General features: G+C 72.9%; 102 protein-coding genes, 1 tRNA gene, 1 pseudogene and 1 riboswitch (2 of these 105 only partly in view). Of the genes and pseudogenes, 51 read left to right on the top strand and 53 right to left on the bottom strand.

Annotated elements, in window-relative coordinates; translation table 11 throughout:
• Positions 1–839, top strand: the 3' portion of a protein-coding gene (gene serC, locus OG776_RS23525) for a phosphoserine transaminase (protein WP_148008983.1). 280 nt of this gene lie to the left of the window's left edge; only the last 839 of its 1,119 coding nucleotides appear in the window; the start codon falls outside the window, past its left edge; it ends in the stop codon at positions 837–839.
• Between the two features lie 145 nt (positions 840–984).
• On the opposite strand, the gene OG776_RS23520 is transcribed toward serC, so the two are convergent.
• On the bottom strand, positions 985–1,983 hold the full coding sequence (locus OG776_RS23520; protein WP_148008984.1) for a WD40 repeat domain-containing protein: 999 nt from the start codon (positions 1,981–1,983) through the stop codon (positions 985–987).
• Between the two features lie 143 nt (positions 1,984–2,126).
• Here OG776_RS23520 and OG776_RS23515 point away from each other — a divergent pair, with 143 nt between their 5' ends.
• Both OG776_RS23515 and OG776_RS23510 read left to right on the top strand, forming a co-directional pair.
• Complete coding sequence (locus OG776_RS23515) at positions 2,127–2,810, top strand: SGNH/GDSL hydrolase family protein (protein ID WP_148008985.1); 684 nt, start codon at positions 2,127–2,129, stop codon at positions 2,808–2,810.
• Between the two features lie 45 nt (positions 2,811–2,855).
• Positions 2,856–3,848 (top strand): aldo/keto reductase, encoded by a 993-nt coding sequence (locus tag OG776_RS23510; RefSeq protein ID WP_148008986.1) that lies wholly within the window; start codon positions 2,856–2,858, stop codon positions 3,846–3,848.
• A gap of 471 nt (positions 3,849–4,319) precedes the next feature.
• On the opposite strand, the gene thpR is transcribed toward OG776_RS23510, so the two are convergent.
• The 3 genes from thpR to OG776_RS23495 all read right to left on the bottom strand — a co-directional run bounded on the left by thpR (position 4,320) and on the right by OG776_RS23495 (position 6,975).
• The gene (gene thpR / locus OG776_RS23505; protein WP_148008987.1) at positions 4,320–4,892 is read right to left on the bottom strand and encodes an RNA 2',3'-cyclic phosphodiesterase; all 573 of its coding nucleotides are present in this window, start codon (positions 4,890–4,892) and stop codon (positions 4,320–4,322) included.
• Between the two features lie 37 nt (positions 4,893–4,929).
• Positions 4,930–6,195 carry an MFS transporter gene (locus OG776_RS23500; protein ID WP_148008988.1) on the bottom strand — a complete coding sequence of 422 codons (1,266 nt, stop codon included), beginning with the start codon at positions 6,193–6,195 and terminating at the stop codon, positions 4,930–4,932.
• Positions 6,196–6,537: 342 nt separating this feature from the next.
• Positions 6,538–6,975 (bottom strand): MarR family winged helix-turn-helix transcriptional regulator, encoded by a 438-nt coding sequence (locus OG776_RS23495; RefSeq protein ID WP_148008989.1) that lies wholly within the window; start codon positions 6,973–6,975, stop codon positions 6,538–6,540.
• Positions 6,976–7,118: 143 nt separating this feature from the next.
• Here OG776_RS23495 and OG776_RS23490 point away from each other — a divergent pair, with 143 nt between their 5' ends.
• On the top strand, positions 7,119–7,301 hold the full coding sequence (locus tag OG776_RS23490) for a ribbon-helix-helix protein, CopG family (protein ID WP_148008990.1): 183 nt from the start codon (positions 7,119–7,121) through the stop codon (positions 7,299–7,301).
• Between the two features lie 52 nt (positions 7,302–7,353).
• On the opposite strand, the gene OG776_RS23485 is transcribed toward OG776_RS23490, so the two are convergent.
• A complete protein-coding gene (locus tag OG776_RS23485) occupies positions 7,354–8,805 on the bottom strand; it encodes an NCS2 family permease (RefSeq protein ID WP_148008991.1) in 1,452 nt (483 codons plus the stop codon).
• 239 nt (positions 8,806–9,044) lie between these two features.
• Between OG776_RS23485 and OG776_RS23480 the strand changes: the two genes are divergently transcribed.
• Positions 9,045–9,323, top strand: a complete 279-nt coding sequence (locus OG776_RS23480) for a DUF2530 domain-containing protein (protein ID WP_148008992.1) — start codon at positions 9,045–9,047, stop codon at positions 9,321–9,323.
• 155 nt (positions 9,324–9,478) lie between these two features.
• Entirely contained in the window at positions 9,479–11,878 is a 2,400-nt protein-coding gene (locus OG776_RS23475) for an HAD-IC family P-type ATPase (protein ID WP_148008993.1), read from the top strand.
• Positions 11,879–11,938: 60 nt separating this feature from the next.
• Here OG776_RS23475 and OG776_RS23470 read toward each other — a convergent pair whose 3' ends face one another.
• From OG776_RS23470 to OG776_RS23455, 4 genes are all read right to left on the bottom strand, one after another.
• Positions 11,939–12,871 (bottom strand): hypothetical protein, encoded by a 933-nt coding sequence (locus OG776_RS23470; protein WP_148008994.1) that lies wholly within the window; start codon positions 12,869–12,871, stop codon positions 11,939–11,941.
• Positions 12,872–13,129: 258 nt separating this feature from the next.
• The gene (locus OG776_RS23465; protein WP_148008995.1) at positions 13,130–13,909 is read right to left on the bottom strand and encodes a DUF5707 domain-containing protein; all 780 of its coding nucleotides are present in this window, start codon (positions 13,907–13,909) and stop codon (positions 13,130–13,132) included.
• Positions 13,910–14,145: 236 nt separating this feature from the next.
• Positions 14,146–17,319, bottom strand: a complete 3,174-nt coding sequence (locus OG776_RS23460) for a sacsin N-terminal ATP-binding-like domain-containing protein (RefSeq protein ID WP_329322494.1) — start codon at positions 17,317–17,319, stop codon at positions 14,146–14,148.
• Positions 17,320–17,802: 483 nt separating this feature from the next.
• Positions 17,803–18,729, bottom strand: a complete 927-nt coding sequence (locus OG776_RS23455; RefSeq protein ID WP_148008996.1) for a DUF3027 domain-containing protein — start codon at positions 18,727–18,729, stop codon at positions 17,803–17,805.
• Positions 18,730–19,208: 479 nt separating this feature from the next.
• On the opposite strand from OG776_RS23455, the gene OG776_RS23450 reads away from it, so the two are divergent.
• Genes OG776_RS23450 through OG776_RS23435 form a run of 4 tightly spaced genes read left to right on the top strand, consistent with a single transcriptional unit; the run spans position 19,209 to position 22,801 of the window.
• Positions 19,209–20,633, top strand: coding sequence for an MFS transporter (locus tag OG776_RS23450; protein WP_187285594.1), 1,425 nt, complete (start codon positions 19,209–19,211; stop codon positions 20,631–20,633).
• 59 nt (positions 20,634–20,692) lie between these two features.
• Positions 20,693–21,178 carry a DUF2771 domain-containing protein gene (locus tag OG776_RS23445; RefSeq protein ID WP_148008998.1) on the top strand — a complete coding sequence of 162 codons (486 nt, stop codon included), beginning with the start codon at positions 20,693–20,695 and terminating at the stop codon, positions 21,176–21,178.
• 26 nt (positions 21,179–21,204) lie between these two features.
• Entirely contained in the window at positions 21,205–21,912 is a 708-nt protein-coding gene (locus OG776_RS23440) for a futalosine hydrolase (RefSeq protein ID WP_148008999.1), read from the top strand.
• Complete coding sequence (locus OG776_RS23435; protein ID WP_148009000.1) at positions 21,902–22,801, top strand: 1,4-dihydroxy-6-naphthoate synthase; 900 nt, start codon at positions 21,902–21,904, stop codon at positions 22,799–22,801. The genes OG776_RS23440 and OG776_RS23435 overlap by 11 nt, the downstream gene beginning before the upstream one ends.
• Before the next feature lie 85 nt (positions 22,802–22,886).
• On the opposite strand, the gene OG776_RS23430 is transcribed toward OG776_RS23435, so the two are convergent.
• A complete protein-coding gene (locus tag OG776_RS23430) occupies positions 22,887–23,270 on the bottom strand; it encodes a cold-shock protein (protein WP_148009001.1) in 384 nt (127 codons plus the stop codon).
• 228 nt (positions 23,271–23,498) lie between these two features.
• On the opposite strand from OG776_RS23430, the gene OG776_RS23425 reads away from it, so the two are divergent.
• Entirely contained in the window at positions 23,499–23,765 is a 267-nt protein-coding gene (locus tag OG776_RS23425) for a hypothetical protein (RefSeq protein ID WP_148009002.1), read from the top strand.
• Here OG776_RS23425 and OG776_RS23420 read toward each other — a convergent pair.
• Both OG776_RS23420 and OG776_RS23415 read right to left on the bottom strand, forming a co-directional pair.
• Positions 23,741–24,367: an HAD family hydrolase gene (locus OG776_RS23420; protein ID WP_384957468.1), complete on the bottom strand. Its 627-nt coding sequence runs from the start codon at positions 24,365–24,367 to the stop codon at positions 23,741–23,743. The two genes, OG776_RS23425 and OG776_RS23420, sit on opposite strands and share 25 nt — an antisense overlap.
• A gap of 139 nt (positions 24,368–24,506) precedes the next feature.
• The gene (locus OG776_RS23415; protein ID WP_148009004.1) at positions 24,507–25,607 is read right to left on the bottom strand and encodes a hypothetical protein; all 1,101 of its coding nucleotides are present in this window, start codon (positions 25,605–25,607) and stop codon (positions 24,507–24,509) included.
• Positions 25,608–26,155: 548 nt separating this feature from the next.
• Here OG776_RS23415 and OG776_RS23410 point away from each other — a divergent pair.
• A complete protein-coding gene (locus tag OG776_RS23410; protein ID WP_148009006.1) occupies positions 26,156–28,795 on the top strand; it encodes a helicase-associated domain-containing protein in 2,640 nt (879 codons plus the stop codon).
• A gap of 57 nt (positions 28,796–28,852) precedes the next feature.
• Positions 28,853–30,496, top strand: coding sequence for a DNA repair helicase XPB (locus OG776_RS23405; RefSeq protein ID WP_148009007.1), 1,644 nt, complete (start codon positions 28,853–28,855; stop codon positions 30,494–30,496).
• 264 nt (positions 30,497–30,760) lie between these two features.
• Here the strand turns inward: OG776_RS23405 and OG776_RS23400 are convergent, their stop codons facing one another.
• The gene (locus OG776_RS23400) at positions 30,761–30,955 is read right to left on the bottom strand and encodes a hypothetical protein (protein ID WP_148014733.1); all 195 of its coding nucleotides are present in this window, start codon (positions 30,953–30,955) and stop codon (positions 30,761–30,763) included.
• Between the two features lie 343 nt (positions 30,956–31,298).
• Here OG776_RS23400 and OG776_RS23395 point away from each other — a divergent pair, with 343 nt between their 5' ends.
• Positions 31,299–33,392, top strand: a complete 2,094-nt coding sequence (locus OG776_RS23395) for a HelD family protein (protein ID WP_443077282.1) — start codon at positions 31,299–31,301, stop codon at positions 33,390–33,392.
• A 23-nt stretch (positions 33,393–33,415) separates the two neighbouring features.
• Here OG776_RS23395 and OG776_RS23390 read toward each other — a convergent pair whose 3' ends face one another.
• Positions 33,416–34,111 (bottom strand): copper homeostasis protein CutC, encoded by a 696-nt coding sequence (locus tag OG776_RS23390; RefSeq protein WP_148009008.1) that lies wholly within the window; start codon positions 34,109–34,111, stop codon positions 33,416–33,418.
• A 145-nt stretch (positions 34,112–34,256) separates the two neighbouring features.
• Here OG776_RS23390 and OG776_RS23385 point away from each other — a divergent pair, with 145 nt between their 5' ends.
• The 3 genes from OG776_RS23385 to OG776_RS23375 are packed head-to-tail and all read left to right on the top strand — an operon-like array spanning position 34,257 to position 37,266.
• Positions 34,257–34,919 (top strand): HD domain-containing protein, encoded by a 663-nt coding sequence (locus OG776_RS23385; protein ID WP_148009009.1) that lies wholly within the window; start codon positions 34,257–34,259, stop codon positions 34,917–34,919.
• A 17-nt stretch (positions 34,920–34,936) separates the two neighbouring features.
• Positions 34,937–36,142, top strand: a complete 1,206-nt coding sequence (locus OG776_RS23380; RefSeq protein WP_187285628.1) for a Cmx/CmrA family chloramphenicol efflux MFS transporter — start codon at positions 34,937–34,939, stop codon at positions 36,140–36,142.
• Between the two features lie 20 nt (positions 36,143–36,162).
• Complete coding sequence (locus tag OG776_RS23375) at positions 36,163–37,266, top strand: GNAT family N-acetyltransferase (protein ID WP_148009011.1); 1,104 nt, start codon at positions 36,163–36,165, stop codon at positions 37,264–37,266.
• Between the two features lie 87 nt (positions 37,267–37,353).
• Here the strand turns inward: OG776_RS23375 and OG776_RS23370 are convergent, their stop codons facing one another.
• Positions 37,354–37,638 (bottom strand): DUF4031 domain-containing protein, encoded by a 285-nt coding sequence (locus OG776_RS23370; protein WP_329322493.1) that lies wholly within the window; start codon positions 37,636–37,638, stop codon positions 37,354–37,356.
• Complete coding sequence (locus OG776_RS23365) at positions 37,635–38,030, bottom strand: hypothetical protein (protein WP_148009013.1); 396 nt, start codon at positions 38,028–38,030, stop codon at positions 37,635–37,637. Before OG776_RS23365 ends, OG776_RS23370 begins: the two co-directional genes overlap by 4 nt.
• Before the next feature lie 55 nt (positions 38,031–38,085).
• Between OG776_RS23365 and OG776_RS23360 the strand changes: the two genes are divergently transcribed.
• From OG776_RS23360 to OG776_RS23350, 3 genes are all read left to right on the top strand, one after another.
• A complete protein-coding gene (locus OG776_RS23360; protein ID WP_148009014.1) occupies positions 38,086–39,009 on the top strand; it encodes a MurR/RpiR family transcriptional regulator in 924 nt (307 codons plus the stop codon).
• 155 nt (positions 39,010–39,164) lie between these two features.
• Positions 39,165–40,112: an N-acetylmuramic acid 6-phosphate etherase gene (murQ, locus tag OG776_RS23355; protein WP_148009015.1), complete on the top strand. Its 948-nt coding sequence runs from the start codon at positions 39,165–39,167 to the stop codon at positions 40,110–40,112.
• Positions 40,113–40,170: 58 nt separating this feature from the next.
• Complete coding sequence (locus OG776_RS23350; protein ID WP_148009016.1) at positions 40,171–40,758, top strand: hypothetical protein; 588 nt, start codon at positions 40,171–40,173, stop codon at positions 40,756–40,758.
• A 106-nt stretch (positions 40,759–40,864) separates the two neighbouring features.
• On the opposite strand, the gene OG776_RS23345 is transcribed toward OG776_RS23350, so the two are convergent.
• From OG776_RS23345 to thrC, 6 genes are all read right to left on the bottom strand, one after another.
• Positions 40,865–42,415 carry a carboxylesterase/lipase family protein gene (locus OG776_RS23345; RefSeq protein WP_329322492.1) on the bottom strand — a complete coding sequence of 517 codons (1,551 nt, stop codon included), beginning with the start codon at positions 42,413–42,415 and terminating at the stop codon, positions 40,865–40,867.
• 371 nt (positions 42,416–42,786) lie between these two features.
• Complete coding sequence (locus OG776_RS23340) at positions 42,787–43,962, bottom strand: NADH:flavin oxidoreductase (RefSeq protein WP_148009018.1); 1,176 nt, start codon at positions 43,960–43,962, stop codon at positions 42,787–42,789.
• Between the two features lie 176 nt (positions 43,963–44,138).
• Positions 44,139–45,761 carry a chaperonin GroEL gene (groL, locus tag OG776_RS23335; RefSeq protein ID WP_148009019.1) on the bottom strand — a complete coding sequence of 541 codons (1,623 nt, stop codon included), beginning with the start codon at positions 45,759–45,761 and terminating at the stop codon, positions 44,139–44,141.
• A 412-nt stretch (positions 45,762–46,173) separates the two neighbouring features.
• A complete protein-coding gene (locus tag OG776_RS23330; RefSeq protein ID WP_007493268.1) occupies positions 46,174–46,380 on the bottom strand; it encodes a cold-shock protein in 207 nt (68 codons plus the stop codon).
• Between the two features lie 452 nt (positions 46,381–46,832).
• Positions 46,833–47,108, bottom strand: coding sequence for a MoaD/ThiS family protein (locus OG776_RS23325; protein ID WP_148009020.1), 276 nt, complete (start codon positions 47,106–47,108; stop codon positions 46,833–46,835).
• A 122-nt stretch (positions 47,109–47,230) separates the two neighbouring features.
• A complete protein-coding gene (gene thrC, locus OG776_RS23320) occupies positions 47,231–48,559 on the bottom strand; it encodes a threonine synthase (RefSeq protein WP_148009021.1) in 1,329 nt (442 codons plus the stop codon).
• A 17-nt stretch (positions 48,560–48,576) separates the two neighbouring features.
• Positions 48,577–48,733: riboswitch (SAM riboswitch) on the bottom strand.
• Positions 48,734–48,900: 167 nt separating this feature from the next.
• Here thrC and OG776_RS23315 point away from each other — a divergent pair.
• On the top strand, positions 48,901–49,845 hold the full coding sequence (locus tag OG776_RS23315; RefSeq protein WP_148009022.1) for a glucosyl-3-phosphoglycerate synthase: 945 nt from the start codon (positions 48,901–48,903) through the stop codon (positions 49,843–49,845).
• 126 nt (positions 49,846–49,971) lie between these two features.
• Entirely contained in the window at positions 49,972–51,384 is a 1,413-nt protein-coding gene (locus OG776_RS23310; protein ID WP_329322491.1) for an alpha,alpha-trehalose-phosphate synthase (UDP-forming), read from the top strand.
• Positions 51,385–51,459: 75 nt separating this feature from the next.
• On the opposite strand, the gene otsB is transcribed toward OG776_RS23310, so the two are convergent.
• From otsB to OG776_RS23295, 3 genes are all read right to left on the bottom strand, one after another.
• Entirely contained in the window at positions 51,460–52,335 is an 876-nt protein-coding gene (gene otsB, locus OG776_RS23305) for a trehalose-phosphatase (protein ID WP_329322490.1), read from the bottom strand.
• A gap of 54 nt (positions 52,336–52,389) precedes the next feature.
• Positions 52,390–52,626, bottom strand: a complete 237-nt coding sequence (locus OG776_RS23300) for a DUF3263 domain-containing protein (protein WP_384962362.1) — start codon at positions 52,624–52,626, stop codon at positions 52,390–52,392.
• Between the two features lie 94 nt (positions 52,627–52,720).
• A complete protein-coding gene (locus OG776_RS23295) occupies positions 52,721–53,986 on the bottom strand; it encodes an ABC transporter substrate-binding protein (protein ID WP_443077281.1) in 1,266 nt (421 codons plus the stop codon).
• Between the two features lie 137 nt (positions 53,987–54,123).
• Between OG776_RS23295 and OG776_RS23290 the strand changes: the two genes are divergently transcribed.
• The 3 genes from OG776_RS23290 to OG776_RS23280 all read left to right on the top strand — a co-directional run bounded on the left by OG776_RS23290 (position 54,124) and on the right by OG776_RS23280 (position 57,266).
• Positions 54,124–55,074, top strand: a complete 951-nt coding sequence (locus OG776_RS23290) for an ROK family protein (protein ID WP_148009025.1) — start codon at positions 54,124–54,126, stop codon at positions 55,072–55,074.
• A complete protein-coding gene (gene nagA / locus OG776_RS23285; RefSeq protein WP_148009026.1) occupies positions 55,074–56,219 on the top strand; it encodes an N-acetylglucosamine-6-phosphate deacetylase in 1,146 nt (381 codons plus the stop codon). The genes OG776_RS23290 and nagA overlap by 1 nt, the downstream gene beginning before the upstream one ends.
• A gap of 117 nt (positions 56,220–56,336) precedes the next feature.
• Positions 56,337–57,266: a 1-phosphofructokinase family hexose kinase gene (locus OG776_RS23280; protein ID WP_329322487.1), complete on the top strand. Its 930-nt coding sequence runs from the start codon at positions 56,337–56,339 to the stop codon at positions 57,264–57,266.
• Positions 57,267–57,351: 85 nt separating this feature from the next.
• Here the strand turns inward: OG776_RS23280 and OG776_RS23275 are convergent, their stop codons facing one another.
• Both OG776_RS23275 and cdgB read right to left on the bottom strand, forming a co-directional pair.
• Positions 57,352–58,362 (bottom strand): carbohydrate-binding protein, encoded by a 1,011-nt coding sequence (locus OG776_RS23275; RefSeq protein ID WP_148009028.1) that lies wholly within the window; start codon positions 58,360–58,362, stop codon positions 57,352–57,354.
• A gap of 128 nt (positions 58,363–58,490) precedes the next feature.
• A complete protein-coding gene (gene cdgB / locus OG776_RS23270) occupies positions 58,491–60,182 on the bottom strand; it encodes a diguanylate cyclase CdgB (RefSeq protein WP_148009029.1) in 1,692 nt (563 codons plus the stop codon).
• 372 nt (positions 60,183–60,554) lie between these two features.
• Here cdgB and OG776_RS23265 point away from each other — a divergent pair, with 372 nt between their 5' ends.
• Complete coding sequence (locus OG776_RS23265; protein ID WP_148009030.1) at positions 60,555–61,118, top strand: flavin reductase family protein; 564 nt, start codon at positions 60,555–60,557, stop codon at positions 61,116–61,118.
• A gap of 624 nt (positions 61,119–61,742) precedes the next feature.
• Here OG776_RS23265 and OG776_RS23260 read toward each other — a convergent pair.
• Both OG776_RS23260 and arfB read right to left on the bottom strand, forming a co-directional pair.
• On the bottom strand, positions 61,743–62,024 hold the full coding sequence (locus tag OG776_RS23260) for a hypothetical protein (RefSeq protein WP_148009031.1): 282 nt from the start codon (positions 62,022–62,024) through the stop codon (positions 61,743–61,745).
• Positions 62,025–62,132: 108 nt separating this feature from the next.
• A complete protein-coding gene (gene arfB / locus OG776_RS23255; protein WP_148009032.1) occupies positions 62,133–62,558 on the bottom strand; it encodes an alternative ribosome rescue aminoacyl-tRNA hydrolase ArfB in 426 nt (141 codons plus the stop codon).
• A 205-nt stretch (positions 62,559–62,763) separates the two neighbouring features.
• Here arfB and OG776_RS23250 point away from each other — a divergent pair, with 205 nt between their 5' ends.
• Together OG776_RS23250 and OG776_RS23245 are read left to right on the top strand one after the other, a co-directional pair.
• On the top strand, positions 62,764–63,339 hold the full coding sequence (locus OG776_RS23250) for a TerD family protein (RefSeq protein ID WP_148009033.1): 576 nt from the start codon (positions 62,764–62,766) through the stop codon (positions 63,337–63,339).
• A gap of 228 nt (positions 63,340–63,567) precedes the next feature.
• Positions 63,568–64,113, top strand: a complete 546-nt coding sequence (locus OG776_RS23245; protein WP_148009034.1) for a GNAT family N-acetyltransferase — start codon at positions 63,568–63,570, stop codon at positions 64,111–64,113.
• Positions 64,114–64,117: 4 nt separating this feature from the next.
• Here the strand turns inward: OG776_RS23245 and OG776_RS23240 are convergent, their stop codons facing one another.
• Positions 64,118–64,492 (bottom strand): VOC family protein, encoded by a 375-nt coding sequence (locus OG776_RS23240; RefSeq protein ID WP_148009035.1) that lies wholly within the window; start codon positions 64,490–64,492, stop codon positions 64,118–64,120.
• A 116-nt stretch (positions 64,493–64,608) separates the two neighbouring features.
• Positions 64,609–66,063, bottom strand: coding sequence for a M1 family metallopeptidase (locus tag OG776_RS23235; RefSeq protein WP_443077280.1), 1,455 nt, complete (start codon positions 66,061–66,063; stop codon positions 64,609–64,611).
• Between the two features lie 7 nt (positions 66,064–66,070).
• Between OG776_RS23235 and OG776_RS23230 the strand changes: the two genes are divergently transcribed.
• Complete coding sequence (locus OG776_RS23230) at positions 66,071–66,571, top strand: hypothetical protein (RefSeq protein ID WP_148009037.1); 501 nt, start codon at positions 66,071–66,073, stop codon at positions 66,569–66,571.
• 39 nt (positions 66,572–66,610) lie between these two features.
• Here the strand turns inward: OG776_RS23230 and OG776_RS23225 are convergent, their stop codons facing one another.
• The gene (locus OG776_RS23225) at positions 66,611–67,318 is read right to left on the bottom strand and encodes a pentapeptide repeat-containing protein (RefSeq protein ID WP_329322485.1); all 708 of its coding nucleotides are present in this window, start codon (positions 67,316–67,318) and stop codon (positions 66,611–66,613) included.
• Between the two features lie 126 nt (positions 67,319–67,444).
• On the opposite strand from OG776_RS23225, the gene OG776_RS23220 reads away from it, so the two are divergent.
• The 3 genes from OG776_RS23220 to OG776_RS23210 all read left to right on the top strand — a co-directional run bounded on the left by OG776_RS23220 (position 67,445) and on the right by OG776_RS23210 (position 71,316).
• Positions 67,445–68,611, top strand: a complete 1,167-nt coding sequence (locus OG776_RS23220; protein WP_148012913.1) for an NAD(P)/FAD-dependent oxidoreductase — start codon at positions 67,445–67,447, stop codon at positions 68,609–68,611.
• Positions 68,612–68,777: 166 nt separating this feature from the next.
• Positions 68,778–69,758, top strand: a complete 981-nt coding sequence (locus OG776_RS23215) for a zinc-binding dehydrogenase (RefSeq protein ID WP_329322484.1) — start codon at positions 68,778–68,780, stop codon at positions 69,756–69,758.
• A 67-nt stretch (positions 69,759–69,825) separates the two neighbouring features.
• Positions 69,826–71,316: an MFS transporter gene (locus tag OG776_RS23210; RefSeq protein ID WP_261994918.1), complete on the top strand. Its 1,491-nt coding sequence runs from the start codon at positions 69,826–69,828 to the stop codon at positions 71,314–71,316.
• On the opposite strand, the gene OG776_RS23205 is transcribed toward OG776_RS23210, so the two are convergent.
• From OG776_RS23205 to OG776_RS23195, 3 genes and pseudogenes are all read right to left on the bottom strand, one after another.
• Positions 71,305–71,778, bottom strand: a complete 474-nt coding sequence (locus tag OG776_RS23205; RefSeq protein ID WP_148012912.1) for a GNAT family N-acetyltransferase — start codon at positions 71,776–71,778, stop codon at positions 71,305–71,307. The genes OG776_RS23210 and OG776_RS23205 overlap by 12 nt on opposite strands.
• 150 nt (positions 71,779–71,928) lie before the next feature.
• Positions 71,929–73,341: pseudogene (locus tag OG776_RS23200) on the bottom strand (NAD(P)/FAD-dependent oxidoreductase).
• A gap of 10 nt (positions 73,342–73,351) precedes the next feature.
• On the bottom strand, positions 73,352–74,005 hold the full coding sequence (locus OG776_RS23195) for a rhomboid-like protein (protein ID WP_187285941.1): 654 nt from the start codon (positions 74,003–74,005) through the stop codon (positions 73,352–73,354).
• Between OG776_RS23195 and OG776_RS23190 the strand changes: the two genes are divergently transcribed.
• Positions 74,004–75,023: an aminoglycoside phosphotransferase family protein gene (locus OG776_RS23190; RefSeq protein ID WP_443077279.1), complete on the top strand. Its 1,020-nt coding sequence runs from the start codon at positions 74,004–74,006 to the stop codon at positions 75,021–75,023. The genes OG776_RS23195 and OG776_RS23190 overlap by 2 nt on opposite strands.
• Before the next feature lie 90 nt (positions 75,024–75,113).
• Here the strand turns inward: OG776_RS23190 and OG776_RS23185 are convergent, their stop codons facing one another.
• Both OG776_RS23185 and OG776_RS23180 read right to left on the bottom strand, forming a co-directional pair.
• A complete protein-coding gene (locus OG776_RS23185; RefSeq protein ID WP_329322482.1) occupies positions 75,114–76,850 on the bottom strand; it encodes an HEXXH motif domain-containing protein in 1,737 nt (578 codons plus the stop codon).
• Positions 76,851–77,145: 295 nt separating this feature from the next.
• On the bottom strand, positions 77,146–77,316 hold the full coding sequence (locus OG776_RS23180; protein WP_329322481.1) for a hypothetical protein: 171 nt from the start codon (positions 77,314–77,316) through the stop codon (positions 77,146–77,148).
• Positions 77,317–77,520: 204 nt separating this feature from the next.
• Between OG776_RS23180 and OG776_RS23175 the strand changes: the two genes are divergently transcribed.
• From OG776_RS23175 to OG776_RS23160, 4 genes are all read left to right on the top strand, one after another.
• A complete protein-coding gene (locus OG776_RS23175) occupies positions 77,521–77,823 on the top strand; it encodes a trypco2 family protein (RefSeq protein ID WP_148009040.1) in 303 nt (100 codons plus the stop codon).
• Between the two features lie 3 nt (positions 77,824–77,826).
• Entirely contained in the window at positions 77,827–78,942 is a 1,116-nt protein-coding gene (locus tag OG776_RS23170) for an effector-associated domain 2-containing protein (protein WP_148009041.1), read from the top strand.
• Between the two features lie 131 nt (positions 78,943–79,073).
• Complete coding sequence (locus tag OG776_RS23165) at positions 79,074–79,241, top strand: hypothetical protein (protein ID WP_159055260.1); 168 nt, start codon at positions 79,074–79,076, stop codon at positions 79,239–79,241.
• A gap of 17 nt (positions 79,242–79,258) precedes the next feature.
• The gene (locus OG776_RS23160) at positions 79,259–81,079 is read left to right on the top strand and encodes an HEXXH motif domain-containing protein (RefSeq protein ID WP_148009042.1); all 1,821 of its coding nucleotides are present in this window, start codon (positions 79,259–79,261) and stop codon (positions 81,077–81,079) included.
• A 33-nt stretch (positions 81,080–81,112) separates the two neighbouring features.
• Here the strand turns inward: OG776_RS23160 and fxsT are convergent, their stop codons facing one another.
• Positions 81,113–85,012 (bottom strand): FxSxx-COOH system tetratricopeptide repeat protein, encoded by a 3,900-nt coding sequence (gene fxsT, locus OG776_RS23155; RefSeq protein WP_148009043.1) that lies wholly within the window; start codon positions 85,010–85,012, stop codon positions 81,113–81,115.
• 397 nt (positions 85,013–85,409) lie between these two features.
• A complete protein-coding gene (locus OG776_RS23150; protein WP_329322480.1) occupies positions 85,410–86,831 on the bottom strand; it encodes a VMAP-C domain-containing protein in 1,422 nt (473 codons plus the stop codon).
• Between the two features lie 211 nt (positions 86,832–87,042).
• On the opposite strand from OG776_RS23150, the gene OG776_RS23145 reads away from it, so the two are divergent.
• Positions 87,043–87,879: a DUF4253 domain-containing protein gene (locus tag OG776_RS23145; protein WP_148009045.1), complete on the top strand. Its 837-nt coding sequence runs from the start codon at positions 87,043–87,045 to the stop codon at positions 87,877–87,879.
• A 68-nt stretch (positions 87,880–87,947) separates the two neighbouring features.
• On the opposite strand, the gene OG776_RS23140 is transcribed toward OG776_RS23145, so the two are convergent.
• Positions 87,948–88,021, bottom strand: a tRNA-Thr gene (locus OG776_RS23140).
• Positions 88,022–88,272: 251 nt separating this feature from the next.
• On the opposite strand from OG776_RS23140, the gene OG776_RS23135 reads away from it, so the two are divergent.
• The 3 genes from OG776_RS23135 to OG776_RS23125 all read left to right on the top strand — a co-directional run bounded on the left by OG776_RS23135 (position 88,273) and on the right by OG776_RS23125 (position 90,947).
• Positions 88,273–89,409 (top strand): ABC transporter ATP-binding protein, encoded by a 1,137-nt coding sequence (locus OG776_RS23135; protein WP_148009046.1) that lies wholly within the window; start codon positions 88,273–88,275, stop codon positions 89,407–89,409.
• A gap of 237 nt (positions 89,410–89,646) precedes the next feature.
• On the top strand, positions 89,647–90,096 hold the full coding sequence (locus OG776_RS23130; RefSeq protein WP_148009047.1) for a hypothetical protein: 450 nt from the start codon (positions 89,647–89,649) through the stop codon (positions 90,094–90,096).
• A gap of 119 nt (positions 90,097–90,215) precedes the next feature.
• Complete coding sequence (locus OG776_RS23125) at positions 90,216–90,947, top strand: nucleotidyltransferase family protein (protein WP_148009048.1); 732 nt, start codon at positions 90,216–90,218, stop codon at positions 90,945–90,947.
• A gap of 85 nt (positions 90,948–91,032) precedes the next feature.
• Here OG776_RS23125 and OG776_RS23120 read toward each other — a convergent pair whose 3' ends face one another.
• The 6 genes from OG776_RS23120 to OG776_RS23095 form a co-directional block, all read right to left on the bottom strand.
• Positions 91,033–92,805 carry a DoxX family membrane protein gene (locus tag OG776_RS23120; protein ID WP_148009465.1) on the bottom strand — a complete coding sequence of 591 codons (1,773 nt, stop codon included), beginning with the start codon at positions 92,803–92,805 and terminating at the stop codon, positions 91,033–91,035.
• 123 nt (positions 92,806–92,928) lie between these two features.
• Positions 92,929–93,870: a 23S rRNA (guanosine(2251)-2'-O)-methyltransferase RlmB gene (gene rlmB / locus OG776_RS23115; protein WP_148009049.1), complete on the bottom strand. Its 942-nt coding sequence runs from the start codon at positions 93,868–93,870 to the stop codon at positions 92,929–92,931.
• A gap of 115 nt (positions 93,871–93,985) precedes the next feature.
• Entirely contained in the window at positions 93,986–95,386 is a 1,401-nt protein-coding gene (gene cysS, locus OG776_RS23110) for a cysteine--tRNA ligase (protein WP_148009050.1), read from the bottom strand.
• A 218-nt stretch (positions 95,387–95,604) separates the two neighbouring features.
• Positions 95,605–96,123: a 2-C-methyl-D-erythritol 2,4-cyclodiphosphate synthase gene (gene ispF / locus OG776_RS23105; RefSeq protein WP_148009051.1), complete on the bottom strand. Its 519-nt coding sequence runs from the start codon at positions 96,121–96,123 to the stop codon at positions 95,605–95,607.
• A complete protein-coding gene (gene ispD / locus OG776_RS23100; RefSeq protein WP_148009052.1) occupies positions 96,113–96,865 on the bottom strand; it encodes a 2-C-methyl-D-erythritol 4-phosphate cytidylyltransferase in 753 nt (250 codons plus the stop codon). The genes ispF and ispD overlap by 11 nt, the downstream gene beginning before the upstream one ends.
• A gap of 425 nt (positions 96,866–97,290) precedes the next feature.
• Positions 97,291–97,773 (bottom strand): CarD family transcriptional regulator, encoded by a 483-nt coding sequence (locus tag OG776_RS23095; protein ID WP_003953493.1) that lies wholly within the window; start codon positions 97,771–97,773, stop codon positions 97,291–97,293.
• A 668-nt stretch (positions 97,774–98,441) separates the two neighbouring features.
• Between OG776_RS23095 and OG776_RS23090 the strand changes: the two genes are divergently transcribed.
• The gene (locus OG776_RS23090) at positions 98,442–99,122 is read left to right on the top strand and encodes a copper chaperone PCu(A)C (RefSeq protein WP_148009053.1); all 681 of its coding nucleotides are present in this window, start codon (positions 98,442–98,444) and stop codon (positions 99,120–99,122) included.
• Between the two features lie 133 nt (positions 99,123–99,255).
• On the opposite strand, the gene OG776_RS23085 is transcribed toward OG776_RS23090, so the two are convergent.
• Positions 99,256–99,936, bottom strand: coding sequence for a response regulator transcription factor (locus OG776_RS23085; protein WP_009340348.1), 681 nt, complete (start codon positions 99,934–99,936; stop codon positions 99,256–99,258).
• A complete protein-coding gene (locus OG776_RS23080; RefSeq protein WP_148009054.1) occupies positions 99,933–101,210 on the bottom strand; it encodes a sensor histidine kinase in 1,278 nt (425 codons plus the stop codon). The genes OG776_RS23085 and OG776_RS23080 overlap by 4 nt, the downstream gene beginning before the upstream one ends.
• A gap of 237 nt (positions 101,211–101,447) precedes the next feature.
• Here OG776_RS23080 and phoU point away from each other — a divergent pair, with 237 nt between their 5' ends.
• The 4 genes from phoU to OG776_RS23060 all read left to right on the top strand — a co-directional run bounded on the left by phoU (position 101,448) and on the right by OG776_RS23060 (position 104,051).
• Complete coding sequence (phoU, locus tag OG776_RS23075; RefSeq protein WP_148009055.1) at positions 101,448–102,137, top strand: phosphate signaling complex protein PhoU; 690 nt, start codon at positions 101,448–101,450, stop codon at positions 102,135–102,137.
• A gap of 265 nt (positions 102,138–102,402) precedes the next feature.
• Positions 102,403–102,555 (top strand): hypothetical protein, encoded by a 153-nt coding sequence (locus OG776_RS23070; RefSeq protein ID WP_187285597.1) that lies wholly within the window; start codon positions 102,403–102,405, stop codon positions 102,553–102,555.
• A gap of 183 nt (positions 102,556–102,738) precedes the next feature.
• Entirely contained in the window at positions 102,739–103,284 is a 546-nt protein-coding gene (locus tag OG776_RS23065) for an allene oxide cyclase barrel-like domain-containing protein (protein WP_148009056.1), read from the top strand.
• Positions 103,285–103,289: 5 nt separating this feature from the next.
• Positions 103,290–104,051, top strand: a complete 762-nt coding sequence (locus tag OG776_RS23060; RefSeq protein WP_148009057.1) for an SDR family oxidoreductase — start codon at positions 103,290–103,292, stop codon at positions 104,049–104,051.
• 110 nt (positions 104,052–104,161) lie between these two features.
• On the opposite strand, the gene OG776_RS23055 is transcribed toward OG776_RS23060, so the two are convergent.
• Both OG776_RS23055 and OG776_RS23050 read right to left on the bottom strand, forming a co-directional pair.
• The gene (locus tag OG776_RS23055) at positions 104,162–104,881 is read right to left on the bottom strand and encodes an SDR family oxidoreductase (RefSeq protein WP_329326479.1); all 720 of its coding nucleotides are present in this window, start codon (positions 104,879–104,881) and stop codon (positions 104,162–104,164) included.
• A gap of 325 nt (positions 104,882–105,206) precedes the next feature.
• A complete protein-coding gene (locus OG776_RS23050) occupies positions 105,207–105,761 on the bottom strand; it encodes a hypothetical protein (protein WP_148014716.1) in 555 nt (184 codons plus the stop codon).
• Between the two features lie 661 nt (positions 105,762–106,422).
• Between OG776_RS23050 and OG776_RS23045 the strand changes: the two genes are divergently transcribed.
• The 4 genes from OG776_RS23045 to OG776_RS23030 all read left to right on the top strand — a co-directional run bounded on the left by OG776_RS23045 (position 106,423) and on the right by OG776_RS23030 (position 110,538).
• Positions 106,423–107,349, top strand: coding sequence for a hypothetical protein (locus OG776_RS23045; protein ID WP_148014715.1), 927 nt, complete (start codon positions 106,423–106,425; stop codon positions 107,347–107,349).
• A 310-nt stretch (positions 107,350–107,659) separates the two neighbouring features.
• A complete protein-coding gene (locus OG776_RS23040) occupies positions 107,660–108,883 on the top strand; it encodes a hypothetical protein (RefSeq protein WP_148014714.1) in 1,224 nt (407 codons plus the stop codon).
• Between the two features lie 108 nt (positions 108,884–108,991).
• Positions 108,992–109,405, top strand: a complete 414-nt coding sequence (locus OG776_RS23035) for an effector-associated constant component EACC1 (protein ID WP_148014713.1) — start codon at positions 108,992–108,994, stop codon at positions 109,403–109,405.
• Positions 109,402–110,538: a caspase, EACC1-associated type gene (locus OG776_RS23030; protein ID WP_329322479.1), complete on the top strand. Its 1,137-nt coding sequence runs from the start codon at positions 109,402–109,404 to the stop codon at positions 110,536–110,538. Before OG776_RS23035 ends, OG776_RS23030 begins: the two co-directional genes overlap by 4 nt.
• A 126-nt stretch (positions 110,539–110,664) precedes the next feature.
• On the opposite strand, the gene OG776_RS23025 is transcribed toward OG776_RS23030, so the two are convergent.
• The gene (locus OG776_RS23025; RefSeq protein WP_148009060.1) at positions 110,665–111,432 is read right to left on the bottom strand and encodes an SDR family oxidoreductase; all 768 of its coding nucleotides are present in this window, start codon (positions 111,430–111,432) and stop codon (positions 110,665–110,667) included.
• A gap of 91 nt (positions 111,433–111,523) precedes the next feature.
• Positions 111,524–111,829, bottom strand: a complete 306-nt coding sequence (locus OG776_RS23020; protein WP_148009061.1) for a putative quinol monooxygenase — start codon at positions 111,827–111,829, stop codon at positions 111,524–111,526.
• A gap of 110 nt (positions 111,830–111,939) precedes the next feature.
• Between OG776_RS23020 and OG776_RS23015 the strand changes: the two genes are divergently transcribed.
• On the top strand, positions 111,940–112,476 hold the full coding sequence (locus OG776_RS23015) for a winged helix-turn-helix transcriptional regulator (RefSeq protein WP_148009062.1): 537 nt from the start codon (positions 111,940–111,942) through the stop codon (positions 112,474–112,476).
• A 465-nt stretch (positions 112,477–112,941) separates the two neighbouring features.
• Here the strand turns inward: OG776_RS23015 and OG776_RS23010 are convergent, their stop codons facing one another.
• Positions 112,942–113,574, bottom strand: partial view of a phosphoglyceromutase gene (locus OG776_RS23010; RefSeq protein WP_148009063.1) — the 3' portion only. Its footprint extends 129 nt past the window's final position; the window shows 633 of its 762 coding nt (coding positions 130–762); its start codon lies beyond the right edge, outside the window; the stop codon is at positions 112,942–112,944.

Raw genomic sequence — 113,574 nt, 5'->3', positions numbered from 1 at the left:
AGTCGCAGCACCTCACCTTCGGTGAGTTCAGCTCCAAGTTCGCCAAGGCCGCGAAGCTCGCCCCGTGGCTCGCCGAACCCACCGTGATCGCGTCCGACCCGGGCACCCACCCCGACCCCTCGGCCGAGGCCGGCGTGGACGTCTACGCCTTCACCCACAACGAGACCTCCACCGGTGTCGCCGCCCCGATCCGCCGGGTCGCGGGCGCCGACGAGGGCTCCCTCGTGCTCGTGGACGCCACCTCCGGCGCCGGCGGCCTGCCGGTCGACATCACCGAGACGGACGTCTACTACTTCGCCCCGCAGAAGTCCTTCGCCTCCGACGGCGGTCTGTGGATCGGCGTCTTCTCCCCGGCCGCCGTCGAGCGCGCCGAGCGCGTCCACGCGTCGGGCCGGCACGTGCCGGAGTTCTTCTCGCTGCCCACCGCGATCGACAACTCCCGCAAGAACCAGACCTACAACACCCCGGCCCTCGCCACCCTGTTCCTGCTCAACGAACAGCTGGAGTGGATCAACGGCCAGGGCGGCCTCGCCTGGTCCACGGCCCGCACCAAGGACTCCTCGACCCGCCTGTACACCTGGGCCGAGGACTCCAAGTACGCCACCCCGTTCGTCACCGACGCGGCCAAGCGCTCGCAGGTCATCGGCACGATCGACTTCGACGACGAGATCGACGCGGCCGCCGTCGCCAAGGTCCTGCGCGCCAACGGCATCGTGGACACCGAGCCCTACCGCAAGCTCGGCCGCAACCAGCTGCGCATCGCGATGTTCCCGGCGATCGACCCGGCCGACGTCGAGGCGCTGACGCGGTGCGTCGACCACGTCATCGAGAAGCTCTGACCCCCGGCGGTCCACGGAAGGGGCGCCCGGCACCCGCCGGGCGCCCCTTCCCGCTTCCCGCCGTCACCGCGCGGGGAAGGACGGCCCCGGCGGCCGTCGCCCGGCCCGACGGCCGAACGGGCCCCGGGCTCCCGGCCCGGCCGTCCTAGGACCTGCGCAGCAGCCGCCGTACCCCGAGGACCACCACCAGCACCGCGCCGACCGCCAGCGCTCCCTTGGCCCCGGTGCCCAGGCCCGCCCCGCCGTCACCGCTTGCGGACGCCGAACCGCCGCTCTCCGAGGGCGACTTGGAGCCCGAGCCGCCCCCGGGAACCGAACCGGGCTGCACGGGGCTGTCCTTGCCCTCGCTCCCGTACATCAGCTGGGACCCGCCGGGCGTGTACGTGACGGACTCGCCCTGGCCCTGCAGCGGGACGTTCAGCCGCCCCTGCCGCCTGGGCTTCCCGTCGTTCCAGGAGTACGCGATCCCGCCGAAGTACCCGCGCAGCGCGAGCTGCCGGCCGTCGGGCGAGAAGGCGCCGTCGGTGACCCAGAGGTCGATCGTGGCGACCGGGCGGAAGACGTTCGTACCGGAGGAGGAGAGGTGGGCGGGGCCCTCGTACAGGTGGCCGCCGTCCTCGTTCTTGTCGGCGATGTAGACCCGTCCGGTCTTCGGATGCACCATCAGCGCCTCGGCGTTGCGCGGCCCGTCGGAGTACTTCACGACGTACTGGGTGGCCCGGATCGTCTGGTCCTCGAGCACCTTCGGCTCGGGCAGCTTGTAGATCCACACGTGGTTCCAGGTGCCGCCGAGGTTGTCTCCGATGTCGCCGACGTAGAGGTCGCCGTCCGGTCCCAGGGAGATGGCCTCGACGTCGCGGGGGGCGCCGACCCCGCTCATCGTGACGGTGGCGACGGTCTCGCCGGTCCTGCTGTCGACGGCGTAGAGGTACGGGCCGTCGTCGCTGTCGTTGTGCGTCCAGTAGATGCCGGGGTGCAGACGCGAGGCGACGAGCCCGCTGGACTCGGTGATCCGGGGGTCCTTGATGGTGAATCCGTCGTCCCCGCTGTCGGCGACGGCCGGCGCCGACAGCGCGACGACGAGGGCGGCTCCGGCGGCCAGTCGGGCGGCGGCTCCGGCGAGGTACGAGGACGATCGGCGCATGGCCCAAGCCTGCCATCTCGAACGGACTTTCAGATCGATCTTCCGCGCCGACCTTCCGGTGCCCGCCGCCCGCCCCGCGGGGCGTGTCCAGGCTCACACCCCCGGCGCTGATGCCCCCGACACCGATCGTCCATGATGAGCGGATGCTCAGGTTCATGTCCGTCGGTGACTCCCAGACGATCGGGAGCGCGGGGGAACACACGTGGCGATACCGGATGTGGCAGCACCTGCGCACCACGTACGGGGGCCCGTTCGGGATCGTCGGCCCGCGCGAGACGCTGTACGACAAGGCCACGGACTCCCCCGACTCGTACGCGTACGCGGAGCCCGACTTCCCGCGGGCCCATCTGGCCGGCTGGGGCGAGGGCTGGATCCACATGGTCCCGCTGATCCAGGAGGCGGTCCGCTCGCACCGCGCCGACGTGCTCCTGGTCTCCCTCGGTCTGATCGACCTGGGCTTCTACACGAACGCGGAGCAGACGGCCGGGAACGTCCGTGCCTTCGTCGCCGAGGCCCGGGCGGCGAACCCACGGATCCGGATGGCCGTCCTGCCGGTGACCCCGAACGTCCGCGCGCGGTCCGACCCGCCCTTCGCCGCCGCGGTGGACTCCTTCAACGACCTTCTCGCGAAGGCGGTCGCCGACCTCGGCGAACCCCGCTCCCCCCTGCTGCTCGTCTCCCCGCCTCCCGGATACGACATCCACACCGACACCTACGACGGCACCCACCCGAACGAGAGGGGCGAGCACCGGATCGCGGAGGCCTTCGCGGAGGCCATGCACCAGGCGTGGGGACTCGGGGGGCCGTACGCCGCCGCGCGCGCCTGACCCGCTCTTGCCTAGAGCGCACTCCACGCCGTTGGGTGGGGAGTCATGAAGTACACGCAGCTCGGACGCACGGGACTCAAGGTCAGCCGGCTCGTCCTCGGCACCATGAACTTCGGTCCGCAGACCGACGAGGCCGACAGTCACGCGATCATGGACGCGGCACTGGCCTCAGGGATCAACTACTTCGACACCGCGAACGTGTACGGCTGGGGCGAGAACAAGGGCCGTACCGAAGAGATCATCGGAAACTGGTTCGCGCAGGGCGGCGACCGGCGCGACAAGGTCGTGCTCGCCACCAAGGTCTACGGCAACATGGCCGCCGACGGCGACGCCTGGCCCAACCACGACAAGCTCTCCGCGGTCAACATCCGGCGGGCGGTCGACGCCAGCCTGAAGCGGCTCCGGACCGACTACATCGACGTCTACCAGTTCCACCACGTGGACCGCAGCACGCCCTTCGAGGAGATCTGGCAGGCGATCGACGTCCTGGTCCAGCAGGGCAAGATCCTCTACGCCGGGTCCAGCAACTTCCCCGGTTACAAGATCGCCCAGGCCAACGAGATCGCCGCCCGCCGCGGCGGCACCATCGGCCTGGTCAGCGAGCAGTGCCTCTACAACCTGGCCGAACGGCGCGCGGAGATGGAGGTCATCCCGGCCGCGCAGGAGTACGGCCTCGGGGTCATCCCCTGGTCGCCGCTGCACGGCGGACTGCTCGGCGGGGTCATCAGGAAGGAGGCGCAGGGCGGACGCAGGGCGGGCGGACGCGCCGCCGACTCCCTGGCCGACACCGCCATCCGTGCGCAGATCCAGGCCTACGAGGACCTGCTCGACAAGCACGGGATCGAACCCGGCGAGGCGGCACTGGCCTGGCTGCTGACCCGGCCCGGCGTCACCGGTCCGATCGTCGGCCCGCGCACCGCCGAGCAGCTCGACTCCGCCCTGCGCGCCGTCGAGCTGGAACTGTCGCAGGAGCTGCTGTCCGCGCTGGACGAGATCTTCCCGGGCCCGGGACCCTCGCCCGAGGCCTTCGCCTGGTAGCACAGCCGAAGGGCGTCGTCGGGGGTGCGGGAACCGCGCGGCCGTCCCACGGGACCGGCATCGGCGGTTCCCGCGCCGCCCGCGTCCCCGCGGCTCCTCCGAAGGCCGCGACGGGGCTTCCGGCGGGCTCCGGCGCCCTCCCGGCGAGGCCCCCGACGCTCCCGGCCGCGCGCGGTCTCCGCGCGCAGTCTCCGCGGGGGGGGTCTCCGCGGGGGGTCTCCGCAGCGGGGGCGCGCCGACAGCTCACCGTGGGCGCGCCCGGCGTCCCCGGTCACCGGCTGTCCCCGGTCACCGGCTGTCTCCGCGTGCCGGCTGTCCCGGCGTGCGGGCCGTCCCCGGGTACGGGCCGTCTACTTGACCGCCGCCGCCAGCGCCACCACGACGAACATCAGCACGAGCACACCGGCCATGATTTGGTTTCGGGTCTTGGGATTCACGCCCCCGAGGTTATCCGGCCGTCCCCGGCGCGCTTCAGCCGCCCGCCCCGGCCAGCGGCCACCGCTCCACCGTCTCGTAGCGCGGCTGCTCCCCGGGCACCCCCGACCTCGGCAGATTGCTGCGTACGAGACACAGCTCGCCCGCCGTCCAGGGTCGCCCGGCGAAGGTGTCCAGGGCGGTGACGTACGGCCCGAAGTCCATGGAGTGCCGGCTGCGGGCCACCGTCAGATGCGGGCGGTAGCGGCGGTGCTCCTCCATCGGGACGCCCGCCCGGCGCGCCGCCGCCTCCGCCCGGTCGGCGAGCAGCCGCAGGGTGGTGACGTCTCCCGACACACCGGCCCACAGCGCCCGCCCGCCGAAGTGGCCGCCGCCCCCCAGGGCGAGCGGCACCGGGGGCGTACGGCCGGCGGCCCGGGCCAGCCGCTCGGCGAGCGGGCCGGTGAGCCCCTCCTCGACCTCGCCGTAGAAGGCGAGCGTGAAGTGCCACCCCGGCCGGCCCGTCCACCGCAGGCCGTCGGCGCCCGGCAGCCGGTGCAACAGGTCCACCGCCGCGCCGAGTTCCCGTACCGCTTCCCCGGGTGGCAGCACCGCCGCGAAGAGTCTCATGGCACCACTCTCCCAGGGCCGGGGGCCGCGGTGCCGGTCAGACGGCGGTCGCCAGCCGTTCCTTGGGCACGAAACGCACCCGGGGATGACCGCCGTACCAGCCCACCGACAGCCGGAGCCCGCCGACCCGCGCCAGGACCAGGCCGACGCCCGTCGCCGCGGCGGCCGAGACCAGGCCGCCGAGGGCGAAGCCGACGCGCGGACCGTAGGCGTCGGTCACCCAGCCGACCAGCGGCGCCCCGAGCGGCGTACCGCCGACGAAGACCATCATGAACAGCGCCATGACCCGGCCGCGCATGACGGGGTCCGTGGACATCTGCACCGCGGTGTTCGCCGTGACGTTGACCGTCAGGCCGAACACCCCGATCGGGACCATGAGCAGCGAGAAGAGCCACAGCGACGGCACCACCGCCGCCACCGTCTCCAGCAGGCCGAAGGCCAGCGCCGCCGCGATCAGCACACGCAGCCGGGCCGTGCCGCGGCGGGCGGCGAGCAGCGCTCCGGCCACCGAGCCCACCGCCATCAGCGTGTTGAAGAGGCTGTAGGCGCCGGCGCCCGCGTCGAAGACGTCGTCCGCGTAGGCGGAGAGCCAGACCGGGAAGTTGAAGCCGAAGGTCCCGATGAAACCGACCAGGACGATCGGCCAGACCAGGTCGGGACGGCCGGCGACATAGCGCAGGCCCTCGCGGAGCTGCCCCTTGCCACGGGGTGCCCGCTCGACCATGTGCAGCTCGCGGCCGCGCATCATCAGCAGACCGGCGAGCGGCGCCACGAAGGACAGTCCGTTGAACAGGAACGCCCAGCCGGTGCCCACGCCGGTGATCATCACACCCGCGACCGCGGGGCCGACGAGCCGGGCGGACTGGAAGTTGGCCGAGTTGAGGCTGACCGCGTTCTGCAGCTGGCCGGGGCCGACCATCTCGGAGACGAAGGACTGGCGGGCCGGGTTGTCGACGACCGTCGCGAGTCCGACCGCGAAGGCCGCCAGGTAGACGTGCCAGACCTGGACGTGGCCGGAGAGGGTCAGGAAGGCGAGCGCGAGACCGGTGAGACCCATGGCCGTCTGGGTCGCCAGCAGGGTGGGGCGCTTGGGGAGCCGGTCCACCAGGACGCCGCCGTACAGCCCGAAGAGCAGCATCGGCAGGAACTGCAGCGCGGTGGTGATGCCCACCGCGGCGGAGGAGCCGGTGAGGCTCAGCACCAGCCAGTCCTGGGCGATGCGCTGCATCCAGGTGCCGGTGTTGGAGACGACCTGTCCCAGGAAGAACAGCCGGTAGTTCCGGATCTTCAGGGAACTGAACATCGAGGACGACGGGTTCGCCGGGGCCGCCGGACGCGCGGTGGGCGGTACGGCCCGCGGGGAGGCCACCGCGGCCGAGGGGGGCGAGGGGGGCGATGCCGGAGGGGTCGCCGCCGAGGAGGGCGGGACCGCGGGGTCCGGCGCCGAGGGGGTGCGGGAAGGGGAGGTGCGGGACGGGCGGGCGGCACCGTCGGGGGCGGGCGGGGAGTCGTGGGTGGCAGGTGCGGGGGCGGAGTCTGCTCCGGGTCCCGTACTCAAAAGGGCTCGCCTCCTTGGGGGCACGGACGGCGGTGTCCGGGGTGAGGGCGCGCCGAGCGGACGTCGGTCGGCACGCCGGGCGGGGCATCAGATCTGCGCGAGCTTCTCCAGGACGGGAGCGGCTTCGCGGAGCTTCGCCCACTCCTCCTCGTCCAGGCCCTCGACCAGGCCGGCCAGCCACGCGTTCCGCCTGCGGCGGCTCTCCTCGAGCATCGCCTCGGCCTTGTCGGTCTGCGTGACCACCTTCTGTCGGCGGTCCTCGGGGTGAGGCTCCAGCCTGACCAGGCCCTTGGCCTCCAGCAGCGCGACGATGCGGGTCATCGAGGGCGGCTGCACATGCTCCTTGCGGGCGAGTTCACCCGGTGTGGCGGAGCCACAGCGGGCCAGGGTGCCGAGCACCGACATCTCGGTGGGGCTCAGCGACTCGTCGACCCGCTGGTGCTTGAGTCGACGCGACAGCCGCATCACTGCGGAGCGCAGGGCGTTCACGGCGGCGGCGTCGTCGCCATGGGTGAGGTCAGGCATGTATTTAGCTTAACTCATTACTCTCGCTAAAGAGCATCGGGGTGCCCGTGACACGGGCCACTGAACCCTCACGTCACTCGTACGAGTGAGTTCGCTGCGGAAAGTGACCCATCGCGCGCCGCGGTCCGGCGACCCTCGACTCCATGGGGACCAGTGTGCTCAGCCTGCGGATAGACGGGGAGCTGCTCGACCGGCTCCGAGACCATGCCGCCAAACGCGGAATGAGCGTCCAGGACTATGTCGTCCGGACGCTCATTCGCGATGACTTCGACGAGCGGTTCCAGACCGCCGTCGACGAGACGGAGAAGTTCTACGGGGTCACGTGAGCCCGGGAGACTCCCGGCGCCCCCGCGGGACGGGGGCGCGTGACCCCGCCCGTCAGGTGAGACCGAGGGCCGGCATCAGGTAGTAGAAGGCGAAGACCGCCGACACCACGTACATCGCGACCGGGACGTCCCGGCCCCGGCCGGCCGCGAGGCGCAGCACCACGAAGGTGATGAAGCCCATGCCGATGCCGTTCGTGATCGAGTAGGTGAACGGCATCATCACCATCGTCACGAAGGCCGGGATCGCGATCGTGTGGTCGGCCCAGTCGATCTCGCGGACCGAGCCGGACAGGATCAGGAAGCCGACCGCGAGCAGCGCGGGGGTCGCGGCCTGGGACGGGACCATCGTGGCGACGGGGGTCAGGAAGAGCGCCACGGCGAAGAGCGCGCCGGTGACGACGTTCGCGAAGCCGGTGCGCGCGCCCTCGCCGACGCCCGCCGTGGACTCCACGAAGCAGGTGGTGGCCGAGGACGAGCTGGCGCCGCCCGCCGCGACCGCGATGCCGTCGACGAAGAGGACCTTGTTGATGCCGGGCATGTTGCCCTGCGCGTCGGTCAGCTTGGCCTCGTCGCTGACGCCCATGATCGTGCCCATCGCGTCGAAGAAGCACGACAGCAGCACGGTGAAGACGAAGAGGATGCCGGTCAGCACGCCGACCTTGCCGAACCCGCCGAAGAGGCTGACCTTGCCGACAAGGCCGAAGTCCGGGGTGGCGACCGGGTTGCCCGGCCACTTCGGGGTGGTCAGACCCCAGGACGGGATCTTGGCGACGGCGTTGACGATCACCGCGAGGACCGTCATGGTGACGATCGAGATGAGGATCGCGCCCGGCACCTTGCGCACGATCAGCGCGAGGGTCAGCAGCGCGCCGAGGACGAAGACCAGCACCGGCCAGCCGTTGAGGTGACCGTCGGCGCCGAGCTGCAGGGGCACCGTGGTCTGGGCGACGTCCGGGATGCGGGAGACGAAGCCCGAGTCGACCAGACCGATCAGCATGATGAACAGGCCGATACCGATCGAGATGCCCTTGCGCAGCCCCAGCGGGACGGCGTTCATGACGCGCTCGCGCAGCCCGGTGGCGACCAGCAGCATCACGATGAGGCCGGCCAGCACGACCATACCCATGGCGTCCGGCCAGGACATCCGCGGGGCGAGCTGGAGCGCGACGACCGTGTTCACCCCGAGGCCGGCCGCGAGCGCGATCGGCACGTTGCCGATGACACCCATGAGGAGCGTCGTGAAGGCGGCGGTCAGAGCGGTCGCGGTGACCAGCTGACCGTTGTCCAGGTGGTGCCCGTACATGTCCTTCGCGCTGCCCAGGATGATCGGGTTCAGCACGATGATGTAGGCCATCGCGAAGAAGGTGGCGAAACCGCCGCGGATCTCGCGCGGAAGGCTGGAGCCGCGTTCGGAGATCTTGAAGTAGCGGTCGAGGGCGCTCCGCGCGGGCCGGGACTCCGGCTCCTGCGGGGCGGGGGCCTTGGTGGCGGCCGAGGTGGACATGCGGGTCCTCATGCGTGCGGGGGGACGGGGAACGTGATCGAGTCCGGCCGGCGGTGGCTCTCCCCCCAGGATTCCCCGGGTCCTGTTGGAGCTTCCTACGAATACAACTGGCCAGACTCGAACCGTTTCAGTATGAACATATGAACAAGAAATCGCTATCTCCGCGCGTAGACCCCGGGGACGTCACGGGAACACGGGTGCGAGCGCACACCGGCCGGCGGCCCTCGTAAGCTGTGCCCATGGCGAAGTGGACCCCCAAGCACGAGGCGCCGGAGCCCCTGGAGGGCCCCGTCGTCGCCACCATCACGGGCGGCACGATCCTCTGGTTCGTCCTCTTCCTGGTGCAGCTGCCGTTCTACGGCTGGTACGACGACCACGGGCACACCTGGTGGCTGTGGACCTGTCTGGCCGGCGCGGGCCTCGGACTCATCGGCATCTGGTACGTCCGCGGGCGGGCCGCGGCCATCAAGCGGGCCGCGGCGGCAAGCACCGCGCCCTCGTCGACCACCGTGGAATAACCCGGTCCACCGGCGCCCCCCGGCCCCCGGTCTCCGCCTCACGGCCGCCCGCCTCCCACCAGGGCACCACAACCCGCCGCCCTCCCGTCCTCCTCTGGTCGGATCTTCGGCCGCTCGGCAGGTGAAGCCCCCTTTCCGCACGTACCGTCGAATGCATGACGCACATCGACGCGGGCGCGGAACTGGATCCTGTGCACCCCGTGCCGCTCCCCGCCGCCGGACGGGCCAGGGGGCTCTCCGCCGCCGAGGTGGCCGAAAGGGTCGCGCGCGGCGAGGTGAACGACGTCCCGGTGCGCAGCAGCCGCTCGCTCGGCGAGATCGTCCGCGCGAACGTCTTCACCCGGTTCAACGCGATCATCGGTGTGCTCTGGCTGATCATGCTGTCCGTGGCCCCGTTCCAGGACAGCCTGTTCGGATACGTGATCCTCGCCAACACCGGGATCGGCATCATCCAGGAGTGGCGGGCCAAGAAGACCCTGGACTCGCTGGCGGTGATCGGCGAGGCGAAGCCCACGGTGCGCAGGGACGGGGTCGCGGCCGAGGTCAGCACGTCGGCGATCGTGCTCGGTGACGTGATCGAGATCGGCCCCGGGGACAAGATCGTCGTCGACGGCGCCTGTGTGGAGGCCGACGGTCTGGAGATCGACGAGTCGCTGCTCACCGGTGAGGCCGACCCGGTGGTCAAACGTCCCGGCGACGAGGTGATGTCGGGCAGCTTCGTGGTCGCGGGCGGCGGCGCCTTCACGGCGACCAAGGTGGGCCGGGAGGCGTACGCGGCGCAGCTCGCCGAGGAGGCGTCGCGGTTCACGCTCGTCCACTCCGAACTGCGCAGCGGTATCTCCACGATCCTCAAGTACGTGACCTGGATGATGATCCCGACCGCTATCGGTCTGGTCGTCAGCCAGCTCGTGGTCAAGGAGCACGGTTTCAAGGACTCCGTCGCGCGGACGGTCGGCGGGATCGTGCCGATGGTCCCCGAGGGGCTGGTGCTGCTCACCTCCGTCGCGTTCGCGATCGGTGTCATCCGGCTCGGCCGGAAACAGTGCCTCGTACAGGAACTTCCGGCCATCGAGGGCCTCGCCCGCATCGACACCGTCTGCCTCGACAAGACCGGCACCCTCACCGAGGGCGGCATGGACGTCACCGAGCTGCGGCCGCTGTCGGGCGCCGACGAGTCGTACGTACGCACGGTCCTGGGCGCGCTCGGCGAGTCCGACCCGCGGCCGAACCCGTCCCTCCAGGCGATCATCGCCGCCTACCCGGACAGCGAGGACTGGCGCTGCGTCGAGTCGCTGCCGTTCTCCTCGGCCCGCAAGTACAGCGGGGCGACCTTCAGCGAGGGCGACGGCGAGTCCAGTACATGGCTGCTCGGCGCCCCCGACGTGCTGCTGCCCGCCGGGCACCCGGCGCTCGCCGAGACCGAGCGGCTGAACGAGGAGGGGCTGCGGGTCCTGCTCCTCGTCCGCGCCACCCGGGACCTCGACGATCCCGAGGTGCGGAAGGGCGCCCGGCCGGCCGCGCTGGTCGTGCTGGAGCAGCGGCTGCGCCCGGACGCGGCGGACACCCTGCGCTACTTCGCCGAGCAGGACGTCAAGGCGAAGGTCATCTCCGGCGACAACGCGGTCTCGGTGGGCGCGGTGGCCGGGAAACTCGGGCTGAGCGGCGAGGTCGTGGACGCGCGCCGGCTTCCCGACGAGCGGGAGGAGATGGCGAAGTCGCTGGACAAGGGCACGGTGTTCGGGCGGGTCACCCCGCAGCAGAAGCGCGACATGGTGGGCGCGCTGCAGTCGCGCGGCCACACGGTGGCGATGACGGGCGACGGGGTGAACGACGTCCTGGCCCTCAAGGACGCGGACATCGGGGTCTCCATGGGGTCGGGCTCGGAGGCGACCCGGGCGGTCGCCCAGATCGTGCTGCTCAACAACAGTTTCTCGACGCTGCCCTCGGTGGTGGCGGAGGGCCGCCGGGTCATCGGCAACATCACCCGGGTCGCGACCCTGTTCCTGGTGAAGACCGTCTACTCGGTGCTGCTGGCGGTGCTGGTGGTGTGCTGGCGGGTCGAGTACCCCTTCCTGCCGCGGCACCTGACCCTGCTGTCCACCCTGACGATCGGCATCCCGGCGTTCTTCCTCGCGCTCGCCCCCAACACGGAGCGGGCGCGGCCGCACTTCGTACGGCGGGTCATGCGCTACTCGATCCCCGGCGGTGTCGTCGCCGGGGTCGCCACCTTCGTGACGTATCTGGTCGCCCGTCACCACTACACCGGACCGGGCGAGTTGGACGCGGAGACCAGTGCCGCGACGCTGACCCTGTTCCTGATCTCGATGTGGGTGCTGGCGGTCATCGCCCGGCCGTACACCTGGTGGCGGGTCGCCCTGGTGGCGTCGATGGGGCTGGCGTTCCTCGTCGTGCTGATCGTGCCGTGGCTCCAGCACTTCTTCGCCCTGAAGCTGGTCGGCGCGCAGATGCCGTGGATCGCGGTGGGGGTCGCCGCGGTGGCGGGGGTCTGTCTGGAACTGCTGTGGAAGTGGGTGGACCGCCGCGTTCCGGCGTGAACGGCGCGGTCCCCGCACCCCTGGCGGGGATGCGGGGACCGGAGAGGTGCCGCGGGTCGGCTACTTCACGTCCACGAAGTCACCGGTGGCCTTGACGGCCGGGGTGGTCGAGGTGCCGGCGAAGCTGTACCGGTAGTAGCCGTCGACCGACGCCGTGGTGGTGGTCTTCAGGTTGCCGGTGCCGTCCGTCTTCACCGTCTTGACGGTGGTGTACGTGCTGCTGTTCTTCTTGCGGAACTGCAGCTGCACCGACTGGCCGGTGTAGCCCGCGTACTTGTTCGTCTCCCAGTTGGCGCGGGACAGCTTGCCCGTGACCGTGACGGTCTTGCCCTTCTTCACCGGCTCCGGGGCGGCGTTGACCGTCAGCTTGGAGTAGCGCTGCACGTTCGGGGAGGTGAACCCGCCCTGGTCGGCGATGCCGACCTTGCTGATGTCGAAGGTGGGGCTGTCCGGGTTCTGGCCGTTGTACGCGATGGCGAGGCCGGCGGCCTTCCAGGCGCCCGCGTCCGAGTTGATGAGGTCGCCCTCGGCCGGATAGACGTCGATGTTGCCCTTGCAGGAGGCGGTGGTCGACGACGTGGCGGTGCACTTGGCCGGGTCGACGCCGAAGAGCATGTTGTCCGGGTCGGTGAAGGAGCCCTTGTAGAGGTACGGGCCCGTCAGGAAGTCGGCCGCGGTGATCTTGACCTCGGTGCCGTGGGTCAGGGTGTAGGTGACCGGGACGGCGACGTGGTTGGTGATGCCGACCGCGAAGGCCTTGCCGCCGTTCACCTTGACGTTGGAGAAGCTGACGTTGAGGGCGTACGGCTCGTCGTCGGCGGCGGTGGCGGCCCTGAACGCGCCCTTCCCGGACGCCGAGTGCGCGGCCTTCAGGACCTTGGCGACGTCGGCGCGGTAGGACGAGCTGGAGTCGGCGGCGTGCGCGGCCGGCACGACGAACGCGGAGAGGGCCAGGGCGCCGGTAGCGGCGGCCACAGTGGCTCGAATGCGCATGCGATCCCCAAGTGGAGAAAGGGGCCCCGGTGGTGAGTGCTCGTTCCTCACGGCTCGTCGTCACTCGGGGCCCAAGTGAGGTGGAGTCTTGTGACTCGGAAGATCAGATGAGTGACGGAGGTGAATGGTTGTACGAGTGGTGAACTTTTTGTGTACGCGTGACCAAGACCGCGGCCCGTGGCGGGCCGGGAGAACCCGGACCGCCGCGGGCCGCCGGAGCGTTCCGCTCCCCGCCGCGGACCGCGGCGGACCGCTCGGCTACTGCACGTCGACCGAGTCACCCGTGGCGTTGACGGCCGGGGTGGTCGTGGTGCCCGCGAAGGAGTAGCGGTAGGCGCCGTCGACGGACGCCGTGACCGTCGTCTTCAGCGCGCCGCCGGTCGTCGTCGTGACCGTCTTGACCGTGGTGTAGGCGGTGGCGCCCTTCTTCTTGAACTGCAGCTTCACCGGCTGGCCGGTGTAGCCCGGGTACTTGCCGGTCTGCCAGCTCGCGCGGGTCAGGGCACCGGTGACCGTGATGGTCTTGCCCTTCTTCACCGGCTCCGGGGCGGCGTTGACCGTCAGCTTGGAGGAACGCTGGATGGAGAAGCTCTTGACGTTCTCCCGCTGGACGTAGTCGTTGTCCTTGCCCTGGGCGATCGCCCAGACCTTCCAGGTGCCCGCGTGCGCGTCCAGCAGGTCGGTGTTCGCCTGGACGGTGAAGGTCTCCTTGCAGTTCGACGTCGTGCTGCTGACCGCGGTGCAGGAGGCCTTCTGGCCCTCGTTCGGCACGGCGCCGTTGTCGGAGTCGTCGATGTTCGCCCCGTGGTACAGCACGGCGAGCGCCATCTTGATGCCGGAGTTGTCGGTGGCCGTGAAGGTGACCGTGAAGGTCTTCTTCGTGGTCGTGCCGAGGACGATCGCCTTGCCGCCGTTGACGACGACGTTGGAGATCTTGGTGTCACCGTGGGTGACGTCGGCCGCCTGGGCGGCCGGGACGGCGAGAGCGGAGAGTGCCAGGGCGCCGGAGACGGCGGCCACGATGGCGCGAGTGCGCATGCGATCCCCAAGTGGAGATGGGGGCCCCGGTGGTGAGTGCTCGTTGCGCACGGCTCGTCTTCCCCGAGGCCCGAATGATCGTGGAGTCTGTTGACTCGGATGATCAGATCCGCGCGGGGAACGAATGGTTGTACGCGTGGTGAATCCTTTGCGTGCACATGACGGAGATCGCCCCGCGACTCCGCCGGAGGGGACACGGACGACCCGCGCACCCTCCGGCGGACACCGCTGCCGCCTCAGTCGAACCAGCGGTCCCGGGCCAGTTCCTCCGTGCGGGACGGGTCCTCCAGCAGGGCCCCGACCTCGAAGCGGCGCGGCCACTGCCCGGCCGCCCAGGCGAGTCCCGCCGCCACGCCCTCCAGGGTGGCGGCGTGCAGCACCCCGTCCCGCGTGCGGCGCCAGTCCAGTTCGGTGCCGTCGACGACGAGTTCCTCGTGCTCGACGTACGAGGCGGGGGTCGAGGGGCCCAGCAGGACGCGTACCGACTCCGGTACGTCGTGCTCGACGCCCTCGGAGGTCACCTCGCCGGTCACCGACTCGCTGAGACGCCGCACCTGGAACAGGTCGGCGAGGTCGGCGGCACGGGACGGGCGGACCGGGAGCAGGGGCATACCGCCGGTGAACGGCAGCAGATCGGGCGAGTCGACGACCACGGCGTCGGCCGCGTCCACGACGGCGACCCGTCCGTCCAGCACGGCCCGCAGCTCGTCCGGCAGCGTCACGCGATCGGGCTCCAGGTCGGCCAGCGCGCCGTACAGGGCGTGCAGTTGGGCGCCGGAGACCTCGCGGCCGGGGTCGGCGAGCCGTTCGAGGAGCTCGGCGGCGCCGCCGGGCTCGTCCAGCAGGGCCGCGACGGAGGTGCGGACGCCGAGCGCCCGCAGCACCTGCTCGTCGTCGAAGCCGGTCGCGTCGGCCTCGTCGTAGAGCCCGCGCAGGAGCGGGTCACCGCCCGCGGCGAGCAGCCCGGCCGGCCGGCGCCCGTCCAGCACCGGGTGGCCGCGCAGCCACCAGGCGGAGTACGGGCGGACGATCTCGTGCGTGCCGTCCGGGAGCAGGACGCGCACCGGCTGGATCAGCGCGTCGCGCAGCGGCGGCCGGGACAGCAGCGCGAGCGCCTGCGGCCACCGCTCGTCGTCCACCAGGTCGAGGTCCCGTACGGCGACGATCTCGGTGGCCACGGGCGGCACCGGGGTCTCGGGCAGCCGGTCGAGGACGTCCTCGCACCACACGTCCACCGCGTCCAGCAGCCCCGCGTCGTCGGGTTCGGCGAAGTCGGAGTCCCGGGGCTCCAGTTCGTCCGGATCGAGGACCACGTCGGTGGCGCGCACCAGGGTGAAACCGGCCAGCACACCACAGGCGGCCAGCGGCTGCTCACCCCAGCGTTCGGCCAGCTCCTGCTCCACGAAAGCGAGTTCACCTTCCCGCATGACCTGGGCGAACGGGCTGCCGGGCAGCACCAGTTCACCGGCGGGAGCGAGTTCGCCCTCCTCGTCGGGCAGGGCGAGGGCGCCGAGCCAGGGCTCGTCGCCCGGTTCGAGCGCGGCGTCGCGGACCAGCGCGAGGACCAGCTCCGCCACCTCCTCGGCGTCCGGTGCCTCCTCGTCCCAGCCGGACCCCTCGTCGTCGAGCGAGGCGGCGACGGCCGCGCGCACCTGCGGCGTGGTGAGGACCGCGCGGGGGGTGGCCGGGAGCGCGCCCAGCTTCTCCAGGAGCGGGTGCGCGGCGTCCGGGTGCGCGACCTTCAGGCCCAGCCGGGCGAGGGTCTCGGGGGCGGCGGCCCGCAGGTCGTCGGAGCCGGGCAGCAGGATCTGCCGGGGTCCGACCGTCGTCCGGCCGTCGGCGAGCGGCACGGGCAGCCCGGAGAGCCGGTCCGGGTCGACCCCGGCGAGGCTGTCGTACAACCGCCACCACCAGCCCGGGTCCTTCTCCAGTCCGGCCAGCCGGTCCACGGCCTCCGCGAGCGGGACGCGGGCGACACCCAGCGTCCGCAGCTCCACCCGGCGCTCCAGGCCGGCGGGCAGCAGGCTGGGCAGCACCTCGGCGAGCACCCGGACGGTGTCGGCACCCGCGCCCTCGACGACCTCGGCGTCACGGGGCCGCAGGGCCGCCGGGTGCTCCGCCACGCTGCTCTCGGGCCAGTCGGTGACGGTGTCCGCGCCGGCGTTCTCCGGCGGGATCGCGGGCGGCAGGAACGCGGTGCGTGGCAGCCGGTCGAGGATCGCGCGGCGCAGCACACCGTCCAGCTCGCCCTTGCCGAGCGGGCCCGGCACCAGGTCGATGATGCCGGGGTCCACCGGCGCCCAGGCGGCCAGCAGTTCCGCGTACGCGTCCGCCGCGCGCTCCACCAGGAAGTCGGTGAGGGGGCCCGGGGCGGCGTGCCGGCGGCTGGTGTCGAGCGGCAGGGACGCGATGAGCAGGGCGGGGACGCCGAGGGGCTCGTCGCTGGGGGTGGGCGCGTGCACGACCGGGCTGGTGCGGGGGCGGGCCGGGGTGCCGTCGGTGTCGACCGGGACGGCCCAGGTCACCGACCAGTGCGGACGCAGGCGCTCCTCGACCGGGCGGTCGGCGAGGAGGGCGGGGTCCAGGGGGCCGTGGTGGGAGACGGTGCGCCAGCGGGTGGTGCCGTCCCGGGAGTCCTCCAGGGTGACGCCGTACTCCTCGTCCTTGCGGCGCAGGGTCCGTACGTCGCCGCCCGCGCCGCCGTCACCGATCTCGACGACCACTTCCTCCAGGCCGGGCAGGGCGAGCAGGAGCGCGTCGTCGAGTCCGCGCAGCAGACGCTCGGCGAGATCCTCGGCGGCGGTGTCCCGCAGCGGGAGGATGACGGCAGTGTCGTACGGGTCCGGGGCGGTGCCCTCGGCCGCGAACGGCAGGCGCAGCAGTGGCACATGGCCGTCGCGGCGGCGGATCTCGTCGCCCAGGCCCGGGCTGTGGCGGGCGGTGTCGGCGGCCAGTTCGCGGGCCTCGGCAAGGGACCAGCGGATACCGCCGTGCCGGCCGACCACGGCGGGCTCGTCGGTGACCGCGACGACCGCGGCGAAGCCGACGCCGAAGCGGCCGACGGCGGTGTCGTGCGCGTCGCGCTTCGCGGAGGCACGGAGGGTGGACAGCGACTCGACGCCGGCCGCGTCGAGGGGGGCACCGGTGTTGGCGGCGACCAGGACCCCGTCGCGGAGGGTCAGCCGGAGGCGGCCGGGGACATGCGCGCGGGCGGCCGCGTCGGCGGCGTTCTGGGCGAGCTCGACGAGGAGGCGGTCGCGGTAGCCGCCGAGGACGAGGTCCTCCTCGGCGTTGGCGTCCTCGCGGAACCGGGCCGGGCTGGTGGCCCAGGCGTCCAGCACGCCGCGGCGCAGACGGGCCGTTCCGAACGGGTCCGCGCCCTCGGGTGCCGGTTGCACGAACTTGCTCACGGTTCACTCTCCCTCTCGCTTCGCGCGACCGCGAGCGCTGGGCTCGGTCGCGGGCACGAAGGTACCGTGCGGGGCCCTGCGGGGCGTCGGCAGGAACCGGGGGGTGGGGGGCGGGCGGGTTGCGTTCGGTGCGGGGCCCTGCGGGACGTCGGCAGGAACGGGGGGTGCGGGCGGGCGGGTGCGTTCGGTGCGGCGCGGTGGGGGCTGGGCGCGCAGTTCCCCGCGCCCCCCTGCGGGGCGCCCAGCGGAACGTGCGACGTGAGCAGGTACCGAGACCTTGGCGGGACCGGGGCCCGTGCATGCGGTGCCGGGCCGTGGGGGCCGGGCGCGCAGTTCCCCGCGCCCCCTGCGGGGCGCCCAGCGGGACGGCGTGAGTGTGTGGTCGGGGCGGTGGTCTTCAGCCCGTCCGGCGTTTGAGGACGAGGCCGTTCGGGCCGAAGCGGGGGTCCGGGGGCGGCAGCCCCCGGCGACGGGGCGCCGGGGTTACGAGTGGCCCAGTTCCGACGAGGGTTCGTCGGGGGTGACCGGGACCGAGCCGGAATCCGGGGCGGGGCGGAGCGGGAAGGGGTCGACCCGGGTCTCGTCGACGACCGGCGCCGCCGGCCGCGGTGGCGTCGGCATGACCGCCGCCTCGGAGTGCCCCCCGCACCCGTACGAGAGCGCCACGACCCGCCCGTCCGCCGGCGAGAACTCATTCGCACAGACCCCGAACGCCTGTCCGAGCGAGCCCCCGATCGGACTCAGGAAGCCACAGCTGACGCACGACGCGGGCGCCGCCTGCGCCATCGCCGTCTTGGGCCCGTAGGACTCCTCCCACCGGTCGGCCGCGACATGCAGCCCGTACCGGGAGAGCACCCGCGCCCGGCGCAGCCCGAGCTCCTCCGCCACCGCGGCGATCGAACCGCGGCGCGGCGCGAGCGGCAGGTTCGCGGGACTGCCCGCCGTCACCTCCGCGTCCTCCGCCTCGACCAGCTCGGCCATGTCCTGCGAGACCGCGGAGTTCGGCGCGGGCTCGTCCTCGCCGGAGAAACCGGGTTCGAGCCGCAGGTCCTCGGCGTCCGTCGGCAGCAGGTCGCCAGGACCCATGTCACCGGGCCGCAGCCGCTCGCTCCACGGCACCCACTCGGGCGCGAGCAGGGCGTCCGCGCCGGGCAGCAGCACCGTCTCGTCCAGGGTCACGATCTTCGCCCGGGAGGCACGGGCGACCGTCACCGCCCAGCGCCAGCCCCGGTAGCCGAACTCCTTGCACTCGAAGAAGTGCGTGACGACACGGTCCCCCTCGGAGACCAGCCCGACATGTTCACCGACGACGCCGGGGGCGGCCGCCTCCTCGGCGGCGGCGCGCGCGAGGTCGACGGCCTCGGCGCACAGACGGTCGGGGGTGCGGCTTCGCGTGGTCGCTGCGCTCACAGGTATCGCTTCTCTCCTACGCCGTCTCACGGGTGCGCCCTTCCTCGGCGGCGGTGCGGACGGAGCGGACCGGTGGGCCGCGTCGACGTCCGCGCCCGATCGCACTCGGGCGCACCTACGCCATCCATTCTGCGGGATGGCCGAGAGGCGCGCGGCCGAGAACAACCGCCGCAGGCGCGTTACGCACGCTACCTTCTCCTGAGCCCTGCGCCCACACCGGCGGGGCGCTTCCGCACTCCGCGCCGGTCCTCGCGGTCGTTCGGAGACGGCGTTTTCCCACCGTCCGCCCCTTTCCCGGCCGCCGCACCGGCCGACTTCCCGGCCACCCGGAACAGGCCCCACCGCACCGCTCCCGGCCGGCCGGGAGCACACGGGCCCCCCTTCCCCACGGCCCACCCCGCCCACCCGCACCGCCCCACTCGGCCCCTATACGCGCGGTAACCGCACTACCCACGCCGTTCTCGGGGCACTATTGCGGAGTGGCAGCCGCGAGGTCGTCCCACGGAGCCGCCGGAATCGGCGGGACCAAGGGGAACATCCGAAGTGGCGGACCGGGCCGGATGAGCGGGTCCGTCCGCGCGGTCGGCCGTGCCCTGCACTTCCCGTTCACCGGCACGGCCCGTGGAATCCGCAAGGCGACCCACGCGCACGGGGCGGGCGAGTCCGGCCTCGGCAAACTGATCGAGCTGCACGCGGTCAACGGCGCCGGCGACGTCATGATCACCATCGCGCTCGCCTCCACCGTCTTCTTCTCCGTGCCCACCGACGAGGCCCGTGGCCGCGTCGCCCTCTACCTCGCCATCACCATGGCGCCCTTCACCCTCCTCGCCCCGGTGATCGGCCCGCTCCTGGACCGCCTGCCGCACGGGCGCCGCGCCGCCATGGCCGGCGCGATGCTCGCCCGGGCCCTGCTCGCGCTGCTGCTGTCGGGCGCGGTCGTCAGCGGCAGCCTGGAGCTGTACCCCGCCGCCCTCGGCGTGCTGGTCGCCTCCAAGGCGTACGGGGTGGTGCGCAGCGCCGTCGTGCCCCGGCTGCTGCCGCCCGGATTCTCCCTGGTCAAGGCCAATTCGCGGGTCACCCTCGGCGGGCTCCTCGCCACCGGCGTCGCCGCGCCCGTCGGAGCGGGGCTGCAGGCCCTCGGGCCGCGCTGGCCGCTCTACGGCGCCTTCGCGATCTTCGTCGCGGGGACGTTCCTGTCGTTCACCCTGCCGCCGAAGGTCGACTCCGCCAAGGGCGAGGACCGGGCGCTGCTCGCCGCGGACGAGGAGCACGTGCGCCGCCCCCGGGGGGAGAAGACACCCCGTCCCGGACTGCGCACCGTCGGGACGGCGGTCACCCACGCCCTCGCCGCCAACGCGGCCCTGCGCTGCCTCTCCGGCTTCCTGATCTTCTTCCTCGCCTTCCTGCTGCGCGAGCACCCGCTCACCGGCGAGAGCGCGGCCGTCTCGCTCGGGATCGTGGGGGTGTCGGCCGGCGCCGGCAACGCGCTCGGCACCGCGGTCGGGGCCTGGCTGAAATCCCGCGCCCCCGAGATCATCGTCGTGACCGTCGTGGCGTGCGTGCTGGGCGTCGCGATCACCGCCGCCGTCTTCTTCGGGGCCGTCCTGGTCGCCTGCCTCACGGCGGTCGCCGGGTTCTCGCAGGCGCTCGCCAAACTGTCCCTGGACGCCATGATCCAGCGCGACGTGCCGGAACTCGTGCGGACCTCCGCCTTCGCCCGCTCCGAGACACTGCTGCAGGTGGCCTGGGTGTTCGGCGGCGCGATCGGCATCGTGCTGCCCCTCAACGGCACGCTGGGCCTGTCGGTGGCGGCCGCGATCGTCGCCGTCGGATGGCTCACCACCGTCCGGGGGCTGATCGGCGCGGCCCGGCACGGAGGCACGGCGCGGCCACGCGTGGCATGACTACGGCACGCCGTACCCCACGTGGGGGGAGCGGTGGGCGTGCCCGATAGCCTTCGGCCATGACCTCCCTGCCCCGCGGCAGAGCCGCCAATGGACATCACCGTCGCGCCGTTGCCGCTCTCGGCGCCGTTTCCGCCGGACTTCTCGTCCTGTCCGCCTGTGACAAGCCGACGCCGCTGGCCACGATCACGGTCGGCAAGAGCTCGGTGAGCTCCGAGACCGACTGCTACAACGACGGCAATGCGGTGAGCAGCGCGAAGCTCGCCCAGTGCCTCAAGTCCAAGGACATCAAGTCCATCAAGGTCGACCCCGACGACACCGTGCGGTTCGGCGTGGACCCGAAGATCGCGGACAACGGCTGGACGATCCTGATGAACGGTCAGCCGCTGACCGACGCCAGCAAGAAGACGTACCGGACGATCCCGGGAAGCGTGTTCTTCAACGCCCAGTACGGAGCCAGCGGCAACTCGACGCTCGTCTCCATCAAGGAGGGCGACAAGACGGTGACCGGACTGTGGTCGTTCAAGCTCAAGAAGGACGCCTGATCGCTGCCGCTGGGCCGAAGGTGCTGGTGGCCACCGCCGTCCCGGCCGAACGGGACGCGGTGGCCGGGGCGTTCGCGGGCCCGCACCAGGAGGTGCGGCTCCCGGGCGTGACCCTCCACCGCCGCTCCCCCGCCGCCGGGCCGGTCCTCGATCTGCTGGCCGCCGGTGTCGGCCCCGCGCTCGCCGCCGCCTCCGTCGCCGCCGCGCTCACCGCCGGCGCCCTCGCGGGAGCCCCCTACGACCTGGTCGTCTCCACCGGGATCGGCGGCGGTTTCGCGCCGGACGCGCCCGTCGGCTCCCTCGTCGTCGCCGACGAGATCACCGCCGCGGATCTGGGCGCCGAGACCCCGGACGGGTTCCTCCCGGTGACGGACCTCGGCTTCGGGACCGTCACCCACCGTCCGCCGGCCGCACTCGTCAGGGAGTTCGCGGCGGCCACCGGCGCGCGCACCGGGACCGTACTGACCGTGTCCACCGTGACCGGCACCGCCGGACGCGCCGCCGCGCTGCGCGCCCGCCACCCCGGCGCCCTCGCCGAGGCCATGGAGGGCTTCGGCGTGGCCGAGGCCGCCGCCGCCCACGGCGTGCCCGTCCTGGAACTGCGCGCGGTGTCGAACGCCGTCGGCCCGCGCGACCGCGCCGCCTGGCGCATCGGCGAGGCTCTCGCGGCCCTCACCGAGGGTTTCGGGAAGCTCGCGCCCGTCCTGGAGAGTTGGAACCCACATGAGCCCTGAGAAGCTGCCCGAGTCCCTGCGGATCGCGTACTCGCCCTGCCCGAACGACACCTTCGTCTTCGACGCCTGGGCGCACGGCCGTGTCCCCGGCGCGCCCACCCTCGACGTGACCTTCGCGGACATCGACATCACCAACGGCATGGCCGAGCGCGGCGAGTTCGACGTACTGAAGGTGTCGTACGCGGTGCTGCCGTACGTCCTCGACGAGTACGCGCTGCTGCCCTGCGGCGGCGCGCTGGGCCGGGGCTGCGGCCCGCTGGTGCTCACCCGGGAGCCTGCGGACGGGGAGGCCGCGCGGTCCGGGCGGGACGCGGGGCCGGGAAGCCTCACGGGCCGCACGGTCGCGGTGCCGAGCGAGCGCTCGACGGCGTACCTGCTCTTCCGGCTGTGGGCGGCGGACCTGGTTCCGGGCGGTGTGGGCGAGATCGTCGTGATGCCGTTCCACGAAATCATGCCCGCCGTACGGGACGGGAAGGTGGACGCCGGACTCGTCATCCACGAAGCCCGTTTCACGTACCAGAACTACGGGCTGCACAAGCTCGCCGACCTGGGCGAGTACTGGGAGCTGACGACCGGGCTGCCCATCCCGCTCGGCGCCATCATCGCCAGACGGTCGCTGGGACACGAGCGCCTCGAGGGCCTCGCCGCCGCGGCCCGCACCTCGGTCCGTGCCGCCTGGGACGACCCCGAGGCCTCCCGCCCCTACGTCCTCGCCCACGCCCAGGAGATGGACCCCGCCGTCGCCGACCAGCACATCGGCCTGTACGTCAACGAGTTCACCGCCGACCTCGGCGAGGACGGCTACGCGGCGGTCCGCGGCCTGCTCACGCGTGCCGCGGCCGAGGGACTGGTACCGCCCCTCGGCCCGGACGCGCTGAACTTCCCCTGACCGGGGCCCCTGGTCCCGCGCGCCCGTGACGTCCCGGGGCACGGGGACGCCCCTACCGGGGTGTTCGCCGTGTCCCCGGCCGCGGTCAGACGTCGAGCTGGTCGGCGACCGCCCGCAGCAGGCCCGCGATCTTCTTCCCGGAGGCCTTCTCCGGGTAACGGCCCTTCTCCAGCATCGGGGTGATGTTCTCCAGGAGGGTCGTCAGGTCCTGCACGATGGAGGCCAGTTCGTCCGGCTTGCGGCGCTGGGCGGCCGCGACGGAGGGGGTCGGGTCCAGGATGGTCACCGAGAGCGCCTGGTCACCGCGCTGACCGGCGACGACGCCGAACTCCACTCGCTGGCCGGGCTTGAGAGCATCGACTCCGGCGGGCAGGACCGAGGAATGGACGAAGACGTCGCCGCCGTCGTCGCGGGAGAGAAAGCCGAAGCCCTTCTCACTGTTGAACCACTTGACCTGGCCGGTAGGCACTCTGTCCTCGTCCTCTTACTCGTCGGGAATTGCTCGGGGAACCGCTCTGGAAACTGCTCGGGCGCCTGCTCCCGAAGTTGCTCCGGCAACTCCGGGCAACGCCGGGAAACCGCTCCGGACAGCACCGCAGCGGGCCGTCCGACCCGCCGGTACCAAGGCTAATGGTCCGGGGGCCGGTGACAAGACGTCGCCTGACTGTTCCTTCGCGCTGGGAACTACCCTGGTCCGGTGCGTGACAAAACCCAAACGAATTCCGCCGAACCCGGCGACCGGCTGATCCGCGCCGGTGCCCTCGTGTTCTTCGCCGGTGCCGTGGCCACACTCGTCACCGTGACCCCACTGCTTCTCGACACCAAACCCTTTCCGAGCTACATGTTCGGCTTGAGCATGCTCATGGGTGTCGGTTTTCTGATCGCCGGAGCCGGGGTGTTCCGGTCGGTCGCGGCCGGCCGCCGGCGGGCCCGCGCGGTTCAGGCGGGCGCGGCCTCGCGGTAGCCGCCCAGCCACGCCGGGAACTGCGTCAGGTCGGTGAGGACGACGTCCGCGCCGGCCGCGCGCAGTTCCGCCGCGTCGCACGGCCCGGTGGCCACGGCGACCGCGTAGGCGTCCGCGGTGCGCGCGCCGCGGACGTCGCCGGTGTGGTCGCCGACGTACACGCTCGCGCCGTGCGCGCGCAGGGCCTCCGCCTTCCGCTCGGCCCACAGGTTGCCGACGACCGCGTCCGCGGCGATCCCCAGGTGCCTGAGGTGCAGCGCGGCGTTGGGCTCCCACTTCGCGGTGACGACGATGCTGCGCCCGCCCGCCGCCCGCACCGCCTCGACGGCCTCGTGGGCCCCCGGCATGGCGAGCGTGCCGGTGACGGCGTACTCGGGATACAGCTCGCGGTAGAGGTCGGCCACGGCCGGGACCCGGTCCGCCGGGAACCAGTTGACGAGTTCGTCCTCCAGCGGTGGTCCGAGCCGGGTGACGACGAGGTCGCAGTCGATGTACGTGTCCGTGCGGGCCGAGAGCGCCCGGTAGCAGGCGTGGATGCCGGGGCGGGAGTCGATCAGGGTCATGTCGAGGTCGAAGCCGACGGTCAGCCCGCGCGAGGGCATCGGTGCGCTATGCATGTGCCCCATTGTGCCCAGACCGCACGCGGGCGATCCGGGGTGGTCCGGATCGGTCGGCGAAGGGCGGCCCGAGTGCGGTCCCGGTGCCGGCCCGGGATTCGGTGCCGGTCCGGGCCGGGGGCCGTCAGCGGCGGCGCTGGGAGCGCCACACCAGGTACAGCGCCGAGGCGACCGCCGCGCCCCGCACCACCCATGGCCAGGTCTGCGCGAGCGCCTCGTCCATGTGCCCCTCGGCGATCGGGTCACCCCAGCGGCCGTCCGTACGGCCCCACAGCCAGACGATGCCGGCCGCGGCCACCAGTCCGGGCATGCCGAGGACCGCCCACTTCGACTCGTGGGGGCTCAGCCGGCGGGACCCGTAGGCGATGAGCCAGCCGAGCCCGAGCGCGAACCAGTTGCCGAGGGCGGCACCCGCGACGAGCAGCACGGCCGCGAGCAGGAGCAGGGGGTTGGTCCACGTACGGAGCCGGGGGAGCCGCCGCACCCGTGGGGCACCGCCCTCGTCCTCGGTGACGGGGACCGGTTTCGCGGTCTTGGGCGTGCTCGTCGCCTTCACGGGCGCGGTCCGTGCCCGCCGCCACCACGATGTGGCCGGTTTCGGTGCGGTCTCCGCGGCGGCACCGTCGCCGTCGGGGGTGCCGGGACCGGGACCGGAGCCGGTGCCGGAGTCGGGCTTGCGGGGCCTGGGCGGCGGTTTGATCAGCCCGGGGATCTCCACGCCGCCGACGAACCCCGGTACGCCCTCACCGAGTTCGACCGGATCGCCGTCCACCCGCCACCAGTCCGACGGGCCTGAGTCGTCGTCCGGTCCGTGGTCACCGGCGTGGCGGGGCGGTACGGGACGGTCGCCGGCGGCCGTCTCCGCGCCGTCCGCCTCGGGCGTGCGCCGTGGCCTCGGGACGGCCCTGCGCAGCCCCTTCGGGCGGGGCACCGGGTCGGGGTCGCGCTGGACGGGCACGGCGGCGGCCCGGGTGTCCGCGCCCGCCGGGGACGCGCCGCCCTGACCGGCCGACGTGACGATCTCGTCCGGGGTGCCCAGCCGGGACAGGATGCGGCGGACGGCGGCCGGGTTGTCGACGGGGGCCTTCGACCGGCGGCGGTCGATCTCGTTGCGCAGCTCCGAGACGAGCCGCATACGGGTGGCCGAGGGCAGCTGGTGCTGCTGGGCCAGGTCGCCGACGCGGCTCAGATAGTCGAATACGAGCTGGTCGCTCTCAATCCCCACGAAGTCCCCTCCGGGGCGCGTGCGTTGAATACCCCGTGGCCACGACGGTACCGCGTCGGGCCCCGCCCCTGGGGGCTGCCGCCCCCAGACCCCCGCATCGGCCTGAACGGCCTTGTCCTCAAACGCCGGACGGGCTGGGGGGTGTGGGCGTGCGCTGTTCGGCGGGTGTGGGTTCCGTGTCCCTGAGGGCTCTGCCCCCAGACCCCCGTATCGCCCGAAGGGCTCGTCCTCAAGCGCCGGACGGGCTGGGGAGTTGGCGTGTGCTTGCGGGGTGGGCGTCGGTCCGCGCGGTGTCTGGGGGCTGCCGCCCCCATGCCCCCGCTTCGGCCTGGACGGCCTCGTCCTCGAGCGCCGGACGGGCTGAGGGTGCCGGCCGGCGCTGAAAGGCTCATGCGCGGAGGTGATCTTTCCGGCGTGGGCGCGCATCTCCAGCCCGTCCGGCGTTCGAGGACGAGCCCTTCGGGCGAAGGCGGGGGTCCAGGGGGCGCAGCGCCCAGGTACGGGACGGGTAGGGGCGGCGGGGGCGAGGAACCACTACCGTTGAGCGGATGAGGACAGAGGAGCAGCGCGCCCAGGACCCCGCCCCGGCGGGCACCTCCCCGCGCTCACTGGCGGAAGCCCTCCGCACGAGGGACGACACCTCCCTGTCGGCCCTCCTCCGCACCCGCCCGGATCTCATCACCCCCGTCCCCACCGACCTGACCCAACTCGCCACCCGCGCCGCCACCCGCGCCTCGGTCGTCCGCGCCCTGGAACGCCTGGACCGGTTCGCCCTGCAGACGGCGGAGGCCCTGGCGGTGGCCTCGGACCCGGCGACGTACGACGAGCTGTCGGGTCTGCTGGCGGGCGACGACCGCGACCCGGCGGTCACCGCGGCGTTCCCGCACGCGCTCGCCACCCTGCGCGAGCAGGCCCTCGTATGGGGTGCCGACGACCGGCTCCGCCTCGTGCGCACGGCGCGCGAACTGCTCGCGCCGGGCCCCCAGCACCCCTCCCCCACCGGCCTCGGCCCGACGGTCGCCGAGGCCACGGCGGGCATGTCCCCGGGACGGGTCCAGGAGATGGTCGCCGCCTGCGGTCTGCCGACCACCCACGACTCGGTCTCCGCGGTGGCCTCGCTGACCGCCCTGTTCACCGACCGCGAGCGGATGTCGGCGCTGCTCGGCACCGCGCCCGCCGAGTCGTCGGAGGTGCTGTCCCGGCTGGTGTGGGGACCCCCGTACGGTCAGGTGACGCCCGATCCGGCGCGCCATCTCCGCTGGTTGATCGACCGCGCGCTGCTGCTGCCGACGGCGCCCGGAACGGTCGTCCTGCCCCGTGAGGCCGCCCTGCACCTGCGGGCGGGCCGGGCGCACCGCGAGACGGACCCGGTGGCTCCGCCCGTGGAACCGGCCCGGACGCACCGTCCGCGGATGGTGGACACGACCGCGGCCGGCCAGGCCTACACCGCGCTCGCCACCGTCGAGGAACTGCTCAAGGACTGGCACGAGGGCGGGCCGTCCGTGCTGCGCGCCGGCGGTCTGAGCGTGCGGGACCTGAAGAGGACGGCGGTGGCCCTGGACGTCGGGGAGCCGGTGGCCGCGTTCTGGGTGGAGCTGGCCTACGCGGCGGGACTGCTGGCCTCGGACGGTGAGGCCGACGAGCGGTACGCGGCGACGCCCGGCTACGACGAGTGGCTGGAGCTGCCCGCGGGCGAGCGCTGGGCCCGGCTCGCCTCCGCGTGGCTGGCCGCGACCCGCACGCCGGGACTCGTCGGCGGGCGGGACGCGAAGGACCGCACCCTGTCGGCGCTGGGGCCCGGACTGGACCGCTCGGCGGCCCCCGAGGTCCGGCACCGTGTCCTCGCCCTCCTCGGCGGTCTGCCGGAGGGCTCCTCCGCCGTCCCGGAGTCCGTCATCGCCCGGCTCCACTGGGAGCGGCCCCCGCGCGGAGGCCGCTCCGCCGCCGGTGAGGACCTGCGCAGCCGGCTGGCCCGCTGGACCCTGTCCGAGGCGGAGCTGCTGGGGGTGACCGGCCGGGGGGCGCTGTCCGCACAGGGACGCGCCCTGCTGGGGCTGCCGCCCGCGCCGGCCCAGGACACCGCGCACGGAGCCGAAGCCGACACAGAATCGCAGGCCGGTGCCGGTGTCGGACGGGCGGCGGCGGCCGGGGCGGGGGCCAAGCTGCCCGTCCACCGGCACCACCGCGCCGCCGACGGCGGACCGGCCGTCCTTCTCCCGCGCAGTCCGGCCGAGCGGGCCGCCGCCGCCGTACAGGCCGCCCGGATCGTCGGACCGCTGCTCCCCGAGCCCCTGGACCACGTCCTCCTCCAGGCCGACCTGACCGCCGTCGCCCCCGGCCCCCTGGAACGCCCTCTGGCCGACACCCTCGGTGTGCTGGCGGACGTCGAGTCGAAGGGCGGGGCGACGGTCTACCGCTTCACCCCGGGGTCCGTGCGGCGGGCCCTGGACGCCGGCCGTTCGGCCTCCGACCTGCACGCCTTCCTCACGGCGCACTCCCGCACCCCCGTCCCGCAGCCGCTGACGTACCTGATCGACGACGTGGCCCGCAGGCACGGCCATCTGCGGATCGGCGCGGCGTCGGCGTACGTCCGCTGCGACGACGACTCCCTGCTGAACGAGATCCTCGCCGACAAGCGTTCGCAGGGACTGCGGCTCAGACGGCTCGCGCCCACCGTGCTGGCCGCGCAGGCCGACCCGGCCGCCCTCCTGGAGGGGCTGCGCTCGATGGGGTTCGCGCCGGCCGCCGAGTCCGCCGAGGGCGATGTGCTGATCACCCGCGCGCACGCCCACCGCACCCCGCCGCGCTCCGCGCCCGAGCCCGTACCGGACGGGCCACCGGTCCCCGACACCACCCTCCTGAGCGCGGCGATCCGTGCCATCCGCGCCGGTGACCTGGCCTCCACGAGCCCGCGCAAGGGAGCCGGGGCCGAGCTCCCGGGCACCGGCGAACTGCCCCGCACCGGCTCCGCCGAGACCCTCGCCACCATGCAGGCCGCCGTCCTGACCGGCGGGACCGTGTGGATCGGATACGTCAACGCCGAGGGCGCCGCCAGCCAGCGCGTGATCGCCCCGATCCGCGTCGAGGGCGGCTTCGTGACGGCGTACGACCACACGGCCGACGAGGTCCGCACCTATCCGCTGCACCGCGTCACCGGGGTCGCGGAACTGGCGGACGACCAGCAGTGATCACCCGTCCGTAAGGCACACTTGAGGTTTGGCCGTGCGGAAGGGATAGGTACGTACGTGAACGGTCCCCTCATCGTCCAGTCCGACAAGACCCTGCTCCTGGAGGTCGACCACGAGCAGGCCGACGCCTGCCGCCGGTCCATCGCGCCCTTCGCGGAACTGGAGCGGGCGCCCGAGCACATCCACACCTACCGGGTGACGCCGCTCGGGCTGTGGAACGCGCGGGCCGCGGGCCACGACGCCGAACAGGTCGTCGACGCGCTCGTCGAGTTCAGCCGCTACCCGGTGCCGCACGCGCTGCTCGTCGACATCGCCGAGACGATGGACCGCTACGGCCGGCTCACGCTCAGCAAGCACCCCGCGCACGGACTGGTCCTGACCAGCACCGACCGGCCCGTGCTGGAGGAGGTGCTGCGGTCGAAGCGGATCGCGCCCCTCGTCGGCGCCCGGATCGACGCCGACACCGTGGCCGTGCACCCGTCCGAGCGCGGGCAGATCAAGCAGACGCTGCTGAAGCTGGGCTGGCCGGCGGAGGACCTGGCCGGGTACGTGGACGGCGAGGCGCACCCGATCGGGCTGGCCGAGGACGGGTGGGCGCTGCGCCCGTACCAGAAGCAGGCCGTGGAGAACTTCTGGCACGGCGGGTCCGGGGTCGTGGTGCTGCCCTGCGGCGCCGGCAAGACCCTGGTCGGTGCGGGGGCCATGGCGCAGGCCAAGGCCACCACCTTGATCCTGGTCACCAACACCGTCTCCGCCCGGCAGTGGAAGCACGAGCTGGTGAAGCGGACCTCGCTGACCGAGGACGAGATCGGCGAGTACAGCGGGACGCGCAAGGAGATCCGGCCGGTCACCATCGCGACCTACCAGGTGCTGACGACGAAGCGGAAGGGTGTCTACCCGCACCTCGAACTCTTCGACTCCCGCGACTGGGGCCTGATCGTCTACGACGAGGTCCACCTGCTGCCCGCGCCCGTCTTCAAGTTCACCGCCGATCTGCAGGCGCGGCGCCGGCTGGGTCTCACGGCCACCCTGGTCCGTGAGGACGGGCGCGAGTCGGACGTCTTCTCGCTCATCGGGCCCAAGCGGTTCGACGCGCCCTGGAAGGAGATCGAGGCGCAGGGGTACATCGCGCCGGCGGACTGTGTGGAGGTCCGGGTCAATCTGACCGACTCCGAGCGGCTCGCGTACGCGACCGCCGAGGCGGAGGAGAAGTACCGCTTCTGCGCGACGACCGCGACCAAGCGGAAGGTGACGGAGGCGCTGGTACGGAAGTTCGCCGGGCAGCAGATCCTGGTGATCGGCCAGTACATCGACCAGCTCGACGAGCTGGGCGAGCATCTGAACGCGCCCGTCATCAAGGGCGAGACGAGCAACGCGCAGCGCGAGAAGCTGTTCGACGCGTTCCGCGAGGGCGAGATCAGCGTGCTCGTGGTGTCCAAGGTCGCCAACTTCTCCATCGACCTGCCGGAGGCGACCGTCGCCATCCAGGTGTCGGGCACCTTCGGGTCGCGCCAGGAGGAGGCCCAGCGGCTGGGACGGGTGCTGCGTCCGAAGGCCGACGGCCACCAGGCCCACTTCTACTCGGTCGTCGCGCGCGACACCATCGACCAGGACTTCGCCGCCCACCGGCAGCGGTTCCTGGCGGAGCAGGGGTACGCCTACCGGATCCTGGACGCGGACGAGCTGCTGGCCGACAGCTGAGCGACGCGGTCCGCCGTGACCGGGGGATCGGCCCGGACGGCCTCGTCCTCAAACGCCGGACGGGCTGAAACACCTGACGCCGGCCGGCATCTCCAGCCCGTCCGGCGTTTGAGGACGAGCCCTTCGGGCGACGGCGGGGGTCCAGGGGGCGCAGCGCCCCTGGCGGGGACCGGGGCGGCACGGGGCGCTGCTCACCGGACGCATGCGGTGAGCGTACCCGCACGATCCCGGTGCAGGCCGGAGGCTACCGGTGCAGGCCGGAGGCTACCGGTGGCGCACGCCCGCCTCCTCGCCGTACTCGCCGAGGATGACCACGTCGAGGGCCGCGCCCGCGAAGACCTTGACGGCGCGCAGGGCGTCGCCGAGGAGGTGGCGGTGGTGGCTCACCGAGAAGGCGGTCGCGCCACGGGCGGCGGGACCGTGCTGGGCCGGACCTGGGGTGAAAGTGGCTGCGCTCATGTATCCATCATGGGAGCCTCCGCCCCGTATGGCGTCGGTCCATGGACCGAACCTCGGTGTCCCCGCGTACGCCCGCGGGCCCGCCGTCGTACGCCTCACGACGGACGGCACCCCCTAGGGATCCGGGGGTCCCGCCCCTGACACCGGCGGCCTCGCGCGCCCGTCGCCGGGGAGCCCGCGCGCCGGGACCGGGAAAACCGGTTGGCCCGCCCCCGCCCCCCTCACCTAGAATCTCCGCTCTTGCCCGCCTCCCTCGACGGAGTGCCGCCGCCCGGACGGAAACCGGCCGGCCCCCAGGAACACCCAGGATCCACTCACGCCGCAGGTCCCCGGAGGCAGCCCCGTGTCCACCCCGCCCGCCGACCCCCACGCCGACCCCACCGACCGCGCCGACCCCGGTCCGGACGCCCCGGACGACCCCCTGCTGCGCGAGCGGACCCACCTCGGGGAGTCCCGGGCGGCGCTGCGCGCGATGCGCGAGGACGTGGAGAACCTCGACATCCGCGACGTCACCGCGAACTGGGTCAACGCCGCGGTGCTCCAGCGCCAGATGGACGAGCGGATCAAGGCGCTGGCCGATCTGAGTCACACCCCGCTGTTCTTCGGCCGTCTCGACTATCTGCACGCGCCCGGCGCGGACAAGGCGGAGGGCGCGGAGGGCGAGCGTTTCTACATCGGGCGGCGGCATGTGCACGACGCCGAGGGCGACCCGATGGTCATCGACTGGCGTGCCCCGGTGTCGCAGCCGTTCTACCGGGCCTCGAAGAAGGACCCGATGGACGTCGGGCTGCGCCGCCGCTTCGGGTACACCGGCGGCGACCTCACGGCGTACGAGGACGAGCACCTCTCCGACCCCGCCGAGACCGCGGCCACCAGCAAGCTGCTCCAGCAGGAGATCGAGCGGCCGCGTGTCGGCCCCATGCGCGACATCGTGGCGACCATCCAGCCCGAGCAGGACGAGATCGTCCGCAGCGGGCTGAGCGGAAGCGTCTGCGTCCAGGGGGGTCCCGGTACCGGGAAGACCGCCGTCGGCCTGCACCGCGTCGCCTACCTCCTCTACGCCCACCGGGACCGGCTGGCCCGCACCGGCACCCTCGTCATCGGTCCGAACAAGTCCTTCCTGCACTACATCGAGCAGGTGCTGCCCGCCCTGGGCGAGCTGGAGGTCAGGCAGGCCACGGTGGACGACCTCGTCGCCCATGTGGAGGTGCGCGGCGCCGACACGGCCACCGCGGCCGTCATCAAGGGCGACGCCCGGATGGCCGAGGTGCTGCGGCGCGCGGTCCGCGCCCATGTGACCCCGCCGGACGAGCCGGTCGTCGTGGTGCGCGGCTCCCGGCGCTGGCGGGTACCGGTGTACGAGCTGGAGGAGATCGTCCGGGAGCTGCTGGACCGCGACATCCGCTACGGCGCCGCCCGCGAGGCCCTTCCGCAGCGGATCGCGCACGCCGTGCTGGTGCAGATGGAGCGCTCCGGTGAGGCACCGGACGACCGCGTGCAGGACGCCGTCGCCCGCAACGGCGCGGTGAAGGCGGCGGTCAAGGCGATCTGGCCGCCCGTCGACCCGGCCCGGCTGGTCCTGCGGCTGCTCAACGACGCGGACTTCCTCGCCCTGCACGCCGAGGGTGTCCTCGGCGAGGACGAGCAGAAGGAGATCCTCTGGGCGAAGCCGGCCCGGTCGGTGAAGGCCGCCCGGTGGTCCCCGGCGGACACCGTGCTGATCGACGAGGCGACCGACCTCGTACAGCGCACGCACTCCCTCGGACACGTGGTGCTCGACGAGGCGCAGGACCTCTCCCCCATGCAGTACCGCGCCGTGGGCCGCCGCTGCACGACGGGGTCGGCGACCGTACTGGGCGATCTGGCGCAGGGCACCACGCCCTGGGCGACGCGGAGCTGGGCCGAGGCCCTCGCGCATCTGGGCAAGGAGGAGGCCGTCGTCGAGGAGCTGACGGCCGGTTTCCGTGTCCCCACCGACGTGATCACCTACGCCTCGCGGCTGCTGCCGCACATCGCGCCGGGGCTGACCCCGGTGGCGTCGGTCCGTGAGAACCCGGGCTTCTTCGAACTGCGGGCCACCGCCGCGGACACCGAAGTCGTGGACGCGTGCCGGGAGTTGCTGCGCCAGGAGGGTTCGGTCGGGCTCATCGCCGCCGACGCCCGTGTGCCGCTGCTCGCCGAGGCGCTGGCCGCCGCCGGTCTGACGTACCTCGGTCCGGGCGAGGAGACGACGCCGGACACCCGGCTGACGCTCGTCCCCGCCTCGCTGGCCAAGGGTCTGGAGTACGACTACGTGGTCCTGGACGAGCCGCGGGCCGTGGTCGACGGCGAACCGGACGAGCGGACCGGACTGCGCCGTCTGTACGTGGCGCTGACCCGCGCGGTCTCGGGGCTGATCGTGACCCACGCGGCGCCGCTGCCGCCCCAGCTCGGCTGAGGGCCGTCCCGGAAAGCGGGCCGCTATCCGTCCAGCGCCGCCCGCCACCGCCGGACCGCGTCCACCGACACCGGCCCGGCCCAGCCGCCGGGCCGCGCCGCGCCGCCGATGTGGAAGGCGTCGACGCCCGCGGCGCGCAGCCGGGGCACGTGGTCGAGGCGCAGCCCGCCGCCGACCATGACGCGCGCCTCGTAGCCGGGCTCGCCGGCCCGGGCGGTCTCGGCGAGGAGGACGGGGAACCCGTCGTCCACGCCGTCCGGCGAGCCCGCCGTCAGGTAGGCGTCCAGGCCCGGCAGGTCGGCGAGCTGCTTGCGCAGCGCGTCGCGGTCGGCGGCCCGGTCGATGGCGCGGTGGAACGTCCAGGGGCAGCCGTCCAGTTCGGCGACGATCCGTTCCACGGCGGACAGGTCGGGTCCGCCGTGCTCGTCGAGGAACCCGAGGACGAACTCGTCGGCTCCCGCGGTCCGCATCTCGCCCGCCGCCCGGACGAGCGCGTCGACGTCCCCGGCCGCGAAGCCGTCGGCCAGCCTGAGCATCACGCGCAGCGAGATGTCGACGGCGGCACGGATCCCGGCGAAGGTCTCCACCGCCGGGGTCAGCCCGTCGGCGGCCATGTCGGTGACCAGTTCCAGCCGGTCCGCGCCTCCGTCCTGGGCGGCGACCGCGTCCTCCACACCGAGGGCGATCACCTCCAGGACCGCACGCCTGCGCTCACTCATGGGACCTCTTTCCTCGGGCGACTACTACAGGTCTAGTCCAATCCCAAGCCTACGCCGTGGACGGCCGCCGCCGCGAGACGATCCCCCCCGAGGCCGTAACGCCCGCGCCCTGTGGTCCGGCGCCCCGGCGCGGGAGAATGCGCACATGCCCGACCTCGACGCGCTGCGCGCCCGCTGGACCCATGCCCTGGAGGGGATCCGTCCGCCCGGCGGACCCGACCCGGCCCCCTACGCGGACAACCTCCTCGCCCGCTGGCAGGAGCCGCAGCGCCGGTACCACTCCGTGGCGCACCTCACGGCGGTCCTCGACCACGTCGATCTGCTGGAGGAGTACGCGGACGACCCGGACCAGGTGCGCCTGGCCGCCTGGTTCCACGACGCCGTCTACCGGCCCGACCGCTCCGAGAACGAGGAACGCTCAGCCCGTCTCGCCGAACGCGCCCTCGCCGAGCTGGGCGGCGACCCGGCGGCCACCCAGGAGGTGGTCCGTCTCGTCCGGCTCACCGTCGCCCACGACCCCGCCGACGACGACCGCAACGGCGCCGTCCTCTGCGACGCCGACCTCGCCGTCCTGGCCTCGCCACCGGACGCCTACGCCGCCTACACGGCGGCCGTCCGCGAGGAGTACGCCTTCGTCCCGGACGAGGCCTTCCGCGCGGGCCGGGCGGCGGTGCTGCGCGGACTCCTCGGCCTGCCGCGGCTGTTCCGGACGCGGTACGGGCGGCGGGAGTGGGAGGACCGGGCCCGGCACAACGTCGGACGGGAGCTGGACCGGCTGGCGGCGGCACCCGGCGGGGCCGGCGCATGAGCGGCGCGCGCACCCGGATGCCTCTCGCCGTCCACATCCTCGCGCTCTCCGTCTTCGCCCTCGGGACCAGCGAGTTCATGCTCTCGGGGCTGCTGCCGCCGATAGCCGACGACCTGGGCGTCAGCATCCCGCGGGCGGGCCTGCTGATATCGGCGTTCGCCGTCGGGATGGTCGTCGGCGCCCCGCTGCTCGCCGTGGCCACCCTGCGGCTGCCCCGCCGCACCACCCTCGTCGCGCTCATCGCCGTCTTCGGACTCGGGCAGGTCGCGGGGGCGCTCGCGCCGACGTACCCCGTGCTCTTCGCCTCCCGGGTGGTGAGCGCGCTGGCCTGTGCCGGCTTCTGGGCGGTGGGCGCGGCGGTGGCCATAGCGACGGTCCCGCAGACCTCCCGGGCCCGCGCGCTCTCGGTGATGATCGGCGGGCTCTCCCTGGCGAACGTCCTGGGCGTCCCGGCCGGCGCGTTCCTCGGGGAACACCTGGGCTGGCGCTCGGCGTTCTGGGCCGTCGGCGTCGCCTCGGCGATCGCCCTGGCCGGCGTCCTCACCCTGATCCCGGGCATCCCGGCGCCGGCCGAGAGGCCGCGGCTGCGGCGGGAGCTGGTCATCTACCGCGATCCGCAGGTGTGGCTCGCGATCGCCGTCGTGATGCTCTCCGCGGGCGGCGTCTTCTGCGCGTTCAGCTATCTGTCGCCGCTGCTCACCGAGGTCGCCGGGCTCGACGACGGCTGGGTGCCGGGCGTGCTGGCGCTGTTCGGGGCCGGCGCGTTCATCGGGACGACGATCGGCGGCCGGGTCGCCGACGCGCACCTGTTCGGGGTGCTCCTCACCGGTGTCGCCGCCTCGGCCGCCGTCCTCGTCGCGATCGCCCTGCTCGGCCGGTACGCGACCGCGGCCGTGGTCCTCTCCTTCCTGCTCGGCGTCTCCTGTTTCGGCACCGCCCCGGCGCTCAACGCCCGCCTCTTCAACCTCGCCGGCGCCGCGCCGACCCTGGCCGGCGCCACCGTCACAGCCGCCTTCAACCTCGGCAACGCGGGCGGCCCCTGGGTCGGCGGCGCGGTCGTCGACAGCGGGTTCGGGTACGCCGGGACGGCCTGGGCGGGCGCCGCGCTGACGCTGGCCGGGATGGCGGTGGCGGCGGTGTCGCTGCGGATGCACCGGCGCGGCGGTCCGTCCCGCGTGGTGGCCGCCAAGAACGCGAACAAACCGGTACGCACACAGACCTGAGCGCGCCTATCCTCACCCGCATGCGAGACATGGGCGGGGACCGGGTGCAGGAAGCCGTCACCGGGGCCGTGGCAGTGCTGCGGACGGTGACCGGACAGGACTGGGACGGGGTGCGGGCGGGCCGTCTGGAGTGGAGCTGCCGCAGGACGGCCGAGCACATCGCGTCCGACCTCATCGCGTACGCGGGCCAGTTGGCGGGCCGCGCGGCCGACGCCTACCTGCCCTTCGAGATCGTCATGGACGAAGGCACCGGCCCGTCCGACGTCGTGGACGTGATCGAGGCGACGGGCGCCCTGCTCGCCGCCGCCGTCCGTACGGCGCCGCGCGAGCTGCGCGCCTTCCACCCGTTCCCGTTCCGCGGCGCCGACCGTGCGGGCTTCGCCGCGATGGGCGTCACCGAGGTGCTCGTGCACACGCACGACATCGCCCAGGGCCTCGGCGTCGCCTACGAGCCCCCGGCCGAACTGTGCGAGGACGTCCTCGCCCGGATCTTCCCGCAGGTGCGGCCCGGCCACGCCCCCTGGCCGACGCTGCTGTGGGCGACCGGCCGCGGCGACCTGCCCGACCGCGCCCCGCTGACCGAGTGGCGCTGGACCAACGACCTGGTGATCGAGACCGAACGGCTCACCCTGCGGGGCGTCTCGCCCGCGGCCGCCGCTGACCTGACCGCGGGGGGCACGGGCGGCTTCGAATGGATCGAGGGCGGCCCCTTCGAGGGCACCCGGGACGCCTCCGGGATGATCGTGAAGGCGTACGAGGCGGGCGTGCACCGCCCGGAATGGGGCATGTTCGTGCTCGTCCGGAGCGCGGACGGCCTGGCCGTGGGCGCCCTGGGCTTCCACGGCGCACCCGACGAGGGGGGCCGCGCCGAGGTCGGCTACGACCTCGCGGAGAGCGCCCGGGGCCACGGCTACGCGACCGAGGCGCTCGGCGCCCTCGCCGCCCGTTACCTCGCCCGCGACGACGTCAAGGTCCTCTTCGCGGTCATAGACCGGGACAACGCCGCCTCCCAACGGGTCGTCGCACGCGCCGGTTTCACCCGGGTGAGCGAGGACGCCGACCAGTTCGCCTACGAGCTGACGGGACCGGACCCCGCCCTGCGGGTGTACGCCCGCGAGGACTGACCCGCGGCCGCGGGGACCCACGCCGCCCGCCGCGCCCGGGAGCGCCGTCCCGCCCGCGACCGCCCGCTCACGCGGGTGACCGCGGGCTCACGCCGGCCCGGGTGCTCGCCGGCCCGCGTGCTTGCGCCGGCGCAACCCCGCCCCGTGCAGCAGCCGCACCACCTCGCGGCTGTCGACCTCCATCGCCCCGGCGCGCACGGCGTCCGCGTAACGATGGGCCGGGAGGTCGTAGTGGTCGCGTTCGAAGGCACGCGCCGGGACACCGAGGGCGTCCGCGAACCGGTGCAGTTCCTCGTACGAGAGATCGCTGATCAGGTGCGACCAGAGGCGGCCGTGCCCCGGCCAGGTGGGCGGATCGATGTAGACGGTCACGAGGAAGGGCCGTCGCCCGCGGCCGATGCCAGGGTGCCCACCGACGCGACCTTCACCCCGGCCTTGTGGCACACCCAGTGCGGGTCGGGCCCCAACTCGGGCTCGACGTCGAGCGCGTGCGGGTCCCCGGAACCGCAGACCGGGCACAGCGGCCACCGCCCGTACCGCTCCAGGAGCGCGTCCTGGACGTCCTGCGCGACCAGCCCGGCGACATAGCCGACGCCCTCCGGCCACTGCTCGACCCACCAGCGGCGCTGCACCACCGAGTCCTCGACGAGCGAGACGACGTCCGCCTCGGCGACCTCTCCGGCGACCAGGTCGGCCAGGACGAGAGCGCGGGCCGCGTGCAACGCCTGCTCCAACGGGCTGATGGGATCACTGTGGGGGGGCATGCACCCATTGTGCGCACTCTTGACCGGATACCCCAGCAGAAAATATCTTTCAGAGGTGACTCAAGAAGTGAAGGAAATTTTCGCCGGTGAGGCCCCGCCCGCTCCCGCCGCCCTCGCGGCCAAGGTGCGGACCCTGGCGCCGTCGATGACCCGCTCCATGCAGCGGGTCGCCGAGGCCGTCGCCGCGGACCCGGCCGGCTGCGCGTCCCTCACGGTCACCGGCCTCGCCGAGCTCACCGGCACCAGCGAGGCGACGGTCGTACGCACCGCCCGCCTCCTGGGCTACCCCGGCTACCGCGACCTGCGCCTCGCGCTCGCGGGCCTCGCCGCCCAGCAGCAGTCGGGCCGCGCCCCCGCGGTCACCGCCGACATAGCGGTCGACGACCCGATCGCCGACGTCGTCGCCAAGCTCGCCTACGACGAGCAGCAGACCCTCGCCGACACCGCGGCCGGGCTCGACACCGTCCAGCTCGGCGCGGCCGTCGCCGCCCTCGCCACCGCCCGCCGCATCGACATCTACGGGGTCGGCGCGTCCGGTCTCGTCGCCCAGGACCTCGCCCAGAAGCTCCTGCGCATCGGGCTGATAGCCCACCCGCACAGCGACCCGCACCTCGCCGTCACCAACGCGGTGCAGCTGCGCGCCAAGGACGTGGCCGTCGCGATCACCCACTCCGGCTCCACCGGCGACGTCATCGAACCGCTCCGGGTCGCCTTCGAGCGAGGGGCGACCACGATCGCGATCACCGGCCGCCCCGACGGACCCGTGACGCAGTACGCGGACCACATCCTCACCACCTCCACGGCCCGCGAGAGCGAACTGCGCCCGGCGGCGATGTCCTCGCGCACCAGCCAGCTGCTGGTGGTCGACTGCCTGTTCGTGGGGGTCGCGCAGCGGACCTACGAGACGGCGGCGCCCGCGCTGGCCGCGTCGTACGAGGCACTGGCCCACCGGCACACCCCCCGCAGGCGCGCGCGGTAGCGCGCCACCGGAGACCGGAACCGGCCGGGACCCGTACGGGAGCCCCGCGCCGCCCGCGCCCGGCCCGCCCCCGCGGACGGGCCGCGCACACCACCGCCCCAGCACCCCCGAAACGGCACCCCCTTGTCACCCCGCACCGGAAAGAGCCGCTCCACATGACCTCCACCGCCGACGCCTCCTCCAGCCACCACGATCTCCGTGCCGAGCTGGAGACGCTGACCACCGAGGCGTTCCGCCCCGAACTCTCCGAGATCGACCGGCTGCCGACGCTGGAGATCGCGAAGCTCATGAACACCGAGGACGCGACCGTGCCGGCGGCCGTCGCGGAGCGGCTCCCCCTCATCGCCGCGGCGATCGACGGCATCGCGGAGCGGATGTCCCGCGGCGGCCGGCTGATCTACGCGGGCGCGGGCACCGCCGGCCGCCTGGGCATCCTCGACGCCTCCGAGTGCCCGCCCACCTTCAACACCGACCCGTCCGAGGTCGTGGGCCTGATCGCGGGCGGCCCCGGCGCCATGGTCACCTCGGTAGAGGGCGCCGAGGACTCCAGGGAGCTGGCGGCGGCCGACCTGGACGCGCTCTCCCTGACCCCCGACGACACGGTGGTCGGCATCTCCGCCTCCGGCCGCACCCCGTACGCCGTCGGCGCCGTCGAACACGCCCGCACACGCGGCGCGTTGACCGTCGGCCTGTCCTGCAACGCGGGCAGCGCGCTCGCGGCCGCCGCCGAGCACGGCATCGAGATCGTCGTCGGCCCGGAACTGCTGACCGGCTCCACCCGGCTGAAGGCGGGCACGGCCCAGAAACTCGTCCTCAACATGTTCTCGACGATCACCATGATCCGGCTCGGCAAGACGTACGGGAACCTGATGGTCGACGTCCGGGCCTCCAACGAGAAGCTCCGCGCCCGCTCCCGGCGCATCGTCGCGCTGGCGACCGGTGCCCCCGACGAGGAGATCGAACGGGCCCTCACGGCCACCGGCGGAGAGGTCAAGAACGCCGTCCTCGTCCTCCTCGGCGGCGTCGACGGGCCGACGGCCGCCCGTCTCCTGACGGAGAGCGACGGCCACCTGCGCGCCGCCCTCGCGGCGGCACCGCACTGACCAGTGCCCGTCGCCCCGGCCCCACGGGATTGTCGGTGCGGCGTGGCAGGGTGGACGCATGAACCACGCACAGCTGACCGCCCTCGGCCGGGCCCTGCGCGTCCTCGGCGAGCACGGCGACGCGCTGAACGCCGACACCCCCGACGCGAAGCTGCACGAGGTCAAGGCCGACCTCAAGCGGGCCCTGGACCTGCTGGAGGAGACGGTCACCACGGCGGTGCCCACGACCCGCTGCGCCGAGCACCCGAACGGCCCGGTGGACGAGGGCGCCCCCGACCTCTGTCTGCTCTGCGAGACACGCCGCCGCACCGCCCGCCGCACCGAGGTCAACGACGCGTACGGGACCGCCCGGCCGGCCGGCCCGGGCGAGACCCCCGAGCGCACGATGTCCCGGTACGGCGTGCGCGCCGACCGCCCCCAGCCCCAGCAGCGCTGGCTCCCGGAGGTGTGGACGGGACAGGCCTGGACGCTGTGCGGCACCCCGCGCCGCGACCGTCAGGAGGCCGAGCGCTATCTCGCCGCGGAGCGCCGTACCCCCCGGCCGGGCATGGCCTACCGCCTGGTCCACGAGTTCACGGACTACGAGGTCCTGCGCATCTGGGGCACACCCGTCAAGGTCGACATCGAACCGATGGGGAACCTGTAGCCGGCCGGGTGCGCGGCCTGGCCGGGCCGACCGTCCGCTTCCCGGGTCGGGGCCCGGCCGACGGCCCCGCCCCCGCCCGGCCCCGCGGCCGTGGTACGCCGGGCGCTCACCCCAGCAGGGGCAGCGCCGGGAAGCCGTACCCCTCCCACAGTCCGCGCGCCGTCTCCCCGGGATAGCCGGTGACCACCGGATCGGCGTCGAGGACCTGCGTCAGACGCCGCTCGGGCCCGTACGCCGGCCAGCCCGGGTCACCCGTTCTCGCGAACGCCGTCCAGGACGTGCGCAGCAGCGACGAGAGGGCCAGCGCCTCCGGTGTGGGCCCGGCACCGGCGAACACCAGCGCGCCGAGGTCCGCGCCGAACGTGCCGAACAGCAGCGGGACGTCCAGGCCGTGGCAGGCGCCCAGCACACCGTCACCGCCCGGGGCCGGCCAGGCCAGTTCGTAGAGGTGCGCCCGGCCGCCGCCGGTGAGCTGCGCCTCCGCCAGGTGCAGGGAGGGCATGGCGAACAGCCAGTCGGTGTGGACGCGTTCGTACAGCTCACCGGGCGAGGCGCCGGGGTAGGCCGCACGGTAGGCCCGTGCGCCGTCCGGGCCCGGTGCGAACCTGCGCAGGGCGGCCGTGGCGTCCTCGTCGGTGACCCTCCCGAGGGAGCCGCCGAGCACCATGAACAGCCGGAACTCGTCCCGGTTGTGCCCGGTGACCAGTTCCACGTCCCGCGCGGCCCCGGCCGCCAGCGCCTGCCAGGGCGTGACCGGCAGCACCTCGCCGTCGACCACCGGTGAGAAGGGCGTCAGCGTGTGGGCGACCGGTCCCCAGCGTTCCTCACGGGCCCGCATACCGGCGCCCACCGCCGCCCCCGCCTGGGGCAGCCGGCGCGGATCCACGGCGGCCAGGTCGGCGGCGGTCGGGCGCAGCCCCGCCTCGGCGGCGATGGCCGACGCGATGTCCCGGGCCAGCTCGTCCGAGAAGAACGGGCCCGGCACGGACTGCGCGATCGCCCGCCGGAACAGCCCGGCGGCACGGGGCATGGCCAGCAGCGACGCCACCGAACCGGCACCGGCGGACTCGCCGAAGACGGTGACCTGTCCGGGATCGCCGCCGAACGCCGGGATGTTCTCGCGCACCCACTCCAGGGCGGCGACCTGGTCGAGCAGGCCCCGGTTGGCGGGCGCCCCCTCGATCCGGGCGAAACCCTCGACCCCGACGCGGTAGTTGAGGGTGACGACGACGAGATCACCGTCGCGGGCGATGAGCCGGGCGTCGTAGCCGGGGCTGCCGGCGTGGCCCATCTTGTAGGCGCCCCCGTAGATCCACACCATCACCGGGCGGCGCGCGGCCGGGTCGGGGTCGGGGGTCCAGACGTTCACGGTCAGCCAGTCGTCGCCCGCCGGGCCGGCCGGCACACCGGTGCGGTCCGGGCCCGGTGTCTCCTGCGGGGGCGGCGGGCCGAAGGAGTACGCCTCCCGGGTGCCGTCCCAGGCCCGTGGCGGACGCGGTGCGGCGAACCGCGCCGCACCGACGGGGGGCCGCGCGAACGGGATGCCGCGGAAGACGGTCAGGCCGTCCTCGCGGCGGCCGCGCACGGCGCCGCTCGCGGTACGCACCACGGGCCCGGCCAACCCGGCGGCCCGCTCGGAGGACTCGGCTGTCGTCATGGGTGACCCCTCACTGACGGCTCGGCGCATCGACCCCGCCCACGGTACGAAACCGCGCGCGAACCGTCGCCGGCCACGCCGCTCCACCCACCCGCCTGCCCCGGCCCGGCCCCTGAAAGGCGGCCGGTTCCGGCCCGCGAAAGGCGCGGGCCCGGCACGCGTCGGCCCCGGCCCGGCCGTCCGGCGGATCCGCGGCCTGCTCCCCGCCGCCGGCCGGCCCTCACCCGAAGGCGGGACCGGACCGGGCGGTACGGGGACCGGGAGAGCCCGCGGGCGGGCGCCCCGTGGGCGAATCCTGTGGGCGGACCCGGAGCCGCGGACCAAGAGCCGGGCCCCGGGTCGGGCGGGCGGCCGGGCGTCGGGCCCGGAGGTCAGCTGAGCGTGCGCAGGGCCGCCGCGTCGTACGGCTTCAGCTCGTCGAAGCGGCCCGCGAGGACCTTCGCCGCCCACTCGGGGTCCTGGAGCAGCGCGCGGCCGACGGCGACGAGGTCGAACTCGTCGCGCTCCAGGCGGTCGAGGAGGTCGTCGATGCCCCGGACGGAGGAACCCTCGCCCTGGAAGGCCTTCAGGAACTCGCCGTCCAGGCCGACCGATCCGACGCTGATGGCCGGCTTGCCCGTCAGCTTCTTCGTCCAGCCCGCGAGGTTCAGGTCGGAGCCGTCGAACTCCGGGAGCCAGTAGCGGCGGGTGGAGGCGTGGAAGACGTCCACACCGGCCTCGGCCAGCGGGGCCAGGATCGCCTCCAGCTCCTCCGGGGTCTCCGCGAGCCGGGCGTCGTACGCCTGCTGCTTCCACTGCGAGTAGCGGAAGAGGACCGGGAAGTCCGGCGAGACCGCGGCGCGGACCGCGGCCGTGATCTCCGCCGAGAACCTGGCCCGGGCCACCGGGTCGCCGCCGTACGCGTCGGTACGGCGGTTGGTGCCGGACCACAGGAACTGGTCGAGCAGATAGCCGTGGGCGCCGTGCAGCTCGACACCGTCGAAGCCGATGCGCTCCGCGTCGGCCGCGGCCTTCGCGAAGGCCTCGATGACGTCGTCCAGGTCCTGCTGGGTCATGGCCCTGCCGGTGACCTCGGCGCCCTCGGTGGTCAGACCGGACGGGCCGACCGCCGGGGCGTCGGCGTACGGGGGCTGGCCGGCCTCGCGCACCATGCCGATGTGCCACAGCTGCGGCACGATCGTGCCGCCCGCCGCGTGCACCGCGTCCGCGACCTTCGTCCAGCCCGCGAGCTGCTCCTCGCCGTGGAAGCGCGGCACCCGGTCGCTCTGCCCGGCGGAATCGTGGCCGACGTACGTGCCCTCGGTGACGATGAGGCCGACACCCGCGGCGGCGCGGCGGGCGTAGTACCCGACGACGTCCTCGCCCGGAACACCGCCCGGCGAGAACTGCCGGGTCATCGGTGCCATCACGATCCGGTTCGGGACGGTCAGACCGTTCAGGGAGACGGGGCGGGACAGGATCTCTGCGGCGCGGGAGGCGGCGTTGGCAGTCACGTAGGGGGCTCCTCGGAGAGGTCGTTCGGTCGTCGGTGGCCTGTTGACGGGCATTCCGCACGGTATGTGCATGCGCATCGACCACCCGTCCCCTCAACCGCCCGGTCCGGCGCGACATTCCGGCGCCCTCCGGGGTGTTCTGTGACCCCGGACACGCCCGAGGGCGGCACCCCCTGGAAGAAGGGGGTACCGCCCTCGGAACGTCAGGACAGTGATCAGCCGGAGGCGGATCAGAAGTCCATGTCACCGCCCGGCATGCCGCCCGGAGCGGCCGCGGCGGCCTTCTCCGGCTTGTCGGCGATGACGGCCTCGGTGGTGAGGAACAGCGCGGCGATGGAGGCGGCGTTCTGCAGCGCGGAACGCGTGACCTTCGCCGGGTCGATGATGCCTTCGGCGATCATGTCGACGTACTCACCGGTCGCGGCGTTCAGGCCGTGGCCGACGGGAAGGTTGCGCACCTTCTCGACGATGACGCCACCCTCGAGACCACCGTTGACGGCGATCTGCTTGAGCGGGGCCTCCAGGGCGAGCTTCACGGCGTTGGCGCCGGTCGCCTCGTCACCCGTGAGCTCGAGCTTCTCGAAGACCGAGGAGGCCTGGAGCAGGGCCACGCCACCACCGGCGACGATGCCCTCCTCGACGGCCGCCTTCGCGTTGCGGACGGCGTCCTCGATGCGGTGCTTGCGCTCCTTGAGCTCGACCTCGGTGGCGGCACCGGCCTTGATGACGGCCACGCCGCCGGCCAGCTTCGCCAGACGCTCCTGGAGCTTCTCGCGGTCGTAGTCCGAGTCCGAGTTCTCGATCTCGGCACGGATCTGGTTCACACGGCCGGCGACCTGGTCGGCGGAGCCGGAGCCGTCGACGATCGTGGTCTCGTCCTTGGTGATGACGACCTTGCGGGCGCGGCCCAGCAGGTCCAGACCCGCGTTCTCCAGCTTGAGGCCGACCTCCTCGGAGATGACCTCGCCGCCCGTGAGGATGGCGATGTCGCCGAGCATGGCCTTGCGGCGGTCACCGAAGCCCGGGGCCTTGACGGCGACGGACTTGAAGGTGCCACGGATCTTGTTGACGACCAGGGTCGACAGGGCCTCGCCCTCGACGTCCTCGGCGATGATCAGCAGCGGCTTGCCCGACTGCATGACCTTCTCCAGGAGCGGGAGCAGGTCCTTGACGTTGCCGATCTTGGAGTTGGCGATGAGGATGTACGGGTCGTCGAGCGACGCCTCCATCCGCTCCATGTCGGTGGCGAAGTACGCCGAGATGTAGCCCTTGTCGAAGCGCATACCCTCGGTGAGCTCCAGCTCCAGACCGAAGGTCTGGGACTCCTCGACGGTGATGACGCCTTCCTTGCCGACCTTGTCCATCGCCTCGGCGATGAGCTCGCCGATCTGGGTGTCGGCGGCGGAGATGGAGGCCGTGGAAGCGATCTGCTCCTTGGTCTCGACATCCTTGGCCTGCTCGAGCAGGGCGCCGGAGACGGCCTCGACGGCCTTCTCGATGCCGCGCTTGAGGGCCATCGGGTTGGCGCCGGCGGCCACGTTGCGCAGGCCCTCGCGGACGAGCGCCTGGGCGAGCACGGTCGCGGTGGTCGTTCCGTCGCCGGCGACGTCGTCCGTCTTCTTGGCGACTTCCTTGACCAGCTCGGCGCCGATCTTCTCGTACGGGTCCTCGAGCTCGATCTCCTTGGCGATGGAGACACCATCGTTGGTGATCGTGGGGGCGCCCCACTTCTTCTCGAGGACGACGTTGCGGCCCTTGGGGCCAAGGGTGACCTTGACGGCGTCGGCGAGCTGGTTCATCCCGCGCTCGAGACCGCGCCGTGCCTCCTCGTCGAACGCGATGATCTTGGCCATGTGAAGTGGTCCTCCCGGACTGGGGTGGATTGCTCCGGACCGCGCTGGCGCCCGCGACGGACGGCCTGCCTGCCCCGGTGGTTCCTTGCACCACCTGGCCTGCGGGCCTCACCGACCCGGTCCTTCGTTATCACTCTCACCTTCAGAGTGCTAACGCAATGATTAGCACTCGCCCCTGCCGAGTGCAAGCGACTCGGGAGGATCCCCAGGTGAACACGGGCGGCACGGCGGCCTCCCGGAGGGCCCCGCCGGTGAGGGCCGGAGGCCTCGCGGGGGCACGCGCACGCACCGGGGCACGGGCATCCGGACACACCGGCCCGCCGAGGGCGCGGACTCGCGGACATACCGAAGGGCTCGCACCCCAGGGGGATACGAGCCCTTCGTCACGTCGAACAGTCAGTCGGCGCGTGCTTCAGCCGGTCGCGAGCCGGACCATGTCCGCCTGCGGCCCCTTCTGGCCCTGCGAGATCTCGAAATCGACCCGCTGACCCTCTTCCAGGGTGCGGTAGCCGTCCATCTGAATCGCGCTGTAGTGGACGAAAACATCCGCACCACCGTCGACCGCGATGAAGCCGTACCCCTTCTCCGCGTTGAACCACTTGACGGTGCCCTGAGCCATGCCTAACTCCCCTATTACTGGCCCTTGCACAGGACCGCACTTCGCGGACCCGGGTCAGACCTCCACCCCCCAACGGTTGGGGGTGTGCGCCGGAACGCGTCGACCGCGGCTGAATGTATCTGTCCAACTGCCGTCTGCAACAGGTCAATCGGACGAGAATTCTGGGCACGGCCGATCGGGAATATAGGGAGGATCAGCGAAGATTCAGGGCAACTCGGGCCCCATAAACGCCACATAAGGCTCAAAAACGCCGGTCACTTTGGCTACTTCTTACCGCAGGCCGGACGTGAACTCATATGCACCCGGCATGGAAAACGCGGCGGGTTCCCCAATCGTACCGCGCTCAACCCTACAGAATTGCCCCCTCCGCTTCTCTCACGGAGGGGGCAATTCGATGAACTCTCGGTGATTGGCATTACCCACGGTAATGATCTCACCGTGGGTAACCGGCGTCAGCCTCCGGCGACGGCCGGGATGATCGAGACGCCCGCGCCGTCCGGCGTCGCCGTCTCCAGGCCCTGTTCGAAACGGACGTCGTCGTCGTTCACGTACACGTTGACGAACCGGCGCAGCCTGCCCTCGTCGTCCAGCACGCGCGCGGCGATGCCCGTGTGGTTCTTCTCCAGGTCGGAGATCACCTCGCCGAGGGTGCCGCCCTCGGCGGTCACCTCGGACCGGCCGCCGGTGTAGGTGCGCAGGATGGTGGGGATGCGGACGTTGACGCTCATGCGGTGACCTCCCGGTCGGATGGTGGCGTACGACTGGAGAGCACCCCGGCAGGGGCGCGCGGAACCGCGCGGCCGGCCTCCCGGGGGCCCGTGGCCGGAGAGCGGCCTCCCCGGCCGGACGGCTACGCGAGACCGGCCTCGCGGAAGGAGTCCAGGCTCGGCCGGATGGTCGCGGTCAGTCCCGTGCCCGCCACCGCGTCCAGCGTCTTCAGGCCGTCGCCGGTGTTCAGCACGACCGTGGTGAGCGTCGGGTCGAGCAGCCCGTTCTCGATGAGCTTCCTGGTCACGCCGACCGTCACACCGCCGGCGGTCTCGGCGAAGATCCCCTCGGTGCGGGCCAGCAGCTTGATCGCGTCGACCACCTGCTCGTCGTTCACGTCCTCCACGGCCCCGCCCGTCCGGCGCGCGATGTCCAGCACGTACGGGCCGTCCGCCGGGTTGCCGATGGCGAGCGACTTGGCGATGGTGTCCGGCTTCTGCGGCCGTACGACGTCGTGGCCGGCCTTGTAGGCGACGGACACCGGCGAACAGCCCTCGGCCTGCGCGCCGAAGATCTTGTAGGGCCGGTCCTCGACGAGCCCGAGCCTGATCAGCTCCTGCAGCCCCTTGTCGACCTTCGTCAGCTGGGAGCCGGAGGCGATCGGCACGACGAGCTGGTCGGGGAGCCGCCAGCCGAGCTGTTCGCAGATCTCGTACGCGAGGGTCTTGGAGCCCTCCGCGTAGTACGGGCGCAGGTTGACGTTGACGAAGCCCCAGCCCTCACCGGCCGGGTCGCCGATCAGCTCGGAGCAGAAGCGGTTCACGTCGTCGTAGTTGCCCTCGATGCCGACGAGCTCGCCGCCGTAGACCGCGGCCATGACGACCTTGCCCTGCTCCAGGTCGTGCGGGATGAACACGCAGGAGCGGAAGCCGGCGCGGGCGGCGGCGGCACCCACCGCGCCGGCCAGGTTGCCGGTCGAGGAGCAGGAGAGGGTGGTGAAGCCGAAGGCGCGGGCGGCCTCGATGGCCTGCGCGACGACGCGGTCCTTGAAGGAGTGCGTCGGGTTGCCGGAGTCGTCCTTGACGAAGAGCCGGCCGGGGTCGACCCCCAGCTCGCGGGCGAGGTTGTCTGCCTTGACGAGCCTGGTCCAGCCCGGGTTGATGTTCGGCTTGTCGGCGACGTCGGCCGGAACGGGGAGCAGCGGCGCGTAGCGCCAGATGCTGGCGGGGCCGGACTCGATGCGCGCCCGGAGTTCTTCGGTGTCGTAGGCCGAGAAGTCGTAGGCGATCTCGAGCGGTCCGAAACACTCCTCGCAGGCGAAGACCGGGCCGAGCGGTACCCGGTGGCCGCATTCGCGGCAGGAGAGCGCCGTGGCGGGACCGAGATCGACGGTTCCGGCGGATCCGGTGGAAGCGGCCGGGGCGGTGGAGTTCGCGGTGTCCGGAGTGCTTGCGACAGTCTGCGCAGCCATGGAGGCGAGGCCCTTTCTCCTCATCTTCCTCACGACGCACTTCGCCGTGAGACGGATTTGGCACCTTCCCGAGCCGGGAGCCCCGCGACGCGATCGGTGATGATCGGTACGAGACCGGCTGGAGGGTTGCCGGGGCTTCATCGGGCCGTTTCCCTCTGCCCCTCTGGATGAGCGGTATTCGGTTGTTGGTCTTCAGTCCGGGACGATCTACGACATGCGATGGTCATCCGCGTTGTTCAAGACTGTAACCGAAGGCCAGGACAGTTGAGATAGTCGTCCGAACCGCGAGATGGATCACACCGTGAGAGACCGGGTGATCAGACAGTGAGGAGCCGCAGACCGTGCTGAAGGAAGTCGAGCGCTGGCTGGGCACACGCTCCTGGTCCGTGGCCGATCGCCCGCTCCACCGGATCATGTCCGCCAAACGTGCCTCGGGCTCCACGGTGAGCGTCGTGCTGCCCGCGCTGAACGAGGAGGAGACGGTCGGCGAGATCGTCGCCGCCATCCGTGCGGACCTGATGCGCCGGGTGCCCCTCGTCGACGAGATCGTCGTCGTCGACTCGGGCTCGACCGACCGCACCTCGGCGGTGGCCGCCGCGGCGGGCGCGCGCGTCGTGCACCGGGACGAGATCCTGCCCCGCATCCCGGCCGTACCCGGCAAGGGCGAGGTCCTGTGGCGGTCGCTCCTCGTGACGAGCGGGGACATCGTCTGTTTCATCGACGCGGACCTGAGGGAGTTCTCGTCGGACTTCGTCTCCGGGATCGTGGGCCCGCTGCTCACCGATCCTGGCGTGCACCTCGTCAAGGGGATGTACGACCGTCCGCTGGCCGGCGCCGCGGGCCAGGGCGGCCGGGTCACGGAGCTCATGGCCCGACCGCTGCTGAACATGCACTGGCCGCAGCTGGCCGGCTTCGTCCAGCCGCTCGGCGGTGAGTACGCGGCCCGCCGCTCGCTGCTGGAGCGGCTGCCCTTCCCCGTCGGGTACGGCGTGGAACTGGGCATGCTCGTCGACGCCCTGCACCTGGTGGGTCTCGACGCGCTGGCCCAGGTCGACGTGGGCCAGCGCATCCACCGGCACCAGGACGGGCAGGCGCTGGGCCGGATGTCCGCCGCGATCTACCGCACGGCGCAGCTCCGGCTGGCCCGTGGTCATCTCGTCCGGCCGTCCCTCACCCAGTTCGAGCGGGGCGAGGACGGTTTCGAGCCGCGCACGTACTCGGTGGACACGGAGGAACGCCCCCCGATGGCCGAAATCTCCGAGTACGTGGAACGCAGGGCCGCGTGAACCGCGCCCCTGGTGAGGGGGCGGTGGGAGGCCCGACGGGTCCCACCGCCCGCCGGCGCGTGTCCTTCGTCGCATACGGCCGACGGGAACGTTTGAGCGTTTCGGTGCCGGGCTAGGTTTCGAGGCATGGCTTCAACGGCTTCACCGCACGGCACCCACCGGATCCTCGTCGCGTCCAACCGCGGACCGGTCTCCTACGAGGTGGGCGAGGACGGCTCGCTCCAGGCCAGGCGCGGCGGGGGCGGGCTGGTGTCGGGGCTCTCCGCGATCGGGCCGGACGCGGGCGCGCTGTGGGTGTGCTCGGCGCTCGGCGAGGGTGACCGCGAGGCGGTCCGGCGCGGGGTGGGCGAGGACGGCGTGCGGATGCTGGACGTCGACGCCGCGGTGCACGCCGACGCGTACAACGGCATCGCGAACTCCGTCCTGTGGTTCGTCCACCACATGCTGTACCAGACGCCGCTGGAGCCGGTCTTCGACCAGGAGTTCCGCCGTCAGTGGGCATCGTACGAGGCCTACAACGGCGCGTTCGCCCGGGCCCTGGCGGACGAGGCGGCCGAGGGCGCCGTGGTGATCGTGCAGGACTACCACCTGACCCTGGTCCCGGGCATGCTCCGGGAACTCCGGCCCGACCTGCGCATCGGCCACTTCTCGCACACCCCGTGGGCGCCGGTCGACTACTTCCGGATGCTGCCCGACGACATCGCCGGGCAGGTGCTGCGCGGCATGCTCGGCGCGGACCGGCTGGGCTTCCTGACGCGCCGCTGGGCGGACGCGTTCACCGCCTGCTGCGAGGCGCTCGTCGGCGGACTCGGCGACACCCGGGTCGGTGTGCACGGGCTCGGCGCGGACGCGGACTTCCTGCGCGGACGCTCCCACGAGCCGGACGTCGCCGAGCGGATGGCCGCGCTGCGCGCACAGATCGGCGAGGGCCCCGACGGCCGCGCCCGCCGGGCGATCGTACGGGTGGACCGCACCGAGCTGTCGAAGAACATCGTGCGGGGACTGCTGGCGTACCGGCAGCTCCTGGCGGACCGGCCCGAGTGGCGGGAGCGGGTGGTCCACGTGGCCTTCGCCTACCCCTCCCGCCAAGACCTGGCGGTCTACCGGGACTACACGGCCGCCGTGCAGACCCTGGCGGAGGAGATCAACTCCGAGTACGGGACGCCGGGCTGGACCCCGGTGGTGCTTCACGTCAAGGACGACTTCGCCCGCTCGCTGGCCGCCTACCGGCTCGCCGACGTGGCCCTCGTCAACCCCATCCGGGACGGCATGAACCTCGTCGCCAAGGAGGTGCCCGTCGTCTCCGACGAGGGGTGCGTGCTGGTGCTGTCCCGGGAGGCCGGGGCGTACGAGGAACTGGGCGAGGACGCGGTCCCGGTCAACCCGTACGACGTGGTCGGCACGGCGCGGGCCCTGCACGAGGCGCTGTCCCTGCCGGCCGGTGAACGGGCCGAGCGCACGAAGCGGCTCGCCGCGGCGGCGACGGCCCTGCCCCCGGCGCAGTGGTTCCTGGAGCAGTTGCGCGCGCTGGAGGACTGAGACCGCCGGAGCCGCCGCATCCCGGGCCGCGGACTCGCTTCGGGGTGCGGCGGACCGGGGTGCGGCGGGCCGGGACTACCGGTCCAGGCGCTCGGCCAGGGACCTCAGCAGCCCGACGACTCCGGCGGGGCCGTCGACCACCAGGTCGGCGCGTTCGGCGAGTTCCGCGACCTCCGAACTGCCGCTGCACACCAGCAGTCCCGGGACGCCGTCCGAGCGGAGTTTGTCGACGGCGGCGAAGGCGGGCAGGTCGCCGAGGTCGTCGCCCGCGTAGAGGACGGCCTCGGCGCCGACCTCGCGGACGTACTCCAGGAGGGCGACGCCCTTGTCCATGCCCGGCGGACGCAGTTCCAGGACCATCCGGCCCGGTTCGACGATCAGGCCGTGCCGGGTGGCGAGGTCGGCGAGGGGTTCACGCAGGGACTCGAAGGCGGCCTGCGGGTCCGCGGCGCGGCGGGTGTGGACGGCGACCGCGCGGCCCTTCTCCTCGACCCAGGTGCCGTGCCAGGCGCCGGCCCGGTCGAGGACCCCCGGCAGTTCGGCGCGGACGGCGGCCACGCCCGGATGGGGGGCGGGGGCGCTGACGGTGCCGGTGCGGGCGTCCCAGCGCTCGGCGCCGTAGTGGCCGAGGACGACGAGGTGGTCCAGTCCCGGCACCCCCGCGAAGCCGCCGTGGCGCACCGCGACCCCGGCGGGCCGGCCCGTGACGACCGCGACGGAGGCGACCTTCGGGGCGAGGGCCGCGAGGGCGGGGACCGCGCCGGGGTGGGCCCGGGCCTGTTCCGGGTCGGGGACGATGGGGGCGAGGGTTCCGTCGAAGTCGAGCGCGATCACGGTTCGGGCGGGGTGCGTGAGGATGGCCCGCAGTCCGTCCCTTCCCGTGGGGGTCGCCGGCGTGGGGACGGTGTCCGTGGTCTCGGGGTGTTCCGGGGATTCCGCATGACTGCCCATGCGCCGACCCTATCGGCGCGGCCGACCCCCCACCGGCCTTCCGCCTCCGCCGGGTCAGCGGTCGTCGCGGCGGGCCTCCCGGACCCGCCGCAACCGGTTCACCGTGACCGGATCGTGCGCCAGCGCCCGCGGATCGTCGAGCAGCGCGTTGAGAAGCTGGTAATAACGCACCGGCGCCAGCCCCAGCTGCTCCCGTATCGCCCGCTCCTTCGCCCCGGGCCCGGCGAACCCCCGCCGCTCCATGGCGAGAACCGCCCGCTCCCGCGTCCCGAGCTCCTCCATGGCCGTCATGAGAAGCACGGTAGCCCCCGCCACCGACACCCGCCCGACCGTCGGCCCGTCGGCCCGGTCCCCGCCAATCCGGCCGGGACCGGGCCCCGGCCCATCAGTCCCGGCTGTCCCTGATCGTCGCCGTCCGCTGCAGCTCGCCCAGCACTCCGGCCGGGCTGCCCCCCGGGGCGACCGCCTTGCCGATGTCCTGCTTGATGTCCGCGCTGACGGATGCCCAGGAGGTCTTGCCGACCGGGTAGAGCCGCGAGGAGGGCAGCTCGTCGAGGAACGGGGCGAGATCCTTGTCGTGCGCGTCCGCGCTCATCGCCTGGGACGCGGACGTCGTCACCGGCAGCAGGTCGTACTCGTGGGAGAACGCGAGCACGTTCTTCTCGCTGTAGACGTAGTCCAGGAACGAGCCGATCTGCTCCCGGTGCCCGTTGTGCTTGAACGCCATCATCCAGTCGGCGACACCCATCGTCGCCTTCGCCCGGCCGTCGACACCCGGCATCGGCACCATGCCGAACTTCACGCCCTTGTCGGCCGCCGCCTTCATCAGCGTGGGGTGCCCGTTGAGCATCCCGACCTCGCCCCGGGCGAACGCCGCGAAAGCGTCTCCACGGTTGAGCTTGGCAGGTGCGACGGGTCCGGTGAGTCCCTTGCCGACCAGTTCGTTCTTGAGCCAGCTGAGGGTGTCGACGTTCTCCGTCGAGTCGAGGTGGTACGTGCCGACGTCGTCCGTGTAACCGTCGCCGCCGCTCAGCAGCCACTGCATGGTCTCCGCCTGCGCCTCCTCCGGGCCCAGCGGCAGCGCGTACGGGAACTTCACGCCCCGCGACTTGAGGACGCTCGCGTCGGCCGCGAGCTCGCTCCAGCTCTGCGGCGGGGTGAGGCCGGCGTCGGCGAAGAGCTTCTTGTTGAAGAACAGCAGCCGGGTGGAGGCCGCGAACGGCATCCCGTACTGCACCCGGTTCATCTGCCCCGCCTCGGTGAGCTGGGAGACGAAGTCGGCCTGGACCGGTATGGAGAGCACCTGATCGGCGCTGTAGAGCTGGTCCCTGGCGGCGTAGTCGGCGTACGCGCCGATCTGGGCCATGTCGGGCGCCCTGCCCGCCGCCACCCGCTCGCGGACCTTGCGGTCGACGTCGGTCCAGGGGTAGACGGTGACGTCGACACGCACCCCCGGGTGAGCCTTCTCGTACCCCTTGACCAGCGTGTCCCAGTACTTCTGGGAGGTGTTGGCCGTGGAGTCGCCGTAGTCGGCGGCCACGAGTTCGAGGGTCACGTCCCCGGACCCGTCCGAGCTGCCGCAGCCCGCGAGGGTCGCTGTCATACCCAGCGCGGACACCGCCGCGACCAGTCCTGTCCTCCGTCGCTGCACCCTGTCGTCTCCCGCCCCTGCGCCGTGTTGCCGTCTTTGCTTCTGCGTCCATTGCATCCGTCTCGGAATGCGGATACAAGGTCTACACCACGTGAGTGGACTAGACCTCTCCTGGGGTAAGGGGCGAGACTGTCCCCGTGAGACATGTCATCGCCCTCGATGTGGGCGGCACCGGGATGAAGGCCGCCCTGGTCGGGCCGGCGGGCGAGCTGCTCCACCAGGCCCGCCGCGCCACCGGCCGGGAACGCGGCCCGGACGCCGTGGTCGACGCGATCCTCGACTTCGCGGCCGAGCTGCGCGCCCACGGCGAGCGGCACTTCGGGACCCCCGCGACGGCCGCCGGGGTCGCCGTCCCCGGCATCGTCGACGCGGACAGCGGCACCGCCGTCTACTCGGCGAACCTCGGCTGGCGCGACGTACCGCTGCGCCGGCTGCTCGGCGAGCGGCTGGGCGGGGTGCCGGTGGCCCTCGGACACGACGTGCGCACCGGCGGCCTCGCGGAGGGCCGGATCGGCGCCGGACGGGGGGCCGACCGTTTCCTGTTCGTCCCGCTCGGCACCGGCATCGCGGGCGCCATCGGCATCGGCGGCACGGTCGAGGCGGGCGCGCACGGCTTCGCCGGCGAGATCGGCCACATCGTCGTACGCCCCCAGGGCACCCCGTGCCCCTGCGGACAGCACGGCTGCCTGGAGCGGTACGCGTCCGCGGCGGCCGTGAGCCAGGCCTGGGCGGAGGCCTCCGGATCACCCGACGCCGACGCGGCGGACTGCGCGAAGGCCGTGGAGTCGGGGGACCCGCGGGCCGTACGGGTCTGGCAGGACGCCGTCGACGCGCTCGCCGACGGACTCGTCACCGCGCTCACCCTGCTCGACCCGCGCACCCTGATCATCGGCGGCGGGCTCGCCGAGGCCGGGGACACCCTGTTCACGCCCCTGCGGGCCGCCGTGGAACGGCGCGTCACCTTCCAGAAGCTGCCGTCGCTCGTCCCCGCGGCCCTCGGGGACACGGCCGGCTGCCTGGGCGCGGGCCTGCTCGCCTGGGACCTGCTCGAAACTCCCCTCACCGACCGCTCGGAGGTAACCACCTGATGGCCCCTAGCAAGGTTCTCTCCGGTGCCAGGGTGGTCCTGCCCACCGGAGTCGTGGACGGCGGACGCGTGATCGTCGACGGCACGCGCATCGCCGGGAGCGCCGGCGAGGACACCCCGGTCACCGATCTGTCGGGCCACTGGCTCGTCCCCGGCTTCGTCGACCTGCACAACCACGGCGGCGGCGGCGCCTCCTTCACCTCCGGCACCGTGGAGGAGGTCCTGCGGGGCGTGCACACGCACCGGCTGCACGGCACCACCACGGTCGTCGCCTCGACCGTGACCGGCGACATGGACGGACTGGCGCAGCGCGCCGGACTGCTCTCCGAGCTGGCCGAGCAGGGCGACATCGCGGGCATCCACTTCGAGGGCCCGTTCATCTCGCCGTGCCGCAAGGGCGCGCACTCCGAGGAGCTGCTGCGCGACCCGGACCCGGCCGAGGTCCGCAAGCTGATCGACGCCGCGCGCGGCCGGGCCCGGATGGTCACCCTCGCCACCGAACTGCCGGGCGGTCTCGACTCCGTGCGCCTGCTGGCAGAGCACGGGGTGATCGCGGCCATCGGGCACACCGACGCGACGTACGAGCAGACGGTGGAGGCCATCGACGCGGGCGCGACCGTGGCCACGCACCTGTTCAACGCGATGCCCCCGCTCGGCCACCGCACCCCGGGGCCCATCACCGCCCTCCTGGAGGACGAGCGGATCACCGTCGAGCTGATCAACGACGGGACCCATCTCCACCCGGCCGCCCTCCAGCTGGCGTTCCATCACGCGGGCGCGGACCGGGTGGCGTTCATCACCGACGCCATGGACGCGGCGGGCTTCGGCGACGGCCGCTATCTGCTCGGCCCGCTGGAGGTCGAGGTCAGCGAGGGGGTCGCGCGCCTGGTGGAGGGCGGCTCGATCGCGGGCTCCACGCTCACCCTGGACCGCGCCTTCCAGCGGGCGGTCACCGTCGACCGGCTGCCCGTCGAGGACGTCGTCGCGGCCCTCTCCGCCAACCCGGCCAGGCTGCTCGGCGCGTACGACCGGGTGGGCTCGCTGGAGCCGGGCAAGGACGCCGACCTGGTGGTCCTCGACGCGGAGTTCGCCCTCAAGGGCGTGATGCGCCGGGGCGAATGGGTGGTCGATCCCCAACTGGGCTGATACATCCCTTTGTTGTCACGCGGCGGTCGGCCCGGGGGACTGGGCCGACCGCCGTCGCGTTTGGCATGATCGTGCCTCCGGAACTGTCGGCAAGCACATCGGGGGAGGTCGGCGCAGGTGATCCTCACGGTCACACTGAACACCGCGGTCGACATCACCTACCGCGTACGGGCCCTGCGGCCGCACTCCTCGCACCGGGTGAGCGAGGTGACCGAACGCCCGGGCGGCAAGGGGCTGAACGTGGCCCGGGTGCTCGCCGCGCTCGGCCACCGGGTGACGGTCACGGGCTTCTCGGGCGGGGTCACCGGCCGCTCCCTCCGGGAGCAACTCACCGGCTGCGCGGGCCTGGTGGACGCGCTGGTCCCGGTGTCCGGCCCGACGCGCCGCACGATAGCCGTGGTCGACACGGCCTCGGGCGACACCACGCAGCTCAACGAACCCGGCCCGGAGGTAACCCCCGCGGAGTGGGCGGCCTTCCAGGAGACGTACGGGCATCTGCTGCGCTCCGCCTCGGCGGTGGCCCTCTGCGGCAGCCTGCCACCGGGGGTGCCGGTGGGCGCGTACGCGGGGCTGGTTCGCGCGGCCCGCGCGGCGGCCGTCCCCGTCCTGCTCGACACCAGCGGCGAGCCGCTGCGCCGGGGGGTCGCCGCCCGCCCCGACATCGTCAAGCCGAACGCCGACGAGCTGGCCGAACTCACCGGCTCCCACGAGCCGTTGCTGGCCACCCGGGACGCCCGCAGGCGCGGCGCGCACGCCGTGGTGGCCTCCCTGGGCGCACGCGGTCTGCTCGCCCGCACCCCGGAGGGCCTGTGGCGGGCCGCCCCGCCCGGCCAGATGCGCGGCAATCCGACGGGCGCGGGCGACTCGGCGGTCGCGGGCCTGCTGTCGGGCCTGGTGGAGAACCTGCCCTGGCCGGAACGCCTGGCGCGGGCCGTCGCCCTGTCCGCGGCGACCGTACTCGCCCCGGTGGCGGGCGAGTTCGACCGTCAGGCGTACGAGGCACTGGCGGACCGGATCGCGGTGACGGAGGACGCGACGGCCGCGTGAGCGCCGTCACGCGGCAGCGGCCGCACAGGGGGCCGGTCCGCGTCCCGCCGCCCGGTCCGGGCGGACGAGACTCTGCGGACACGACCTAGTTCTTGACCTGACCCTTTTTCAGCGAGAGCTGGTCGAGCAGGACGTTGCAACTGTCGCCGTCCCCGCAGGAGATGGAGATCGTGTTGGTGCCCTTGGTGAGGGTGGGATACGCGTAGGTCTTCGTCCAGCCCTTCGCGAAGTCACCGTCGGCCGCGCCCGTGAAGTTGGTCATGTTCAGCTTGCTGCCGAACACCTTCCCGTTGATCGTGAGCGTCATCTTCGCGTCGGCGCCGGCCGTGCTGTAGCGCGCGAAGAGGGTGTAGTCGCCGTTCTCGGGGATGCCGTTCACGGTCCAGGTGACCTGCGCCCCGGGTGCGTTGAGGCCGCTGACATAGGTGCCGCCGTCGGACTTGGCGCCCGGGACGTCCGACGCCGTGGAGACACCGGCGCCCAGGTTCAGCGCCTTCGCGTCGATCTTCGGCAGCTCCGCCTCGGAACCGCCCGGCTCACTGGCCGACGCGCTCGCCGAGGCGCTCTGCGAGGCCTGCGGGGACGAGCCCGCCGCGTCGTCGCTCTTGCCGTCGTTCGAGTCGCCGCCCATCATCGCGATGCCGATGCCGATGACGACGGCCGCGACGACGGCGATCGCGCCGATCAGGAGGCCCTTGGTGTTGGGGCCGCGACCGCGGCCGCCGCCGGCCGACTGCCGGGAGGCGGGCGCACCGCCGGGGGCCGTCTCGGGCGCCGAGTGGTGCGCGTTCGGACGGCCGTAGCCGGGCTGCTGCTGGGTGGGCTGGCCGTAGGCGGCCGGCTGACCGTACGCACCCTGCTGCGGAGCCTGGCCGTAGGGCGCGGTGGGCGCGGCGGCCTGCTGCTGGCCGTAACCGTTCTGCTGCTGTCCGTACTGGCGTTCGCCGACCGCTCGCACCCGGTTGACCGAGCCCGGGTAGCCGTAGCCGCCGCCTCCGCTGGGCGGGGTGGCGCCGTTGGCCTGACCGTCGGCGTACAGGTAGCCGAACGGGTCGTCGTCCTCGGGCGTGCTCGCGCCGTTGCTGCCGGGCGTCATCCCTAGGTACTCCTCAACAGGTGCGGTACAGATGCGGTCCACGAAATGAAGCACGTGAAGGGCGAGCCTACCCGCTCCCAGGGGGCCAAACGGGTGGCCTTCACCGCATCAACCCACTGACCTGTGACTTATCCGGCACGCCGATGCTGTTTGGGACGAGAACGTTTCTCCACGTACATCCGTTCGTCAGCGGATTTCAAGACCTCGTCCGCCGTCATGCCGCAGTGTGCCCATCCGATGCCGAAGCTGGCGCCCACCCGGACCGCCCGGCCGTCGACCCGGATCGGCGGGATGATCGCGTTCCGCAGCCGTACGGCGAGGTCCGCGGCGTCCGCCCGGCCGAGGCCGTCGGCGAGCACCACGAACTCGTCACCGCCGAGCCGGGCGACCGTGTCGCCGTCGCGGACGCCGTTGGTCAGGCGCCGGGCGACCTCGATGAGCACGGCGTCGCCCGCGTTGTGACCGAACCGGTCGTTGATCGACTTGAAGCCGTCCAGGTCGCAGAAGAGCACCGCGAGCCCCTTGGCCCCGTCGTCCGTCTCACCCTCGGGCGCGACGGTGTGCACATGGTGGTCGAAGGCGTCGTACGCCGCCGTGCCCGGCCGGAAGTCGAAGCCGTGCGCCGCGGCGTGCCCGTCGAAGGCGCCGTGCTCGGCCGGCTGCTCCGCGTACGGTCCGTGACCGTAGGCGGCGTCCAGCGACTCGACCGCGCCGGGCTGCAGGGCCTGCGGGCGCTGGCACAGCCGGGCGCCGAGGCGGGAGCGCAGCTCCGCCGAGTTCGGCAGGCCGGTGAGCGAGTCGTGCGAGGCGCGGTGGGCGAGCTGCAGCTCGCGGCGCTTGCGCTCCTCTATGTCCTCGACGTGCGTGAGCAGGAAGCGCGGGCCGTCGGCGGCGTCCGCGACGACGGAGTTGCGCAGCGAGACCCACACGTAGGTGCCGTCGCGGCGCCCGAGCCTGAGCTCGGCGCGGCCGCCCTCGGCCGAGGTGCGCAGCAGGGTGCCGATGTCCTCGGGGTGCACGAGGTCGGAGAACGAGTAGCGGCGCATCGCGGAGGCGGGGCGGCCGAGCAGACGGCACAGGGCGTCGTTGGTGCGCAGGATGCGGCCGTGCTGGTCGCCGCCCATCTCGGCGATGGCCATGCCCGAGGGCGCGTACTCGAAGGCCTGGCGGAAGCTCTCCTCGCTGGCGCGCAGGGCCTGCTGCTCGCGCTCCAGGCGGACCAGGGCGCGCTGCATGTTGGCCCGCAGACGCGCGTTGCTGATGGCTATCGCGGCCTGGAAGGCGTACATCTGCAGGGCTTCGCGGCCCCAGGCGCCGGGCTGCCGCCCGTTGCGCGGCCGGTCCACCGACAGGACGCCGATCAGTTCGCCCGTGTTGCCGCCGACGCCGGGGGTGTACATCGGCGCGAAGAGGCGGTCGGAGGGGTGCCACTCGTCCTCGAAGCGGGGCGCGGGGCCGTCGGTGTACCACTGCGGTACGTCGTCGTCGTCGAGGACCCAGCCCTCGGTGTGCGGTATGAAACGCAGATCGCCCCAGGCCTCGCCCATGGCGAGCCGGCGGTCCCAGGAGGCGCGGGAGCCGACCCGGCCGGTGATGAGCGCCTCGGCGGCGGAGTTGCCGGCGAGCGCGGCGGCCACGAGGTCGCCGTCGGGGCGTACGAGATTGACGCACGCCAGCTCGTAGCCGAGGCCCGTGACCACGCCGTCGGCGACGGTCTGCAGCGTGTCCGCGAGGCTCCGCGCGGTGTTCATGTCCGCCATCACCTGATGCAGCTGCCGCAGGGTCGCAAGACGGACGTAGGGCTCCGACTCGGTATCCATTCGCCCTCCCCTCGAGACCTCGCAGCAACTCCAGGGTTGTCTTCGGCGTACCTGGTTCTCTGTACCGGTTCCCTGTACCTGGGTTCTCTTACGCGTACTGGTTGGTAGCTTCCTGCATGGCTTCCCCGCCACTGAATCACAGCGCGCTGCCCACTCGGTACACAGGGTCAACAAAATATGGCACCTGTGACTCAAGTCACAGCGTAAGATGAACAATTGAGTGGGGTTTCTGCATTTTCCCCGTGTGTTAACTGAACACATATTTAGATGCCGTGCAGACACTGTGAGCGGTTGTGTCCGTCCTGGGACCTAGGACCTGGCTCGGCCCGAGGTCCGATGTGGACGTCCCGGGTCGGAGACTAGCGTTTCGGCGTGCTGAACACTCCCCCTGCCGTTCCCTCCGCTCCCTCCGTGCATGCTGAGGGGGTGAGCAACGACGAGTTCCGCGCGGCCATGTCCCGGCTGGCCGCGGGCGTGGTCCTGGTGACCGCGCACGAGCCCGCGCTGGATCCGGAGGGCCCCGGCGGCGAGGACGTCGGCATGACGGCGACGGCGTTCGTGTCCGTCTCCCTGGACCCGCCGCTGGTGCTCGTCAGCCTGCGCGAGGGCTCCCGCATGGACGACCTCCTCGACGAGCAGCCCCTGTGGGGCGTCTCCGTGCTCGCCGAGAGCCAGCGCCACATCGCGGGCCGCTTCGCCATGAAGGGCCGCATCAGCGACCGTCTGCTCTTCGAGGACATCCCGTACACGCGCGGCGAGGCGGCCGGGGCGCCCCTGGTGGGCGGCGCCCTGGCGACCCTGGAGTGCCGCACCGAGCAGCGGGTCACCGCCGGTGACCACACCCTCGTCGTCGGGCGGGTGCTGACGGCGTCGGTGCCCAGCGCCGACGGGGGGCCGCTGGTGCACTTCAAGGGGCGCTACCGCCAATTGGGCTGACGGTCCGCCGGAGATCACCCTCCGGCGCCGGCCGCGAGGAGCGCCTCCACGGGCCTCCCGCCGCCGTGCCGGGCCCTGACAGATCGTCGGGGACCGCCCCGGACACGGCGCCGCACCCGGTCGGCGGCCGTCGTCAGCAGGCCGCCGGGATTCCCGATCCCGCCGGAGTCCGCCCGGCTGAGCCCGGGTCAGGCCTCCTGGGCGGCGTCGTGGCCTCCGCGGGCGGGCCGGGCACGCGGTGGGCGACGGCCCGCGGACGGCCGCGACGCGATGCGTATCGCCCGGTGCGGAATTCGTTGCCGTCCCCTACGCCGTTCGTCGCGCGATCCTTCCGCGCGAGTCGTCGCGGGCCCCTTGCGCGGGTCGTCGCGCCGTTCGTCACGCGGCTCGTCGCGGCGCCTTCGAATTGATTCGCTTTCGCATTCCGGGGGGTGTTCCGGGACGTGTTCCCGTCCGCGTTCCGGCCCGTTTTCCGGCCCGTCCCGGCGTCGTTCTCAGGGTTCTCGCGGTTCTCGCGGTTCCCCTTCGGAATTCGCTGTCGCTCATCCGCCGCCTCGCCCCGCCGGGCCCGCGGTCCTTCGTTCCGTCGGTGGACCGACGGGACCGCGGGCGCCGGACGGGACGTCAGGCCTCCGGCACGGCGCTCAGCCGCAGCCGGCCGGGGTCTCCCGCCCGCTCCACCTCGACCTCGGTCACGGAATCGTCGCCGAAGCGAAGGGTGAAGTACGGGCTGGCCTCGATCAGGAACTGCATGTCCTCCCGCGCGCCCCTGTCCAGCGGCGGCGAGACGACGGCTTCCCACGCCCGTGAGCCGGGCCCGGCGGCCAGCCGGACGGGGATCCGTGCCAGGCAGCTCGATCGGTTGGCCCACCACTCCAGATGCGCTCTGTCCTCATTTCCGTCCATTCCCCGAGCGTAGCCACGAGTGGTCGACTCGGCCCGTCGCTCAATACGCGTACGGTGCCGGGCGTTTCGCGCGGCGGCCGCCGGGGCGGCGGTCCACGGCGCGCGAGCTCATCCCCAGTCGCGCCCGGAGCGCCCGCGCTTGGTGTCCGAGCGCTGCTTCTTCTCCCGCAGCCGTCGCTCGTTGATGCCCCGGGGGATACGGGTGGCCCGGCGCGGCTTGGGCGGCACCGTCGCCTCGGCGAGGAGGGAGGCGAGCCGTACGGCCGCGGTCTCGCGGTTGCGCCACTGCGAACGGTGCTCCGAGGAGCGCACGCTGATCACGCCGTCGACGAGCCGCCCGGCCAGCTTGGCGAGCGCCCGCTCCTTCCAGACCGGGGGCAGCGCCTCGGTCTTCGCGAGGTCGAACCGCAGCTCGACCTGCGAGTCGGTGGTGTTGACGTGCTGTCCGCCCGGCCCGCCGGACCGGGAGAAACGCCACATGAGCTCGGCCTCGGGCAGGGAGACGGAGCCGCGGATGACATAGGGACCGGACATGGGTTCATGGTCCCCCGGATGTCCGGTCCACGTCACCCACTTTTCGCGCGGGCCCCGCTCGACGCGAAGGTAAAGAAAGTAAAGACAGCCGGAACCTTCGGCACCCCTCTTGGCGTTCTTAGGGGTAGCTGTAGCTTCGTGGCCGTACGAAGCCCAACCGTACGGGCACACCGCGCGTACGCAACGAGGGAAGGGACTCCCAACAATGGCTGTAAGCCTGTCCAAGGGTGGCAACGTCTCGCTCACCAAGGAGGCTCCGGGCCTGACCGCCGTCACCGTGGGCCTCGGCTGGGACGTCCGTAGCACCACGGGCACCGACTTCGACCTCGACGCCTCGGCCATCGCGGTCAACCAGCAGGGCAAGGTCTACTCGGACGCCCACTTCGTCTTCTTCAACAACAAGCAGACCCCGGACCAGACCATCGTCCACACCGGTGACAACCGCACGGGCGAGGGCGCGGGCGACGACGAGGCGATCAACGTCAACCTGGCGGGCCTCCCCGCCGACGTCGACAAGATCGTCTTCCCGGTCTCCATCTACGACGCGGAGACCCGCTCGCAGAACTTCGGCCAGGTCCGCAACGCCTACATCCGCATCGTCAACCAGGCCGGCGGCACGGAGATCGCCCGCTACGACCTCTCCGAGGACGCGGCGACGGAGACCGCGATGGTCTTCGGCGAGCTCTACCGCAACGGCGCGGAGTGGAAGTTCCGCGCGGTCGGCCAGGGCTACGCGTCGGGTCTCGCGGGCATCGCCCAGGACTTCGGCGTCAGCGTCTGATCCGTCCCCGCGCGCCGGAAGAGCCCCTGACCCGCATCGCCGGGCCGGGGGCTCTTCGCGTGAACGACCCGGGCACCCCCGGCCCGTCCGGCCATCGAGGACGAACCCGTCGGGCTACGGTGCCGGGTCCGGTGGGCGGCGGCCGGGTCCGGTGGGCGGCAGCCCCTTCGCGGGGCCCGGCGAGGGCGGAGCCGTCCACAGCCGGGTCCGGCGATTAGCCTGCACCGCGTGATCCTCGAATCCCTGCCCCTCACCCCCGGCCACGACATCCCGGGTCCGCTCCTGACCGAACTCACCGCCCTGCACGTCTCCAACCGGGAATTCAACGCCCTGAGCGGCGACTTCCCCGATCCGGACGACATCCGTCCGGAGCAGGTCGCGGAGGCGCTCGCCGAGGAGGCGGCCCAGCCGGGAGGTGAGTTGCTGCTCGCCCGCGGCGGGGGCCGGCTGGTCGGGTTCGCCCTCACCCTGGCGCACCACCCCGACCCGGCGGACCCGGACCCGTGGATCGGCCTGCTCCTGGTGGACGCGCACGAGCACGGCAAGGGATACGGCAGGGCACTGGCGGCCGGTGTCGAGGAACGGTTCCGGTCCGCGGGCCGCACCGGACTGCGCCTCGCCGCCCTCGACAACAACCCCAAGGGCCTCGCCTTCTGGACCGCCCTCGGGTACGAGGTGATCGACCACCGCGAGGACCTCCGGCTGGGCCGTCCGTGCGCGGTGCTGCGCAAGGCGCTGGGCTCCCCCGGCTCCGGCGGGGCCGGCACCCCGTAGGCGCTCAGGCGCCCGGGAGGAAGAGGCAGAACAGGTGGCCGTGCGGGTCGCGGAGGACCCGTACGTCCTCCTGCGGCTGGTACTCCTCCAGCGTCGCGCCCAGGGCGCGGGCCCGCTCGGTCTCCGCCTCCAGGTCGTCGACCTGGAGGTCCAGATGGGCCTGCATCTGCTGGGTTCCCGGGCGCTGCGGCCACACGGGGGGCGTGTGCCCGGTCTCCAGCTGGAAGCTGAGGCCGGGGCGTTCCCGTTCCGGCGCCCGCAGCCGGACCCAGTCCGGCTCGCGGTCGGCCTCCTCCCAGCCCAGCAGGGCCCGGTAGAAGTCGGCCAGCGCCGGCGGATCGGGCGTGCCGAGGACGAAGGCACCGAGGATCGTCGTCATGCCCCCACCCTGCCCCGGGCGCCCGCCCGCACGCGTCCGCCGCGTTCCGGGAGCCGGTCCAGAACGGGCCGACGCAGAACCGGGCCGACGCAGGACCGGGAGGACGCAGGACCGGTCTAGGGCCGGGCCGGTCTGCCGTCGCCGTACAGCCAGTCCTTCCAGATCTCCCCGAAGTCCTTGTCCGGCGCCTTCTTCTCGACGTACGCCGTGAAGTCGGCGGTCGACGCGTTGCCGTGGCGGTGGGCGGCCGCCCAGCCCTGGACGATGTCGTAGAAGGTGTCGTCGCCGACCGTCCTGCGGATCTTGTGGAGGACCATGGCGCCGCGCTCGTAGACGGGGCTGTCGGAGATGTGGGCCGGACCGGGGGGCCTCGCGGGCGGGAAGGCCCAGACCGCCTTGTCGTCGACGGCGGCGACGGCGCCGCCGACGTCGTGGTGGTCGCCCCGGTAGAGGGCGTCGAAGGTCTCGTCGGCCGTGTCGCCGTCGTGGTCCTCCTGCCAGAGCCACTCCGCGTAGGTGGCGAAGCCCTCGTTGAGCCACATGTCCCGCCAGGACACGGGGGTGACGGAGTCCCCGAACCACTGGTGGGCCAGCTCGTGGACCAGCGTCCCGATGTCGGGGGCGCCGGGGAAGAAGGGCCGGTTCTGGGTCTCGAGCGCGTAGCCGGCGACACCGGGCCGGTCGACGACGGCACCGGTCGAGGAGAACGGGTACGGGCCGAAGTTGTACGCCTCCCAGTCCATGACCTCCGGGATGCGGGCCAGCACCTTCGCGCTCGCCGCGCTCTGTGACGGGTCGACCGCGACGTACACGGGCAGACCGCCCTTCGTCCTGCCGCGGGTGATGTCGTAGGCCCCGAGGGCGAGCGTCGCGGCATGGCTCGCCATCGGTTCCGCGGTGTGCCAGGCGAACGTCCTACGGCCGTCCGCGGCCGTCGTCACGCTCCTCAACTCCCCGTTGGAGACGGCGCTCAGGCCCTTGGGGACGGTGACCGTGATGTCGTAGGACGCCTTGTCGGAGGGGTGGTGGTTGCCGGGGAACCAGGTCATCGAGCCGACCGGTTCGCCGAGGGCGACCGCTCCGCGGGCCGTGCGCAGCCAGCCCTCCCGCGAACCGTCCGGGTCGGTGAGCGTCTCCGGGGTGCCCGCGTAACGGACGGTGGTGCGGAACGTCTCGCCCCGGTCGAGGCCCGTGCGCGGACGCACCGTCAGTTCCTGGCCCGCCCGGCTCCAGCGGGCGTCCCGGTCGCCGACCTGGACACCGGTGACGTCCAGGCCCTTCAGGTCGAGGTGGAACGAGTCGAGGCCCCGGGTCGCCCGCGCGGTGATCCGGGCGCTGCCCCGCAGCTTCCTGCTCCCGGGGTCGTAGGAGAGGGTCAGGGCGTAGTGCGAGACGTCGTACCCGCCGTTGCCCGCCTTCGGGAAGTACGGGTCGCCCAGGCCCGGGGCGCCCGCCGCGTCGTCCCCGCCGCCGCACGCGGTGAGCGCGGAGGTGAGGGTGAGAACCAGCACGCACGGGACGATCACGGAAGATCGGGGCACGTCCGCGATCCTACGAGGCCATGACACCATCACCTACGTGCTCGACATCGGCTACGCCCTCTCCAACCGGTTCCCCGATCCCCCGCAGACCGACTACCGCCGCGCGGACGTCCGCGCCCTGCGCCACGACCTGTTCTGCGGCGATGTGTACCTCGCCGACACCAAGGCGGACCGCGAGGTGGCGACGGCCTGGGGATGGGTGCCGGTGCTCGACTTCGCCTGGGCGCTGTGCGACATCGTCGAACAGCTCGACCGGGACCCGCACGGCAGCCGGGCCTCCCGCCCGCAGCACGCGGAGCTCGACTTCACCGAGTCGACCGACCGCATGCTCTTCGAGCGCCGCTTCGGCTGGGTCGACATCGAGGCCGACTGGATGCACCGCGACGAGGAGCCGCTGACCTTCTCGCACTCGGCGCTGCGCCGGGAGGCCCGCGACTTCCTGCACGACCTGCTCGCGGACCTCACCGACCTGCACGAGGACCTGGCCGAGAACCCGGCCGTGTGGACGCTCCAGGCCCGGTTCCCGCGCGTGTCCTGATCCGCCGCGCGGCCGCGGTCCCCGGACCCGGCCGGGCCCTCAGTCCTCCCCCGTCCCGCCGTGCACCCGCACCCCGAGCGCCGCCGCCAGCACCGGGGCCAGATCGAGCAGCTGGGACGGGCTGATCACCGCGCCCGACAGGCGGTCCACGCCCCGCGCGATGTCCAGCTCCGCGGCGTGGCGCAGATCCACGTCGACCAGGGTCGCCCCGGTGAGGTCGGCGCCCCTGACGGCGCAGTCCACGAATGCGACGCGCTCCAGCCGGGCGCCCCCGAAGTCCGGCTCCACCAGCACGCACCCCTCGAAGACGACGTCCTTGAGGCGGGCCCTGCGCAGGTTCAGATAGTCGATCTTGCCGCCGCGGACCAGTACGCGCTCCAGCACGGAACCGTGCAACTGCACTCCGCCCAGGCGGGCGTCGACCAGCTCGACGTCGCGCAACGTCGACTCGGCGAGATCGGTGCCCACGCCCCGTACGCCCGTCAGGACCGAGTCGAGCACACGCGCGTGGTGCAGCCGTGTCTCGTCCAGCGCGCACCCCGTCAGAGCGCAGTCCATGAAACGCGCGCCCCCGCCGTCCTGGCCGGCGAAGTCCGCCTCCCGGAACTCCAGCCCGTCGTAGTCCCCGTCCGGCTCCAGGGGCGCGCCCTCGTGGGGCTCCAGCGGCGGCAGCCGTACCTCCGGCCGCCGCGCCCCCTTCACCGGGCCGCCCGCCCTGTCCGTCCCGCCCGCCGCTCTCCGCACCATGCCCCCATCCTGCACGCCCCCACTGACAACGCCTCCGACCGGCGAAGACGTCCCCCGATGTCACATTCCGGGCCGACGGACAGTCGTACCCGGAAAGACGACCCCGACCGCAGGGAGTGGCCGATCATGCACCACCTGACCGTCATCGGCGGCGGCCTCGCCGGACTCACCGCCGCGATCACCGCCGCCGAGGCAGGCGCCCGGGTCACGCTGTACGAGGCCCACCACACGCTCGGCGGCCGGGCGCGCACCGCCGACGGCCCGTACCGGACGAACAACGGCCCGCACACGCTGCACGGCGGCGGCCCGCACTGGACCTGGCTCAGGCAGCGCGGTCTCACCGGACCCCTCGCCCCCGCCGGGCCCGGGGAGACCGCCCGGCTGCGCCTGCACCACCGGGGTGTCCTGCGCCGTACCCCGCCCCTCGCCCTGCTCAGGCTGGTGCGCCGGGACGCCCGCCAGGCGCCGGTGGACGCGGACTTCCTGAGCTGGGCGAGCGCGCAGACGGGCGAGGAGGGCGCCCGCGCCGCCGCACACTTCTCGGCCGTCACCCTGTTCCACCACGATCCGGGAGCGCTCTCCGCGGCCTTCGTGCAGGAGCGACTGCGCCGGGCCGCCCGGCTGCCCACGGAGGCACGTCATCCGCGCGGCGGATGGGCGAACGTCGTCGACCGCATGGCCGCCCGCGCCTGGAACCTCGGCGTCCGGGTGGAGACGCTGGCCCGCGTCGACGCGCTCCCCGACCGGCACGGCCCGGTCGTCGTCGCCACCTCCCTGGACTCCGCGCGCCGCCTGCTGGGGGACGGCTCCCTCACCTGGACGGGCGGCCGGACCGCCCTCGTCGATCTGGCCCTGCGTACCCGGCGCGGCGACCCCTGCGCCCTTTCCGACCTGGACGCGCCCGGCCGGTTCGACCGGCCCACGGCACGGGACCGCACCCTGGCCCCGGCCGGGGAGCAGCTCGTCCAGGGCCAGATCCCGATCGCTCCCCACGAGTCGCGCGGTGACGGGGCCGCCCGCGCCGAGCACCTCCTCGATCTCGGCTTCGAGGGCTGGCGCGAGCGGGTGACCTGGCGGCGGGACGCGGTGGCGCTCGGGCGCACCGGAGCGGTCGACCCGCCGGGCACCACCTGGCGCGACCGCCCGGCCCTGGACCGCGGTGCCGGTGTCTACCTCGCGGGGGACCAGGTGGCCGCCCCCGGCATGCTCTCGGAGGTCTCCTTCAACAGCGCGCTCGAAGCCGTCGCCCTGGCCTTCGGGATCCGGGACCGCCTTGACCTCAAGCGCGCTTGAGGTCAGAGGCTGGGCTCCGCACCACGCTCGACGCCCGCACCCCGCTCGACGCGGGCAGCGCCGTCGGCACCCGCACCGCCGTCTGCACCCGCACCGCTCTCATGGCCCGCGCGCCCCCGCGCCGCCGGCACCGCCCGCCCCGCCCGCACCCCGAGGAGCCCTCCCGATGCACGCCGTCCGTCTCCACGCCTTCGGCCCGGCCGAGAACCTCGTCCACGAGCGGACCGACGACCCCGAGCCGGGTCCGGGCCAGGTCCGCGTCGCCGTGGCCGCGGCCGGCGTCCACCTCCTGGACGCCGCCCTGCGCGCGGGGGTCAGGGGCCCCGCGCCCGCCCCCGCCACGCTCCCCACCGTCCCCGGCCGCGAGGTCGCGGGCACGGTCGAGTCGCTCGGCGAGGGCGTCCCCGGCCACTGGCTCGGCAGACGGGTCGTCGCCCACCTGGGCTTCGCGCCCGGCGGCTACGCCGAACTGGCCGTGACCGACGTCGGCCGCCTGCACGGGATACCGGAGAACCTCGACTTCGCCCAGGCCGTCGCCATGATCGGAACGGGCCGTACGGCGCTGGGGATCGTGCAGTTCACCGAGTGGGGTCCGGACACGGTGGCCGTGATCCCCGCGGCCGCGGGCGGCCTCGGCACCCTTCTCGTGCAGTACGCCCGGCACGCGGGCGCCACCGTGATCGGCGTCGCGGGCGGCCCGGAGAAGGTGGCCCTGGTCCGGGCGAACGGCGCCACCCTGGCCGTCGACCGCCGGGACGACACCTGGCCGGCCCAGGTCCGCGACCACCTCGGCCCCCGGACCGCGACGGTCGTCCTCGACGGTGTCGGCGGCGCCACCGCCCGCGCCGCCGTGGACCTGCTCGGCCCCGGCGGCACCCATCTCGTCTTCGGCTGGTCCGCCGAGGGCATCCGGGACGGCGGCCCGCTGATCGTGCCGGGCGTGACCGAGCAGGTGCTCGGTCCCGCGATGCTGCGCAGGGCGGGCGGCCCCGACCCGCTGCGCACCCTGGAGCTGCGGGCCCTCGCCGAGGCGGCCGCCGGCCGCCTCACCCCGGCCCTGACCCGCTTCCCGCTCGCCTCGGCGGCCGCCGCCCACCGTGCCCTGGAGGCCGGCACCACCGTCGGCAAGGTGGTCCTGGAGCCCTGAGCGGGCCCCCCTCGCCGGGCACCCGCCGAAAGGTGCGCCCCCCACCGATCCATGGTGTTCTGGGCAGGTGAGTGTCACCCGCACAGGTGAACCCGCGGGCGTTGATCCGCACCGCTGGTGGGGTCTGGTGATCATCGCTCTCGCCCAGTTGATGGTCGTCCTGGACGCGACCATCGTGAACATCGCGCTTCCCTCCGCACAGCGTGACCTGGGCATGTCCGACGGCAACCGTCAGTGGGTCATCACCGCGTACACCCTGGCCTTCGGCGGCCTGCTCCTGCTCGGCGGCCGGATCGCCGATCTGGTCGGCCGCAAACGGACGTTCGTCATCGGGCTGGTGGGTTTCGCGGCGGCCTCGGCGCTCGGCGGCGGTGCCACCACCGCCCCGATGCTCTACGGCGCCCGCGCCCTGCAGGGCGCCTTCGCCGCGCTCCTCGCCCCGTCCGCGCTCAGCCTGCTGACCACCACCTTCAGCGATCCGAGGGAACGCGGGAAGGCCTTCGGCATCTACGGCGCCCTGGCGGGCAGCGGCTCGGCGATCGGACTGCTCGCGGGCGGCCTGCTGACCGAGTACCTGAACTGGCGCTGGTGCCTGTACGTCAACGTCCCCGTGGCCGTCGTCGCGGTCGTCGGCGCGACCGCCCTGCTGCGCGACCGCCCCGGCCACCGGGGCGTCCGTCTCGACGTGCCGGGCGCGGTGCTCGGCTGCGGCGGCCTCGTCGCCCTCGTCTACGGCTTCAGCGAGGCGGAGCCGCGCGGCTGGACGGACCCGCTGGTCCTCGCCCTGCTCGCGGTCGGTGTCGCCCTGCTCGCGGTCTTCGTGTGGTGGCAGAAACGGGCCTCCAGCCCCCTGCTGCCCCTGCACGTCGTCCGGGACCGCAACCGTGCCGGCTGCTTCCTGACCATGGCGCTCGCCGTCATCGGCATGTTCGGCATGTTCCTGTTCCTGACCTACTACCTGCAGGTCGTCCTCGGCTACTCGCCGGTCCGGACGGGCCTGGCCTTCCTGCCCCTGACGGTCGCCATCGTGGTCGGCTCGACACAGATCTCCGCACGGCTGCTGCAGCACGTGGCACCGCGTGTGCTGATGGTCCCCGGCACCCTCGTCGCGACGGCCGGGATGCTGGTCTTCACCCGGCTGACCGTGCACACCGACTACACCGGCCGGCTGCTGCCCGGCATGCTCGTGATGGGACTCGGCATGGGCCTGATCTTCATGCCGATCTTCGCCACCGCCACCGCCGGGGTCGCCCCCCGGGACTCGGGCGTGACGTCGGCCACCGTCAACACCTCGCAGCAGGTCGGCGGTTCCATCGGCACGGCCCTGCTGAACACCGTCGCCACCACCAGCGGCGCCGGTTACATCGCCGGCCACCTCACCGACCCCGCGCACCGGGCGCTGGTCGTCCGCGAGGGCCTCGTGCACGGCTACACGGTCGCCGTCTGGTGGGCCTGCGGCATCATGCTCCTGGCCGGCCTGATCGCCGGCCTGCTCGTCACCGCCAAGGCCCCGAAGCACACGCTGGGGACGGCTCCCGTCCCCGAGTCAGTGCCCTGAGCCCAGCTCCCGCAGCGCCCCGTCGGTCAGCCGGTACACCGTCCACCCGTCCTGCGGACGCGCGCCGAGCGCCTCGTAGAAGTCGATGGAGGGCCGGTTCCAGTCGAGCACCGACCACTCCAGCCGCTCGTACCCGCGCGCCACGCAGATCCGCGCCAGCTCGGCGAGCAGCGCCCTGCCGTGTCCGGCGCCCCGGGCCCCGGGACGCACGTAGAGGTCCTCCAGGTAGATCCCGTGCACACCGCGCCAGGTGGAGAAGTTCAGGAACCACAGCGCGAACCCGACCACCTCCCCGGACTCCTCCGCGACGTGCGCGAACGCCGCCGGGTACTCGCCGAACAGCGCCTCGCGCAGCTGGGCGGGGGTGGCCCGCGCCTCGTCCGGCGCCTTCTCGTACGCGGCCAGTTCACGGACCATCGCGTGGATCACGGGGACGTCGGCGGGGGTGGCGGTACGGATCATGGGCGCAGTGTCACACACCGGCCGCGCCTCCGGCCGCGGGTGGTGGCGTCGGCCGGCGCCACCCGGCCGGCCGGCCGCGGCCCGGCCCGCCGAAGCCACGCGTCCGAAGCCACCTGTCCGAAGCCGCGACCGCGCACGGGGCCCGCCCCGTCAGTGCCGCCCGGCCACCCGGTCGGCCATCCGGGCCAGCCGGGACGACCGCGCGCTGTGCGTGGTCAGTTCGCGGCGGTCCGCGGTGCGGTAGGTCGCGTACATGCCGTGCACCCCGATTCAGCGGAAGGGCTCCGGCTCCCACTTGCGGACCTTGTGACCGACCCAGGGCAGGCCGGTCAGCTCGGTCGGGCCCGCCCGCCCCGAGTCCAGCCGGACGAGGTCGCGCAGGGTACGGGCGGCCAGGTTGGTGGTGGCGACACCGGAGCCGACGTAACCGCCGGCCCAGCCGAGGCCGGTCGTCCGGTCCAGGGTGACCGTGGCGCACCAGTCGCGCGGCACACCGAGGACGCCCGACCAGGCGTGCTCCACCCGGACGCCGGCCAGGGACGGGAAGAAGCGGACCAGGATCGCGCGGAGGGCATCGACGGTCGCCTGCTGCGTCCCGCCGTCGTGGTCGGTGCGCGAACCGAAGCGGTACGGGACTCCCCGCCCGCCGAGCGCGATGCGGTCGTCGGCGGTGCGCTGCGCGTACATGTACGCGTGGGCCATGTCGCCGAGCGTCTCGTGGCCCTCCCAGCCGATCCGCGCCCACTGCTCGGACGACAGCCGCTCGGTCGCGATCATCGACGAGTTCATCGGCAGCCAGGTGCGCCGCTGGCCCTTGAGCGAGGCGGTGAAACCCTCCGTGCAGCGCAGCACGTAGGGGGCGCGGACCGTTCCGTACGGCGTGACGGCGTGCCCGGGACGGATCTCCGTCACCGGCGTCCGCTCGTGGATCGCCACCCCGAGCGCCTCCGCGGCCGCGGCCAGGCCCTTCACCAGCTTCACCGGGTGCAGCCGCGCCCCGTGCGGCGTCCAGGCCGAGCCGACCGCGTCCGCCACCCGGATCCGCTCGGCGGTCTCCCGCGCGCCGTACAGCTCGCGGTCCCGCTCCCCGTACGACAGCTCGTGCTCGTGGAAGGCCTTCAGCCGGGCCAGCTGCGCGGGCGTGTACGCCACCTCCAGGACGCCGCCCCGGTGGACGTCCGCCTCGATGCCCTCCCGCGCGGCGACCCGGACGACCTCGCCGACCGTCTCGTTCATCGCCCTCTGCAGACGGACCGCCGCCTCGTGGCCGTGCAGTCCCGCGTACCGGTCGCGGCCCGCGACACCGTTGTAGAGCCAGCCTCCGTTGCGCCCCGACGCGCCGTACCCGCAGAACCGCTGCTCCAGGACGGTGACCCGCAGCGAGGGCTCCGCCCGCTTCAGGTAGTACGCGGTCCACAGGCCCGTGTAGCCGCCCCCGACGATCACGACATCGGCGCTCGCGTCGCCCGGCAGGGGCTCGCGCGGGACGGGCAGCCCGTCGTCCGCGTACCAGAAGGAGATGCCGCCGTTGACCGTGCCGCTTCCCGTGCCGCTGCTGCTCATGGCCGGGACGTTAACCCCTGGGAGCGGCCAGTGTCTCCTTCGGATTCCGTGCTTTTTCGCGGCCTCTGACCAGCGGATAGCAGCCCAGACCGATCACCACGGAGAGGAAATGCCCGCATTGCGACAGGGTGGGGGTGCCGAGGACCGGCAGCCCGTAGAAGACCAGGACCGCGGCCAGATACGGATACCGCCAGGGCGCCGGGATCCGGTACGTGAGCACGGCGATCACTCCCGCCAGCGCGTAACTCACGCCGATGTCCAGGGTGTTCACGGCGGACTCCGGTGCCAGCCCGCGCCGTACCGCCTCCAGCAGCGCCCCCTCGCTGGCGAGCGTGGCGAGCACGTGCGAGGCCACGCACACGACGAGCCAGCGCAGGGTGCCGAGCCAGCGCTCCGCCCGCGCGTGGAACACGGTGAAGAGGAAGGCGTACGGGAACCAGTAGCCGCCGTCGATCCACATCGCGCTGGAGAACAGCACCCGCAGCGGGTCGTTGGACAGCTCGTGGATGTTGGTGGACCGCTGCCGCAGGAAGTCCTCCTCGAACTCCGGCGACATGTGGTGCAGGGCCACGGTGGTGACGAAGAGCACGGCCAGCCATATGTAGGTGCCGGGGGCGCTGCGCAGACGGCTCCCCACGAAGCGCCGGATCCGGTCAAGACGCATGGCCCTCCGCTCCCCCGCGCGTAGGGTCGGCCGCGTGATCCACGTCCCGGACGCCCTCGCCGCCTCGCAGGACCGGTACAACGGAGCGGCAGGCCGTGCCTTCGTCGCCGCGCTCCCGGGGCGGGCGGCCCACTTCCTGGACCGCTGGGAACTGCGCCCCGACGGCCCCCCGATGCACGGGGTGACGGCGCTGGTGCTGCCGGTGCGCCGGGCCGACGGGACCCCGGCGGTGCTGAAGTTCGCGTTCCCCGACGAGGAGAGCGCGGGCGAGCCGCTCGCGCTGCGCGCCTGGGGCGGCCGCGGCGCCGTACGGCTTCTCGGCCACGACCGGGCCACCGGCACGCTGCTGCTCGAACGGCTCGACCACACCCGTATGCTGACGCACCTTCCCGACACACGCGAGGCCGTCCTCGTCGTCGCGCGGCTGCTGGCCCGGCTGACGGCCGTGGCGGCCCCGGAGGGGATGCGCCGGCTCGGGGACATCGCGGCGGACATGCTGGAGCGCGTACCGGGTGCCCTCCGGCGGATTCCCGACCCGTCCGACCGGCGGCTCGTCGAGGACTGTGCCGCGGCGGTGCGCGAGGTGGTGACCGAGCCGGGCGACCGTCTCCTCCACTGGGACCTCCACTACGACAACGTCCTGCGCGGCCTCCACGACGAGCGACACGACGGCCGACACGGCCACCACACCGGCAACGACAACGCCGCAGCCGACCGTGGCGACCACGGCCACGACGAGCGCGCCGCCGGGCCCGCGCCCTGGGTCGCCATCGACCCCAAGCCGCTCGCGGGCGACCCCGGCTTCGAGCTCTGTCCCGCGCTCTGCAACCGCTTCGAGCCCGGCGAGGTCCGCCGGCGCTTCGACGCGATGACCGACGTCATGGGTCTGGACCGTGCGCGGGCCCGCGCCTGGACCCTCGGCCGTGTTCTACAGAACACTCTGTGGGAGATCGAGGACGGGCGCCCGCTGGAGCCCGTTCACCGCGAGATCGCCCGCCGGTTGCTGCGGGTCAGGTAGTCGGCGTGTCCGCCATTCGTGTCACGGACGGCCGGGGTGTCATGGCGCGTCCGGCGCCGGGAGCGTCCCGCCGGGGTCCGGCGGGACGGCTCACACCGGGCACTCGGGAGCGAGGGCGCGGCCCAGTTCCAGCGGGTCGGCGCGCCCGCCCAGCGCGGTGTGCAGGGCCATCGCGAGTTCCGGGTGGGCCAGCAGGCCCTCGCCGGCCCGGTCCGCGCGGGCCCGCGCCGCCAGCCCGAGTCCCACCCAGGCGTCGGCGTCCGGGTCCCCGTCGCGGACGACGCGCGCACGGAACCCGGCGAGCGCCTCCTCCGTACGCCCCTCCACCAGGGCGATGTCCTCGGGGAGCGCGCCCGTGACCACGGCGCCGGGAGCGTCCCGCAGCGCGGCGAAGCCGGCCGGGTCGGCCAGCAGCCACCGCAGCAGCACCGCCCGGGTGTCGAACCCCCGGGACGGGCTGCCGGGGACGGTCGCCGGGTCGGGGGCGGGCGGGAGCGGTTCGCCGCGGGTCCAGGCGGCCGCGTGCGCGCGGACCGTCTCCGCCGCGGGCCGCAGATGGTGGGCGCGCCAGCTCGCCCGGTGGTCCGCGACGGCGACCGCGGCCGCGGCCCTGGCCCGCACGTCGACCGGTTCGTCCAGCCAGGGTTCGACACGCCGGGTCAGCTCGGCCACCAGTCGCCGCCCCCGTTCGGTGAGTCCGTCCGCGGAGCCGACGGCGCGCAGCGCGTGCGCCGTCTGACCGCGCCACAGCGCGAACTCGAACTGCCCGAGGAGGTGGACGCGCCGCCGCCAGAACGCGGTGACCCCGAAGAAGGCGTACACCCCTTGGAGCAGGCCGCCCAGCGGCCGCGGGTCGTCCCGCCAGGGCGCGTAGTGCAGCCGGTCGTCCCGGTCGTCGTAGAGGGTGAACAGGTGCATGAAGGCGCTGAGTTTGTTGTGCTGGAACTCGTGCACCAGTGTCGAGGCGAACTGTTCGGCGTCGTCCGGTGCCGAGGCCAGGGCGGCGCCGAAGGCATCGCCCGAGGACGCGCTGTGCGGCCGGAACCGCTCGGCGCGCGGGCGCGGCACCACCGAGACCAGTCCGCCGGCGAGCGCGCGGGCGGCCTCGGCGTCGGTGCGCCGCAGGATGTCCCAGGCGGGGGCGAAGAGCCGCTGCCACTCGGCCGCCGGGGCGACGGGTGCCACGGGCCCCGGTTTCCGCAGGCCGCCGTACGGGTCGGTGTCGTCCAGGAGCAGGGTGCAGCCGGCCGCGCGCAGCTCCGTCACGGGGTTCCAGTCCGGTCCCTCCAGGCGGCGCCCGCCGATCCGCACGTCTCCGGCGGAGGCGGCGACCTCGGCCACGTCCCAGTCCGCCGGACCGGGTACCCGCATCGCCCCGAGCATGGGCAGGACCGCCCAGCCCTGCCGGACCGGGATCCCGGTACGGAACTCCAGGCCGGCCCGGATCGCCGCGGCCGCGGCGACGGCGTGGAGGTGTCCGGTGTCCACCCAGAGGGGTGCGTCGCCGTCGGCGGTCCCACGCAGGCGGCGCAGCGTGTGCGACGCCCAGACACCGACCGCCGGATATCCGAGCAGTGCCTCCACCGCCCGCCGGGCCTGCTCGGACACGGCCCAGGCGCGGGAGAGCAGCCGCCAGCCCTCGGCCGGGTGAGGCAGCGGTCCGGGTGGCGCCGTCGCCGCCGAGTCCAGCAGGGCCCGTACGACGAGCAGCCGCCAGCTCCGCTCGCTGCCGCGCAGCAGGTCCACCGTCGCGGGGCCGCCCCCGCCGCCCAGCAGTTCGTCGAACGACTGCGGTGAGAGGACGTGGGGACGAGCGGTCTGGTGCATGGAAGTGCCTGTTCGTTGCCGCTGGTTCGGTTCCGCGCGTTCGTCGCCACGCGCTCGCTGCTGTTCGTCCGGCGCTGCCGGTCCGATACGCCTGTTCGGTAGGCCTCGGTAGGCCTGTTCGGTACGCCTGGTGCCTGCTCGGTTCCGTAAGGGCGGTGCGGTCCCACGGGACCGTTGCCGCCGGTCCGTTGCCACCGGACCGTCGTAGCCGGACCGTCGCCGCCGATGCGATTACGGCCGGGAAGGGAGCGGCGGCGCCTCGGGGCGTCGCCCGGCCGCCCCGCCGCTCCGGCGGCTACGGCTCGCGCTGCGGGTTGTAGCCGCCGAGGCTGCCGGCCGGGTCGTCGATGCGGCTGAGCAGCCGGCGCATGGAGCCCGACGCGGACGGCAGGTCCAGATGGGGCCACGCGTCCAACGGAACGTCGCTGAGGTCGATCAGCTCGGACTCGACTCCGGACTTCTCCATGGCGGCGCCCCTGTGACGGTGAGGTGAGGGTGTGCGATCAATGCCCTATCTATCACTGAAATATGGCTTTTTCAGGGATTTCAGGCTGCTCGAGTGACCCTAGTGCATCCGACAGGTCACCCAGAGCCACACCGCGCAATCACCCCGGATCGGGTGACGGCCCCGGACCGAGTGGCACGCGGGCCGTACGGGTAGGGACCGGGGGTGATTGAACTCGCGGAAATGATCGAGGAGTTGCGCAGGGAACTGACCACGGCCCGGACGGCCGCGGAGGGGGAGGATCTGTACTTCGAGGTGGGTCCCGTGGAACTGGAGGCGGCCGTGGTCGTGGAGCGGTCGGCGACGGCGGGCGGGAAGATCCGCTTCTATGTGATGGAGGCGGGCGCGGACGGCCGCGTGGCCGACAGCGTCACGCACCGGGTGAAGCTGACCCTCGATCCGCGCACCCGCAGCGGTGGCGGGCGAGCGCCGTGGGTGGGCGGAGCCGAGGCCCACGGGGAGCGCTGACCCGTGCCGGGACGGCAACCGCGCCGCGGACTGGATCCGGTCCGGGTGGCGGAGGTGATGGTGCGGCCGGCGGCGGGACGGGGGTCCGGGCGGCGCGGCTCCGGGTACCGGGTCGGTCCGCGCTCGGTGCTCACCGCGGCGCACGTGGTCCGCGCCGCGGCGGCCGGGACCGCGCACGTACGGTTCGAGGCCGACCGCGCGGCGGAGTGGACGGCGTCCGCGCGGGTGGTCCTGGCCTCCGAGAAGGCGGACGTGGCACTTCTGGAGATCACCGGGTCGGTGCCCGGGGGCGTGCACGCGCGGGTGCCCGGACCGCCCGTCTACGGAGCGGTGCCCGACGCGGATGTCGTCCTGCCGTGCAGCGCGATGGGCTTTCCGCGGTTCAAGCTGCGCGAGGACCGGATGCGGCTGCTCGACGACGGCTCGCCGTCCCAGTACCGCGACTCCTGCCACGCCACGGGCGTGACCTCGGTGCTGTCCAACCGCCGCGAGGGCACGCTCGAACTCGCGGTCACGCCACCGGAGTCGGACACCGAACCGGACCGCTCCCCCTGGGAGGGCATGTCGGGCGCGGCGGTCTGGCACGACGGCACGCTCGTCGGCCTGGTCAGCGCGCACCACCGCACGGACGGCCTGGGCCGGCTGGCCGCGGTCCGGGCGGAGCGCTGGTACGAACTGCTGACCGGCGCGGAACTGGCCGTGCTGCACGAGCACGGGGGGCTTCCCGCGTCGGCGGCCGGGCTGGCCCGGTTCACACCAGCCGGCACCGGCACCACCGGCCCGGTCACCCTGGCGGACCTCCGCGACGACCTGCCGCTCGGTGAACTCGCGGGCCTGGTGACCGCGTTGACCGCGCTGCCCACGGTGCGGGACCGCGGCACCCTGGCCCTGGTCCTGAGCAGCATCGACCCGGTCGTCGCGGCGATGAGCCCGCGGATGCCGGCGCTGCGTCCCGACGTGTTCGGGATCCTGCGGACCTGTCTGAGCTATCCGGGAACCCTGGATCAACTACTCGAAGCGATACGGTTGTTGGAGGGCGACTCCACGGGGGTGGCCCGCATGGACGAAGAGGCGGTGGAGTTGTCCCGGCGCCACCGTCGAGCCGATGGGCGCCGCTGACCTGATATCGCACCGCCCCGCAGGCACGGGGTTTCATCCCCCGTACGGCGGGCCATTATCAGGAGGATGTGAGCAGCCCACATCCACAAATGCAGCCGGGGGGAAGGGGTTTGGCCGTCATGGAGCCGTCTGTGGCCGCCGTCGAGTCCAGCCTGGTCGATCTCGCGGGGGTATCCCTTGAAACGCTGCGCTCCATTGACCGCCGGGTTCTCGCCGCGTCGCTGGAGGAGCTGCAACAGCGCATCGACCTGCCACAGGCCAGTGTCAGCGACTTCAACCCCGCGGAGCGTTTCGACTGACGACGCCAGGGCCGCCCATGAGCGCTGACCCGTCGCCGCCCCATCATCACCTGCCCTCCGCCGCGCTGGCCGAGCTGGCTCGTGGTGAAGGCGGTCCAGCCACCGTGGACCTCTTGCTCGAAGCCGAACGCAGCCGCCGTCTGCTGCTGTTGCGGATGCTCGACGACGCCATGGACCCGGGTCCCGCCTGGGACCTCCTCAGCGAGGCGCAGCGGCGGTCACCGTCCGTCGTCGACGAACTGCTGATGTATCCGCAGACGGGAATGTGGCTGGCCACCGCCTTACGCCGGCTGCGCGGGTCCGTCCCGCAGGACGAGCCGCCGCTGTGGGTGGTGCTCGGCCATTTCTCGGCGCTCGCGGCCGTGGCGGCGCTACGCGCGGAGCTGGACTTCAGCATCGAGGTCCCGGTTCGGCACGGCCGGGTACCGCTGCCGACCCTCGGCTGCGCCGTACTGCCGACGACCGAGCCGTGGACGACGGCCACGGTGCGCGCCCGGGGCGGACACGCGGTGGTGCGGACGGCCGACGTCACGATCGGCGTACCGACCGCGCCCGGACCGGCCGGACCGGGGTGGCACGAAGTCCGCAGGCTCGCGGTCGGTCCCACCGGACGACGGCTCGACGTGGCCCTGGACGACCTGGACCCGTATCGCACGTATCCGCAGCCGACCGAGCCGCGCCCGCTGTCCGAGGAGGCGGTGAGGCAGTGGCGGCAGGAGCTGGAGCGGGCCTGGGGAGTGCTGCTGCGGGAACTGCCGGAGACGGCCGAGGCCATGCGGCGAGGGGTGTTCTCGCTGACTCCGACCCCGGCGAGGGAAAGGTTTCGGCCGCGCAGCGTGACGTCCGGGGACGCCTTCGGCGGTATCGAGGCCTCGGAACCCGACGACGCCGTTCAGCTCGCGGTCACGCTCGTACACGAGTTCCAGCACACCAAACTGGGCGGCCTCCTGCACCTGGCACCCCTGCTGACCGACAGCGCCGACGCGGGTACGGAGCTCTGGTACGCGCCCTGGCGCGACGACCCCCGGCCTCTCGACGGACTGCTCCAGGGCATCTATGCGTTCATGGGGATAACCCGCTTCTGGCGCGCCCACCGGGAGCACGCCGACACCCACCGGGCCATCGCACACTTCGAGTTCGCACTGTGGCGGTCCCATGTGGCCACCGCGCTGGAACAGGTCCACCGCCATCCGCGCCGCACACCGCTCGGCGCCGGCCTGCTGGACACCCTGCGCGGCCACTGCGCTCAGTGGCTGCGGGAACCGGTTCCCGAGGAGCAGCTCGCCCTGGCCCGGCTGTGTGCCGCCGACCACTCTGCCCGCTGGCGGGTCCACCACCTGCGGCCGCCCGCCCCAGCGGTGGAAGAGGCCGTACGTGCCTGGCTGGCCGGGGCCGGCGGACCGCCCACCGGTCTGACCGCCGAGCCCGACCTCGTCCCCGACCTGTCCGCACGCTGGCTGGACAGCATGGCCATGCTCGCCCGCCACCGCCTCAGCACCGCCCCCGGCGAACCCGCGCCGTCCGAGGACCCCGAGAAGGCCGCGGCCCACGTCACCGGGGCGCTGCCCGGCGACGCGCTGCTGGCGGCGGGAGACCCCACGGCGGCCCGGCACGCCTACGCGGCCCACCTGGCCGTCGAACCCGAGCGGGCCGGCGCCTGGGCCGGTCTCGGGCACGCCCTGGAGGCGGCGGGCACGGAACCCGCCGCGGCCCACCTGCTCCGCCACTGGCCCGAGCGGGCACGGGCGGTCCACCAGGCCGTGTCGCGCGCCACCGGCAGCGCACCGGACCCCGTCCGCCTGGCGGCCTGGCTCGCCCCGCCCGCGGGCCCGCGGTAGCCGTCGGCGGCCCCGCGGCCCTGGTCCCTCACCTCACAGCGGCATCGGGTCGATGTCACAGTTGGCCCGCTTCATCGCCCGGGTCTGCAGCGTCGCCGGGTGCGGCGAGGGCTCGGCGGAGCTCAGCCGGGGGCCGTCGAGGACCCGCTCCATCCGCTCCAGCGTGGCCGCGTGCAGGGCCGCGGCCTCCGTCTCCCGGCCGACGGCGATGAGATCGAGGGAGAGGTTGGCCGCGCACACCAGGGTGGTGGGGTGGTCCTCCCCCAGTCGTTCCCGGCACAGTTCCAGGGTCTTCTCGCCGAGCAGGCGGGCCTCGGCCGTCCGCTCCTGCGCGCTCAGGTCGCTGGCCAGGTTGATGGCGCAGGCCAGCGCGATCGGATGGGCCGCCCCCAGGCGCTCGGTCAGCGACTCCAGCGCCGTCTCGTCCAGCCGCTGGGCCTCCTGCGCCCGTCCCAGCAACCGCAAGGTCACGGCCAGGTCGATGTCGGCCGCCAGGACGTGCGGGTGCTCGGGCTGGAACAGCCTGCGGTAGCGCTCACGCGCCTTCTCCCCGCGGTCGCGGGCCGCCTCCAGCTCACCGTTGTGCCGCAGCGCCACCGACAGGGCGAGGGACGCGGTCAGGGACTCCGGGTGCGTGTCGCCGTACCGGCGGGTGAACTGGTCGAACGCCTCGCGTGCCAGCGCCAGCGCGGTGACCGGGTCGCCCTCCTTGCGGCACGCCTCGCCGAGCTGGCGCACCGTGCCCAGTGTCGAGGGGTTGCCGGCCCCGAAGACCGCGCGGAAACCGTCGACGACCGCCTGCTGCAGCGACCGGGCGCCGACGTAGTCGCCGGTCTCCCGCACGTCGACGGCGATGCTCGCCTCGGTGATCAACGACTGCTGGTGATCACGTCCGAACAGCCGCGCCTTCAGGGCGTGCGTGTGCTGGTCCAGTTCCAGCGCGCGCTGGAACTCGCCGACCAGCCGCAGGCTCACCCCGAGGTTGTGGGCCCTGTCCAGCGTGGTGGGATCGTCCTCGCCGAAGGCACGGCGGGCCCGCTCGTAGGCCGCCTGGTCCAGCTCGGCCCCGGCGGCGAAGTCCCCCTGGACCCGTCGTACGGCCGCTTCCAGGTTCAGGGTCTCCAGCGCGTCCTCACGGGTGTCCTCCCGGTCCTCGGGCGCGGTGCGGGCGTACACGTCCTTGAGCTGGGCCACGAGCTGCGAGGCATCGTCGTAACGGCCCACCTTGAGATAGACGAAGCTCAGCCACCAGGCCATCAGCCGTGTCTGCTGGTCCTCCTCGCCGAACAGCTGCCGCCAGGTCTGCCAGGCCTGCTCCATGAACTCGCGCGCGACCTTGTGATCTCCCCAGTACCAGAGGTACTTGGCGACGTTCATCACGAGTTCGCGCACCCAGGGCTGGTCGGACTCGACGGCGCCCGACGCGATGACGTGGCCGTAGAGCTCGGCGTAGCGTGTCCAGTTGGCCGACTGGTTGGGCCCCTTGGGGTCGGAGGCGGCCAGAAGGGTGTGGGCCCCATTGCGCATGCGGTTCTGTTCCTCGGGCGTCATGCGGTTGATCAGCACGGCCTGGACCAGGCGGTGCATCTCGATCGAGTTGGTCCGGTGGTCGATACGGGCGAGGGAGTAGCGGTTGATCTCCCGGATGGCGCGGGCGAGCCGCATCGGGTCGTTGAGGGCCCGGTCGAGTTCGGGGTCGATGCTGGAACCGCCGAGGCCGGAGAAGATCGAACGGGAGATGGGGTCCGGCGCGAAGTACGAGCACAGCTGGAGCAGACGCAGGGCGGCGAGGCTGCGCGTCTCCAGATGGTCGAGGGAGACGTTCCACGCGGCGGCGACCGGGAGCTGGTAGTCCGGGGGCGGGGAAACTTCGAGGAGTTCGCTGCGCTTGTCCTCGAACAGGCGCAGGTACTCGGAGACCGGCATCCCGGTCTCCGCGCGCCAGGCGGCGGCCTGTTCGAGCGCGAGCGGGAGATCTCCGAGGGCATCGGCGAGGCGATCCGCCTCGGCGTCGTCGAGGTCCCCCGCCGAACCGGAGCGCCGCAACAGCTCCTTGCTCTCCTCCCGGGTGAAGACGTCGACCTCCAGGGAGGGGCCGACGACGCTCCAGCGCCGGTTGCGGGAGGTGACGAGGATGGTGCCGCTGCCGCCGGTGGGGAAGTAGTCGCGGACGCGTTCGGGGCTGTCGGCGTTGTCGAAGATCAGCAGCCAGCGGGAGTAGGGGCGGCCCTCGCGCAGCGCCTCGCGCACCGCGGGACCCGCGATGTTGGCCTCGGCGCTGGTGCCCAGGCCGAGACGCTGGGCGAGCTCCACCAGGGCCTGGCCGATCTGCCCCGGGCGCTCGGCGGGGATCCACCAGACGACGTCGTACTCGGCCTGGTGCCGGTAGGCGTACTCGATCGCCATCTGCGTCTTGCCGACACCGCCCATGCCGTGGATCGCCTCGGGAAGCACGGTGGTCGTGCCTTCCTGGAGGCGTTCCCGCAGTCGTTCCAGAAGGTCCACGCGGCCGGTGAAGTTGGGATTGCGCGGAGGGATGTTCCCCCAGATCCGCGGCTGCGCCGAACGCGCGCCCTCCACCGTCGGCTGCTGCGTGGTCGCCATGGTCGCGGCTCCTTCTGAAGGTGTCCCGGGCCCCCTCGGGGCCTGTGCGGCATCGCGGCGGGCCCGGGTGGCGGGGGCCTGGTCCCGCGTGTGGGTACGTGCGTCCTTGCCCAGGTTGACGGTGTTCCGCAGGTCGTAGGTGCGCAGCGCCCGCGCCAGACGCTCGGCCTGGGGCAGGAACCGTCCGGACAGGGCGCGCAGCGCGGTCAGTTCGACCCGCAGGAAGGCCACGTTGCGCGGGGTCACGGGCGGCACGCCGGTCGTCTCGAGAGGTTCGTCCGGGGCGGGCAGGACCGGCTCGGACTCCTCCGCGGCGGCCGCCATCAGCACCCGTACGTCGTGCAGCACCCGGACGGTGTCCCGGCGCCGGGCCAGCGCCAGTAACTCCTGCCGGATGTTCGGGCCGAAGGCGAAGACCATCTCGGCCGCGCGCTCGGCCTCCGCGCCCGCCGGCCGCACCAGTCCGCTCATCAGCAGCTCGGTGAGGTGGGCCGGTCCGGCTCCCGGTACCGAGGCCGTCAGCGCGCTCATCACCGGCAGCGTCAGGGGCGCCGCCGCGAGCCGGGTGGCCAGGGCGAACGCGGTGGGTGACGCGGCGGCGCGGAACTCGGAGACCCGCTCCCACGGCGGCACCGCGCTGGCGGGGTCGGGCACGTCATCCACCCAGGGGACCGCGCGGGCGGCGTCCGGGCGGCGCTTCCAGTCCCGGGCCCGGACCCCGGACATCTCCACCCAGCCGTCGGCGTCCCCGGCACGGGCCGCCACCAGGCCGGCCCAGTCGGAGAGGGAGTGGTCGGTCCGCTCCAGGACGGGGACCGGCACCACACCGGAACGCGCCGCCGGATCGTCGTCCACGGGTTCGAGGGGGGAGGTGCGCAGCTCCCACCGCAGGGAGTCGTTCGGCGCCCAGGGCCGCGCGGCCCGCAGCCGCATGCGGTGCACGTCGAGGCCGGTGCGGAACCAGAGCCGTTGCGGCAACAGGTGCAGTACGGCGAGGGGTTCGGAGCGGCCGAGTTCTCTCAGCAGCGGCAGCACCGCGTCCGACCGCCAGCCCGCCGCCAGCCCGTCGGTGAGCACCAGCACCACCCGGTGCTCCCCCACGGGCGGGGGAAGGTGCTCCAGCCGGATCCGGCCCGGTTCGGTGTCGTCGGAGCCCAGCAGCCGTAAGCGCGTGACCGGGCCCAGCGAGGCCTGCCCGGCGAGTTCGTCGGCCAGCCGGCCGACCGTCTCGTCCCAGACCCGCATCGTCACGTAGTCGTCCACCACGAGCAGGACGGACGGACGGTCCTCGGACCCGACCGGCTCCAGGCCCCGCAGAGCATGCGCCACCGCGCACGGTGACGCGTCGCCAGAAGCCCAGGCCGATGGTGGTCGTGGGCCGTCGTCACGCTGCATAAGCGCCCTCAGAGCGTCCGGTCATGCCCGACGACGGAGGGAGCACCGAGGAGGAGTCCCGCAGTCCGCGGGCATGCGTGACATCCACGTGCCAAGCCTGGCAGTGGTCTGCGTGCGGTGCAAGACGGCAGGCCACAGGGGGCGCCAGGACCGACCGAAACTCAATCGCCGGGCGGTACCCACCCGTTCGGCGGTACGGACCTCCTGTGGACAGCCGTTGAGTCTGTCTCGGCACCAGCGTGGCACTCGGCGGTGGCACGTGCAAGACCGCGGGGTACCCGCCCGCGCGCTCCGGCCGGGGGCCTCCTGAGAGCCGCGGGGGCATGACGTCCTACACCGGTCCGGGCGGGCTCGGCTTGCGCTCGGGATCGTCGAGCAGAATGGCCAGATGGCGACCGACGTGCCCGTCCCAGGCCGCCGGGCCCAGGGCCAGCGCCTCCCGGCGCCACTCCCCGACCCGTTCCGCCAGGCTGCCCAGCCCGCGGTCCTGCAGGATCTCGCCGATGGCGTCCTTGAACTTCGGGTCCGCGCAGTCGCTGCGGTGCCAGATCATCGCGGGCACCCCGGCCCGCAGCCCCGCCAGCACCTCACGGCGGCCGGTGCCCGCGTCGTCGCCCGGCGGCTGGCTGAGCACCAGGCACACCGCGTGCTGGTCCTCCTTCAGCTCGCGCTCCAGGTGGAAGAAGTACGCGCCGTCCCGCTCCGGACTGCTCCAGTGCGGATGGCTGTCCGCCGGGCGCTCGCGCAGCTGCCGCCATTTGTTGTGCCAGGGCCGGTGCCAGGCGGCACGCTGCAGCCTCTCGATGCTGCGCACCACCACCGGATAGTCCAGGACCAGCGGGGTCGGGGCCCCGGAACCGGACTCCTTCGACCACCACTCGACGGGCTCGTTCAGCAGCTCCCAGGGGAGTATGAACTCGAGGATCACCGGCTGCCGCAGATCGGCCCACTTCTCCTCGGCCTCCTCGATCAGCCGCTCCACCGCGCCCGGCAGCTCCTCCCTGCGCAGATGGGCCGTCTCGCCGCGCACGGGGTGCCAGCCCTCGGAGTCGGACTGCCGCCAGTGCGAGAGGTAGTAGCGGTCCGTCTCGATCCGGTCCGGCTCGAACTGGATCATGAGATAGGCGGGGACGAGGGAGGGCTCCGGATGCGGGAAGTCCGCCTGCTGCCGCTCGGCCAGCAGTCCCTCCACGCCCAGGGCGGCGGCCTGGCCGCGGTTGAAGCGGCGCAGCACCTCGGCGGCCTCCGCCTGTCCGTCCTCCACCAGCCGGTCGGCCGACAGCGCGAGGAAGGCCATGCTGGGCGGGAGTTCACCGGCCGGGGAGTTCTCCCCGGCGAGCCGCAGGAACACCTGCCAACCCGTCCGGCACCACGCGGGCAGCTCCTGCACCCGGGACCGGCTGGAGCGGCGCGCCATGACGGCCAGGTCCGAGGACCCCATCGACAGCAGGACGGGCTGCAGACGCCCCAGGTCCGCGTTGTTGAAGAAGTCGACGGCCTCCCACTCGTCCACGAGCGGCCACAGCTCCACGACCGTCGCCGACTGCTGCTCCACGTACTCCAGCGACCGGACCAGGCAGGCCAGGCCGTCACCGACGGCCGTGCACGCCTTCACCACCTGCAGCAGCCAGGGCCGCAGGCGGTCACCGCCGAACGGTTCCACCGGCGAGTCCAGTTCACCGGCCAGCATCTCCCGCCAGATCTCACGGCTGCCGGCCTGGCTCACCGTGGCCGAGCTCTGCAGTGCGTCCACGATGGAGACGATGAGCTCGTTGCGGACCCGATCCGGACTGCGCCCTTTCACCCCGTTACCTCCACAGCTGGCGCGGCTCCCTGATGGTGCCCAACAGGGTAAGGCCGTGCCACGGGGCGTGGCAGCGAAAGTACGGGCCTGACCGCCGGGCGCCCTTGTCCGGGCCGGGATCGCCAACTCCCTGTCACACCTGGGCCATAGCCTCCGCTCCATGACATCCCAGGACCCGCCCGGAGCCGTACCCGAGGCCCTGCGGGCGCTTCCCGCCGGACTGCCCGCCGGACGGCTCCGCGCACCGGACGAGGACGGCGGGTGCCCGCGGTCCCCGGTGCTGTGGATCAGTGACGAACCGCTGGACGACGCGGACGTGTGGTGGGAGCGCCTCGGCCGTCGCCGGCCGGCGACGGGCCTGCGTCCCGTCCTGTTCGAGTTCCGCGACGACCCGCTGCGCCCGGGGGACGCCCGGGACGGATCGGGGACGGAGGTGGAGCGCCGCTTCCTGGACGAGTGGCGCGGCCACCGGCGGCGTCGGGCGGAGTGGGCGGCCCTCCCGCCGGTGCCCCCGTGCCCCGAGGAGGAGGAGTTCGACTGGCCCGACGGCAGCCCGCCCTTCGACGCCTGGCCCGGCCTGGCCGTGGCACCTCCACCGGTACCGGAGGCGGAGGCCGACGACCGCGCCGTCGTGGCGGCGGCACACCTGGTGCGGGAGGAGCCGCTGTGCCATCTCGCCCTCGTCCCGGCGGCCCGGAGCGCCGACATCCCGGCCGCGATCGGATGGACCGGCACGAACGGCCGGCTGTCCGCCGGTGACCTGTCCGGGGTACTGCGCTCCTGGGAGGACCGCTTCGGCGCCCGGCTCGTCGGCCTCGGTCACGGGACCGCCTTCGTCTCGGCGGCCGCCGGGCCCGCCGGCCTCGACGAGGCCCACCGGCTCGCCCTGGAGCACTACCTCACCAGCCCCGACACCGTCGAGCAGGGCATGGTCACGTTCTCCGAGTACGCCGCCGGGCTCCTCGGACGACCGATCTGGCGCCTGTGGTGGGACTGAGAACCGGCCCGCGGGCCCACGGCGGCTCGCGCGGAGCGGGCGGATCGCACGGAGCGGAAGACAAGAAGAGCCCCCTGTCGGATTCGAACCGACGACCTTCGCTTTACAAGAGCGGCGCTCTGACCAACTGAGCTAAGGAGGCCTGCACGCGCGGGCGCGGTGGGCCCGGCGCGTACGTGCCCGTGCAGTGTACCCACGTCACCGCGGGGCCCTGTCGAAAATTATCGCGAAGTTCACAGGGCTGCGGGTACTGACAGAGCACGTGAACGGCGGGTACCGTCCAGAGGCAGTTCACTCTTGTGGACTACACCACCACCACGAGGCTTCGTGGTGGACACCACCTTTACAACGGATCGTCCGGCACGTTCCTGCCGGTGAAGGGGGCCCCTCACCATGGCCACTGTCTCGTTCGACAAGGCGACCCGGATCTACCCGGGTTCCGAGAAGCCCGCCGTCGATGCCCTGGAGATCGACATCGAGGACGGCGAGTTCCTCGTCCTCGTCGGTCCCTCCGGCTGCGGCAAGTCCACCTCGCTCCGCATGCTCGCGGGGCTCGAGGACGTGAACGCCGGCGCCATCCGCATCGGTGACCGCGACGTCACGCACCTGCCGCCCAAGGACCGGGACATCGCCATGGTGTTCCAGAACTACGCGCTGTACCCGCACATGACCGTCGCCGACAACATGGGCTTCGCGCTCAAGATCGCCGGTGTCAACAAGGCCGAGATCCGCCAGAAGGTCGAGGACGCGGCGAAGATCCTCGACCTCACCGAGTACCTCGGCCGCAAGCCGAAGGCCCTCTCCGGCGGTCAGCGCCAGCGTGTCGCGATGGGCCGTGCCATCGTGCGCGAGCCGCAGGTCTTCCTCATGGACGAGCCGCTGTCGAACCTCGACGCCAAGCTCCGCGTCTCCACCCGTACGCAGATCGCCTCGCTGCAGCGCCGCCTCGGCATCACCACGGTGTACGTCACCCACGACCAGGTCGAGGCCATGACCATGGGCGACCGGGTCGCCGTGCTCAAGGACGGTCTGCTCCAGCAGGTCGACTCGCCGCGCAACATGTACGACCGCCCCGCGAACCTCTTCGTCGCCGGGTTCATCGGCTCCCCGGCCATGAACCTCGTCGAGGTCCCGATCACGGACGGCGGCGTGAAGTTCGGCAACTCCGTCGTCCCGGTCAACCGTGAGGCCCTCAAGGCCGCCGCGGACAAGGGCGACCGCACCGTCACGGTCGGTGTCCGCCCGGAGCACTTCGACATCGTCGAGCACAACGGCGAGGCCGCCAAGTCGCTGTCGAAGGACGCCGAGGACGCCCCGGCCGGCCTCGCCGTCTCGGTGAACGTCGTCGAGGAGCTCGGCGCCGACGGCTACGTCTACGGCAGCGCCAAGGTCGGCGACGAGCTCAAGGACCTCGTCGTTCGCGTCAGCGGCCGCGCCGTCCCGGACAAGGGCGCCACGCTCCACGTGGTGCCGCGCCCGGGCGAGACCCACGTGTTCTCGACCTCCACCGGCGAGCGTCTCTCCGACTGACCGGGCAGAGGCGACCCGCACGGCTCCGACACCCCCGGAGCGGGTGAATTCATCCACGTTGACGAGAAGGGCCCCGCAGCCTGCTGCGGGGCCCTTCTCGTTGTCGACAAATACCCCGGCAAGCCGGTCATTTCGATAGACGTGCGTCAACACCCCACAGGGAAAACATCCCTTCGCCGTCCCTCGAACCGGTGACTAAATGTCGCCAAATCATCACCCCGCGCTACCCTCACTCGCGTGAAGCACTCCACCACCACCCAACGGACCCGGCACGGCCGCGGCCCCGCCCGCCGGATCGGCCGCACCCTCGCCCTCGTTCTGCCTGTCGTCCTGGTGCTCTCCGGGACCCTCGCGGTCACCCGGGTCAACTGGTCCGGGAGCTCCTCGGAGTCGGTGCTCACCGCCTCCTCCTCGGACGTCTCCTCCCGCGCCGTCGCCCGCGCCCCGCAGGACGTCCTGCGCGACCGGCTCCTGCTCGAACTCCAGGAGAAGGACCCGGGCACCGCCCTCACCCACCTCCAGGAGGCGGTGAACGGCCGTCCGTCGCTCGCGAAGCACTGCGTCTCCATCGCCCGCGCCCTCGGCCGCGCCGCGGTCCGCGCGTACGGGCCGACGCGCGCCCAGGCGTTCGCCCGCCCGGTCTGCGACACGTCCTTCGCATCGGGGGTCGCGGCCACGCACCTCTGACCGTCCCCCGGGGCCTCTTCCGCGACCGGAAGGGCCCCGTCCCGCCCGCCGGACAACACCCGCTCAAGGCGACGGTTGCCGGCCGGAGCCACCCGCGGGGCGCCACGTACAGTTCGGGCATGACCGATCCGAACGCCGCGTCGCGCCCCGTTCAAGCCGTCGTCCTGGCCGGCGGCCAGGGCTCCCGGCTGCGCCCGTACACCGACGACCGGCCCAAGCCGATGGTCGAGATCCCGGGCACCGGGACCCCGATCATCGGCCACCAGCTGACCTGGCTCGCCGAAGAGGGCGTGACCGACGTCGTCGTCTCCTGCGGCCACCTCGCCGAAGTCCTCCAGGAGTGGCTGGACTCGGCCCACCTCCCGGTCGACGTCATAACGGTCGTCGAGAAGGAACCCCTGGGCCGCGGCGGCGGCCTCAAGTACGCCGCAGCGCACCTCCCTCACCCGGACCGGCCCTGGTACGCGACCAACGGCGACATCTGGACCCGCTTCTCGCTGCGCGACATGGCGGACTTCCACACCGAGCGCGACGCCGTCGCCACCCTCGCCCTGGCCCGCCCCCGCATCCCGTGGGGCGCCGTCGAGACGGACGACTTCGGACGGGTGACGGACTTCATCGAGTCACCGCCGACCACCTACGAGATCAACGCGGGCGTCTACGTCTTCTCCGCCGGCTTCGCCGATCTGCTCCCCGAGCGCGGCGACCACGAGCGCACCACGTTCCCGCACCTGGCCCGCGAACGCCGGCTGGCCGGCTTCTCCCTCCCCCAGGGCGCCTACTGGCGCGCGATCGACACGGCGAAGGACCTCACCGAGGCCGCCAAGGAGCTCGCCGCGCTCGGCCGCTGAACCCCTCGGCACGGATCACGACGGTACGGCGACGGGGCCCCGCACATCCGGTGTGCGGGGCCCCGTCGCCGTACCGTCCGGGCGCCTACCCGAGCAGGCCGCCGACCAGCTTGTCCGAGCCGCCGGACGTACCGCCGCCGGAGCTCGAACCACCGGACGTGCCACCCGCACCCGTGCCCGTGGAACCGCCGCCGCCGCTGCCACCGCCGGTGCCGCCGCCGGTGGACGTCGGGCCCGCGCTCGTACTGGGCGCCTGGTGGACCGGCGCGGACTGCCTCGGCGGCGCCTGACCGGCGGCACCCTGCGTCTGGCTGGGTCCGCCGCTGCTGACCGTGCCGCCCGTCGCGCGGGTCGCGCCCGGCGTGGTGGCCGGGCCCGAGGGCGACGAGGAACCACTGTGGGTGGGCTCCTTCGCGGAGGCCGACGGGCTGCTGGTCCTCCGCTGGGGAGAGCCCGGCTCCTGGGGCAGCGGGGTGCCGGGCAGCTCGTTGCGCGGGGCCTCGCCCGGTCCCGGCACGACCACCCGGTCGGCGTCCCGGACGGCGCCGCCCAGCAGCGAGCCGACCAGCAGCGTGAGCCCGATGACGACCGCCGAGACCAGCGCGCCGCGGCGCAGCACACGCCGACGCAGGTCCCAGATGTCGGCGCGCGGCCCGAGGGTGCGCCACGCCTCGCTCGCCAGACGGCCGTCCACCGAGTAGACGGGAGCACCGGCGATGATCAGCGGGGACCAGGCGGCGAGGTAGATGATGTCCGGCGCGTCGTACGCGGGGACGGTCTTCCAGCTGACGGTGACGATGAGCGCGGCCGACAGCATCGCGCCGACCACCGCGGCGACCCGCTGCCACAGACCGAGGACCGTGAGCACGCCCACGATGACCTGGAAGAAGGCGATGACGAGCCCCGAGCCGACCGGGTGCTGGAGCGCGAACTGCCGCAGCGGCTCGGCGACTTCCCACGGGTGCAGGGTGTTCAGCCACTTCACCATGGAGCCGCGCTTGCCGCCGTCGAAGTAGACGGGATCGCACAGCTTGCCCATGCCGGCGTAGATGGAGATGAACCCGAGGAAGACGCGGAGCGGAAGCAGCACCACGCCGAGATTCATCCGGCGGCCGGGGTAGTACCCCTGCCGCGGCGAGTCCGCGCCCTGCCGCCTGACCGGCGGTTCGGCCGTCTCGTCCTGGTAGTCGTCGTAGCCGTAGGCGTAGCCGTCGTCACCCTCGCCGCCGGCGAACTCCCCGCCCCCGTAGCGCGGTTCGTCGTACGCGCTGTCTACGCTGCGCATGTTCGGCAGCAGCCGGCCCTCCGGGGGGAGGGAGGTTCCTCCGGTCCGGGCGGAGTCGTACCCCGAGTCGTACCCGGAGGAGGGGGTGCGCTGGCTGCCGACGAGCGGTGTCTCGACCGTCTCGACGGTCAGATCGCCCTCGTAGCCCTGGTGTTCGTCGTAGCGCGGGATGACCTGCGTCGCGCCGGCGTCGCCCGCCGGGACCGCGCCGTGCCGGACGCTCGTGCTCCGCACGGCCTGCAGCAGGCGGTGCGCGCCGGTGTCGTCGGGCGCGGATTTCCCGCTCCAGACGACGGGCGCGCGACGACGGGTACCGGTGCCGCCCTGGCCGGGCGCGCCCGCTCTGCCCGCCGTACCGCCGACGGGCATCCGCGGGGCACCGCCGGGGCTCAAGTGCCGTGCGACGCGCAGGGATCGGGGCCGCGACGCAGCGCCGAGCTGCACGCGGAAGCTCACATGATTGACGATGACCTGCGCCGGATCGCTCGGCACCTTCACCATGCTCAGCGCGGGAGCGTCGTCGAATCCCGACGAGCGGTCCCCCGTGGGTGTGCGGGGTGTTCTGGTGTCCACACTCATCTAACCGAGTGACGTGTGTTTAGGACACTGCTTTGACCCCGCCGATCTGTCCGGACCGCGTCAAGGCCGTCCGGACCCTCCCGATCACCCCACGGGGGTGACGGCTCGGACGCCTGTTCAGGCGCGTCGCCGGGCCGCCTCGTACAGCACGACTCCCGCCGCCACACCGGCGTTCAGCGACTCCGCGCCACCGGGCATCGGGATCCGCACCCGGAAGTCGCAGGTCTCCCCGACGAGCCGGGACAGCCCCTTGCCCTCGCTGCCGACGACGATGACGACGGGACCGCCGAGCGCCTCCAGGTCACCGACCTCGGCCTCGCCGTCCGCGGCGAGACCGACCACGACGAGACCGGCCTTCTTGTACGCCTCCAGGGCCCGCGTCAGGTTGGCGGCGCGCGCGACGGGCGTACGGGCGGCGGCGCCGGCCGAGGTCTTCCAGGCACCGGCGGTCATCCCGGCCGCGCGCCGCTCGGGCACGACGACACCGTGACCGCCGAAGGCCGAGGCGGAGCGGACCACGGCACCCAGGTTCCGGGGGTCGGTCACCCCGTCGAGGGCGACGATCAACGGGTCCTGGCCCTCGTCGAAGGCGGCGGCGACGAGGTCCTCCGGGTGCGCGTACTCGTACGGCGGGACCTGCAGGACGAGGCCCTGGTGGTTGAGCCCGTTGGTCATGCGGTCCAGCTCCGGGCGCGGGGCCTCCATGAGGTGGATGCCCCCGCGCTCGCCCACCAGCTGGAGGGCCTCCCGGACGCGCTCGTCGTTGTCGATGAACTGCTGCACGTACAGCGTCGACGCGGGCACGCCCTCGCGCAGCGCCTCGACCACGGGGTTGCGCCCGACGACCATCTCGGACGTGCCCTTGCCGCCGCGCCCGCGCGGGGCGGGACGGCGCGCGCTCTGCTTGGCCTTGACGTTGGCGATGCGGTTCTTCTTGTGTCCCTTGCGCATCTCGGCGGGCGGGGTCGGGCCCTTGCCCTCCAGGCCCCGGCGTCGCTGGCCGCCACTGCCGACCTGCGCGCCCTTCTTGCCGGACATGCGGCGGTTGTTAGCGGCCATGACCTACCTGTTCTGTGTGAGGGCGTGCGCACGCTGCGCGGGCACGTCCGTCCGTGTGGTCGTCTATGCAGTGTGCCGCCCGGAGAGCCGGGCGGCACACTCGATCAAGGAACACTCAGCGCGGGCCGAGTGTCCACCGGGGTCCCTGCGGGCCGTCCTCGATGACGAGACCCGACTGGTTGAGCTGGTCGCGGATGGCGTCCGCGGTCGCCCAGTCCTTCCGGCCCCGCGCCGCCTCGCGCTGCTGCAGCACCAGGCGTACGAGGGTGTCGACGACCCCGTGCAGGTCCTCACCGCGGTCGCTCTCGACGGCCCACGCCGGGTCGAGCGGGTCGAGGCCGAGGACGCCGAGCATGGCCCGGACCTCCGCGAGCCGCGCCACGGCGGCTTCCTTGTCGTCGGCGGCCAGGGCGGAGTTGCCCTGCCGCACGGTCGTGTGCACCACGGCGAGCGCCTGCGGCACCCCGAGGTCGTCGTCCATGGCCTCGGCGAACGCGGGCGGCACCTCGGCGACGGGCTCGACGACGCCCCCCGCCAGCTCCGTCACCCGCTGCGCGAACCCCTCGATCCGCGCGAACGCCGACTCCGCCTCGCGCAGGGCCTCTTCGCTGTACTCGATCATCGAGCGGTAGTGCGGCGTGCCGAGGTAGTAGCGCAGCACGATGGGGCGCCACTGCTTGACCATCTCGCTCACGAGCACGGAGTTGCCCAGGGACTTGGACATCTTCTCGCCGCTCATGGTGACCCAGGCGTTGTGCACCCAGTACCTGGCGAACTCGTCCCCGAAGGCCTTGGCCTGCGCGATCTCGTTCTCGTGGTGCGGGAAGATCAGGTCCAGGCCGCCGCCGTGGATGTCGAACGCGCTGCCCAGGTACTTGTGCGCCATGGCGCTGCATTCCAGGTGCCAGCCGGGCCGGCCGCGTCCCCACGGGGTCTCCCAGGTGGGCTCACCGGGCTTGGCGGCCTTCCACATGGCGAAGTCACGCGGGTCCCGCTTGCCGGTCTCGCCCTCGCCGGAGGGCTGGAGCAGGTTGTCCAGCTCCTGGTTGGACAGCTGCAGATAGCCCGGGAAGGACCGCACGTCGAAGTAGACGTTGCCGTCCGCCTCGTACGCGTGACCGCGCTCGATGAGCCCGCGCATCATCTCGACCATCTCGGTCACGTGCCCGGTCGCGCGCGGCTCGTAGCTGGGCGGGAGGCAGCCCAGCGCGTCGTAGCCGTCGTTGAAGGCGCGCTCGTTCTCGTACCCGATCGTCCACCAAGGGCGGCCCTGTTCGGCCGACTTGGTGATGATCTTGTCGTCGATGTCGGTCACGTTCCGGATGAACGTGACGTCGTATCCGCGGTACTCGAACCAGCGGCGCATGATGTCGAAGTTGAGACCGGAGCGGATGTGCCCGATGTGCGGGGCGGCCTGCACGGTGGCGCCACACAGGTAGATCGAGACACAACCCGGCTTGAGCGGGGAGAAGTCACGGATCTGCCGGGCGCTGGTGTCGTACAGGCGAATGGTCACGCCTCCAGGGTAGTGGGCCCCGGGTAGTGCCCCGCGACCCTTCCCGCGCAAGGGGCACGTATTCGTGACATACGACCCCCACGTGCGCCGTCCCGCGTCCCGGGCTCCTCTCCGGCCCCGGCCCGCGCACCCGGCCCGTCCGTCGCTCGAGGACGAGCCCTTCGGGCGACGCGGGGGTCCGGGGGGGGCGTCCGCCCCCCCGGCCGGGGCACGCGCCCTCAGGACGCGCGGGCCACCAGTGCCGTCGCCACCGCCATCAGCCCCTCGTCCCGGCCGGGGAAGCCCAGACCGTCCGTGGTGGCCCCGGAGACCGACACCGGCGCGCCCACCGCCTCGGAGAGGACCTTCTGCGCCTCGTCCCGCCGCTTGCCGATCTTGGGGCGTGGCCCGACGACCTGGACGGCGACGTTGCCGATGACGAAACCGGCCGCCCGCACGATCCGCGCGGCCTCGGTCAGCAGGGTCACCCCGGAGGCGCCGGACCACTCGGGCCGTCCGGTGCCGAAGTGCGCGCCGAGGTCACCGAGCCCCGCCGCGGAGAAGAGGGCGTTGCAGGCGGCGTGCGCGACGACGTCCGCGTCGGAGTGTCCGGCCAGTCCGGGACCCTCCCCCTCCCAGAGCAGCCCGGCGCACCACAGCTCCCGGCCGTCCTCGAAGGCGTGGATGTCGGTGCCGACACCGACCTGCGGCAGCGGCGGCAGGCCGGCGGACGGCGTCGCGGAGACCTCAGAACCCATCGTTCGCCCTCCTGCGCGCGAGGACCGCCTCCGCGAGGACGAGGTCCAGGGGGCGCGTCACCTTGAACGCCTCCTCGTGCCCGGGCACCACCACGACGCGCTCGCCGAGCCGCTCGACCATGCTCGCGTCGTCGGTCACGTCGTCGGTGACGGTGTCGTGGGCCCGTACGAGGGTGTCCCGGTCGAAGCCCTGCGGGGTCTGTACGGCTCGCAGCAGCGCCCGCTCGGGCGTGCCGACGACCGGCTCCGGCGTGCCCGGCACGGTCGCCGGCTCGACCTGCTTGACGGTGTCCGCGAGCGGCAGCGCCGGTACGACGGCGGGCGCGCCGTCCCGTACCGCCTCGATGACCGCGTCCACCGTGTCCACCGGCACCAGCGGCCGGGCCGCGTCGTGCACGAGCACGATGTCGATCCCGGGCGGCAGCGCGTCGAGTCCGTACTTCACGGACTCCTGGCGGCTGTCGCCGCCGGCGACGACCAGGAAGTCGGTCCGCTCGGGCAGCGCGTGCGCGTCGAGCAGGGTCTTGACCTCGGCCGTCCCCTCGGGCGGCGCCACCACGACGACCAGGGAGACGGCGCGGGAGGCGGCCATGGCCCGTACCGCGTGGATGAGCATGGGCGTGCCGTTCAGCGCCCGGAGCGCCTTGGGGGCGCCCGGACCGAGGCGCACACCCCGGCCGGCGGCCGGAATCACGGCCGCGACGGGGGTCACGGACGGCGAAGGGCGCGAATCGTCAGACATCGGTTCCTGTCAGGTTTGTGTACTCGGCCTGCTTGGGTATGGCCCTGGCGTGCCTCCCGCTCGCGGAGCGTGGGGGAGTGCCCGGCGTGGCGTCCTGACCGGACCCTTCCGTGACATCCGGTCGAGTCGGCCGCCCGGGCTCGGCACAGCGAGTATCCCGGCACATCACGTGCCGGGGCATCACGTTTCGGGGGCATCGAGTTCCGGTGCGGGAACCACGGGGAGACCCGGGTTCCCGAAGAGATGCGGGTACGAACATGCCGCAGCGCCCGGCGACAGCAATTCCCATTGCGTCATCGGGCACCGCGGCATTTTCTTGCACAACTGCGCGGCCTTGTGCTTACGTCAAAACGACTACCGTCCGAACAACAGAAGAACCGATCCGGTCCACCGTCCGAACGACCACCGTCTGGGCGCTGTACGCGTCAGGACGCGAGAACCTCGTCGAGCAGAGCCTCGGCCTTGTCCTCGTTCGTGTTCTCCGCGAGAGCGAGCTCGCTCACCAGGATCTGCCGGGCCTTGGCCAGCATCCGCTTCTCACCGGCGGAGAGTCCGCGCTCGCGCTCACGACGCCACAGGTCACGTACGACTTCCGCGACCTTGATGACATCGCCGGAGGCGAGCTTCTCCAGATTTGCCTTGTAACGACGCGACCAGTTCGTGGGCTCCTCGGCGTACGGCGCGCGCAGCACCTCGAAGACCCGGTCCAGCCCGTCCTGACCGACCACATCACGCACGCCGACGAACTCCGCATTGTCCGCTGGCACACGTACCGTCAGGTCGCCCTGGGCGACCTTCAGCACCAAGTAGGTCTTGTCCACGCCTTTGATCTGGCGAGTTTCGATGGCCTCGATCAGCGCGGCCCCGTGATGGGGATAGACCACGGTGTCGCCAACCTTGAACGTCATGTGACAGGTACCCCTTCCGTGGCTATCCAGGGTAACACGGAAACTGCGTCTTCTGAATGGCGTTTTCGCAGGTCAGGGCATATCTCGGGGCTTGACAACCGCGACAGGAACGTGCTGCGAGGAGCGAGCGGAAGAGGGTATTCGCAGGTGGGAGCGGCTGTCCAGGGCGACTGAAACGCGTACGGTACACAGACCTGTGAACCCTGACCTGGGTCCGAACATCCCGTTTTGTCCTGCTCCAGAAGCTCGACTTCCGCTACTCCGTTCGGTTGCCGGAGTCGGGTACGAGCCGAATCCGGAATTGATCACGCTCTCCCCGAACCGCCGGTGATCCATTTTCCGGTCCGCCACGGATTCGCCACCGGAAAACCCCGGACGGATCTTCCGGACGGATCTCCTGGCGCTTATGTGAATGGCGGACGAACAGATGCTCAAAGGGGCCGGTGGGACGGCGCGGAAGGGCGCACACGCCGACCGGCGCGGACGGCGTACCCGGACGGCGCGGACGGCGTACCGGGACGGCGTGGCGGGGCTCGAGGGGGCGAAGGGGCGGGTCGGGTGCGGTGGCGCGGGAACGGCTCGGTAACCTAAGCCCGCTGACAGACCCTTAGGGCGGCTTTACACAGGAGTCGCCCTGCTTCGCCCACGTTCAAGGAGTTGCCGCCGCCGTGAGCAGCAGCCTTCGACGCGGCGCTCTCGCCGCCGCCGCCATCGCGTTCTCGCTCGCCTCGCTCGCCGCGTGCGCCGCCGGCAACGACGCACAGACGCTGGAGGTCAAGCCGGACAACGCGGCGACCACCGTCGGTGACATCAAGATCCAGAACGCCCTCGTCATCACCCAGCCCGACACGACCTCCACGGGCCCGGCGGTGATCTCCGCGACCCTGTTCAACAACGGCCGCACCGCGCAGACCCTGGACTCCGTCACCATCGGAGGCAACGGCACCGCCCAGATCACGCCCGCCGCGGGCAAGGGGAAGCTGACCGTCCCGGCCGGTGGCTCCGTCATCCTCGGCGGCAAGGGCAACGCCTCCGCGGCCCTCAGCTCCCCCGGGACGGCCGTCAAGGACGGCAACGCGCAGAAGGTCACCTTCACCTTCAGCAAGACCGGAGACGTGAGCCTGCGCGCCTTCGTGGTCCCGGCCGAGAGCTACTTCACCAAGTGGGGCCCGAGCGACATCCCGGCGGCGCCCGGCTCGGAGGCGACCGGTTCCTCGACGGAGTCACCGTCCGACTCCGCCTCGCCGTCCGACTCCGCCTCCGGCACCCCCTCGGACACAACGTCGTCCGACACGGGCGCCACGGGCACGGACACCGCGACCGCCACGGAGTCCGCCGCCGGCCAGTGACCGGAGTCCCGGCGTACGGCCGGGAACCCGGTACGTCCGGACGACGCCGAAGGGCGGTACCCCCGGCCAGGGGTACCGCCCTTCGGCGTCGTCGGGCCGGCCCGCGCGGGGCGGCCGGTTCCGAGGGGCCGGTCTACGGCTCGAACTTGTAGCCGAGTCCTCGTACCGTCACGAGGTACCGGGGCGCCCCCGGGTCCGGCTCGATCTTCGCGCGCAGTCGCTTGACGTGGACGTCGAGGGTCTTGGTGTCGCCCACGTAGTCGGCACCCCAGACCCGGTCGATGAGCTGCATACGGGTCAGCACACGGCCCGCGTTGCGCAGCAGCATCTCCAGCAGGTCGAACTCCTTCAGCGGGAGGTCGACCTTGGAGCCGGAGACGGTGACCACGTGGCGGTCGACGTCCATCCGGACCGGGCCGGCCTCCAGCGCGGCCGGGGTGACCTCCTCGGGCTCGCCCCGGCGGCGCAGGACCGCCCGGATGCGGGCGACCAGCTCGCGGGAGGAGAAGGGCTTGGTGACGTAGTCGTCGGCTCCTATCTCCAGCCCGACGACCTTGTCGATCTCGCTGTCCTTGGCGGTGACCATGATCACCGGAACGTTGGAGCGGCCGCGCAGCTGGCGGCAGACCTCCGTGCCGGGCAGGCCCGGCAGCATCAGGTCGAGGAGGACGAGGTCGGCGCCGTTGCGCTCGAACTCGTCGAGTCCGTCGGGCCCGGTGGTCGCGATGGCGACCTCGAAGCCCTCCTTGCGGAGCATGTACGACAGGGCGTCGGAGAAGGACTCCTCGTCCTCGACGACGAGCACTCGGGTCACGGAAGGACCTCCGGGGCAGGAAGCGGTTCATACGGGGATGAGACGGTGGTCGTCCCGTCGGGCTGCTCGGTCTCGTCGTCCTCGTCGAGTCCGGGCATGTGGTGATCGGTCACGCGGTCGCGGGCCGCACCCGCCTCCGGCAGCCGCAGGGTGAACGTGGAGCCCTGACCCTCGGAGCTCCACACCGTGACCTCCCCGCCGTGCGAGGCGGCCACGTGCTTGACGATCGCGAGGCCCAGGCCCGTGCCGCCGGTCTGGCGGGAACGGGCCGGGTCCACGCGGTAGAAGCGCTCGAACACGCGCTCCCGGTCCTTCTCGGAGATGCCGATGCCCTGGTCGGTCACGGCGATCTCGATGAGGTCTCCACCGGGCGCCGACACCCGGCGCGCGGCTATGCCCACCCGGGTCCGGGCGGGCGAGTAGTTGACGGCGTTCTCGACGAGGTTGCCGAGGGCCGCGGCCAGCTGGCCGCGGTTGCCCCAGATGCTCAGCTCCGCCGTGCCGCCGGCGGCCATGGTGATCTGCTTGGTGCCGGCCTGGTGGCGGCACCGGTCGATCGCCTCGGCGACGAGTTCGCCGACCCGTACCGGCTCGGCGTCCTCCAGCGGGTCGTCGTTCTGCACCCTCGACAGGTCGATGAGCTCCTGCACGAGATTGGTGAGCCGGGTGGCCTCGATCTGCATGCGCCCGGCGAAGCGCTCCACGGCCTCCGGGTCGTCCGAGGCGTCCATCACCGCCTCGGAGAGCAGCGAGAGCGCGCCCACGGGCGTCTTCAGCTCGTGGCTCACGTTGGCGACGAAGTCGCGTCGTACGGCTTCGATGCGCCGGGCCTCGGTGAGGTCCTCGACCAGCAGCAGGACCAGCCGGGAACCGAGCGGCGCGACGCGCGCGGAGACGGCCAGTGCCTCGCCGCGTCCCGTCCCCCTTCTCGGCAGATCGAGCTCGACCTGGCGTATCTCGCCGTCCCGGCGGGTGTCACGCGCCATCTGGAGCATCGGCTCGACGGCGAGCTTGCCGCCCCGGACCAGCCCGAGGGCGTACGCGGCGGAGCTCGCCTTGACGACGGCGTCGGCCTCGTCGAGTACGACGGCGGAGGAGCGGAGCACGGAGAGAACCGTGTCGACGCCCGGCGGAAGCACCGGGTCCGTATGAAGGGAGGTGCGGGTGGGGCGTTTCTGGTCGCGTTCGCTCCAGCGGAACGCCAGCATGGCGATGACACCGGTGAGCACTCCGGCGATCGCTGCCGCTGCGGCGACCGCCGCGTTCACGTCCATGCCTCCAGGTTAGGCATGTCGTCGTGCCAGGCCACAGCCATCCGAGTGCGACCTCGAACACTCGTCGCCCAGAGTTCACCCAGGAGCCAGGGGTGGTTCATTTGGGATGCCGGAAACGGACGCGTACGAGCCGGAACGTGGGAGCGTGGGGTTCAGGGGGCCCGTCCGGCGGTCTACAGACGCCCGGGGAGCCCGGCCCCAGGCTCCCCGAAGGCGACGTAAGAGAGGGACAACACAATGCGTGACGCGTATCACGAGGAACTTGACTCGATCGGCGAGGGACTGGTCGAGATGGCCCGGCTCGTCGGGTCGGCGATCGGGCGCGCCACGACGGCCATCCTCGACGCCGACCTGAAGCTCGCCGAGAGCGTCATCGCGGCCGACCAGAAGGTCGACGATCTCCAGCACGAGCTGGAGGCCCGCGCGATAGCCCTGCTGGCCCGCCAGCAGCCGGTGGCGACGGACCTGCGCATCGTGGTCACGTCCCTGCGGATGTCGGCGGACCTGGAGCGCGCCGGTGACCTGGCCCAGCACGTCGCGAAGCTGGCCCGGCTGCGCTTCCCCGAGCGCGGGGTCCCGCACGACCTGCACGCCACGATCCTGGAGATGGGCCAGCTCGCCCAGCGACTGATGGCCAAGGCGGCCGAGGTCGTCATCACCAAGGACGTCGACCTCGCGCTCCAGCTGGAGCAGGACGACGACGACATGGACCTCCTCCACCGGACCCTCTTCCAGCACCTCCTCGACGACCGCTGGAAGCACGGCATCGAGACGGCCGTCGACGTGACCCTGCTCGGCCGCTACTACGAGCGCTTCGCCGACCACGCGGTGTCGGTGGCCAAGCGCGTGGTCTACCTGGTGACGGGCGAGCACGCGGACGAGATCCAGGCCGACATCCACCCGGCGACGGGTGCGGAAGCCGTCTGACAGGGCGGGGGAAACGGGCCAGGTCCGGGGGGTCCTGAGGGTCGGGGCCGGTGCGCGGCCGGTCCGGCCCCGGAACGGACTTCCGGGAGCGGACCTGGCGCCGGACCGGACCGGAAGCGGGCGGAAGGGTCCGCTCCGGGTCCGCGGGAAGGCCCGCGAGCCTCAGTGCGCCGTTGATGCGCCCGGCAGAACGGGCATGGAATAGGCGTAGGCACCCACACGCATGCCTCGATGCCTCGCTGAGGCCTCATTGAGGGAGGACCCCATGGCCGAATCCCCCGCCACGCCCGACCCGACGCTGGACCGGGACACCGAACAGCCCGCCGACGTCAAGAGCCTCCCCCTGTTCGGCGCCTGCGGCTGCGGCTCCGGCTGCGGGTGCGGCTGCCAGTCCGGCAACCCCTGCCAGTGCGGCTGACCGGACACCCGGGCCCGCAGGGTCACACGGATCGAGCGGGGCCCCGTCACCACGACGGGGCCCTTTCTCCGTTCCGTCGTGGACCGGTCCCCGCGACCAGGGAAGGCGCGCCGGGCACCGGATCGTACCGACCGGTAAAATAAGCCGCGAAAGGCACATCTCCGAGCACATGGGAGACGTTCCATGCGCGAGTCCCGTACACGCACCCTGGGCGCGGCAGCCGCTCTGGGCGCCACCCTCCTCGTCACCGCCTCCACGGCGTCGACCGCTCGGCCCGCCGCCTCCTCGTTCTCCGACACCGACCGCAGGATCCGTCTGCGCACGGAGATCATCCAGCTGGACGCCCGGCAGACGGGCTCCGAGAGCCTCGATGTGGGCAAGAAGGGGCTCAGTCCGGGCGACGGGGTCGTCATCTCCGAGGACCTCTACCGCGACGGCAAGAAGACCGGCGACCACAGTGTCGTCTGCACGTACATCCGTACGAAGCCCGGCGAACTCCAGTGCATCGGCACCTTCGCCCTGCCGCGGGGCCAGATCACCGCACAGGCCCTGCTCCACCTGCCGGTCCCCTCAGCGGTCGACCTCGCCATCACCGGCGGCACCGGCGACTACCGCTCGGCCCGGGGTTTCGTGCACACCGTCCCGGCGGGCACGCGCACCGTCCCCGCGGCCGTGACGGGGCGGCAGCTCACCTTCCACGTCACCCTGGACGACCAGCAGGAGGACTAGCGGTCATGACCGACTCCCCCGGTGTCCCGGAGCCCCCCCGTCCCTACGACCTCACCGGCCGGACGGTCGTGGTGATCGGCGGCAGCGCGGGCATCGGGCTGGAGACCGCCCGCCGGGTCCGCGCGGACGGTGGCCAGGTCGTCCTGACGGGCCGCGACCCCGAGCGGCTGCGGCAGGCGGCGAGCGGGCTCGACCCGCTCGCCACGGCCGCGTTCGACGCCGCCGACACCGAGCGGCTGCGGGAGTTCTTCGAGGACCTTCCCGGGCCGGTCGACCATGTGATGGTCACCGCCGGCGGCCCGTTCTACCGGCCCCTGGCGGAGATGGACCCCGTCGACGCCGGCCGGCACGTGGGCGAGCGGCTCGCCATGACGCTCGCGGTCGGCATCCACAGCCGCGACAAGGTCCGGGCCGGGGGCACCCTGCTGTTCGTCGGCGGCACCGGCGCCCGGCGTCCCGGCGTCGGCCTGTCCGTCGCCTCCGCCCTCACCGCGGCCCTGCCCGCCCTCGTGGCCGACCTGGCCCTGGAACTCGCACCGGTCCGGGTCAACCTCATCGCCGCCGGGTTCGTCGACACTCCCCTGTCGGCCACGCTCCTCGACGGCCGGCTGGAGGCGCGGCGCGAGGAGTTGCGGACCACCCTGCCGATCCGACGGGTCGTCGTGCCGGCCGACGTGGCCGCCCTCGCCGTACACATCATGGGCAACGGCGCGCTGACCGGCGGCACGTACGACATCGACGGCGGCCAGCAACTCGTGGCGCGCTGAGGGTTCTTGGGGCGCGGTGGCTCAGAAGGCGGCGGGCGTACCGGGGTTGAGGCGCACCGGCGGACGTGTCCCCGCGGGCGGGAGCGGACGTGTCCCCGCGGGCGGGGTGGTCAGATCAGCCCGGGCCGTCCGGACAGCTGGGGGTAGAGCGCCCCCGGCCCCTCCGACAGCGCCGCCTGGACCTGCCTGCTGGCGTCGTCGGCGAGCACCTCGTCGAGCCCGGCCTCGACTCCGTCCAGCCCGGCGCGGGCCACCTCGATCGGATCGGCCTTCGGGGAGGCCACTTTCGCGGCCATGTCCGTCGCCATGTAGCCGACGTGCAGGGCGGTGACCCGGGTGCCCTGGTCCGCGAGCGCCACCCGCAAGGCGTTGGTCACCGACCACTCGGCGGACTTGGCCGCGGCGTAACCGGCGCTGGCCGTGACCGACACCCAGGACAGCACGGACAGTACATTCATGATCGCGCCGCCGCCGTTGCGCCCGAGGACGGGCGCGAAGGCCCGGCACATGGCGAGGGTGCCGAGAACGTGCGTCTCGAACTCGGTGCGGAACGAGTCCAGATCGGCCGTGAGGACATCGGCCCGGGTCGTCGAACCCGCGTTGTTGACCAGCAGCGTCACGTCCTGGGCCAGGTCGGCGACGGCCCGTACGGATTCCGGGTCGGTGATGTCCACGGCGACCGGAACCACCCCCGGCACCGTGACCTTGGCCGGGTCGCGGGCTCCCGCGTAGACCTTGGCCGCTCCGGCGGCCAGCAGCTCCCGCGTGAACTGCTCGCCGAGCCCGCGGTTCGCGCCGGTGACGAGGGCGATGGAGTCCTGGATCTTCATGAGTGCACCTCATGGCAAGGGGTTGTGGCAGGCCCGAGACCGGCGCCGCGAGCAGGCACGACGGCGCGACGCCACCCCATGTCCGAACGTATACCGCCCCCTGCGCCGCCACCACCCGAGCCCGGGCGGCCCGGAAGGCCCGGCGGACCGGGGGCCGAGGGACCGAGGGGCTCAGGGGCCAAGGGGCTCAGGACGACGAGGGGCAGGGAGGCGGGGAGGCAGCGATGCGGGGAGGCGGGGAGGCAGCGATGCGGGGAGTCAGGGACCGGTTCGGCGGCCGCCCCGCTCATCCCGCGTACGGCCGCCCCGCCGTGGACCCCCGTGGTCACCGTCCCCGGGCGCCGGCGACGTACGCCGCCCGGCCCTGCGTCAGCGGGGGCGGTGAGCAGCGCGGGGGAAGCCTGACCGTGCCGGGCCGGTGCTCGAACGTGTTCATCACGAGCCACTCGTCCAGTGCGGGGTCGTAGAGGTTCTGGACGCCGAACTGCAGCACCTGCCAGAACGTGCCCCGGTCCTTCTGGTCGACGTAGATGTCACCCAGGGCGAGGGGGAGCCGCAGGTGTTTGCCGGGCGGCAGCTCCGGCAGGACGACACCGACGCGCCAGTGGTTCACGTACCGGGCGGGGCTGCGCTGGAGGATCTCCCGTCCGACGAAGCGCGCGCCCCGGAACGCCTGGTTCAACCGGTCGAGGTCGAAGCCCGGGATCTGTGAGCACGGATGCTCGGTCAGACCGGGCCACTTGTAGGTCAGGGTGTAGAGGCTGCCCCGGTAGATCAGGTTGGTGAACCAGATCGGATACTGCGGACCCCCCGCGACCATCTGGCTGTCGCCGTTCCTCCCCTCCCAGGTGAACGGGACCGTGATGCCCAGGTCCCGCACGATCCATCGGCCCTTCCCCCGGAAGTCCCGGGGAAGGCGAGGGGGGCGCGGTGCGGGCGCTACGGGGGATGCGTGCGATACGGACGCCGTGGGCGATCCGGACGACGGGGCCGCCGCCGACCGGGCGTCCGCCACGGTCGTGAACGACCGCGCGGCTCCGGTCCGCGTTCCGGCGTGGGCCGTCGGAAGCGTCGTCGAGACGAGGGCGATCGCGCCCGCGAGAACCGCCGCCGCTGCCGTCCGGCGTGTGCGTGTGTGCGTGCGCGTGCGCGTCCAGCCCATGGTCTCCCTCTTCTCGTGCTGCCGCGTCAGGTGCCGTCGTGACGCGGGGTTCGCGGATCGAACGGATCGAACGGATCGAACACAGAGATGCCACCCGGCCGCGCCCTCCGAGGACAAGAGCGGACCAAGTGGAACATTGACTATCAGAAGACAACAGGATCGACGCTCAGGCGGGCCGCGCGCGCCGGTGCGCCGCCCGCGCGTTCCGCTGTACGGCGGGAGGGGCCCACGGGGGGAAGATCGCGAGTTCGCCCCTCAAATCAGTACTCGTTCCCTCTAGTTGGATTGTCACAATTTCGAGACCTGTAGAGGTGAGTGACCATCGGTCAACGGTGGGTAATCCTCGCTACCTCGGATTCGTGACCGCCTGGGGGGACATGTGAACGACAACGGATACACGAGCCTGCCGGGGTGGAGAGGCGGCGACGCCAACGCCGCGTATCTCGACAAGAACCTCAAGCACATGCCGGTGGAGGCCACCCTCGACGACTCGGTCGGCTTCCGGCTGCTGCTGACGTTGTTCGTCTACGCCGCCCTCGCCTCGGTCCTGACGTTCCTGCCGCTCTTCTTCTTCGGGCTCGTCCTCCTCGTCGCGGGCAGCGGCGGGGGATTCGCCGCCATGGCCGTGCTGGCGTACATCGCCTCGGGCATCGCCTTCTGGGTGACCCTGCTCGGCGTGCGGCTCGTCGAGCCCATCGCCGAGTGGCGGGTTCTGCTGGCCGACCGGAGCGGGTCCCTCGAGTCCGCGTACGTCTCCATCGCGGGTACGCTCGCGCGCCGCCACATCCCCGTCGACCGCGCCGAGCGGGTCATCGCCACCGGCCTCGGCCGGGACCAGGTGCGCAGCCGCCTGGTGCTCTCGGAGGGCAAGTGCCAGGCGTACGTCTCGGTCTTCTCGTACGGCACGAGCCTCTACCTGGGATGGCAGATGTGGCGCTCGCGCCGCGGGTACGTCCTGATCGGGGGGTTCGTGTCGGACCTCATCGCGTCGATCATGGGCCGGCTGAGCCCCGAGCGGATCATGATGCGCACCGACGGCGTCCGGGCCATGCGGGAGGCGGTGCACGCGGCGTGCCGCGAGGGGCTGGCCACCGCGGTCGACCAGGTCGTGGTGCCCGTCACCTACGCCTTCCCGCAGGGACTTCCCCCGGTGCAGGCCGACCACGCGAAGTCCGCGCCGACGCCGGGCCTCGCTCCCACGGGCGCCTGGGGACCGCCCGCGGGCGGCACTCCGGCGGGCGGCACCCAGACGGGCGGCCACCCGACCGGTGGCGCGCAGGCGGGTGGCGCGCAGCCCTGGGCCTGAGGCACCTCGGTCCGCCGGCCCGCTCCGCCACGCGCGGCGCGGGCCGGCGGCGGGTCGGTCGGGGCGGGGGCAGGCGTCGTCCTGTCGGGACGGGATCGGCGGGCCGACGGAATCCGCGGAACCCGCGACACCCGTGGGACGCGCGGAACCCGTGGGACGCGCGACAGCCGTGGGACGCACGACAGCCGTGGGACGCGCGGAATCAGCGGGGACCGGCAGGACCGGCAGGACCGGCGGAATCAGCGGGACCGGCGGGACCGCGAAGACGCAGGGGACCAGGAAGACGCAGGGGACCAAGGGGGAAGAACTGATGGCCGAAACCGCTCCCGAGGACGAGCGGGGCGTCCTGCTGCGCGGCGCGCCCGGCGGGGACAACTGGGCCTACGTCGCCTTCGCGCTGAGCCCCGCCCCGCTGCCCGGGGGCCTCTACCCGGAGTTCTCCGAAGCCCGGCGCAGAGCCGACCGGATCGCCGCCGAGCGGTCCTGGCTCGCGGCCCTCTGGACGGACCGCACCACCGCCCGCTGGGATCTGCGGTTCGTCAGCGATCCGGCGAGCGGACGGATCGAGGCCTTCGTCATCGCCCAGGTGTACGGCGCCGACCCGGCGTCCGCGGTCCGGGCCGCGCGGGACGCCCTTCCGGTCCTGGCGCGGTTCCCGCCGCACGTGACGGGGACCCGGATCGAGGACACCGGGGAGATCGCGCGCCTGCTCGCCCCGCTCGTACCGGAGTGGGGCGCGATCGCCGAGGTCCGCAAACGCATCACCTGCCGGACGCTGACCCGCGCCTGGGGAGCGGAACGCGTCGCGACCGCGGTCTCGCGGTTCGACGCCCAGGATCCCTCCTGGGACCGGATATGGGCCCATCTGGCCACGGAGCCACGGCGGACGGTGGTCAGCGTGTGCCTCGAACCGTGCTCCGCTCCGGCCGGACTCGCCGAGGGACTGGCGATGAGGGCGCAGGCGTTCGGGACCCTCGCGGTGCCGGGGCCGCCCGATCCCCTGTACGGCGGTCCCGTTCCGGGCGACCTCTTCGCCCGGGAGGCCCACGCCCTGTACGACGCGGCCTCGCGGCGATACGCCGGGCGGCTGCACCGGGTGCGCGTCTCGGTCGCCGCCGAGGGTCCGGCCCCGATGTCCGACGTCCTGACCGGCCTCATCGGTCACACCGTGGCGCCGGCGGGCTCAGGGGCGGTCGTCGTCCGTCCGCAGAGCGCGGAGGACCACCGGGTGGCCTGCGGCAATCTGCTGGGCGTCAACCGGGACTGGCAGCGGGAGGCCTACTGGCAGGGGGTTCCCGTGTTCCTGCGGGCGCCGTCCGCGGGACAGCTGTGGCTGAGCGATCCGGGTCTGGTGACGACCCTCGCCGACCTGGTGGACGCCGACGAGGCCGCCGCCGTCTTCCGTCTGCCCCACGAGGAGCCCGGGGAGCCCGAACTCTTCGCGCTGCGGCGACGGGCACCGGACACCCCCCGCCACGGAACCTCCCTCGGCAGCTCCGACGCCGACTGGGCCGACCTGGGGCCGGGAGGCTGACGGCCCCCGCACACCGCCTGTCGCATACCGCCCACCGCGTACCGCGTACCGCGTACCGCGTACCGCCCAAACCCGTACCGCCCGACCCACGATCAGGAGCCGTCGGACATGCCCGAATCCCCCGCGTCCCAGCCGCCGGAGAACGCTCTGACCTTCACCTTCCCGGGGTCGGAGGCCCAGGCGAACGCCCTGAACCGGGATCTGGCGAAGTGGATCGACGACACGGACCAGCTGGGCGGCCGGGCAGGGGTGCGCACCGCGCCGCCCGCCCCCGGCGAACTGGGCGACGTCGCCGTCGCCGTGGACATCGTCAACGCCTCCACCGCGGTGATCGCCGCGGTCACCAACGCGTTCTTCCTCTGGCTGCAGCAGCGGCGCTCGGCCTACCGGCGGATCGAGTTCGAGGTGGTACGTCCGGACGGCACCCGGATCAGCGGAGCGGTCGACGACGAGAGTCAACTGGCTTCAGTCATGACCCAGTTGTCCGGGTTCGTCGCCGCCCCGCCCGGAGCGGGCGAGTGACCTGGCCGCTCTGGCGTCCCGCGGCCGCGTCCGCGCTGCTCGTCGGCACCGGCCGGCACGTCCACCCCAGCCGGCTGTCCCCGATCCCCCAGGCCGTGACCACGGTCCGGGCCCTCGGCGCCGCCTTGGGCGGCGAACACGGGGTGTTCGACCCGCGGCGGACCACGGTGGTCGCGGAGCCCGCCGACACCCGTCAGGTACTGGACCCGTTGCGCCGCATGGCGCGGGACCCGGACGTCGACCTGCTGCTCTTCGCCTACTGCGGCCACGGACTGCTCGGCCGGGACGACCGGCTCTGCCTGGCGCTGACACCCTCCGGCCAGTACGGCAGCGGCGGCGATCCGAATCCGTCCCTGCCGTTCACCGAGGTCGCCAGCCTGATGCGGGAGTACCCGGCGCGGCACAAGGTCGCGATCCTCGACTGCTGCTTCTCCGGCCGCGCCCTCGGCCCGGACGGTCACGGCATCCATCTGCTCACCGCGTGCGGCCGTACCCGGAAGGCGCTGTTCCCGCCCGGGGGAACACTCACCGGCTTCACCGGGGAACTGCTCCGGGTCCTCGGCGAGGGCATCCCCGACGGCCCCCGTCATCTCGGCCTCTCCGCCCTCTACGACCGGCTGGCGGTGGTCCTGCCGACCACCCCGTCCCCCCTGGCGGGCATCGTCCCCACCGGACACCCCGCGCCCCATCAGCAGACGGTCGACGGTTCGGGTCACATCGCGCTGGCGGTGAACCCGGCCCACGGCACCGGTCGGACACCGGCGGGACTGCGCGCCCGGGGCGCGTTCGCCCAACGCCTCAAGAGACTCACCGAGCCGTCACCCGACGCCCTCGTGCCCGATCCGGCGGTCCTGCCCCAACTGGCTGCGGTCCTGGCCGACCTGGCCCGGGACGCGACCGAAGTCCTGGGCCCGCTGGACGACTTCAGCGTCGACGTCCGTCGCAACCACGCCGTCACGACCGGGGCCGCGGGCTCACCCCGGCAGGCCGCGGCCCTGCTGTCCGCCCTGGTCGACGCCCTCCGTACGACGTCACCCGGCCACCGGGCACTGCCGGCGGCGGAACGGGCCCTGACCCACTGGAACCGGGAGGCACACCACGGCACGGCCGAACCCGCCCCGACCACTCGCTGACGCTTCCGGCCACCGACGCCCTCCGAGCCGCCGACGTCTCCGGGCCACCGACGTCCCCGGGCCGCTGCCCACCACCGGCGCCCGCCGGTCACCGGAGTCCGGCGTCCGCAGCCCGCTGCCCGCCGCCTACCAGTCGATCTCGGCAGCCAGGAAGGGCTCGTTCTCGGGAGCCTCCTTGCGGGCGAGCAGGACGCGCTCGGCGGGCGCGCCGGCCGGTACGCGCAAGGGGGGATCGGGCCGCTCGATCGTGTCGGCCACCGTGGCGGCCACCTCCTCCGGGGTGACGAGTTCACCGCGGAGTGCGGGAAGCGCCCGGTGGAGCGGGGTGTACGGATCGTGCTCACCGAGAAACACCCTGGCGCGCTCGCCGCCGCCCGAGGAGACCGCGCCGGGCTGCACGACACTCACCTTGACGCCGAAGTGCCCCGTCTCGATGGCGAGGGTCTCGGCGAGCGCCTCCAGGGCCCATTTGCCGGCCGCGTAGGGACCGATCAAGGGCAGCACCAGTCGCCCCTGGATGCTGGAGACGAAGACGAGCCGGCCCGCCCCTCTCTCCCGCATCGCGGGGAGCACGGCCTGCGCCACCCGCAGCGCGCCCAGGGTGTTGAGCCGGAAGAGCCGTTCGACCTCGGAGAGCGGGACGCTCTCCAGCGGCGCCCGCACGGTCTCGCCGGCGTTGCTGACCAGTACGTCGACGACGCCGGCGTCCCGGACCGCCCGGTCGACGCTTTCCTGATCGGTGACGTCGAGCCGCAGGCACCGGTCGACGGGGAGGCCGGCCAGCGTTTCGGGGCGGCGCGCGGTGGCGATCACCCGATGGCCCCGGCCCGCCAGCGCGACGGCGATGGCTCGGCCGATGCCTCTGGACGCTCCGGTGATGAGCACGGACGACATGACGGACCTCGCTGTTCCTGGTGATCGACTACGGCATGCGACGCGACCCGTGGCCGCGGCCTACGACCGGGGCCCGCACTGCGCTCGCGGCTCAGACGACGGCGCTGTCGGGGACGACGTCGCCCCTCATGAGCCAGGTCGGCCCTGCCGCGTACGCGGAGGCATCGGCGAAGAACGCGGCGAAGTACGGGCCCTCGGCGTGCGCGCGGAACGCGGCGGCGTCGGCGTAGACCTCGTTCAGGTAGAAGACGTCCGGGTTCTCCTCGTCGGCGACGATCTCGAACCGGTGGGAGCCGGGTTCGTTCGCGAGCGAGTCGCGCGCGGTCCTGCGGGCGGCCCGGACGAAGTCGTCGCGCCGGTCCGGCTGGACGGTGAACGAAACAAGGAACTGGTACATGCAGCGCTCTCCTCAGGACCGGCACGGTCAGTTCAATGACTGAACTGCCCCTGTGGGCCACCGTAGCACTGTCAGTTCAGTGAGTGAACCGCCGCTGCTAGAATGCGGGCATGACGCTTCCCAAGACCTACGCGGACGGGAACTGCCCCCTGGCGAGGACACTGGAGGTCGTGGGGGAACGGTGGACACTCCTGATCGTCCGCGACGCGTTCTACGGGGTCCGGAGGTTCGGCGACTTCGCGACCCAGCTCGGCATCCCGCGAGCCGTCCTGACGGACCGGCTGAAGTCACTGGTGAGGGAAGGCGTACTCACCCGCGAGGACGGCGGTGCCGGTGGCGTCGAGTACCGGCTGACGGACAAGGGCGTCGCCCTGTGGCCGGCCCTGCGCGCCCTGATGAACTGGGGAGAATCCTTCTACTCGCCGGACGGGGTCAAGCGTCTCCTCCGGCACGACACGGACGGCGGCCTCCTCGACCCCGAGGGCCGCTGCCAGGACTGCGGCGCGGCCGTCCCGGTCCCGGAGATCCGCGTCGAACCCGGCCCCGGCTTCCGCCCGACGGACCCGGCGGGCGATCCGGTCTCCACCGCGATCAACACCCCACGCCGCCTCCTCACCCCGCTCCCGGCACCCCGACCCGCCGACTGAGACGGGCCCTCGGCGACGGCGGTGCCCTCGTGGGCGCCTCGGCAACCGCCGAGCACCTCCGACGGCCGGCCTGACGACTGATCCCTGCAGCAGGCAGTCTGGTTCTCAGGCGCCGGGCACGATGCGATGCCCCATCTCAAGATCGTGAAATTTACCTGTCCGGGCAAAGACCTCGGCACCCGAAACGGACCCCCACCACTGCGGCGGCACTCGGCGGCCGTCTCGGGAGCACAGACCGACCCCGAGCCGATTGAGCTCATCAGCCGGAGTCGCCCTCTGGGCCGACGTCCCGGCCGAGGTCGCCCACCCTCTGTCACGCTGATCGTCCTCGACATCCGCATCCGCCGCTCGCGCCGACGCATCTGCCGACCCGCCGAAGCGCCTGACGACCCACAGACACCCAGCCCCACCAAAAAGCCCCCGCCCCGCGAAGAACTCACAGGTCGGGGGCTTGCTGGCGTCTGGTTACTTCTTCTTTCCCTGGTTCTTGACCGCCTCGATCGCCGCCGCGGCCGCGTCCGGGTCGAGGTAGGTGCCGCCCGGGTTGAGGGGCTTGAAGTCGGCGTCCAGCTCGTAGGAGAGGGGGATGCCGGTGGGGATGTTCAGGCCCGCGATGTCGGCGTCGGAGATGCCGTCGAGGTGCTTGACGAGGGCGCGCAGCGAGTTGCCGTGGGCCGCGACCAGGACCGTACGGCCGGTCAGCAGGTCGGGGACGATGCCGTCGAACCAGTACGGCAGCATGCGGACGACGACATCCTTGAGGCACTCCGTCTGGGGGCGCAGCTCCGGCGGGAGCGCCGCGTAGCGCGCGTCGTCGAACTGGGAGTACTCGGCGTCGCGGGCGAGCGGCGGCGGCGGGGTGTCGTACGAGCGGCGCCACAGCATGAACTGCTCCTCGCCGAACTCGGCGAGGGTCTGGGCCTTGTCCTTGCCCTGGAGCGCGCCGTAGTGCCGCTCGTTCAGGCGCCAGGAGCGGTGGACCGGGATCCAGTGGCGGTCGGCCGCCTCCAGCGCCAGCTGCGCGGTGCGGATCGCGCGCTTCTGGAGCGAGGTGTGGACCACGTCGGGCAGCAGGCCGGCGTCCTTGAGCAGCTCACC

The sequence above is a fragment of the Streptomyces sp. NBC_01689 genome (genome assembly GCF_036250675.1).
Classification (GTDB): Bacteria; Actinomycetota; Actinomycetes; order Streptomycetales; family Streptomycetaceae; genus Streptomyces.
This window is presented reverse-complemented; position numbering and strand designations above follow the sequence as displayed.

Bases quoted from the DNA above. Each gene is read 5' to 3' on its own strand.
- OG776_RS23510 (WP_148008986.1), top strand. From the start codon at position 2,856: ATGAAGTACACGCAGCTCGGACGCACGGGACTCAAGGTCAGCCGGCTC.
- OG776_RS23055 (WP_329326479.1), bottom strand. From the start codon at position 104,881: ATGAAGATCCAGGACTCCATCGCCCTCGTCACCGGCGCGAACCGCGGG.
- OG776_RS23350 (WP_148009016.1), top strand. From the start codon at position 40,171: ATGAACCACGCACAGCTGACCGCCCTCGGCCGGGCCCTGCGCGTCCTC.
- OG776_RS23420 (WP_384957468.1), bottom strand. From the start codon at position 24,367: ATGCCCTCGCGCGGGCTGACCGTCGGCTTCGACCTCGACATGACCCTG.
- OG776_RS23325 (WP_148009020.1), bottom strand. From the start codon at position 47,108: ATGAGCGTCAACGTCCGCATCCCCACCATCCTGCGCACCTACACCGGC.
- OG776_RS23475 (WP_148008993.1), top strand. From the start codon at position 9,479: ATGACGCACATCGACGCGGGCGCGGAACTGGATCCTGTGCACCCCGTG.
- OG776_RS23190 (WP_443077279.1), top strand. From the start codon at position 74,004: ATGGCCCTCCGCTCCCCCGCGCGTAGGGTCGGCCGCGTGATCCACGTC.
- OG776_RS23365 (WP_148009013.1), bottom strand. From the start codon at position 38,030: ATGCCCCCCCACAGTGATCCCATCAGCCCGTTGGAGCAGGCGTTGCAC.
- OG776_RS23180 (WP_329322481.1), bottom strand. From the start codon at position 77,316: ATGGAGAAGTCCGGAGTCGAGTCCGAGCTGATCGACCTCAGCGACGTT.
- OG776_RS23015 (WP_148009062.1), top strand. From the start codon at position 111,940: ATGACGCTTCCCAAGACCTACGCGGACGGGAACTGCCCCCTGGCGAGG.
- thrC (WP_148009021.1), bottom strand. From the start codon at position 48,559: ATGGCTGCGCAGACTGTCGCAAGCACTCCGGACACCGCGAACTCCACC.
- OG776_RS23185 (WP_329322482.1), bottom strand. From the start codon at position 76,850: ATGCACCAGACCGCTCGTCCCCACGTCCTCTCACCGCAGTCGTTCGAC.
- OG776_RS23035 (WP_148014713.1), top strand. From the start codon at position 108,992: ATGCCCGAATCCCCCGCGTCCCAGCCGCCGGAGAACGCTCTGACCTTC.
- OG776_RS23080 (WP_148009054.1), bottom strand. From the start codon at position 101,210: ATGGACGTGAACGCGGCGGTCGCCGCAGCGGCAGCGATCGCCGGAGTG.
- OG776_RS23515 (WP_148008985.1), top strand. From the start codon at position 2,127: ATGCTCAGGTTCATGTCCGTCGGTGACTCCCAGACGATCGGGAGCGCG.
- OG776_RS23160 (WP_148009042.1), top strand. From the start codon at position 79,259: ATGAGCGCTGACCCGTCGCCGCCCCATCATCACCTGCCCTCCGCCGCG.
- OG776_RS23485 (WP_148008991.1), bottom strand. From the start codon at position 8,805: ATGTCCACCTCGGCCGCCACCAAGGCCCCCGCCCCGCAGGAGCCGGAG.
- OG776_RS23435 (WP_148009000.1), top strand. From the start codon at position 21,902: ATGAGCCCTGAGAAGCTGCCCGAGTCCCTGCGGATCGCGTACTCGCCC.
- OG776_RS23470 (WP_148008994.1), bottom strand. From the start codon at position 12,871: ATGCGCATTCGAGCCACTGTGGCCGCCGCTACCGGCGCCCTGGCCCTC.
- OG776_RS23390 (WP_148009008.1), bottom strand. From the start codon at position 34,111: ATGAGTGAGCGCAGGCGTGCGGTCCTGGAGGTGATCGCCCTCGGTGTG.
- murQ (WP_148009015.1), top strand. From the start codon at position 39,165: ATGACCTCCACCGCCGACGCCTCCTCCAGCCACCACGATCTCCGTGCC.
- ispD (WP_148009052.1), bottom strand. From the start codon at position 96,865: ATGTCTGACGATTCGCGCCCTTCGCCGTCCGTGACCCCCGTCGCGGCC.
- OG776_RS23240 (WP_148009035.1), bottom strand. From the start codon at position 64,492: ATGACGACGATCCTCGGTGCCTTCGTCCTCGGCACGCCCGATCCGCCG.
- phoU (WP_148009055.1), top strand. From the start codon at position 101,448: ATGCGTGACGCGTATCACGAGGAACTTGACTCGATCGGCGAGGGACTG.
- OG776_RS23215 (WP_329322484.1), top strand. From the start codon at position 68,778: ATGCACGCCGTCCGTCTCCACGCCTTCGGCCCGGCCGAGAACCTCGTC.
- OG776_RS23275 (WP_148009028.1), bottom strand. From the start codon at position 58,362: ATGACGCCCGGCAGCAACGGCGCGAGCACGCCCGAGGACGACGACCCG.
- OG776_RS23260 (WP_148009031.1), bottom strand. From the start codon at position 62,024: ATGGACGGAAATGAGGACAGAGCGCATCTGGAGTGGTGGGCCAACCGA.
- rlmB (WP_148009049.1), bottom strand. From the start codon at position 93,870: ATGGCCGCTAACAACCGCCGCATGTCCGGCAAGAAGGGCGCGCAGGTC.
- OG776_RS23410 (WP_148009006.1), top strand. From the start codon at position 26,156: ATGAGGACAGAGGAGCAGCGCGCCCAGGACCCCGCCCCGGCGGGCACC.
- OG776_RS23235 (WP_443077280.1), bottom strand. From the start codon at position 66,063: ATGGTGTCATGGCCTCGTAGGATCGCGGACGTGCCCCGATCTTCCGTG.
- OG776_RS23500 (WP_148008988.1), bottom strand. From the start codon at position 6,195: ATGTTCAGTTCCCTGAAGATCCGGAACTACCGGCTGTTCTTCCTGGGA.
- OG776_RS23195 (WP_187285941.1), bottom strand. From the start codon at position 74,005: ATGCGTCTTGACCGGATCCGGCGCTTCGTGGGGAGCCGTCTGCGCAGC.
- OG776_RS23225 (WP_329322485.1), bottom strand. From the start codon at position 67,318: ATGGTGCGGAGAGCGGCGGGCGGGACGGACAGGGCGGGCGGCCCGGTG.
- OG776_RS23095 (WP_003953493.1), bottom strand. From the start codon at position 97,773: ATGACGTTCAAGGTTGGCGACACCGTGGTCTATCCCCATCACGGGGCC.
- OG776_RS23380 (WP_187285628.1), top strand. From the start codon at position 34,937: ATGCCTCTCGCCGTCCACATCCTCGCGCTCTCCGTCTTCGCCCTCGGG.
- arfB (WP_148009032.1), bottom strand. From the start codon at position 62,558: ATGTCCGGTCCCTATGTCATCCGCGGCTCCGTCTCCCTGCCCGAGGCC.
- OG776_RS23340 (WP_148009018.1), bottom strand. From the start codon at position 43,962: ATGCCCGTCAACAGGCCACCGACGACCGAACGACCTCTCCGAGGAGCC.
- OG776_RS23330 (WP_007493268.1), bottom strand. From the start codon at position 46,380: ATGGCTCAGGGCACCGTCAAGTGGTTCAACGCGGAGAAGGGGTACGGC.
- OG776_RS23375 (WP_148009011.1), top strand. From the start codon at position 36,163: ATGCGAGACATGGGCGGGGACCGGGTGCAGGAAGCCGTCACCGGGGCC.
- ispF (WP_148009051.1), bottom strand. From the start codon at position 96,123: ATGGGTTCTGAGGTCTCCGCGACGCCGTCCGCCGGCCTGCCGCCGCTG.
- OG776_RS23070 (WP_187285597.1), top strand. From the start codon at position 102,403: ATGGCCGAATCCCCCGCCACGCCCGACCCGACGCTGGACCGGGACACC.
- OG776_RS23040 (WP_148014714.1), top strand. From the start codon at position 107,660: ATGGCCGAAACCGCTCCCGAGGACGAGCGGGGCGTCCTGCTGCGCGGC.
- OG776_RS23250 (WP_148009033.1), top strand. From the start codon at position 62,764: ATGGCTGTAAGCCTGTCCAAGGGTGGCAACGTCTCGCTCACCAAGGAG.
- OG776_RS23300 (WP_384962362.1), bottom strand. From the start codon at position 52,626: ATGACGGCCATGGAGGAGCTCGGGACGCGGGAGCGGGCGGTTCTCGCC.
- cdgB (WP_148009029.1), bottom strand. From the start codon at position 60,182: ATGGATACCGAGTCGGAGCCCTACGTCCGTCTTGCGACCCTGCGGCAG.
- OG776_RS23345 (WP_329322492.1), bottom strand. From the start codon at position 42,415: ATGACGACAGCCGAGTCCTCCGAGCGGGCCGCCGGGTTGGCCGGGCCC.
- OG776_RS23145 (WP_148009045.1), top strand. From the start codon at position 87,043: ATGACATCCCAGGACCCGCCCGGAGCCGTACCCGAGGCCCTGCGGGCG.
- OG776_RS23065 (WP_148009056.1), top strand. From the start codon at position 102,739: ATGCGCGAGTCCCGTACACGCACCCTGGGCGCGGCAGCCGCTCTGGGC.
- OG776_RS23385 (WP_148009009.1), top strand. From the start codon at position 34,257: ATGCCCGACCTCGACGCGCTGCGCGCCCGCTGGACCCATGCCCTGGAG.
- OG776_RS23020 (WP_148009061.1), bottom strand. From the start codon at position 111,829: ATGTACCAGTTCCTTGTTTCGTTCACCGTCCAGCCGGACCGGCGCGAC.
- nagA (WP_148009026.1), top strand. From the start codon at position 55,074: ATGGCCCCTAGCAAGGTTCTCTCCGGTGCCAGGGTGGTCCTGCCCACC.
- otsB (WP_329322490.1), bottom strand. From the start codon at position 52,335: ATGGGCAGTCATGCGGAATCCCCGGAACACCCCGAGACCACGGACACC.
- OG776_RS23025 (WP_148009060.1), bottom strand. From the start codon at position 111,432: ATGTCGTCCGTGCTCATCACCGGAGCGTCCAGAGGCATCGGCCGAGCC.
- OG776_RS23520 (WP_148008984.1), bottom strand. From the start codon at position 1,983: ATGCGCCGATCGTCCTCGTACCTCGCCGGAGCCGCCGCCCGACTGGCC.
- thpR (WP_148008987.1), bottom strand. From the start codon at position 4,892: ATGAGACTCTTCGCGGCGGTGCTGCCACCCGGGGAAGCGGTACGGGAA.
- OG776_RS23220 (WP_148012913.1), top strand. From the start codon at position 67,445: ATGCACCACCTGACCGTCATCGGCGGCGGCCTCGCCGGACTCACCGCC.
- OG776_RS23125 (WP_148009048.1), top strand. From the start codon at position 90,216: ATGACCGATCCGAACGCCGCGTCGCGCCCCGTTCAAGCCGTCGTCCTG.
- OG776_RS23205 (WP_148012912.1), bottom strand. From the start codon at position 71,778: ATGATCCGTACCGCCACCCCCGCCGACGTCCCCGTGATCCACGCGATG.
- OG776_RS23480 (WP_148008992.1), top strand. From the start codon at position 9,045: ATGGCGAAGTGGACCCCCAAGCACGAGGCGCCGGAGCCCCTGGAGGGC.
- OG776_RS23490 (WP_148008990.1), top strand. From the start codon at position 7,119: ATGGGGACCAGTGTGCTCAGCCTGCGGATAGACGGGGAGCTGCTCGAC.
- OG776_RS23310 (WP_329322491.1), top strand. From the start codon at position 49,972: ATGGCTTCAACGGCTTCACCGCACGGCACCCACCGGATCCTCGTCGCG.
- OG776_RS23445 (WP_148008998.1), top strand. From the start codon at position 20,693: ATGACCTCCCTGCCCCGCGGCAGAGCCGCCAATGGACATCACCGTCGC.
- OG776_RS23495 (WP_148008989.1), bottom strand. From the start codon at position 6,975: ATGCCTGACCTCACCCATGGCGACGACGCCGCCGCCGTGAACGCCCTG.
- OG776_RS23135 (WP_148009046.1), top strand. From the start codon at position 88,273: ATGGCCACTGTCTCGTTCGACAAGGCGACCCGGATCTACCCGGGTTCC.
- OG776_RS23400 (WP_148014733.1), bottom strand. From the start codon at position 30,955: ATGAGCGCAGCCACTTTCACCCCAGGTCCGGCCCAGCACGGTCCCGCC.
- OG776_RS23465 (WP_148008995.1), bottom strand. From the start codon at position 13,909: ATGCGCACTCGCGCCATCGTGGCCGCCGTCTCCGGCGCCCTGGCACTC.
- OG776_RS23060 (WP_148009057.1), top strand. From the start codon at position 103,290: ATGACCGACTCCCCCGGTGTCCCGGAGCCCCCCCGTCCCTACGACCTC.
- groL (WP_148009019.1), bottom strand. From the start codon at position 45,761: ATGGCCAAGATCATCGCGTTCGACGAGGAGGCACGGCGCGGTCTCGAG.